The organism is Roseateles sp. P4_D2, from assembly GCF_056401875.1.
The window spans coordinates 111818-221833 of record NZ_JBFUIM010000005.1 but is presented as its reverse complement, the minus strand read 5'-3'; the positions used below and the strand labels follow the sequence as shown (position 1 = coordinate 221833).

The window sequence follows — 110016 nt, the reverse complement described above, 5'->3', positions numbered from 1 at the left end:
ATCCTGGAAGGTGCGCGCGCCTTCCAGAAAATGATTGAAAACTATGCCGACCCAGCGCTGCGCGCGCAGTACGCCGACGAGGTCGACAAGGCCGAGCATGCCGCCGACCGCGTCACCGCCGAGGTGAACCGGCTGCTGCACCGCACGTTCATCACGCCCATTGATCGCGAGCAGATCCACGGCCTGATCAACGCGATGGACGACATCGTCGATCTGCTGCAGGATTCATCCGAGACGCTGTCGCTCTACGATGTGCGCGCCGTGCCCGAGCAGGTTCTGCAGTTGTGCACGCTGTCGGTGCGCTGTTGCGAGCGCGTGCAGCATGCCGTGACGCTGCTGCCGCACCTCAGCAAACCTGCCACGACCGAAGCAGCCCTCAAGACCTGCGAGGAGATCGACCGCCTGGAGTCCGATGCCGACCGTGTCATGCGCTCGGCGATGTCTCGTCTGTTTCGCGAGCAGGAGGACGTGCGCGAGCTGATCAAGCTCAAGGCGATCTACGAGCAGCTCGAATCCATTTCCGATCGCTGCGAAGACGTCGCCAATCTGATCGAGGGCATCGTCCTCGAGAACTCCTGACCGCCGAGATGAATCGACCCCCACACTCACTTCGTTCGTTGCCCCCCGAGGGGGCGTGTCAGCGCCTTCGGACGGCCGCGCGCCGCTGACATGGCATCCGCTGAGATCGCCTTTTGGGTGGTGGCCCTGCTGGTCGTGCTGGCCCTGCTGTTCGACTTCATGAACGGCTTCCACGACGCGGCCAACTCCATCGCCACGGTGGTATCCACTGGCGTGCTGAAGCCGCAGCAGGCCGTGCTGTTCGCCGCCTTCTTCAACGTCGTCGCGATCGCCATCTTCCAGCTCAAGGTGGCGGCCACCGTGGGCAAGGGCATCGTCGAGCCGGGCGTGGTGGATCACCACGTCGTCTTTGGAGCGCTGATCGGCGCCATCGCCTGGAACTTCATCACCTGGTGGTGGGGCATCCCGTCCAGTTCCTCGCATGCGCTGATCGGTGGCATTGCCGGCGCCGTCGTCGCCAAGGCGGGGCCGTCGGCCCTTGTCGCTGGTGGCATCTGGAAGACCGTCGCCTTCATCATCGTGTCGCCTTTGCTGGGCTATCTACTGGGTTCACTGATGATGGTCATCGTGGCCTGGGTTTGCCGGCACAAGTCACCGATACGCATCGACCGCTGGTTCCGGCGGCTGCAGCTCGTGTCGGCTGGCCTGTACAGCCTGGGCCACGGTGGCAACGACGCGCAGAAGACCATCGGCCTGATCTGGATGCTGCTGATCGCCGCCGGCATGGTCAGCGTCGGCGACAAGGCGCCGCCCAGCTGGGTCATCGTCGCCTGCTACATCGCCATCGGCATGGGCACGATGTTTGGCGGCTGGCGCATCGTGCAGACGATGGGGCAGCGCATCACCAAGCTCAAACCGGTGGGCGGCTTCTGCGCCGAGACGGGCGGGGCCATCACGCTGTTCCTGGCGACGGCTCTGGGCATCCCGGTGTCGACGACGCACACCATCACCGGCGCCATCGTCGGCGTGGGCTCGGTGCAGCGTCCGTCGGCCGTGCGCTGGGGCGTGGCCGGCAGCATCGTCTGGGCCTGGATCTTCACGATCCCGGCCGCGGCGCTGATGGCCGGCATCTGCTACTGGGTCAGTTTCATTCTCTACTGACCGGCCTGCGATTCGAAATAGCGCTGGGCGCTGAAGGCGATGGTCGCCATCAGCGCCGTGCCGCCGAACAGCAGGCAGAGCACGACGCCGATGACGGCGGCCCAGCCGCCCGTGCTGGCCGGCCGGCCGGCATTGAAGCGGGCGTTCCAGCGCTCGTCCGGCATCAGCCCGTAGACGATGCCGCCGAGCAGGGCGGCGACGAGGCTGGCGCCCAGCAGCGGAATCAGCAGCCACGCCAGGCGATCGTCCTGGCCGAGGGTGTCCATGCGCTGTACGCCGAGCAGACCGAGCAGCGTCGGCACGGGGAACAGCCAAGCCCAGCGGTCCTTGAGCCCATACAGATAGAAGCGGTGCAGGCCGAAGACACCGACCAGCAAGGCCAGCCAGGTCGCAACGGCCTTGTGTTTGGTGACGCCGCTCATTCGGCGGCGGCGCTGTCACCCAGGCCCAAGGTGTGCTGCATCAACACGACGTCCAGCCAGCGGCCGAACTTCCAGCCTGCGCTTTTCAGCACACCGGTGTGTTCGAAGCCCAGCGCCTTGTGCACGCCGACGGAGCCGGCATTGGCCGCGTCGCCGATGACGGCCAGCATCTGGCGCGCACCGGCCGCTTCGCAGCGGGCCATCAGTTCGGCCAGCAGCAGCCGGCCCATGCCCTGGCCCTGTGCGGCGGGCGACAGGTAGATCGAGTCTTCGACACAGAAACGATACGCCAGGCGGGGGCGGAAGTAGTTGGCATAGGCATAGCCCAGCACTTCGCCGCCGCGCTCGGCCACCAGCCAGGGTAGATTGCGGCTCAGCACCTCGGCGCGGCGGCGGCCCATCTCGTCGACTCCGGGCACCTCGGTTTCGAAGGTGCCGGTGCCTTCCAGCACGGCGTGGGCGTAAATGGCCTGGATGGCGGCCAAGTCGGCGTCAGTGCTGGGGCGGATCGTCAGGGGCAGGGTGATGGGGGCGGGCTGTGACATTTGTCGGTTTTGGGGACTGCGCAAGAGGAGCTTGATCGAGTTTATAATGCTGGGTTTTCGGCTCTGGTCGCAGATGGCTGCGGCGTATCTACAGAGCCTACCCCGGCAGGGGTTCCTGCCATTCGACTTGTCGCTACTTGAGTGTCTCCTCGTGCGGTGGTCACCCAATTTTTAGGAAACATCATGGTTGTGATTCGTCTGGCCCGCGGCGGCTCCAAGAAGCGCCCCTTCTACAACATCGTCGTCGCCAACAGCCGCCAGCGCCGTGACGGCCGCTTCATCGAGCGCGTCGGCTTCTACAACCCCGTCGCTTCCGGTTCCGCCGAGAAGCTGCGCGTCGAGCAGGACCGCGTGAGCTACTGGATCGGTGTCGGCGCCCAGCTGTCGCCCACGGTGGCCCGCCTGGTGGGTGACGCCAAGACGGCCGCTGTCGCCGCCTAAGCAGGCGTGGCAGGCAACAAGCCTCAGCAAGACGGCGCCTCGGCGCCGTCTTTTGCTTCCTGGCCCGAAGATCTGCTGCCGGTGGGCCGCATCCTTGATGCCTGGGGCATCAAAGGCGGCCTCAAGGTGCAGGCCTACTCGGCCGACGCGGACGCGTTGTTCAGCGCCAAGCGCTGGTATCTGAAGTCGACCGGCCCCAAGCCCGGCCAACTGGTGTTGGCCGTGAAATCGGTGCGCGAGCAGGGCGAGGGCATCGTCGCCGTCGCCGAAGGGGTGGACGACCGCAATGCCGCCGAAGCGCTGCGGGGCCACGAGATCCACATTCCCCGCAGCGACTTTCCGCGCACACCCGACGGTGAGTACTACTGGGTTGACCTGATCGGCCTGGACGTCATCAATCGCGAGTCCGAGGCCTTGGGACGAGTGATCGGCCTCATCGACACCGGTCCGCATGCCGTGCTGCGCATCCTGCCGCCAGGCGTGGAAGAGCCCGCCAAGCCGGACCAGGAGCGCTTGATCCCCTTCGTCGGGCGTTTCATCGACGACGTCAGCCTGGAAGACCGGCGTATCCGCGTCGACTGGGGCCTGGACTTCTGACCGAGGCCATGCGCTTCGACGTCCTGACGATCTTCCCGGAGCTGTTCGCGCCGCATCTGACGCATGGCGTCACGCGGCGCGCCTTCGAGAGCCGTCAGGTCGACGTGCGCCTGTGGCTGCTGCGCGATTTCGCCGAGGACAACTACCGCCGCGTCGACGACCGCACCTATGGCGGCGGCCCAGGCATGGTCATGCTGGCCGAGCCGCTTGAAAAGGCGCTCACCGCTGTCAAGGCGGATCGTGGCGAGGCGGCGCCCGTCGTCATCCACTTCACCCCGACCGGCGCGCGAATCGATCAGGCCCGCGTGCAGGATCTCGCTGCGGGCCCGGGTGCCATCCTGCTTTGCGGTCGCTACGAAGGCATTGACCAGCGCGTGCTGGACCGTCATGTAACGCTGGAACTCAGCCTGGGCGACTTCGTGCTGTCGGGTGGTGAACTCCCGGCGCTCACCCTGCTGGACGCCGTCGCACGGCTGCAGGAGGGGGTCCTTGGCGACGCCAAATCCCACGAGCAGGACAGCTTCTCTGATGGCCTGCTGGACTGCCCGCACTACAGCCGCCCCGAAGTTCTGGCCGATGGTCGCGGCGTGCCGCCCGTGCTGCTGTCGGGCCACCACGCCGACATCCGGCGCTGGCGCCGCGAGCAGTCTCTGGTGCTGACGGCCGCGCGCCGGCCCGACCTGATTGCCGCCGCCCGCGCCGCCGGCCGCCTCAGCAAGGCCGATGAATCCTTCCTGGCCAAGCTCTAGGCTAAACCCGCGGCCCAGGCTACACTAGCGGGCTGTCCGATCCTCTGGCGGGGCGAGTGGCTGGGTCCTATACAGGGAGCCAGCTGCAAACATCCCGATAAATAGCGTCTCGCCAAGATCTCCAGGAGTACAGATGAACCTGATCCAAACCCTTGAGCAAGAAGAAATTGCTCGCCTGAACAAGACCATCCCGCCCTTCGCCCCTGGCGACACGGTGATCGTCAGCGTCAACGTCGTTGAAGGCACCCGCAAGCGCGTGCAGGCCTACGAAGGCGTCGTGATTGCCAAGCGCAATCGCGGCCTGAACAGCAGCTTCATCGTCCGCAAGATCTCCAGCGGCGAAGGCGTCGAGCGGACCTTTCAGCTCTACAGCCCGCTGATCGCCACGATCGAAGTCAAGCGCCGCGGTGACGTCCGTCGCGCCAAGCTGTACTACCTGCGCCAGCGTTCGGGCAAGTCGGCTCGAATCAAAGAGAAGCTGGCTTAATCAGCCGGTTCCTACCGCCAAAGCCGCCAGGGCGTACGCTCTCGGCGGCTTTTGTTTTTCTGTCGCATGACCCGCCCCGCTATCACCCAGCCCCAACTCGTGCCGGTCACGAGCATCGATGATCATCTCCCGGCAGTGCCAGACTTGGCGCTGACGGCTTCGGCCATACGGGCGCGCCTGGCGGAGGTGGCGGCCTGGACGCCTGAGTTCGTCGGCGACGGGGGTCTCTTCGCCAATCGCGAGCCGTCTGGTGCCGCTGTGCTCATCCCGCTGGTGCAGCGAGAGGCAGGCTTGAACCTGCTGCTGACCCGGCGTACCGACCATCTGCGCGATCACGCCGGCCAGATCAGCTTCCCCGGCGGCCGTGTCGAGCCCGAGGACGATGGTCCCGTCGCGACCGCGCTGCGGGAGACCGAGGAGGAGATCGGCCTGTCGCGCCAGCACATCGAGATCATTGGCCAGTTGCCGGTCTATTCGACAGTGACGGCCTTTCAGGTGACGCCTGTGGTGGCTCTTGTCGAACCCGGCTTCACATTGACGCTGGATGATTTCGAGGTCGCCGAAGCCTTCGAGGTGCCACTGGCCTTCCTGATGGATCCGGCCCACCACCGCCACCACCGTTTCGAGTTCGCGGGCGCCGAGCGGCGCTTTCTGTCCATGCCCTGGCAAGGGCCCGAACGCGAGTACTTCATCTGGGGCGCGACCGCCGCGATGTTGCGCAACTTCTACCGTCTTCTCAGCGGCGCCTGAGCGCGCCACTATCATCCCGGCCCATGAATTTCTTCGCGGTGCTGCTGGCCCTGTTGTGTGAGCAACTCAAGCCCCTGAGGCATGGCAACCGCGTGCACCAGTCGGTCATCGGCTGGGTGCGCTGGACGGGCCGCAACTTCGACGCTGGCGACGAGCACCATGCTGCCGTCGTCTGGGCCATCACGGTTCTGGTGCCGGGCCTGGCCGTTGCGCTGATCTACTGGGCGCTGCGCCATTTCAGCGTGCTGCTCGCCCTAGGGCTGGACGTCCTCATCCTGTATCTGACGCTGGGCTTCCGGCAGTTCAGCCACTACTACACCGACATCCGTGATGCCCTCGAGCGCGGCGACGACGCCACCGCGCGCCAGTTGCTGGCCGAATGGCGCCACCTGGATGCCAGCGAGTTGCCGCGCACCGAGCTAATCCGACATGTCATCGAGCATTCGCTGCTCGCCGCGCATCGCCATGTCTTCGGCGTGTTCTTCTGGTTCATCGTCTGCTCGACCGTCGGCCTGGGGCCGGCAGGCGCGGTGGTCTACCGCATGGCCGAATTCGCTGGCCGCTACTGGGCCTTCAAGAGCCGCACGCTGGACGCACCGACCAACACCCGCCTGTTGGCCTTGTCGCGTCAGGCTTTCACCTGGATTGACCACCTGCCCGCACGGCTGACAGCCACCGGCTTTGCCATCGTCGGCAACTTCGAAGAGGCCGTGAATGGCTGGCGCCGCGACGCCAGCCTCTGGCTGCATTCCAACGAGGGCATCATCCTCGCATCCGCTGCTGGCGCTGTGGGCCTGCAGCTCGGCGGCGCGGCGGCGCCTGGCGTCACGCCGGATCGCAGCAAGACCTTCGATGCCGGTACCGAACCCGAGTTCACCGGCGCCGCCGGCTCCACGGCCGGCGCACCGCCGCAGCTCGGTCATCTGCAAAGCGTCGTCGGCCTCGTCTGGCGTTCCGTCGTGCTGTGGATGCTGCTGCTCGCGCTGCTGACCCTGGCCAACCTCGTCGGCTAGTCATGGTGCCCCTCGTCCAGTCTCGCCGCGCTGAACGCGGGCGAGCCCGGCCGGTCCCCCAAGGGGACGGCGATGCTTGCCGGTTTGACCGGCAAGCTCATCGCCTGAGCGGGCCGGCTCGGGAGCGGCCCAGCGCTCGGCCCGCCGATATCAAGCAAAGCAATTGAAATGAACTTTCCCAACCTGCCGGCCCTGGCCGAGCCCGGACTTGCTGCGCGCGTGCAGCACGCCATCGACCACAAGACCAAGCCTCTGGGCGCCCTCGGCCGCATCGAGGCCCTGGCCCTGCAGCTCGCGCTGATCCAGGGTGTGGAGCGGCCCGCGCTGCGCGAGCCGCAGCTTGTCGTCTACGCGGCCGACCATGGCCTGTCCCGGCGCGGCGTATCGGCCTACCCGCGTGAGGTCACCCCGCAAATGGTGGCCAACATGCTGGCCGGCGGTGCGGCCGTGTCCGTGCTGGCGCGTCAACAAGGTCTGGCGCTGACGATCGCCGACTGTGGCGTCGATGCGCCGCTGGCCGACGGGGCCGTCGACCTGCGCATTGCTGCGGGCACGGCCGACGCGAGCGTCGGGCCGGCGATGACGGCCGAACAAGCCGAGCGTGCGCTGCGCAATGGCATGGCCCTCGTCGAGCGCTTGCCCGGCAATGCGCTGCTGCTGGGTGAGATGGGGATCGGCAACACTTCGTCGGCCAGCCTCTTGATGCAGCGCCTGACGGGTTTGCCGCTGGCCGAATGTGTGGGGCGCGGCACCGGTCTGGATGACGCCGGCCTGGGCCGCAAGCTTGGCGTGCTTGCAGAGGCGCTCGCGGCCAACACTGACGCCGAGACCCCGTTGCAGCTCGCCGCGGCTCTCGGCGGTTTCGAAATCCTCACCATGGCCGGCAGCGTCATGGCCGCCGCCGCGCAGCGCCGAGTCATCGTCGTCGATGGCTTCATCACGACGGCTGCCGTCGCGCTGGCCGAGGCGCTGCGCCCCGGCTTGTTGGCGGCCTGCGTGTTCGCCCATCGCTCGGCCGAGGGGCCCCATGCGCGCTGGCTGCAACAACTGGGTGTGCGCCCGCTGCTGGACCTGGACCTGCGCCTGGGCGAGGGCAGTGGTGCGGCGCTGGCCTGGCCACTGCTGACGGCCGCCTGTGCGCTGCTGGCCGACATGGCCAGCTTCGACAGCGCCGGCGTCAGCAACCGCGAGTAGCCCTGTGCGGCTTTTCCTTGTTGCATTGCAGTTCCTGACGCGGCTGCCGGTGCGGCTGGAGGGCTTCGAGCCGGCCTGGCTGAACGATTGCGTGCGGCACTTCCCGCTGGTGGGCGCGCTGGTCGGCGGCGTTGGCGCAGTGGTGCTGGCGGGGGCCGGTCATTTGTGGCCGGCCTGGGTGGCCGCGGTGCTGGCACTGGCGGCCACCGTCGCGTTGACCGGCGGGTTTCACGAGGATGGCCTGGCCGACACCTTCGATGCCTTGGGCGGCGTGGTCAGCCGCGACAAGGCGCTGGCGATCATGAAGGATTCGCGCATCGGCAGCTATGGCGCTTTGGCGCTGGGCCTGAGCTTGTTGCTACGCGCCGCGCTGTTGGCCGTATTGGCGACGCGGCCGCTGCTGGGTGCCGTGGCCGCCTTGCTGGCCAGCCACGCCTTTGCTCGCGCGGCGGCCGTGGGCGTGATGGTCAGCCTGCCCTACGGCGGCGATGCGGAGCATGCCAAGGCCAAGCCACTGGCAATGGCCGTGGCGCTCCGCAATTTCGCCATCGCGCTGGGCTGGTGCGGCTTGCTGTTGCTGGCGCTCGCCGCCGGAGGCGTTGATCTGCCGCGCTTGCTGGCCGCCGCAGGCGCAGCAGCGGTTGCCGCAGTACTGATGCACCAATGGCTGAAGCGCCGCCTCGGCGGCTACACCGGCGATGGGCTGGGCGCGACCGAGCAACTGGCCGAGATCGCCGTGCTGCTGGCCTTCACGGCCTCGTTCTGAAGCCTGTGTTCACGATCTGGCGCCACCCCAAGCCCATCGGTGCTGCGGGTCGCTGCATCGGTGGCCGCACCGACCTTCCCGTCGACCCGCGCAAAGCCAAGCGCCTGGCCCATCGCATTCGCACGCATGCACGCCTGCAGGGGCTGCCGCGCGAGGTCGTCACGTCGCCGCTCGCGCGCGCCGCGTCGGTGGGGCATTGGCTGAAGCGATGGGGCTTCCTGTGGTGCGTCGACCCAGCCTTGGCGGAGATGGACTTCGGCCGCTGGGACGGCCAGCCCTGGAGCGCCATCTCCGCGGCGGAATTCGAGCGCTGGACGCGCGACTTCAGCGGCTTCGAGTTCGACGGTGGCGAGTCGCTCAATGCGCTGCTGCTGCGCGCGGCCGCCTGGCAGCCCCCATGTGCCCTGGCCGTGGGCCACGGCGGCTGGATCAATGCCCGGGCATGGCGCGGCGATCCGCCCACGCCGGCCCGGTGGCCCAAGCCGTTGGCCTATGCAGCCAGCCGGTCCGGCGATTTCTGAAACCGGCGGCGCAAGGCCGCCGTGACGGCAGGCGTGGCCCGCATCGCCGGGGCCTCGATGAAGCGATAGCTGGCATGGCTGACCAGCACGAGGACCGGCGCCAGTGCCAGCACCCAACCCCAGTGCACGGCCGCAGGCAAGGCGGCTCCCGGCTGATCTGCCCCCAGCACGAAATGAAAGAGGCTGAACAGCAAAAAGCCGTGCAACAGATAGATGCTGTAGGCCGACTCACCCAGCAGGCGCGAGACCGGGTGCAGCAGCAGGCCGAAGAGGCTGTTGCCGCAGGCGATCAGCACGAAGGCCAGCGTCATCAGCGCAAGCGCACCATAGTCAGTACCCAGGGGGAACAGCGTGACCGCCGCTGCCAGGCATGCCAGGATCAACACGCTGGCCAAGTGGCTGGCGGCCCAGCGGCACAGCCGTGCCGAGCGGGAGCCCACCGCGGCCGCAATGCCGCCGGCAAACGCCCACAGGTACACAGGTTGTGCGGGCCAGTTCAGCAGGGCGGTGACAGACACCAGGCCCAACAGCAGATAGGGCCAGCGCGGCAGCACGCCGACCGTCAGCGCGAGCAGTGGCAGGACGCCGTAGAAGAACCACTCATAGGGCAGGGACCAGGTCACGCCGGCGACAACGATCTTGGTCACCTCGATCTGGTTGATCGGTGGGTTGCCGTACATCGTGAAGCCCAGCCAGCGCAGGGCCTGCTTGGTGACGGTGCGGGCCGGCTCATGCAGCTCGCCGCCCGACAGCACGGCGACCGTCGTGAACAGCAGCAGCATGACGAAGAGATACAGCGGCACGAGGCGCAGCACGCGCGACACGACGAGCTGCAGCCAGTCCAGCGGCCGCTGGCGGGCGGCGATCAGCTTGGAGAAGAACAGGAAGCCCGTGATCATGAAGAACAGGGCGACGCTGCTGTGACCCAGATGGGTGTAGAGCCGCGACGGTGGCAGCTTCCACTCACCGCTGTGCTGATAGAAGTACCAGATGCAGCCGTGATGCAGGAAGACGCCCAGGGCCAGATAGCCGCGCAAGCCGTCGATGCTCGCGAAGCGGCCCGGTGCGGGCGGCGCACCGACACGCCGCTGCAGCAGCGCCGCCGTTGCAAAAGCCAGCAGCAGCGCCGCAACCGCAGGCAGCGGGCTGACCGGGCCGAGCAGGTCCAAAGCCGGGCCTACTTCAGCACCGTCTGCTGCATGAACAGCACGGTCGCGTAGAACTGGAAGTCCTGGTTGTCCTTCTTCTGGAAGCCATGGCCTTCGTTTTCGGCGCGCAGATACCAGACCGGCGTGCCACCCTGGCGCACGGTCGCGACGATCTGCTCGGCCTCGGTGTAGGGCACGCGCGGGTCGTTCTTGCCCTGGATGACGAAGAGGGGCTTCTTGATCCGGACCGCGTTGGTCAGCGGCGAGATCTTGTCCAGGTGGGCCTTCATCGCCGGGTCGCGCTCATCGCCGTATTCAACCCGGCGCAGGTCGCGGCGGTAGCTCTCGGTGTTGTTCAGGAAGGTCACGAAGTGCGAGATGCCGACGACGTCGATGGAACCGGCGATGCGGTCGGCGTAGTTCGTCGACACGGCCAGCGTCATGTAGCCGCCGTAGCTGCCGCCGGTGACGAGCACGCGCGAGGCGTCGAGGTCGGGTTGGGTGGCAATCCAGTCGAGCAGGGCGCCGACGTCCTTGACCGAGTCCTCGCGCTTGAAGCCGTTGTCCATCGCCAGGAAGCTCTTGCCGTAGCCGCTGGAGCCTCGCACATTGGGCTGGATCAGTGCCATGCCGAGCTCCTGCACGTAGTAGGCGTTGCGGCCCAGGAAGCCGAAACTGGCCTGGGACTCGGGGCCACCGTGGATGGAGATCAGCACCGGGCGCTTGCCGGAGAACTTCTTCGGTGGGGCGGTGAGCAGACCCGAGATCATCGTGCCGTCAAAGCTCTTCCAGCGCACGATCTTCTGCTCGCTGAAAGCGGCAGTGTCGACACCAGGCGCGGCTGTGGCGCGCGTCCATTGCTGGACCTTGCCGTCCGTGCCCAGCGAATAGATCTGGCTCGGGCCCTGGGCATTGCTGATTGAGAAAGCGAGCTCACCGCGACCGTGGTGGTAGGAAGCGGCGCCGACATTGCCCTCGGGCAGTTTCGGCAGGGCGGCGGCCGGTACTTCCTTGGCAGTCGCCGCATCGAAGAAATGCAGCTCGTCGCGGCCATCCACATTGAACTGGGCCGCCAGCCTGGCACCGTCCTCGGTCAGCGTGACACCGCTGACGTCCCAAGGGATGTGGCTGCTGACACGGTCGATGCGGCCACTGGCGAGATCCAGCTTCATCAGCTCGCGGAACTCGCCGGCGCGGTCGCTGGCAATCCACAGCGAGCGGCCATCGGGCGCCCAGCCGGCGGGTGAGTAGGTGGCCTTGGCCTCCTGGCTGCCCGCCGTCGGCGCGACTTGCTTGGCCACGCCGCTGTCCAGGTCCAGCATCCAGATCTGCGATTCATTGGCCGACAGATAGCGCGTCAGCGACACCAGGCGCTCGTCGGGCGAGGGGCGACCGGCAAACCAGCCGCCGCCGTCCAGCTCGGCCAGCTTGCGCCGCGCCTCGGGCTTTTCGGGGTCCATCAACCACAGCGTGGTGGTGATCTTGGTGCGCGTGCCGCCCTGGGCGGTGCGGTCGATGGGCACCGAGGAGTAGACGAGCCGGCCGCTCCTGCGCAGCCAGGTGTTGATGGAGTGGCGCTCGTTGGGATTGGTCAGCAGCACTGGCTGAGCGCCAGCCTGGTTCAGCGGCAGGCGATAGAGCTGCGCGACTTCGTTGCCACCGGTGGCGCGCTCGAAGACGATGTACTGACCGTTGCGCGGTTCGTAGGTCGCGCGCACGACCGGGTCGATGCCGTCGGTGAGCTGCTCGCCATCGGTCAGCGGCGTCGTCACGCGAAAGATCTGCGCCGTGTTGGCACCGGCCTTGCGGTGGCTGACCAGCATCTCGCGCTGGGTCGGGTGCCAGTCGGCGAAGGCGTGGCCGCGGAAGTCGTTGTAGCGGCCGATGGCGTCAGCCAGGCTCTGGGGCACGGGCGGGATGCCCTGGATCACCAGGTTCGCATTGGGCGCAACCACAGCCGTGGAGACCGGTGCCGGCGCAGGAGAAGAGGCGCAGGCGGCCAGCAATGCTGTGCCGAGTGCGCAAAGAGAAAGACGCAAACGAATCATGTGGGGCCTCAAAAGGAAATGGGCGCTCGAAGCGCCCATTCTCGACTGGCCCGGACTCGGGTCTAACCCGCTATGCCTTGGGTCATGCGGTCTGCTGGATGCCGGCAATCAGCCAGCCGTCACCGGCCTTGACCAGATGCCAGATCTCGTCGAAGTCCTCCGCGGCCTGTTCGCTCTTCTCGCGCACCAGGCCCGAGAAGCGCACGGAGACAATCTGTTCTCCGGTCTCCGTCGCGACATCGACGACGTTGGCTTCGAGCTGCAGCACCTCGGTGCGCTGAGCCTGTGCGCCGCGCTCCAGCAGATCGTGCTGGATGTTGGCGTACATCTGCGGCGTCGTGAAGCGGCGCAGGTCGGCCTGGTCGCCGGCGTCGTTGGCGGCCTGCAGGCGGATGAAGACCTGCTTGGCGAGCTTCTCGAAGCCCGCGGCGTCGAAGTCCGCGGGGGCTGCGGCAGCGCCGGAAACCGTGGCCGCTGCCGAATTCCACGCCGGCTCGGCTGCCCGGAAGTTGGCGCCGTTGGCGCCGGCGAGCTGCGGCTTCGGCGCGGCGAAGCGGCGCACCAGGAAGCGAATCACGAAGACCGCCACCAGGCCGAGCAGCACCATCGTCATGATGCTGGCCAGTTCGCCGCCAAAACCGAAGTGGCTGGCCAGCGCGGCCAGGCCCAGGCCTGCGGCCAGGCCGGCAATGGGGCCAAGCCAGGAGCGTTTGGGCGCCGCAGCGGGAGCGGCCGCGGGTGTTGCAGCAGCCTGTTTGCCGGGAGCTGCTTGCTGGGGCGCAGGCTGCTGGGCCGGCGGCGTTTGTGGCGCGGTCTGGGTAGGCACGCTGCGCTTCAGGCCACCACTGGAGAGGCGTTTGGCCTCGGCGTCATGGGCGGGCAGCGTGACGGCCAGCAGGGTGGCGAGGGTCACAGCAAAGATGCGGTTCAAGCGAGTTCTCCAGAAGCTTGGAAACGAACCGGCAGATGCAGGTTCGGATCAGGATTTTCAAGCGTCTCTGATATCGGAAACCACGGTTTTTCCGAAGTCTGGCCGCATGAGAAAGCGAACAATCGCCGCAGCCGTGTCGGCCGCCGTCTGCAGCTGGCCGCCATCTTTCAGGCCCTGGAAGCGGGTTTGCTCGGGGAACCGGGTGGGGTCGGCGCCGCGCAATTGCACCTGCATGTCGGTGTCGATGACGCCCGGCGCCAGTGAGACGACGCCGACGCCAGGCTCTTCCAGGGCCAGGGCGCGGCTGAGATGGTCCAGCCCGGCCTTGATGGCGCAATAGGCTGCGCTGCCGGCCATGGCGCGGCGGCCCAGGCCCGATGAGATGCTCAGGATGCGTCGCGTCGGCACGCCCACCGTTTCGGCCAGGAAGACACGGCTCAGCAGCGTTGGCGCTTCCAGGCCGACGCGCAGCGCGGCCGACAGGCTGGTGAGGTCGGAGGTCGCCAGCGGGCCGGGCTCGCTGAGCAGGGCGGCGTTGTTGACCAGCGTTGCACTTTCCCAGCGCTTGTTGGCGCGCAACCAGGCCTGCAGGTGTTCCGCAGCAGCAATCGGGTCCGCCAGATCAAGCGCCCATTGCTCCGCTTGCAGCGCCGGGTTGGTCTTGCGAGCGATGCCGATCACCGTGTTATCGGCTTGCGTGAGCTGTTGAACCAGTGCCGCGCCCAGGCCGCGTGAACTGCCGGTGATGATGTAGAGATGCATGCTCAGAACTCCGGTGGGCTGATGAAGTGATGGTCGCCGATTCGCAGTTCGCTGGCATGCAGCAGCAGGCGTGGGCTGGCGGCAGCGATGTCGGGCGCGGCATAGAGCGTGTCGCCCAGCATGGCATGCCCGATGGCGGCGAAATGCACGCGCAATTGATGGGTGCGACCGGTCAGGGGCTCGAGGGCCACGCGCGTGTGATCGCCTTCATGGCCGAGCACGCGCCAACGCGTCTGCGAGGGCTTGCCGTGTTCGAAGTTGACCTGCTGGCGCGGCCGGTTGGGCCAGTCGGCGCCGACCGGCAGGTCGATGAGGCCTTCGCCCTCGAGATGGTCGGCGACGACGGCGATGTAGAGCTTGTCGATGCGGCGCCCGGCGAAGTCGGCGCTGAGATCGCGTTGGGCGTCGAGGCCGCGGGCGAACAGCAGCAGGCCCGAAGTGGCCTGGTCGAGGCGATGCACGACCAACGCGTCGGGGTAGAGCATTTGCACGCGTGCGCTGGCGCAATCGGGCTCGCGGCGGCCCGGCACGCTGAGCAGGCCGGCGGGCTTGTCGATGACGACCAGGCGGTCGTCGGCGTGCAGCACCCGCATCAACGTGAAGAGACGAGGATGCCTGCTGCGATCAGCGCGAAGGCGACTCCGTGATACCAGGCCGGCGCGACGCCCAGCAGCGCCGCCGAGATGACGGCGGCAAACACCGGCGTGAGATTGACGAAGAAACCGGCCAGCGCCGGCCCGGCCTCGGCCACGCCCAGGCCCCAGCAGCGGTAGGCGATCAGCGACGGGCCGATGGCGACATAGGCGAGCACGGCGACCAGGGTCGGGCTCCAGTGGATGGAGGCCGGTGCAACGCCCTGTTCCACGCCCGCCGCCGCGCCCGAGAACACCACGCCAAACATCAGCTGGGCCATCAGCATCTCGGCCCAGTTCCAGTCCGGCCGTTCGCCGGGGCGCAGCCCGCGCACCGGCCGCGCCAGCATCCAGGAGTAGATGGCCCAGGTGAAGAGGGCCAGGAGCATCAACAGGTCGCCGGGTACAAATTGCACGGCCAGCAGGGCGGCGGGGTCGCCGCGTGCGATAACGACGGCCACGCCGAGCAGCGACAGGGCTGCGCCGGCCAGCTGGCGGCGAGTCGGCTTCACGCCGTAGAAGACGGCACCCACGCCGAGCATCCAGACCGGCATGCTGGCGGTGATCAGCGTGACGTTCAGCGGCGACGAGGTGTGCAGCGCCAAGTATTGCAGCGAGTTGTAGCAACCCATGCCAAGAAAGCCCAGCCAGGCCAGACCACGCCAGCGCTTCAAGGCCTCCCGCGGGTCGGCCAGCAGGCGGCGGGCCAGCGGAGCCAGCAGCACGAAGGCGAGCAGCCAGCGCAACGCGTTCAGCGCCATCGGCGGGATGTCGTTGCGCACCATGCGGCCGATGACGGCGTTGCCGGCCCACAGCAGTGGTGGCAGCGTCAACAGCAGAGCAAGGCGTGGGGTCAGTTTCATCAGGCGCCGCCGCGTGGGCCAAAGGGCTGGCACGATACCGGACTCGCGAACAGGAGACGCCGCATGAGTGAAAAAGCCGTTGTCATCGAAGCTCCGGGCGGGGCCGAGCAACTGAAGCTGATGGACGTGGAGGTCGGCGCCCCAGGTCCGGGCGAGATCCGCATCCGCCACGAGGCCTGCGGGCTGAACTACATCGACGTCTACCACCGCAACGGCACCTACGCCTTGCCGCTGCCGGCGCGGCTGGGCATGGAAGGCGCGGGCGTTGTCGAGGCGGTGGGCGAGGGTGTCACCCACCTGAAGGCCGGCGACCGCGCGGCCTATGCCAGCAATCCACCGGGGGCATACGCGACCGCTCGTGTGATGCCCGCCAAATGCGTGCTCAAACTGCCTGACGCCATCGATTTCGAGACCGCCGCGGCCATGATGCTCAAGGGTCTGACGGTGCAATACCTGCTGCGCAAGACCCTGCCCCAGGGTGGCCTGCAGCCGGGCGACTTTGTGCTCTTTCACGCGGCGGCCGGCGGTGTCGGGCTGATTGCCTGCCAGTGGGCGCGCGCACTGGGCCTGCAGCTCATCGGCACCGCAGGCAGCGACGAGAAATGCCAGCTGGCGTTGGACAACGGCGCGGCACATGCCATCAACTACCGCCGTGATACGGACTTCGCCGCCAAGGTGCGCGAGATCACCGGCGGGCGCGGCGTGAAGGTGGTCTACGACTCGGTCGGCGCCGACACCTGGGAGGGCTCGTTGAACAGCCTGGCGCCCTTCGGCCTGCTGGCCAGCTTCGGCGGCGCCTCGGGCCCCGTGCCGCCCTTCAGCGTGAGCACGCTGGCGGCCAAGGGCTCCGTCTATGTGACACGGCCGACGCTGTTCACGCACATCGCCACGCGCGAGGCCACGCAGGCCATGGGCGACGAGCTGTTCGAGATGGTGGCCAGCAGCCAGGTCAAGATCCGCATCGACAAGCGCTATGCATTGGCGGACGCGGCCCAGTCCCACCGCGATCTGGAAGCCCGCCAGTTGGTGGGCAGCGCCGTGCTGCTGCCCTGAAACTTTAAGCCGGCGCCCGGCCGAGTTGCAGCTCGAAGCTGAAGGAGGAGCCGACGCCGGGCTCGCTCTCGACGGTGATCTCGCCACTCATCAGACTGACGAGTCGCTGCACGATGGTCAGCCCCAGGCCCGTGCCACCGTAGCGGCGCGTGATGCTGCCATCGGCCTGGGTGAAGGGGTCGAAGATCTGGCCGATCTGGTCGCGCGTCATGCCGATGCCGGTGTCGGTGACGGCCACGCGCAGCCGCAGGCGGTCGGGGCCGTCACCGTCGCGCGCGTCGGCCAGGGCGATTTCGATGCGCACTTCGCCGCGCTCGGTGAACTTCAATGCGTTGCCAATCAGGTTGATCAGCACCTGACGCAGCCGCAGCGCGTCGCCGACCAGCCACGACGGCACGCCGGGCTGTACGCGGGCGTGCAGCTGGATGCCCTTGTCATGCGCCTGTAGCAGCAGAGGCTGCAGGGATTCGCCGAGGCAGTCGTGCAGGCTGAAGGGCTGCTCGTCGATGACGATGCGGCCGGCCTCGATCTTGGCCACGTCCAGCAGGTCGTTGATGATGGTCATCAGCCCCTTGGCCGACTGGTGGGCCATGCCGATGAAGCGGCGCTGGCGCTCGTTGAGTTCGGTCTGCAGCACCAGTTCGGTCAGGCCGAGCACGCCATTCATCGGCGTGCGGATCTCGTGGCTCATATTGGCCAGGAAGCTGCTCTTGGCCTGGCTGGCAGTCTCGGCGGCCTCGCGTGCGGCGACCAGGGCCGCCTGGCTGGCCTTGAGATCGGCGATGTCGTGGGCATTGAAGAGCATGACCGTGTCGCCAGTGACCGGGTCGCGCATGGGCCGCGCGTCCAGTGCATGCCAACGCAGGCCGGCCAGCGTCTGCAACTCGACGTCCTGGTGGCAGGTCTGGCCGCGCTCCACGCGGCCCAGGATGCTGGCGGCATCGCCAATGTGAGCAAACAGGCGGGTGAACTCGGTCTGGTCGGGGCCGGGCGGCGTATCACCGAACGTCAGGGCCGCGGCCGGGTTGCGCATCAGCAGTTCGCCCTGGCCGAGGCCGAAAACGGCGATGCGCACCGAGGTGTGTTGCACAGCCTCAACGCCGCGCAGCATGGCGAGATCGGCACCACCGCCCAGCGAATCGGCCGCGAACAGCATGACCTGACGGCGTTCCGGCGTGCGCATGCCGCGCGACACCAGCATGACCGTCGTCGGCTCGCCCTTGGGATAGAGAGTCCACTGCTCGCGGACGATCTTGCCCTGCGCATGGTCGGCCGCCGTGACGGCCAGGCGCTCGCGCACGGCATCGCCATGCTCGGAAAAGTCGCGCGACAGGAATTCCTCGGCGCTGTCGGCATGCCAGAAGCGCAGGGCTGCGGCATTGGCCCAGAGGTTGCGCTGTTGTTCGGGGTCGAAGACCCACAGAGGAACGTCGAGCCAGTCGTAATGGCTCAGGCTGGCGAAGTCGAGGAGCATGTGGGCGCGTTGAGAGGCGCGCGATTGTCACCGCTCGTCACATCTGTCGCCCGTGAACTACTGCGCGGCCGCGCCGCGCAGGTTCAACCGCGGCGCACTCGGCGCAATTCGTCCAGGATCAGCAGGATGGCGCCGACGGTGATGGCGCTGTCGGCGACGTTGAAAGCAGGGAAATACCAGCTTCGAGCGTGAACCTGGATGAAGTCGACGACGTAGCCGTGGATGGCGCGGTCGATGACATTGCCTAGCGCGCCACCCAGAATCAGCGTCAACGCCCAAGCGAACAGCTTCTGGTGGCCGTGGCGGCGCAGCATCCAGATGATGAAGCCGGCCGCGGCCAGGCCCAGGCCGAGGAAGAACCAGCGTTGCCAGCCGGAGGCGCCATGCAGGAAGCTGAAAGCGGCGCCGAAGTTGTGGGCGCGCACGACGTCGAAGAAGCTGGTGACTGGGTGCACGTCACCGAGCTGGAAGGTGCGCAGGATGAGCACCTTGGTGAGCTGGTCGGCCAGGATGATGAGGGCGGCAATCAGCAGCCAGGAAGTCAGGCCGGAGGACGAGGACGACGAGCGAGAAGGCATGGAATGGGGTCGCGAGGCGAGGGCCGCCAATGTAACTTGCCGCCGAGCCGGGGCTTGTAGGCGCAGGAGAAGCGGCGTAGAAGCGGAACTCTCCCTGCTCGCTGGAGGATCCCATGCGAAAGCGCATCTACTGGTTGCTGCCCCACCTGAGCAGCGCGCGGCGCACGATGGACGAGCTGTTGCTCGCCCGCATCACCGAACACCACATCCATTTCGTCGCCGCCGAAGGTGCCGCGATGGACGGTCTTCACGCGGCCAATGTGCTGCAGACCTCTGACCTGGTCGAGGCGGCCCAGAACGGCGCGCTGATCGGCTCCGGCCTCGGCGCCGCGGGCGGCGTTGCGGCGGCCCTGGCGATCAGCGCGGCCTCTCCGGCGGCGGTCGTCATCGGCCTGGCGGCCGTAGGCGCCATGCTGGGCACCTGGTCGTCCAGCATGATCGGCAGCTCCACGCCGAGCCGGCGCTTGAAACGCTTCGAGGCGGCCATCGAGCAAGGCCAATACCTGCTCATCGTCGACGTGCCTCGCTCGCGCATCACCGAGATCGAGGAACTGCTGGCTCGCACCCACCCCGAAGCGCACTTCGAGGGGATGGAGCCGAACGTGCCTGCGTTCCCGTGAGCCCCTCGTCCGGCCTCAGCCCCCGAGGGGACGGCGATGCATGCGGCATTGAGCCGCATGCACATCGCCTGCGGGCCGACTTGGGACGGCCCGGCGTCGGTCCGCGTCAAAAACCAGCGCGTGCTTACGCGACGGTGCGGGTCTCGCCCGCGCCGTAGAGGTTGCTGTCGCAGCGCCCGCAGAGCGTCGGGTGAGCCGCAATGCTGCCGACGTCGGCGCGGTAGTGCCAGCAGCGCTCACACTTGGCATGGGCGCTGGGCGTGACGACGACGCCCAGTTCGCCTGCTGATGCCAAGCGCACGGCCGACGTGATGAAGACGAAGCGCAGGTCGTCACCCAGGCTGGCCAACAGCATCTGGTCCTGCTCGTTTACCTTGAGCACCAGTTCGGCCTGCAGCGAGGCGCCGACAGCACCCGTCGTGCGCACCGCCTCGATGGCCTTGTTGACCTCATCGCGGATCTCGTGGATGCGATGCCATTTGGCCAGCAGCGCTAAATCCGTCTTGCCGAAGTCCCAATAGGTCTCCGTGAAGATGCTCTCGCCCTTGCCGAAGATCGTCCAAGCCTCCTCGGCCGTGAAGCTGAGGAAAGGCGCCATCCAGCGCAGCATGGCGTGCGTGATCTGCCACAGCGCCGTCTGTGCGGATCGGCGGGCCAGGCTCTTGGGCGCGGTCGTGTAGAGGCGGTCCTTCAGCACGTCCAGGTAGAAGGCGCCGAGGTCCTCGGAGCAGTAGACCTGGAGTTTCGACACCACCGGGTGGAACTCGTAGCGCTCGAAGTGGCTCAGGATGTCGGCCTGCAATTCGGCGGCACGAGCCAGCGCGTAGCGGTCGACTTCCAGCAGATCGCCGGGTGCGACCGTGTCCGTTGCCGGGTCGAAGTCGCTGACGTTGGCGAGCAGGAAGCGCAGCGTGTTGCGGATGCGGCGGTAGCTGTCGACGACGCGGGCCAGGATCTTTTCGTCCAGGCCGAGGTCGCCCGAGTAGTCGGTTGCGGCCGTCCACAGGCGCAGGATCTCGGCGCCGAACTTGTCCGACACGGCTTGCGGCGCGACGACGTTGCCCATGGACTTGCTCATCTTGCGGCCCTGGCCGTCAACGACGAAGCCGTGCGTCAGCAGCCCCCGGTAGGGCGCGCGGCCATAGAGGGCGCAGGCGATCAGCAGCGACGAATGGAACCAGCCGCGGTGCTGGTCGTGGCCTTCGAGATAAAGGTCGGCCTCGGGGCCGCTGTCGTGGCCCGCTCCCTGGTGGCTGCCCTTGAGCACATGCTCGAAGGTGGAGCCGGAGTCAAACCAGACGTCGAGGATGTCGTTGCCCTTGGTGTACTGGGCCGCCTCAGCACCCAGCCACTCGACGGCGTCGAGCTTGGACCAGGCCTCGATGCCGTTCTGCTCCACCAGCTGGGCCGCGCGCTCGATGAACTCCAGCGTCTTCGGATGCGCCTCGCCCGTGTCCTTGTGCAGGAAGATAGGCAGCGGCACGCCCCAGCTGCGCTGGCGGGAGATGCACCAGTCGGGACGGCCGGCGATCATGTCGTGCAGGCGGGCGCGGCCGTTCTCGGGGTAGAAGCTGGTGGCTTCGATAGCGGCCAGCGCGGTCTTGCGCAGGCTGTCGGGCGCCTTGTTCGTCGTGAACAAGCCGTCGCCCTCATCCATGCGCACGAACCACTGCGCCGCCGCACGGTAGATGACCGGCGTCTTGTGCCGCCAGCAGTGTGGGTAGCTGTGGGTCAGCTTGCTTTGCGCCATCAGGCGGCCGGCGTCCTGCAGCGCCTGGGCGATGACGGGGTTGGCCTTCCAGATGTGCTGGCCGCCGAACAGCGGCAGGTCGGCGGCGTAGGCGCCGTTGCCCTGCACGGGGTTGAGGATGTCGTCGAAGGCCAGTCCGTGGGCGACGCAGGACTGGAAGTCGTCCAGGCCATAGGCGGGTGCGGAGTGGACGACGCCGGTGCCGTCTTCGGCAGTCGCGTAGTCGGCCAGGTAGACCGGGCTTTCGCGGTCATAGCCGGGGTCGACGTGGGCCAGCGGATGCTTGAACTTCTGCAGCTCCAGCTTGCGGCCTGGCACCACGGCGACGACGCTGCCTTCGAGCTGCCAGCGCGCCAGGCACTTCTCCACCAGCGCCTCTGCGACGACGAAGTAGCCCTTGGCCGTGTCGACCAGCGCGTAGGGCAGCTCGGGGTTCAGGTTGAGCGCCTGGTTGGCGGGGATGGTCCAGGGCGTGGTCGTCCAGATGACGGTGAAGGCGTCCTTCGTCAGCGGCGCCACGCCAAACGCGGCGGCCAGCTTCTCGGGCTCGGCCGACAGGAAGGCCACATCGACGGCCGGCGACTGCTTGTCCGCGTACTCGATCTCGAACTCGGCCAGGGACGAGCCGCAGTCGAAGCACCAGTACACAGGCTTCAAGCCGCGGTAGACGAAACCGCGCTCGAACATCCGCTTCAGCACGCGGATCTCGCCGGCCTCGTTGGCGTAGTTCATCGTCTTGTACGGGTTGTCCCATTCGCCCAGCACGCCCAGGCGCTTGAAGTCCGTGCGCTGGCCGTCGATCTGCTCGGTGGCGTAGGCGCGGCTCTTGGCCTGCACCTCGTCGCGCGGCAAGCCGCGACCGAAGGTCTTCTCGATCTGGTTCTCGATCGGCAGGCCGTGGCAGTCCCAGCCTGGGATGTAAGCCGCGTCGAAGCCCGCCAGCTGGCGCGCCTTGACGATCATGTCCTTGAGGATCTTGTTGGCCGCGTGGCCGATGTGGATCTGGCCATTGGCATAAGGCGGGCCGTCGTGCAGCACGAACTTCGGCGCGCCGCAGCGGGCGTCGCGCAGGCGCTTGTACAGGCCTTGCTCGTCCCAGGCCTTGACCCAGCCCGGTTCGCGCTTGGGCAGGTCGCCGCGCATCGGGAAGGGCGTGTCGGGCAGGTTGAGCGTGGAGCGGTAGTCCGGGGTGGTCATGGCATGCGGCCAGGCGGCGTGCCTGGCGATCAAGAAGCGGGGAGGGCGGAGCGAAGAGCGGCGGGGAGCCGCTTCAAATTCGGTCGCGCGTGGTCTGGCGTCGCTGGGCGGCGTGGGTGGCCAGGAAGGCGCGCGCCGCCGCCGTGTCGGCTGCGATGGCAGCCGTGAGCGCTTCAAGCCCGTCGTACCTGGCTTCGTCGCGAAGTTTGTGCAGCAGTTCCACGCGGGCGAGTTTACCGTAGCCCCCCTCGGGGCCGAGGGGCCACCGCAGGCAATGCACCTCCAGCAGCACGCGGCCGGCATCTTCGACGGTGGGCCGCCGGCCCAGGCTGGCGACGCCCGGCAGCGGCTCGGGCGTCAGGCCATGCACCAGCACCGCGAAGATGCCCTGGGCGGCCGGCTTGTCATGGTCGAAGCGCAGGTTCAAGGTGCGAAAGCCGTCGGCCGCGCCGGGGGCGCTCTCGCCCAGTTGGCGGCCCAGCTTGCGCCCGTGCGTGATGTGGCCCGAGATGGCATAGGGCCGACCCAGCAGCGCCGCGGCGGCCGCCATGTCGCCCGCGGCCAGCGCCTCGCGCACGGCCGAGCTGCTGACGCGCAGGCCGTGCACCTCGTAGCTCATCATGCGGGCCACGTCGAAGCCGCGCGCCTGGCCGGCGGCATCCAGCGTCGCATAGTCGCCCTGGCGCTTGGCACCAAAGCGGAAGTCGTCACCGACCAGCACATAGCGAGCGCCCAGGCCGTCGACAAGCACCTGGCGGATGAAGTCCGGCGCCGGCAGTGAGGCCAGGGCCTCGTCGAAGCGCAGGATGACGACCTGGTCGACACCGCAGCGCTCCAGCTCCACGAGCTTGTCGCGCAGATTGGCGATGCGGGCGGGCGCGAGTTCGGGCTTGTGGGCCTTGGCGGCGAAGAAGTCGCGCGGATGCGGCTCGAAGCTCAGCACGCAGGTCGGCAGCCCGCGGTGGCGGGCCTCGGACTGCAGCAGTGCCAGCATGGCCTGGTGCCCACGGTGCACGCCGTCGAAGTTGCCGATGGTCAGTGCGCAGGCAGGTGCGATGCCGGGGTGGTGGAAGCCTCTGAAAACTCGCATGGGCTCATTGTCCCCGCTGCGTCATTGGCCCCAGACCTCCGCAGGGCTCGCCACCCAGCGCCATTGGCCGGGCGCCAGGTCGGCCGGCAGCGTCAGCGCGCCGAACTGCGGCCGGTGCAGGGCCTCGACGCGGTTGCCGACGGCCGCGACCATGCGCTTGACCTGGTGGTATTTCCCTTCGACAAGGGTCAGCCGCAGCAGCGTCTCGTCGGCGATCTCGGCGCCTTCGGCCTTGCTGATCTCGGGCGGTCGCTGGAACTTGGCCGGAAGCTTGCTCTCTGGCTCCTTCAGCTCGACGCCGGCCAGCAACTGCTCGACCATGGTCGCCGTCAGCGGATGCTTGCAGCGCGCTTCGTAGACCTTGGGCACATGGTGCTTGGGCGAGGTCAGCTTGTGGATCAAGGTGCCGTCGTCGGTCAGCAGCAGCAGGCCGGTCGTGTCTTCATCGAGCCGACCGATGGGCTGCACGCCGCGCTCGCGCAGCGGCGCTGGCAGCAGGCTGAGCACGCTGGGGTGGTGCTTGGGCTTTTGCGAGCATTCGTAGCCGGCCGGCTTGTTCAGCAGGATCAGTGCCTTGTCGTAGCAGGGCCACTCCAGGCCACCGACCGTGAAGCGCATGCCTTGAGTCTCGAACTCGGCCTCCGGGTCGTCGACGACTTCGCCGTTGACCGACACCTCGCCGTTCCATACCAGCCCTGCGCACAGGCGCCGCGTTCCGAAGCCCTGGCTGAAGAGGATCTGTGAGAGCCGCTGCTTCACGGCGTGGCTTTGGGCCGAGCCTGAATGGGCTGGATGTTGCCGCAGTCGGCGCTGATCCAATGGCCTTCGCCGCTGACGGCCGTGGTCACGGTCTTGCCGTCGCGCTGGCGGGTCAGCTTGACGTCGCTGGTGAAGGCGGTGTTGCCTTGCAAGGTGGTCGTGCCCTCACCCTCGGTGGCCGGGTCGGTGCAGACGAAATGGCTGTGGATGACATTGCCGCTGCGGCGGACATCGTGGGTGCAGTTGCCGGCCGGATGAGAGGGCGTGAGGTCGCGCTTGACCTGCTCCTCGGTGAGGCAGCTCTTGACAGTGACCGCACCACCCGCGAAATCCATGCTGACGCCGCGCTTGGCCATCATCTCCTGCATCATCTGCTTCTGAGCCGGGGGCATGCTCTCCATGGCCTTCTGGGCCTTTTCCATCTGCGCCTTGCGCTCGGGGTCGACCTGGGTGGTTTGTTTCATCTCCCACAGGCCCGGCTTCATCATCTGGGCCGAGGCGGAAGTCGCCAGCGCGACCAGGGAAAGGGCAATACAGCGAGCAGCGATCATGGCAAGGTCTCCCGAATGAAAGCGTGGTGAGACCTTGGCTCCTTCACGCTCAGGCAAACACGCCCGCAGTATCCAACATGCTCTGGCTGACCTGACCCAGGTGATGCATGGTGTCGCCCCATTGCATCTCCATGACGGTCAGGCGCTTGAAGTAGTGGCTGCCGGCGTACTCGTCGGTGACGCCGATGCCGCCGTGCAGCTGGGTGCACTGCTGGCCAACGAAGCGCATCGAGTTGCCAAGCTGCACCTTGGCCTGCGACAGCGCGCGGCGGCGCACGGCGGGCGTGTCGCCCAGGCGCAGTGTGGCGTAGTAGCTCATCGAGCGGGCCAGTTCGAGCTGCATCTTCACGTCGGCGATACGGTGCTTGAGCGCCTGGAAGCTGGAGATCACGACGCCGAACTGCTTGCGCGTGTTCATGTACTCGACGGTCAGCGCGAGGTACTTCTCCATGACGCCGATGGCCTCGGCAGCCTGCGCGGCAATGCCGATGTCGGCGGCCAGTTCCAGCAGGGCCAGGCCTTGGTCGGGACCGGCGATGAGCTGGGCGGGCGTGTTGTCGAAGTGGACCTCGGCCGCGCGCGAGCCGTCATAGAGCGAATAGGGCCGCGTGTGCACGCCAGCCGCCGAGCGCTCAACGAGGTAGAGGGCAACACCGTGCGGGGCGTCGTCGGTGCCGGACACGCGGGCCGGCACGATGAAGGCGTCGGCGACGTCGCCAGCCGGCACCAGGCTCTTCACGCCGGTCAGCTTGCCGTCGACGGCGCGCGTGGCTACCTGATTCAGGCGGTAGCGCGATTTGGCTTCCTGGTGCGCGAGCACGACGAGGGCCTCGCCACCGGCGATGCGTGGCAGCCAGGCGGCCTGCAGTTCATCGGGCGCGCGTCCGAGCAGCGCCGGTGCGATCAGCGCGCCCTGCGCCACCGGCTCCATGACGAGGCCGCGACCGAGCTCTTCCATGACCACCATCGCCTCGACGGCGCCGAAGCCCATGCCGCCGTGTGCCTCAGGCACTGCCAGCGCGGTCAGGCCCAGGCCCGCCAGGCCGTCCCAGGCGGCGCGGTCGAAACCGCCAGCGCGCTCGATCTTTGTTCGGCGCTCGAAGGCGTAGTCCTTGTCGACAAAGCGGCGCACCGCGTCGCGCAGGGCTTCCTGGTCTTCACTGAAATCGAAATCCATTTGTCCTGTCTCCCGCTCAGCCAAGCACCGTCTGCGCGACGATGTTGCGTTGCACTTCGTTCGAGCCGCCGTAGATCGTCGTCTTGCGGACGTTCAGGTAGTTGCCGGTCAGCGGGATGGCGTGCGTGGCGCCGCCGATCCAGGCACCGCCCAGCCACTGGTCACCTTGCCAGCCGGCCTCCATGGCCTCGTGCACATAGGGCAGGGCCAGCGGGCCACCGGCCAGCATCATCAGCTCGGTGTAGCGCTGCTGCAGTTCGCTGCCGCGGATCTTGAGCAGGCCCGCGACGTCCAGCGGCTGCTTGCCGGTGCGCTCGCCCGAAAGCACGCGCAGCACCATCATCTCCAACGCGACGACGTCGACTTCGCACAGCGCGATCTGGTCGCGGAAGCGCTGGTCGTCCATGAGGCCTTCGGCCTTGGCGATGCGCTTGAGCCGCTCGAGTTCGCGCTTGGCGCGGTTCACGTCGGCGATGTTGGTGCGCTCGTGGGAGAGCAGGTGCTTGGCATAGGTCCAGCCCTTGTTTTCCTCGCCGATCAGGTTCTCGGCGGGCACCTCGACGTTGTCGAACCAGACCTCGTTCACCTCGTGCTCGCCGTCGAGCATGATGATGGGCTTGACGCTGACGCCGGGCGTCTTCATGTCGATCAACAGGAATGAGATGCCGGTCTGCGGCTTGCCTTCGGTCGATGTGCGCACCAGGCAGAAGATCCAGTCGCCGTACTGGCCCAGCGTCGTCCAGGTCTTTTGGCCGTTGACGATGAACTTGTCGCCCTGGCGCTCGGCGCGGCACTTCAACGAAGCCAAGTCAGAGCCCGAACCGGGTTCGCTATAGCCCTGGCTCCACCAGACCTCGCCGCTCATGATGCCGGGCAGGAAGCGCTGCTGCTGCTCCGGCGTGCCAAAGGCCATGATGACCGGCGCGACCATGACCGGGCCGAAGGGCACGATGCGCGGCGCGCAGGCCAGCGCACATTCCTCTTCGAACAGATGGCGCTGCACGGCGTTCCATCCTGGGCCGCCGAACTGCTTGGGCCAGGCCCAGCCATGCCAGCCCTTGGCGCCGAGGATCTTGGCCCAGCGCTGCAGATCGTCCTTGTTCAAGCGCAGCGCGTTGCGTACCTTGTGGGCGATATCGGCCGGCAGGTTGGCGCGCACCCAGTCGCGCACCTCGGCGCGGAAGGCCAGCTCCGCATCGGTGAAGTTGAGGTCCATGTCTCGCCGTATTGTCGTGATGGGAATACCCGGCTTTTAGCACGGTCGTTCGCATCCTGGCTGTCCGGCCTGGGACAGAACAGCGAGCTGGTTTCCAGAAAGCAGAAAGCCGCCCGGAGGCGGCTTTCAGTCGAGATGACTCGGATCAGGCGGCGAGCTTTGCCTTGCGGCGACGCAGGCCGGCGACACCGACCAGAGCGACGCTGGTCAGGGCCAGCGAGGCGGGCTCGGGCAGCTTGAGGTTGGTGCCACCGCAGACGCCCTTGGAATCGACGGCTTGCGTGCACTTGGTGCCGGCCACGGCGTAGAGCTTGAAGAAATCGTCGCCATTGGTCAGCGTGGCGCGGTTTTCGGTCGCGATGCTGTTGGCGCCACCGGCCGTCTGAGCAAAACCGGAGTTGTAGGCGCTAATCAGCCACCAGCTGGACGTCTTGCCGGCGCCGTTGACCGAGTTGTAGGGATTGCTGGTGTCCTGAACCATGTCGCCATAGTTGCCAACCAGTTCCCAGCCAGCCATCGTGCCGGCTGCAGCGCCAGTCAGCGTGGGCGCTGCGGCACCGGTCCAGCGGAACACGGACACATCAACCAGGCCGGTGCCGACTTGCGTGGTACCTGCACCGCAGGTGCCGCCGTTCTGGTACGTCATCGCCTGCGTGGTGGTGTTCTTGCAGCTGATCTCGACGTTGGACGTGAAGCCAAGGCCGACGCTGCTCAGCACGGTCGAAGCGCTGAAGCTCAACAGCACCGCCTCGGTATTCTGGTTATTGTCCAATGCGTGATAGGGCGAGCCGTTGTCGGTGCCGGTGTACATGCCCTGGCCGTTGCCCGCGAACTGGGTCAGCGCGCTGCTGGTCCAGTTGCCATTGACCTTGTTGTTGACGTCGTTGGAGGCGTAGAAGCCCGACATCTGAACCGTGTAGGCGGCGTTGCCGCTATCGCCGACCGTGGTGGTGGGCGTGGTGTCCAGGCCCCAGTAGGCTTGGGCGCTCGAAGCCAGGCTCAAGCCGGCGACGAGGGCGCTCAGGGCAATCCAGCGGGACTTTTGGGCTTTCATCGGTTTTCCTTTTGGGCTGTCACCAGCTTTTATTCGCATTCGAGAGGTTTCTAGCAAGCTTGATGCCAAACCAGAAAACTCCTTGACTTTCAATGTCTTGCCAATTTGATCAGGGTGGTGACTGTTGGAAATTGTAAGAACAACCGACAGCCAAATAAGGCCTTTCGCCCCCTCAGTTGAGGGTGGCCAGCAATTTCTTGGCGTCCTCGGCCGAGGCAAAACTCACGGTGCGCAAAGCGGCGCGGAGTTCCTCGCGCGCTTCACCGCTGCGCCCCGCCTTGGCGAGCACCGCGGCAAGGTGGTAGCGAATGTCGGGGTTGTCGGGCGCGCGCAGGCGGGCGTCGCGCAGCAATTGCAACGCGCGATCGGGTTTCCCGGCGAGGTGGTTGGCCCAACCGGCGGTGTCCATCAACATGGGGTTGCGGATGTCGACCTTGTAGGCGCGCTCGGCCATCTCCAAGGCGCCGGGGTCTTTCGACTCCATCAGCACGTTGGCGAGGTTGTTCAGCGTTTCGGCATGGTTGGGACGCTGCTTCAGGATGGCTTCGTACTGCTTGCGCGCAGCGGCGAAGTCGCGCGCGTGCAAGTGCTGCACAGCGACGGCGTTGCGCACCGCGAGGTCGCTGGGGCTGCGCTTGAGCCAGGCGTCTCCCAGCTCGACGGCGGCCTTGGGACCACTCTGGTTGCCGACGGCGCGCATCAAACGCACCAGGCTGGCCTGGGATTTCTCGATGTCATGGGCCTTGCGCAGCGCGTCGATGGCGGCCGTGGCCTGGCCCCGGTAGGTGGCGACTTCGGCAAGCAGGTTGTAGCCGAGCGCCGACTTGGGCGCTGCCTGGATGACCTGTTTGGCGCGCTGCTCCGACTTCGCCGCATCGCCCTGCGTCAGCTCGATGCTGGCGAGCATGGCCTGGGCCGGCAGATAGTCGGGGTTGCCGCTCAGAGCCTTGTCAAGGCTGTAGGCAGCGCCGGCGTAGTCCTTGATGCCGACTTGCTGGCGCGCGACTTCCAGCAGGCGCGGTGCATCGAAGGCGGCGCGGCGGGCGGCATTGGTCAATGTGGTCTTGGCCCCGGCCGCGTCGCCGTTGGCAGCCTGGGCGCTGGCATAGGCCTGCAGGGCTTCGACATCCTCGGGCAGCTTGGCCAGCAAGAACTTGGCCGCGTCGACCGCGCGGGCCGGCTGGCCTTTGCGCAGGTGCCAGGCGACGAGGGCGAAATTGGCGCGCGTTTCGCGGGCGCTGCTGGCCTCTGCGGCACTTTCCAGCCATTTGAGTGCCTCGTCGTCCTTGCCCCACAGTTCGTTCAGCAGGGCCAGTTCGAACAGCACATTGGTATTGCGCTCGTCATTTTTCAGAACTTCCCGCAGCCGCTTGTTGGCGGCTTCGAAATTGCCAGTCACGGTGTCGATGCGAACCAGGCCCAGGCGGGCCTCCATCAGCTGCGGATCGAGCTTGAGCGCCTTCTCATAGCCGGAGCGTCCGCCGGGATAGTCGCCCGCCTGGGTCTTGGCATAGGCCTGGACCATGAGGACGGTTGCATTGTTCGGGTTGGCGCGCGCCAGGGTATCGGCCACGGCCAGGGCCTTGGGGGCCTGGCCTTCGCGCAGATACAGGGTGACCAGCGCCAGCCCGGCATAGGTCTGCTTGGGGTCGCTCTTGTAGGCCTTGGCAAGTTCGTCGGCTGCGGGTGTCGCCTTCCCGCTTTGCAGCAGGGACAGGCCCAAAGCCGTGCGGTACTCCGGCGAATCCTTGGCCTTGATCGCGTCCTGCATCAGCGCGACGGCGCGCGAGTGCCGCCCCTGGCTCATGTGGGCGGAAGCCAGCATCAGCAATGCCTGGCCGTCGCCCGGCCGGGCCTTCACGTAGGCGTCCAGCAATTCGACGGCGCGGTTGACGTTGGGTTCCTTCAATGCGACCTGGGCCAGCAGCTTGACGAGAGGGCTGCCGGGTTGCTGGCGGGAGGCCAGTTCCAGGAAGGGCTTGGACTTTTCCAGCTCGCCCAGGCTGTAGTGCGCCAGGCCGTTGAGCATCAGCAACTGGGTGCGGTAGCGGATGTACTCGATGGGGACGGGGTCCAGCAGGTCGGTGATCCGTTTCAACGCGGCCCGTGAAGTGGGCGCGTCGTTGGCGCGCTCGGCCAGCACAGCACGCAGATAGGCGCCGCGCGGATCGTTGGGCTTGATGGTCTGGAGCTCGTTGACCTCGGCCAGCGCCTCGGCGTCGCGGTTCAGGTCGATCAGCAGGCCGGCGCGGCCCAGGTGGGATTCGGCATGCTTGGGCTGGGCCTTGAGGGCACGCTCATAGCCGGCCAGCGCCGGGGCGACCTGGCCGTTGGCATGGAAGACGGATGCCTTTTGATAGAGAGCCTCGGCGTTGTCGGGTGAGAGCTTGAGTGCCTGGTCGGCCGCGGCATGGGCCTCGTTGAACTGGCGCCCGCGCACCCGCAGCGGGACTTCGGCGATCCAGCTGTTCACGTCGCTGGTGTTCAGCGCACGTGCATCCAGCACGCTTGCCAGTGCGGCCTTGGTATCGCCCATATCGGACTGAGCCAGAGCGCGCTCCAGCATGAGCTGCTGTTGGATGCCGGATGGCAGGCCGGCGGGCTGAATGCGTGGGTCCTCCAGCGCCTGGGACTGCTTGCCCTGGGCATTCAGCGCCATGACCAGGGCGACGGCAACCTCGGCGCGGTTGACGCCCATGCGGATGGCCTCGCCCAGCTCGAATTCGGCCGCCGCCGGCTGGCTGTCGGCCAGCAAGGCCTTGCCCAGCAGCACGTGGACCGAGAGCTGGCTCTTGTCGGCCTGCAGCGCGTTCTTCAGCTGCACGATGGCGCCGGGAATGTCCCGCTTTTCATACCGCTGCAGAGCGTCTTCGTAGAAGCGCGAGGCCTTGGCGGCGTCCTGGGCGAGCGCGGCGGGGGCGCCGGCAATCAACAGGGCGGCCAGCAGGCCAGACAGCAAGGCGGGTTGAAGGGGCATCGAGGCGGACCGGCTAGGGAGGGGCGCCGGATTCTTGCAGAAGCCGCCCGCTGCTATCAGTGCTGCAGCTCCAAAGTCATGACGTCGTTCTCGCGCCGCATCTGGAAGCGGTTCAGAAAGCTGTTGCCAAGCAGCACATGGCTCATCAGGCCGGGGATGACGATGGCCTCGACGTCGCGAACCTCGACGCTGCCGATGCGCACGCTCGCCAACTGGAGCTGATAGGCCGGCACGACGCCATTGGCCGTCTGGGTGACGATGCGCCTGCCGTACATATAGCGCAGGCCCAGCTTTTCGGCCTCGATCTGGCCGATGGAGATGCTGGTCGCCCCGGTGTCGACGAGGAAGCTCGTGACCTGGCCGTTGATCATGCCCAGCGTCGTGAAATGTCCGCCGGGGCCTACGGGCAGCACGATCTGGCGCGGCGGCGCGGCATTCTGCGCAAGCACTCGGCCCGGTGCGGCGCCGAGGGCGAGAGCCTGGCGCCGACCGCCGTATTCCACGACGGCGCGACCATCCTCCAGTGAGATCAACCGGACGCCCTTGACCATGGCGCCGACCTCGACAGTGCGCGGCTCACCGTCGATGACCAACAGGGCCGCGCGTGATCCCAGCATGCCGTTGAGTTGGACCTGCGATGGCGGGGGTGGCAGCGGCTGCGCCGGGGCGCGGCTCGTGGCCAGCAACAGGAGAAGGGGCGCAATGAGCCCCGTAAAGCGGCGCATGCTCAATCGCGGAAATTGTTGTAGGTGAGCGGCGTGTCGCTGAAGTTCTTCTTCAGGTGGGCGATGCCGGTCTGCAGGTCGTCGCGGTTCTTGCCGGTCACGCGCACGGCATCACCCTGGATGCTGGCCTGGACCTTGAGCTTGCTTTCCTTCAGCGAGTTCACGATCTTCTTGGCCAGCGCTGCCTCGATGCCTTCCTTGATCTTGTAGACCTGGCGCACCTTGTCGCCACCGAGCTTTTCGATCTTCTCGGCCTTGTCGAGGAAGCTGATCACCACGTCCTGCTTGGTCAGCTTGCCGTACAACACAGCCTCGATCTGCTCCAGCTGGAACTCGCTGTCGCCCGTGGCGTGGATTTCCTTGTCCTTGAGCTCGACCTTGGCGCCCGTGCCCTTGAAGTCAAAACGGGTGCCGATTTCCTTGATGGCGTTGTCCACGCCATTGCGGATCTTGACGTGATCGGGCTCGAGAACAGTGTCGAAGCTGGGCATTTGGGAGGTCGGTAGATGAATCGGCGAAAATTTTGCTGTTTGCGCGCCGCGCAAACCATCCAAAAATTGTCCCATGTCCACGCAGTTACAGACCCCCTCGAACGGAGTGCCGCTCCCCCTCCATATCGAGGCGGACGTCAATCTCAAGCCCTACAACACCTTCGGCCTGCCGGCCGTGGCGAAGCGCCTGGTGCGCATCCGCGAGGCGGCCGACGTCCGCCGCGTCGTCGATCACCCCGAACTGGGCCGTGCGCCCAAGTTCGTGCTGGGCGGCGGCAGCAACCTCGTCTTGACCAAGGATGTCGATGCCGTCGTGCTGAAGGTGGAAATTACCGGCATCCGGCTGTTGGAAGCGCGCGACGACGCCTGGATCGTCGAGGCAGGTGCCGGCGTCGTCTGGCATGAGCTGGTCACCTGGACGCTGGACCACGGCTACCCAGGCCTGGAGAACATGGCGCTGATCCCCGGCACGGTGGGGGCCGCACCGGTGCAGAACATCGGCGCCTACGGTATCGAGGTCAAGGACCGGCTGGAGGCCGTCGAGGTCATGGATCTCATCACCGGGCGGCCGGCCCTGCTGCCGGCGGAGGTCTGCCGCTTCGGCTACCGCGACAGCGTGTTCAAGCACAGCGACTTCGGCGGTCTGGCGGGCAAGAGCGTCATCACCCGTGTGCGCTTTCGCCTGCCCCGGCCCTGGCAGCCGGTGCTCGGTTACCTCGAAATTGAACGCAAGATGGCCGAGACCGGCATCACCGCGCCGGATGCGCGCCAGATCTACGACTGGATCTGCGCCGTGCGCCGCGCCAAGCTGCCCGACCCTGCCGTCATCGGCAATGCCGGCAGCTTCTTCAAGAACCCGGTCGTCACGGCCGAGCAGTGCCGCGACATCATTGGCCGCGACCCCGGCATCGTTCACTATCCCATGCCCGACGGAAGCGTGAAGCTGGCCGCCGGGTGGATGATCGACGCCTGCGGCTGGAAGGGGAAGACAGTGGGCGGAGCGGCGGTTTACGAAAAACAAGCCTTGGTGCTGGTCAACAAGGCGGACGCGCGCGGCGCGGAAGTCGTGACGCTGGCACGGGCCATCCAGGAGAGCGTCTACGGGCGCTTTGGCATCCGGCTGGAGCCGGAGCCGGTCGTCCTATGAGGCTAACCCGGCGTGCACTCTTGGGCCTGCTGGGGGCTGCCGGGCTTCCAGCTTGGGCGCTGGAGCCGCTGCTAGCGCGCAATGCGCCGGCCGGCATCGACCCGCGGCCCTATCTCGTCAGCGAGAAGTTCGATGGCGTGCGGGCGTTGTGGGATGGGCAGGCTTTGAAGTTCCGCAGCGGTCGCACCGTCGCTGCGCCGGCCTGGTTCCTGGCCGAACTTCCCAGGCAGCCGCTCGACGGTGAACTGTGGATGGGGCGGCGCAGCTTTGATGCGCTATCGGCGGCCGTACGGCGCACCGAGCCGGTGGACGCCGAATGGCGGCTCGTCAGCTATCGCGTCTTCGAGCTGCCAGCGGGCGACGGAGATTTCGAACGGCGCGCGGCCAAGCTCGCGACGATGGCCGGCGGCGTCGTCATGCCGGTGCAGCAGCAGCGCCTCAACTCCAACGCCGAACTTCGGGCCAGGCTCAAGCAGGTGGTCGACGCCGGTGGCGAGGGCCTGATGCTGCACCGGGCCAACGCGCCGCTGGCCTCGGGCCGCAGCGATCTGCTGCTCAAGCTCAAGCCACTGGCGGATGCTGAAGCCGTTGTTGTCGGCCATGAGCCGGGCAAGGGACGGCTGGCGGGTCAGCTGGGAGCACTGGAGTTGCAGACACCCGAGGGCCAGCGCTTCAAGCTGGGCACCGGCTTCAGCGACGCCCAACGCCGCGACCCGCCGCCCATCGGCTCGACTGTCACCTATCGCTATCGCGACCTGACGCCGAGTGGCAAGCCGCGCTTTGCGAGCTTCCTGCGGGTGGCCGAGGCGTTCTGAAGGCTTGTCAAAGCCAGCTCAGCAGCTTCTGCAACCACAGAGGCAGCGGGCGGCCGGGGACGTAGTTCTGGCGGTACTGGCTGTGCATGGCGGGCTCCTCAAAAGCGAATACTGTTGATTTATACAGTATTCACCAGGGCCTCGCCAGCCCTCAGCGGGAAATCACTCGAGCTTGGGCAGGCCACCGCCGGCCAGCAGGCCGACACCGGTATAGATGCCCAGCTTGCCGCGCGTGTCGCTGATGTCGAGATTGCGCATCGTCAGCTGGCCGATGCGGTCGGCGGGGCTGAAGGCGCCTTCGACCTTTTCCATGCTCAGGCGCTCGGGCGCATAGGTCAGGTTGGGGCTCTGGGTGTCCAGCAGCGAATAGTCGTTGCCGCGGCGCAGCTCAATGGCCACCTCGCCGGTGACGGCGCGGGCGATCCAGCGCTGGGCGGCCTCGCGCAGCATGATGGCCTGCGGGTCGAACCAGCGGCCCTGATAGAGCAGGCGGCCGAGCTTGCGGCCGTTGTCGCGGTACTGCTCGATGGTGTCTTCGTTGTGGATGCCGGTGACGAGACGCTCGTAGGCGATGTGCAGCAGCGCCAGGCCCGGAGCCTCGTAGATGCCGCGGCTCTTGGCCTCGATGATGCGGTTCTCGATCTGGTCGCTCATGCCCAGGCCATGGCGGCCGCCGATGACGTTGGCCTCGGCCAGCAGGGCCACCGGATCGCGGTACTCGACGCCGTTCAGCGCCACGGGCACGCCTTCCTCGAAGCGTACCGACACGGCTTCGGCCTTGACGACGACGTCATCGCGCCAGAACGCCACGCCCATGATGGGATTGACGATCTTGATGCCGCTGTTCAGATGCTCCAGGTCCTTGGCCTCGTGCGTGGCGCCCAGCATGTTGGAGTCGGTCGAATAGGCCTTCTCCGCGCTCATCTTGTAGGCGAAGCCCTTCTCGGTCATGAAGGCCGACATCTCGGCGCGGCCGCCCAGTTCATCGATGAAGGTCTGGTCCAGCCAGGGCTTGTAGATCTTCAGCGCCGGGTTGGTCAGCAGGCCGTAGCGGTAGAAGCGCTCGATGTCGTTGCCCTTGTAGGTCGAGCCGTCACCCCAGATGTTGACGCCGTCGGCCTGCATGGCCGCCACCAGCATGGTGCCGGTCACGGCGCGGCCGATGGGCGTCGTGTTGAAGTAGGTCACGCCGGCGGTGCTGATGTGAAAGGCACCGGCCTGCAGCGCGGCAATGCCTTCGGCGACCAACTGGGCGCGGCAGTCGACAAGAACGGCCTTCTCGGCGCCGTACAGCATGGCCTTGCGGGGGATTTCGTCGTAGTCCGGCTCGTCGGGCTGGCCGAGGTTGGCCGTGTAAGCGTAGGGCAGGGCGCCCTTGAGCTTCATCCAATGCAGGGCTGCGGAGGTGTCGAGGCCACCGGAGAAAGCGATGCCGACCTTCTGGCCAACGGGAACGGATTGCAGGATCGTGGACATGGTGAGGGTCTCTTAGACGAGGTTCTGCCACTCGGGGTGGCGCTGGATGTAGAGCTGGACGTAGCTGCAGGCGGGCACGACCTTGAGGCCTTCTGCGCGGGCCCATTGCAGGCCGGCCTCAACCAACTTGGCGGCGAGACCTTGGCCACGATAGGCCGGCGGCACGCCGGTGTGGGTGAACACGACGCGGCCAGCGCTCAGCTCGTAGTCGAGCACGCTGAGGGGCGTGGTCGGCAGCGTGAAGCGCTGGTGGCCGGGTTCGTGCCGGGGTGTCATTCGGTGGGTGCCTTCAGGGCAACCGGGTGGACCTCCACCGATGCGCTGGCGGTCGACACGTAGACGCTGCCGTCCTGGATGCTGATCTGCAGCTGCATGCTGCGTTCGGCCAGGGCTGCCAGGGCCTGGGACTGCTCGGCGGGAATCTGCCATACGGCCAGGCGTGGCGCGCGCGTCAGCTTGTTTTCGATGCCGCTCCACCACACCGGCGTGCTGGATGCGAAGCTGTAGACGCTGACGCGGCGGGCGCGGCCATGGGCCTTCATCAGACGGCGTTCGTCGGGCTGGCCGAGGTCGATCCAGTGCTGCAGCTCGCCCGTCAGGTCGGGTTGCCAGAGATCGGGTTCGTCCACGTCGGACAGGCCCTTGGTGAATTCGAGCCGGCCGTTGAGATCGTCGGCCGGCACATTCAGTGCATAGGCCAGCACGCGGATCATCATGCGCTCGTCGGTCTCGCTCGGGTGGCGGGCGATCGTGAGGGCGTGGTCGCCGTAGACATGGCGGTCCATGTCGGCGATCTGCAGCTGGGCTTTGTGGATGGTGGCTTTGAGCGCCATGGGGAAGGGGCCGGGGCCCCTGTAACGAAGAGCAGCCGAGGATTATCGCGGCGAAGCCTCGTGGCATCATTCCGCCTCCCGCTTTGAACCTTCGCAACCCGGTTGCGCCCTCTTCATGAAACGCATTCTTCTTACGTTGGCCTTGGGTCTCGCTGTCTCCGCCCAGGCACAAGTCACCACCAATTCCAAGGCCAAGGTCGACCCGAAGAACAACAAGGTCAGCAACCCGGTTGTCGAGAAGCCCAAGGCCAAACTGATGTCGCGCGACGAATTGCGCGCCTGCATCACCCAGCAGGACAACAACAGCAAGGAAGCCGAGGCCATCAAGGCCGAGCAGGCTTCCTACAAGGCCAATGCCGACAAACTCAAGTCGGAGAAGGCCACCCTTGAGGCCGCCGAGGCCGTGCTGGGCAAGCAGATCGCCGACGTGAAGGCCGAGAAGGAAGCCATCCTGAAGGCGCACGAGGCGCTGACGGCCGAGGCCCCCAAGCTCGAGAAGGCCGAACTGAAGGCTCGCAACGACGCCTATACGGCGCGCACCACAGCTTTCGGCACGGCGGTCGAGGCCGTCAAGGCCGCGGATGCCGAGCAAGGCATCAAGCGCAAGGGCTTCTCTGACAAGGTGGACGCGTTGGATGCCCAGTTCAAGGCGCTCGAAGAGCGCACCGAGAAGCACTTCGACGGCAACGACAAGTGGAAGGCCGAGTGCCAGAACAAGGCCTACGACGAGAACGACGAGAAGGCCATCCGCAAGGAAAAGGCGGCCGCGGGCAAGTGATCCGCGCCGTTCACTGACCCTTGCAAGCGGGCCGCCTCCGGCAGGAAGCGGCCCTTTTTGTTTTCTGAAGGACTTTGCATGAGCAACCCGCTGCTGCACGACTGGGCCGGCCCACACGGCCTGCCGCCCTTCGCCGACATCACCCCGGCGCATTTCCAACCTGCCTTCGACGCCGCGCTGGCTGCCCACCGCGCCGAGATCGACGCCATCGCGGCGCAGGCCGCGGCGCCGGACTTTGCCAACACCGTGGCCGCCTTCGACGCCGGCGGCCGCCAGCTCACCCGGCTCGAACACCTCTTCTACACCCTGGCTGCCTCGGCCACCTCGCCCGAGCTGCAGGCCGTGCAGCGCGCCCTAGCCGCGCCGCTGGCCGAACATGGCAGCGCCATCTACATGCATCAGGGCTTGTTTGCCCGGGTCGACGCCTTGTTCGAACAGCGCGAGCGCCTGGGGCTGACGCCCGAGCAGCGCCGGCTGCTGGAGCGCGTGCATCTGGACTTCCTGCGTGCCGGAGCCCGCCTGGCGCCCGAGGCGCGTACCCGCTACGCCGCAGTGATGGCCCGCCTGGCTGAGCTGAACACGCGCTTTGCGCAGAACGTGCTGGCCGCAGAGAGCGGCTACCAACTGCGGTTGACGACCGAGGAGGAGCTCGCCGGCCTGCCCGGCTTCGTGCGTGCCGCCGCCCGCCAGGCTGCCGTCGACCGTGGCCTTCAAGAGGGTGTCCACGTCATCACGCTGTCGCGCTCGTTGATCGTGCCCTTCCTGTCCTTCAGCGCGCGGCGCGACCTGCGTGAGCAGGCCTGGCGTGCCTGGGTTGGCCGCGGCGACGACACCGGTGACACGGACAACCGAGAGATCTGCCGCGAGATCCTTGAGCTGCGCGCCGAGCAGGCGAAGCTGCACGGCCATGCCTGCTACGCCGACTATGCGCTGGAAGACACCATGGCACGCAGCCAGGGCGCCGTCATGGGCCTGCTGGAGCGCGTCTGGCACCCGGCGCTGGCCGCTCAGGCCCGCGAGCGCGAGGCGGTACTCGGTGCCATGGCCGCGGCCGGTGCCACACATGAACTTGAGCCCTGGGATTGGCGCTTCTACGCCGAGCAGGCCAGGCGCGCCCGCTTCGAGCTGGACGAGGCCGAGGTCAAGCCCTACTTCTCGCTGGAGCGCATGGTGGCGGCGATGTTCGACTGCGCCAGCCGGCTCTTCGGCCTGCAATTCAAGGCCCGGCCCGACCTCGCCGGCTACCACGCCGACGTGCGCGCCTATGAGGTCTTCAACGCCGACGGCAGTCTGCGCGGCCTTTTCCTGCAGGACAACTTCGCCCGCCCGACCAAGCGCAGCGGCGCCTGGATGAACGCGATGCGCAACCAGAGCCGCGCGCTGGGTGCGACGCCGGTCATCCTGAACAACAACAACTTCGCCCGCGGCGCCGCTGGCGAGCCCACGCTGCTGAGCTTCGACGATGTGCGCACGCTCTTCCACGAATTTGGCCACGGCCTGCACGGCCTGCTGTCCAGCGTCGAGCATGAGCGCCTGGCGGGCACTCAGGTGCTGCGCGACTTTGTCGAGCTGCCCTCCCAGCTCTACGAGCACTGGATGGCCGAGCCCCAGGTGCTGAAGACCTTCGCCCGTCACTGGCAGACCGACGAGCCGCTGCCCGATGCGCTGCTGGCCAAGCTGCAGGCCGCGCGCCAGTTCGGCCAGGGCTACGAGACGCTGCGCTACACGGCCAGCGCCCTCGTCGACATGGCCGCGCACGCGCTGCCGGCAGCACCTGATGACGTGGTTGCATTCGAGCGCGAAACGCTCGAAAAGTGGCAGCTGCCCAGCGAGGTCGGCCTCAATCACCGATTGACGCACTTCCAGCACTTGTTCAGCAGCGCTGGCTATGCGGCGGGCTACTACGTCTACCTGTGGGCGGAGGTGCTGGACTGCGACGCCTTCGACGCCTTCGTCGAGGCCGGCAATGTGTTCGATGCGGCGGTCGCTGCGCGGCTGCGCGAGTGCATCTATTCGACTGGCAACAGCCGCGAGCCGGGCGAGGCTTTCCGCGCCTTCCGCGGCCGTGACCCGGTCGTGGAGCCCATGTTGAAGGATAGGGGTCTGCTGCCCGCCTGATGTAAAACCCTGGCGCGACCGCATTGCGGGCGGTCGCGACGTTATCCAGGGAGTTCCAACAAATGTCGACACATCGCATCCTCCTGTCTGCTCCCGTGCTGGCCGGCATGCTCGGCCTCGCCGCCTGCGGTGGCGGCGGCGGCACCGCCGGCGTGCCCAACCTGCCGGCGCCGCCCGACTCGTCGCTGCTGGCAGTCAGCGCGAGCAACTACGAGGCCATCGGCCAGGCGACGGTGTCCAGCGCCTTCTACCTCGGCAACACCGGAGGCACGCTGACCGGTACCCAGGTCGGCGGCGAGGCAGGCCTGTTGCGCCGCGCGATCGTCGTCGCGCGCCGCACGGTGCTTGAGGCGCGCGTTCAGCCTGCGCTGCCGATGGGCATCGAGCTGCGCCAGACCATCAGCTGCAGCCAGGGCGGCAATGTTGTGTTGAACATCAGCGATGCCAACAACAACGGCAACGTCGACGTCGGCGATGCCATCACCCTCGACGCCCAGGCCTGCAAGGAAGATGGCTCCGTCATGCAGGGGCGCATCGGCTTGGGGCTGCAGGTATTGACCGGCGTCTTCGACAGCAACAGCTACAGCGCGACGCTGGCGATGACGCTGACCGCCTTCAGCGCCACCCGCGGCACGGACACCGTGCAGGGCGACGGCACGCTCAATCTCACGTTGAGCCAGACGCCTGCCGGCGTCAGCGAACTGAGCCTGTCCACGCCTCGTCTCGTCCTCAGTGGTCGCTTGAGCGGCCAGGCGTTCTCGACCACGCTGATCGACGCCCAGCTGACCCTGCGCGTCGAACCGCTGGGCGGCGGCCAGAAAAGCAGCTTCAGTTACGCCGGCGGCCTGGCCAGCAGCCGCTTTGGCGACAAGCAGGTGCTGATCACGACGCGCCTGCCCCTCGTGGCCACGGGCAACGACGCCTACCCGAGCAGCGGCCAGTGGGTGATCAAGGGCAGCGACAACTCGACGCTTCGCATCACCCCGGTCAGCTCGACCCAGGCCCGCCTGGAACTGGATACCCAGGGCGACGGCATCAACGAGACGCAGGTGCTGAAGACCTGGGCCGAGTTGCGGTGAAGCCCTGCGCGCGTGTTGGCGTGACTTAGCGGCCGGCCCATTGGTGGGCCAGCGCGATGACGGCGCACATCGTCGCGAAGGCCATCCAGGCGTAGGGCCACAGCAGAGGCAGGCCGAGCAGGATGAGGCCGTCATTGCCACCGGGGATCAGCAGGCTGCCCCAGCCCATCAGCAGGCCGCCGATCAGGCAACGCGCCAGGCCGGCCGCGCTCGGTGGGCGGGTTTTCAACAGCCCGGCGTGCCAGCCGCCGAAGATGGCGCCGGCCAGCAGGCAGGCGAACAGGGTCAGGCGCGCGGCGCTGCGCATGGTCATGCCATGGGCCAGCTCGGCCAGCGCGTCGGTGTAGGCCCAGGCGCCTTCGAGCAGCAGCAGTGCCAAAAAGCTCAGGCCGATGGAGACGGTGGCCGTGTGCGGCGTCCACCACGGCTGGCGCCTGCGCATGAAGGCGCGCCACAACGCAAAGGCGGCAAACACCAGCCCCAGCGCGGCGGGTGCCACCCACAGCGCGGAGCCAGCCGGCAGCGGTTGTGGCCGGGCCGCGGCGAACAGGCCATCCACGCTGGCGCAGCCGACATAGAAGCCCAGCGGCGTTGCCAGATAGGCCCACTCGCCATTGCCCAGCCGCGCGATGGCGCCGAAGACGCAGGCCTGGTTGACGAAGGCGCCCAGGCCCAGCAGAGCGGCGCCCAGCAGCGTCCAAACGGTCAGTGCAAAGGGCGCGGGCAGGATTGGGTGGGGAAGAGGCAGCAGGCGCAACAACAGCAGTCCGCCGGCCACCCACAGCGAGGCTTCCAGCAGGCTGCGCAGGCGGCTGGCCTTGCGCTGGTCAACGAGTTCGCCCACGGCGGCGACGGTACAGGTGGCGCCGCGCTGGATGGCCGCGCCCATCAGCAGCGCGCAGGCCGCGGCGCCGATGAACGCCAAAGGGTTCATGCCGCCTCTTCCAACACGTGCTCGATGACGCCCTCGATCGGGTCCACTGGCGCCTGCCAGGGCGCTCGTTCGATCATGCGGCGGGCGTCCACCAGGCCTGCGGAGCGGCGCGCCTTGACGCCGGCGGGCGTGAAGTCGATGTCCTTGGTGTGGTCTTCGCCCTCGATGCGCGGCGCCAGCAGGTGAGCCACGTGCATGGTGGTGCCGCAGCCCCAGGCGGTGAGCTCCTTGGCGGCGCGCTGCTGCGCGGGCGACAGCAGGCCGCCGAGCTCGCGAATGATGTGGCGCAGCCGGTGGATCTGCTTCTGGCGGGTGATGTGGCTGTCGGCCCGGCTGGCGTACTGGATGTCCTTCTGGCGGCCCATCACCTGCCAGATCGACTCAGGCTGTGGCGCCGTCTGGTGCCAGACGTTGACGGCAAAGATCAGCGCGTCGCGGCGCGGGTTGTCGTCCAGCACGGCCTCGATGGGCGTGTTGGAGTAGAGGCCGCCATCCCAGTAGGCCTCGCCGTCGATGACGACGGCCGGGAAGGCCGGCGGCAATGCGCCTGAGGCCATGACGTGCTCCAGGCCGACGGGTTCTTCGCGCGAGTCGAAGTAGCGCATCTGGCCGCTGCGCACATTCACCGCGCCGACAGTGAGGCGCATGCCGCCGCGTTGCAGTTGCTCGAAGTCGACCAGGCCGCGCAGTGTCTCGCGCAGCGGCTCGGTGCTGTAGTAGGACGCCTTGTCCACGCCCAGCTGCGCCTGGCTGCCGCGCAGGGCCGCCAGGTTGGGCTCGAAGAAGGCCGGGATGCCACGCATCACCGTCGTCATGTTGGCCATCAGGTTGCCCATACCCAGCCAGTCCAGCGGCCCGGCCAGGCGGTTCTGCTGCTCGACGTGGCGCCAGAAGTCGTTGAGCCTCTCCATGCGCCGCTCCGGTGGGTTGCCGGCGATCAGCGCGGCGTTGATGGCGCCGATGGACGTGCCGATGACCCAGTCCGGCTCGATGCCGGCTTCGTGCAGCGCCTGGTAGACGCCGACCTGGTAGGCGCCCAGCGCACCGCCGCCCTGGAGCACCAGGACGACCTGCGGACGCGATGTGGGAGAAGCATTCTTGGTGGCCATGGTGGGTCTCGGCTGGGTAGGTGGGCGTGGGTCGGCGGGCTGGGGCGCGGGCTTACATGTGTTCCTTCATCGTGGCGGGCTTGCCGTCGTTGACGATGTCGGCGATGGTCAGCTCGACGGGCGCGTTGGTGCTGTTCTTCCACCAGTGCTTGGTGCCGAGGAACTCGCGCGAGATGTCGCCGGCCTTGTGCAGGATGGGCACGGCGCATTTGCTGGAGTTCTCGTAGATCTCGCCGCTGTTGACCATGATCAGCGCGGGCCGGTCCTCGTGGCTGTGGAAGGGCACGACGCCGCCGGGCGCAATGGTCATGTGGCGCATGCGCAGGCGGCGCTGGGCCAGGTGCACGTTCTCCTTGGCCAGGTCGATGGACGCCAGCTCGGTGTCGGTCACGCCGATGGGGGCCGTGGCGGCGTCGGCCAGCGCGTTGGCCATGACCTTGTCGGCGGGGCAATCGCCTGCGTGCGCGCTGCCGCCTGCCAGGCTGGCGACGAGGGCGGCAACGGCGGCCACGAGGTGGCTGAAGCGGGAAGTGCGGGTGCGGATGGTCTTCATGGGATGCTCCTGGAGCGTTGGGGGGAAGGGGAGGAAAGAATCACTGCGCCGTCCAGCCGCCCTCGATGGGCAGCACGGCGCCGGTGATGGAGGCGGCGTCGTCGGAACAGAGGAAGGACGTCAGCGCCGCGACCTGTTCGACGGTGACGAATTGCTTGGTGGGCTGGGCGGCCAGCAGCACGTCGCGGATGACGGCCTGCTCGCTGATGCCGCGGGCGCGGGCGGTGTCGGGGATCTGCTGCTCGACCAGCGGTGTCAGCACATAGCCCGGGCAGACCGCGTTGACCGTGATGCCGGCCTCGGCCAACTCCAGCGCCACGGTCTTGGTGAAGCCAGCCACGCCGTGCTTGGCCGCCACGTAGGCCGACTTGTATTTGCTGGCCACCAGCGCATGCGCCGAAGCCACGTTGACGATGCGGCCCCAGCCCTTCTTCTTCATGGCCGGCACGACCAGGCGGGTGGTGTGAAAGCCCGCACTGAGGTTGATCGCCAGGATGGCGTACCACTTGTCGATCGGAAACTCTTCGACCGGCGCCACATGCTGGATGCCGGCGTTGTTGACGAGCAGGTCGATGGCGCCGAACTCGGCAATCGCCTTGCCCATCATGCGGTCGATCTGGTCGGGCTGGCTCATGTCGGCCGGGTCGTAGCGCACCTGCACATCGTGCTGCTCGATCAGGGTCAGGCGCAGTTTCTCGATGTCGTGCGGGTCGCCGAAGCCGTTGAGCACGACGTTGGCGCCCTGGGCGGCCAGCGAGCGGGCGATCCCGAGGCCGATGCCCGACGTGGAGCCGGTGACGAGGGCGGTCTTGCCGATGAACATGAGGGTTCTCCTTACTTGGAAACTGAAGGGGGTGGGGTGCCGCGGTCAACCTCGGTCGTGCGGGTGAAGCGCAGGTGCGTGATGTCGAGCGGGAAGAACAGGCCCCAGGTCCACTCGACCCAGATGCGCGTCTTGCGGCCCAGCGTGGGCATGCGCAGCAGGTAGTAGCCGCGCCACAGCAGCCAGGCGGGCAGGCCGGAAAGCCGCAGGCCGAACAGCAGCGCCACGCCCTTGAGGTGACCGGTCGTGGCCATCATTCCGCGGGCGGCATGAGCGAAGGGCCGGGTCGGCTGGCCGCTGAGGCAGCGCAGCAGGTTGTCGGCGAGGGCCTTGGCCTGGGCGACGGCAAACTGCGCCGTCGGTGGACAGGTCTGGCCATCCCGGGCGTTGGGTTGGGCGGCACAGTCGCCCAGCGCCCATAGGCCGGGCTCGCCTGACACGCGGCCGTCCGCGCCGGTGGCGACGCGGCCACGTTGCAGCGGCAAAGCCAGCGCCTCCACCAGCGGATTGGGGCGGGTTCCGACGGTGCAGACGACGGTCGCGCTGGGCAGCTTCTGGCCGCCCGACAGTTCGACGGCATCGGCGCTGATGCGCGCCGCCCGCGTGCCGCAGCGCACGTGCACGCCGCGGCGCGACAGCGAGCGTGCGGCGGCGTCGCCCAGGGCCGGCGGCAGTTCGGGCAGCAGGCGGTCGCCGTCGTGCAGCAGCGTGATGCCGAAGCCGGCGGCGCGGGTGCGTGGGTAGTGGCGGCTGGCGCTCTTGACGAAGTCGGCCAGCGCGCCGGCCACCTCGACGCCGGAGAAGCCGCCGCCGATGACGACGAAGTGGGCGAGGGCCCGCCGCTGCGTCGCGTCATCGCAGAGTTCCACGCGAGCCAGCGCCTGCAGCACGCGGTTGCGGATGTGCATCGCGTCGCCCACCAGCTTCAGCGGCAGCGCGTGCTCGGCCATGCCGGGCAGCAGGTCCAGCCGGGCGCGCTGGCCCAGGGCCAGCACGAGGAGGTCGTAGCCGAATGTCAATGGGCCGTGCAGGGTGTCGCAGGTCAGGCGCTGCGCGGCCTTGTCGATGCGGCTGACGGCGCCCATCACAAAGCGCACGCCGGGCAGCATCTCGCGGATGGGTGCCACCACATGCTCCGGAAAGACACCCGCGCCGACCACCTCGGGCAGCATGGGGTTGAAGGTGGTGTAGCTCTCCTCGCTGATCAGCAGCAGCTGCCAGCCCGCGGGCAGGCGGCCATGCAGGGACTTGGCCAGCGTGGTGCCGGCAAAGCCGCCGCCGATGATGGCGAGCGTGCGGACTGGCGGGTTAGGTGCTGTGGTGGACATGGCGGCTGGAGGAAGCGAGGGCCGCAGTGTCTGGATCGCCGCGTCAGCCGTGAAATCTCATCAATTCATGACCCGATGCGTGTCGGTTATCGCGGTTTGTGTAAGGAAACCACCGGCCCGTGCGACCGCCGCGCATGGAGCTCTACCAGATCCGCTACTTCCTGGCCGTGGCCGAAACGCTGAACTTCACGCGTGCGTCGGAGCGTTCCTTCGTGTCCCAACCCGCGCTGACCAAGGCCATCCAGCGCCTGGAAGAGACCATCGGCGGGCGGCTGTTTGACCGCACCAAGAACTCCGTGCAGCTCAGCGAGCTGGGCCAGGCCATGCTGCCCAACTTCCGACAGATCTTCGACACCGCCCAGGCCACCCGCGAACAGGCGCGGCGCTTCAAGCGCGAGAAGCGCGAGGTGGTGCGCGTGGGCGTCATGTGCACCATCGACTTCCATCAGGTGCTGCCGGGCTTTGTCGACAGCCAGGATCGGCATGCCATCGAACTGCATTTCCGCGAGGGCAACCTGGAGGCGCTGACCGACGAGCTGGACCGCGGCGACGTCGACATCGGCATCATGTGCTCGCCCTACGAAACGCCGCGGCGCTTTGACGCGCGGCTGCTGTTTCGCGAGGACTATGTCGTCGCCATCGGCGAGGATCACCGCTTCAGCGGCCGCGACGCCATCGCCATGGCCGAACTGGACCGGGAGCGCTACTGCGAGCGCATCTATTGCGAGTTCTCAAGCTACATCGAGCGCCTGCTGGACGAGCGCGGCGTGCGCCTGGAGGTGGTACAGCAGTCCCACCGCGAGGACTGGATCCAGGCCTTCGTGCGCTCCAACTTCGGTGTCGCCTTTATGCCCCGGTCCATCGCCGACGCGGCCGGGCTGATGCATGTGCGCACGGCCGACTGCCCGATCGTCCGAGAGGTCAAGCTGCTGGTGCAGTCGGAGCGGCCGCTGAGCACGGCGCAGCAGGCCGTCATCGATTCACTGGTGGCCCACGACTGGCGGCCGGTGGCCTAGGCTTCCGGGCGGCGCCACAGCCAGATCGCCACGGCGGCCATCATGGCGGGCACGGCGATCTTCACGGCCAGCGGCGCCGGTGTCAGCCCCAGCATGACGGCACTGCAGGCCATCATCACGACCGCCAGCCACTTGGCGCGACGCGGCACGGCGCCGCGCTCGCGCCAACGGCGGATGCCGGGGCCGAAGTGCGCGTGGTTGAGCAGCCAGGTCTCCAGCGCCGGCCAGCCCTTGCCGGCCGCCCAGGCGGCCAGCAGCAGGAAGGGCACCGTCGGCAGCACCGGCAGCACGACGCCGATCATGGCCAGCACGAGGCTCAGCGCCGCCAGCGCGCGCCACAGCAGTCGGGCCAGCGCGCGGTGCATGCCGCTGCCTACTTCAACCCGCCGCTGAGGAACTGCTGCAATCGCTCGCACTGCGGGCGCAGCAACATTTCCTTGGGGTTGCCTTCCTCTTCGACCTTGCCCTGGTGCAGGAACAGGCAGTGGTTGGAGACCTCGCGCGCAAAGCCCATTTCATGGGTCACGACGATCATCGTGCGGCCTTCCGCCGCCAGGTCGCGCATGACCTTGAGGACCTCGCCGACCAGTTCCGGGTCCAGCGCCGACGTGGGCTCGTCGAACAGCATGACCTCGGGGTCGACCGCCAGCGCCCGGGCAATGGCCACGCGCTGCTGCTCGCCGCCCGACAGCTGGGCCGGGTAGACGTTCGCGCGATGCGAGACGCCGACGCGCGCCAGCAGCGCCTGCGCGCGCTCGATGGCCTCGGCCTTGGGCTTGCCCAGCACGTGGATGGGTGCCTCGATGACGTTCTCCAGCACTGTCATGTGAGCCCAGAGGTTGAAGTTCTGGAACACCATGGCCAGTTTGGCGCGCCACAGCTGCAGCTGCTGAGGCGAGGCGGCCTTCAGCGTGCCGTCGCGGTCGCGGGTCAGCTTCAGCGCTTCGCCGCACAGGCTCAGTTCGCCTTCGTTGGGCTGTTCCAGCAGGTTCAGGCAGCGCAGGAAGGTGCTCTTGCCCGAGCCCGAGGACCCGATCAATGTGACGACGTCGCCGCGCCGCGCCGCGAAGGAAATGCCCTTGAGCACCTCGCGATCACCGAAGCGCTTGTGGATGTTGGTGGCCTGGAGTTGGATCGTCATTTCAGTTTCTCTTTGCGGGCCGAACGCAGGGCCGCTCCCAAGCCGGCCCGCGCTGGCGATGTGCTCGCGGCTCGATGCCGCGAGCATCGCCGTCCCCCAGGGGGCTGAGGCCGGACACATGGCGCCCTGCGGGCGGCATGTGCCTGCCGAAGGGCTGCGGCACATGCCGCAGCGCGGTCTGCAAGACCGACCGGACCTGCCCGCGTTCAGCGCGGCTGGGCCGGGCGAGGGGCTTCATGTCAAGCACCGAGCAGCTTGCCGGTGCGCAGCGCCTCGCGGCCCGCGACCTTGGCGACGCGCATGCCGGCGTTCGCAAAGCGCAGGAAGTCGCGCGCGAAGAACAGGCCGTCGACCGGGCTCTTCAATTCAGTGACCTCGGCCGTGATGGGGTCGATGACATGGGCCAGCACTTCGCCGGCCGTCACCTCCACACCCACCTCCTTGACGAAGGTCAGCACGCCGGCCACCGGCGACTTGATCGGCATGCTGCCGGCCAGCGGGCGGGCGTCGCCGATGGCCTTCGGCACTTCGGGCTTGTCGCCGGCAATCAGGCCGCGCCAGCGCAGGAAGTCGACGATGTTCTTCGCATCGGCGGCGGCCAGCTCATGCGTCACGTCGGCCGCGCCGCGCAGCTCGACGGTGACCGACAGGCAGGCCTGCGGAATCGGGAACTTGCCGCCGAAATGCTTGTCCCACTTCCACCAGACCTGGGAGCAGGCCTCGTCGAAGGGGTTGTCACCCGAGTCCTGGGCCAGCAGCGTCAGGCGCGAACGCAGGAAGCGCGCCAACGGGTCGCAGTCAGGCCAGCAGGGCGTCTCGGTGTAGAGGTGCATCAGCGCCTGGGCGTCGCAATGCAGGTCCAACACGATGTCGGCGTCGCAGGACAGGCTCAGCAGCTTGCGGCGCTGCGACTGCAGCTCGGTATCGACCGGGCTGGCCAGCACCGCCGCCTTCAGCGCGCGGCGCAGCAGGGCGACATTGGCCGCGGCGTCGCTGCCCAGCTGGGTTGCTACCGCCTGGGCGACGGCATCGATCTGGTCCGGGTAATGGCGGTTGAAGTTCTCACCCGTCGTCAGCTCGAAGCGGCCCAGATGGGCATGCAGCATGAACTGGCTCAGGCCGATGGGGTTGGCCATGGGGACGAGGACGATCTCGCCGCTGATCTGGCCGGCAGCCTCCAGCGCGTCAAGCTGCAGGCGCAGGTGGTGGGCGACCAGCATGCCAGGCAGCTCGTCGCCGTGCAGCGAAGCCTGGATGTAGGCCTTTTGTCCGCTGGGCTGGCCGTAATGCAGCGAGACCAGCTCGCGCTGCGTGCCCGGGGCAGGGGAGAGCAAGGGATGGCGTTGGATATTCATGGCTAGCGGGACATCATCGGCTTGAGCCAGCGGTTCTCGGCCCAGCGGAACAGACCGACCAGGCACAGCGTCAGCACGAAATAGAAGGCGCCGGCCGTGATGAAGGCCTCGAAGGGAAGGTAGTACTTGGCATAGACCTGTTGGGCCGCGCCGGTCACGTCCAGCAGTGTCACCGTGCTGGCCAGCGAGGTGCCATGCAGCATGAAGATGGCCTCGTTGCCATAGGCCGGCAGGGCACGGCGAAGCGCGGCAGGCAGAACGATGCGGCGCAGCATCAGCCCGCGGCCCATGCCCAGCGCCTTGGCGGCCTCGATCTCGCCGGCCGGCAAAGCGCGGATGCTGCCCGCAATGATCTCGGTCGTGTAGGCGGCCGTGTTCAGCGTGAAGGTCAGCCAGGCGCAGAAGGTGGCCGACGACAGCCAGGGCCAGGCCCAGCTGTCTCGCACGGCCTCGAACTGCGCTGCGCCGTAGTAGATGAGGAAGAGCTGCACCAGCATCGGCGTGCCGCGGAAGACATAGGTGTAGAGCCAGACCAGCCGGGACGGCCAGCCAAGGAACACGGTCCGCACGACCGCCAGCGGCACGGCCAGCAGCAGGCCACCTGCCAATGACAGCAGCAGCAACTGCAGCGAGGTGACGAGGCCGCTGAGATAGAGCGGAAAGTTCTCGGCGACGGCGTCGAAGTTCATAACTTGCCCGCCTTGGTGCCGATGGCCAGGCGCCGCTGTGCCCAGGCGAAGACGAGTTCCGACACGCTGGTGAACACGAGATAGATGAGGGCCACGGCCAGGAAGAAGGTGAAGGGCTCACGCGTCGTGCCCGCGGCCTGCTTGCCGCGCGTCATCAGGTCGGACAGGCCGATGATGGAGACGATGGCCGTGCTCTTGATCAGCACCAGCCAGTTGTTGGAGATGCCCGGCAGCGCATGTCGCAGCATCTGCGGCAGTGTGATGCGCCAAAGCACCAGGCGCGGGCTCATGCCATAGGCCAGGCCCGCCTCGCGCTGGCCCGGCGGTACGGCCAGGAAGGCGCCGCGGAAGGCCTCGGTCAGGTAGGCGCCAAAGATGAAGCCGATGGTCAGCACGCCGGCGATGAAGGGGTCGATGTCGATGAAGTCGTCATGGCCAAGCTTGGGCGCGATGGTATTGACGGCGAGCTGGCCACCGTAGAAGACGAGCAGCATCAGCACCAGGTCGGGCACGCCGCGGATCAGCGTGGTGTAGGTGGCTGCCACGCCTCGCGCGACGCGTGAGCGCGACAGCTTGGCCAGCGCGCCAATCAGGCCCAGCAGGGAGGCAATGGCCAGCGAAGACAGCGCCACCGCCAGCGTGACGGCGGAGCCTTCGAGCAGGCTGGGGAGGAATCCGTGCAACATGAGAAAGAAGGCCGCGCTCAGCGGGGAGGGGTGATGAGGTCGAAGCTGAAGTAGCGGTCGTTGAGAGTCTTCAAAGTGCCGTTGCCGCGCATTGCGGCCAGTGCCTCGTCGATGCGCTGGCCCAGCGTCGCCGCATCGGCCTTGCGCAGGCCCACGCCGATGCCCTTGCCGTAGTAGCGCTGGTCCTTGGCGAAGTCGGGCCCGACAAAGCCGAAGCCGCGGCCGTCGGCATGGTTGAGGAAGCCGAACTGCGCGATGACCGCGTCCACCAGCGTGGCGTCCAGGCGGCCAGACTTCAGATCCAGGAAAGCCTGGTCCTGGGTGGCGTAGCGCATCAGCTGAATGCCTTTGAATTGTTCGGCCAGGAAGCGTTCATGGATGGTGCCGCGCTCCACGCCGATGCGCTTGCCCTTCAGGCCGGCTGGGCTGACGTCGGCGCGTGGGTCGCCGCGCATGACCAGGCGGGCCGGCGAGTAGTAGTAGGGCGACGAGAAGGCAACGACCTGCTGGCGCTCCGGCGTGATCGACATCGAGGCCATGATGGCGTCGATCTTGCGCGATTGCAGCGCCGGGATCAGGCCGTCGAACTCCAGGATGACTGGGGCGCACTGCTGGCCCAGACGTGCGCACAGGGCCTGGGCCACGTCGATCTCGAAGCCCTTGAGCTGGCCGTCGGTGCCAATCTCGCTGAAAGGGGCATAGCCGACGGCGAAACCGATGCGCAGGCGCTGCGGCGCCTGGGCCCCGGCCGTACCGGCGAGGGCCAGGGCAACGGGCAGGGCCAGGGCGGAGCGGCGACGCATCACTGCTTGGTGCGCGGCGCGATGTCGTAGTCGAAGTATTTGTCGGCGAGCTTCTTGAACGTGCCGTTGGCCTGCACGGCATCGATGGCGGCATTGAACTTCTTGCCCAGCGTGGCCTCGTCGGCCTTGCGCATGCCCACACCGGTGCCGACGCCGAAGACCTTGTCGTCGATGATGGCGGGGCCGGAGAAGGCGAAGCCCTTGCCCTCGGGCTTCTTCAGGAATCCGAAGTCGCCGGCGGGCGAATCCATCAGCGTGGCGTCGATGCGGCCGGACTTGAGGTCCAGGAAGACCTGGTCCTGGCTGCCGTAGCGCACGATCTCGCTCTGCTTGAAGGTCGCGGCGGCGTAGGTCTCATGCGTCGTGCCGCGCTGCACGCCGATCTTCTTGCCCTTCATTCCGGCGGCCGTGGGGTCGAGCTTCACGCCCGCCTTGGCGATGAGGCGGGCCGGGGTGTTGTAGTAAGGCTTGGAGAAGGCGACAACCTTCTGGCGTTCCTCGGTGATGGAGACGCTGGCGAAGATGGCGTCCACCTTGCGCGATTGCAGGGCGGGGATGAGGCCGTCGAAGTCCTGCTGCACCAGGGTGCACTGGGCCTTCATTTCGGCGCAATAGGCCTGCACGAGCTCGATCTCGAAGCCCTTCAGCTTGCCGTCCGGGCCGATCTCGGAGAAGGGCGGGTAAGCGCCTTCGACGCCGATGCGCAGCTTCTTCCATTCGGGTGCCTGGGCCTGGGCCAGCGAGGCGACGGCCAGCAGGGCCAGCGCGATGAGGGAGCGTTTCTTCATGTCAAACCTCTTGGGTGGGACGGTGTTCAGCGGGCGACGTTGGGTAGCCAGTCGCGCAAGGCCGCAAGGGTAGCAGCCGGGTCTTCCTCCTGAGGCACATGGCCCAGCTTCGGGAAAACCACCAATTTGTTGTTCGGGATGGCTTTAGCGAACTCGCGGCCCCAGCGCAGCGGGATCAGCCGGTCGCGCTCGCCCCAGAGGATGAGGGTAGGGACTTTGATCTCGGGCAGGCGTTGGAAGGGACCAGGAGCGAGCTGATCCATGCGCCGCATCAAGGCGACACGGTTGCCTTCGCGCAACGTCAGTTCGTAGTAACGGTCCACCAGGGCGGCGGTGACGCGGCTCTTGTCGCCGTAGACGTCGAGCACGCTTTCCTCGATGGCGCGGCGCGGCAGCAGCCAGCGCATGGGCTCGCGCAGCACCGGGATGCGGGCGATGCGAAAGCCCAGCGGCATGGATTCCGGCTCGAAATCGAAGCCGGCGGCGTCGACCAGGACGAGGCCGGCGACGCTGGCGGGGTCGGCCAGGGCCACCTGCCAGGCGATTTCGCCGCCCAGGGAGTTGCCGCCCAGAATGACCCGGCCCACGCCCAGGCGCGCCAGCAACTGGCGCACGAAGGCGACGTAGCGGGCATCGCTGTAGTCGTTGTCGGCGTTCGGCCCGGTCAGGCCGAAGCCGGGCAGGTCGAAGCTGATGACGCGCCGGGTGGACTTCAACTCGGCCGCCCAGCCTTCCCAGGTGTGCAGGCTGGCGCCGGTGCCATGGATGAGGACGATGGGCAGCGGGTCGCTGCTCGGGCCCTGGTCACGGTAGTGCACGAGCAGGCCATCGAGGTCGACGAAGTCCGACGGCGGCGGCGCCCAGCGTGGCACCAGGCTTTCCAGCGAGCGGTCCGGCGCCTTGCTGACGGCAAAGCCGAGCGCCGCCAGCATCAGCAGGATGCCAATGGCCTTCAGCGCGAAGTCGCCAAATCGCCCTTTCATCACGTTGGGCTCAGGTCGGCGTTGACGCCCCTGCGATCGTCAAACACGAAGCAGTTGCCGTGGTAATGCTTGCCACCGGTGTCCTCGAAGTACTTCAGGATGCCGCCGTCAAGCTGCCAGGCCGTCAGGCCTTGCTCCTCCAACACCATGGCCGCCTTCTCGCAGCGGATGCCGCCGGTGCAATAGCTCACCACGGTTTTGCCGACCAGTTCCTGCTTGTGCGAGGCCAGGGCCTCGGGGAAGTCGCTGAACTTGTCGAGGCGCCAGTCGATGGCGCCGTCGAAGGCACCCTGGTCGACCTCGAAGCCATTGCGCGTGTCCAGCAGCACGATCTCGCGGCCGGTGTCGTCATGGCCCTGGTCCAGCCAGCGGGCCAGCACGGCCGGCGCCAGGGCCGGTGCGCGCGGCGCCTGGTCGGGGCGGATGGTGGGGTGGTTCATGCGGATGATCTCAGGCTTGACCTTGACCTTCAGGCGCTGGAAGGGCTGCACCTCGCTCCAGCTCTCCTTGGGTGTCAGTGTCGCGAAGCGTGGGTCGGCGCGCAGCTCGGCCACCCAGGTGTTCACGGCTTCGGCCGGGCCGGCCAGGAAGAGATTGATGCCCTCCTCGGCGATCAGCACCGTGCCCTTGAGGCCCAGGGCTTCGGCGCGGGCATGGAGCCGATCGCGCAGCGCTGCCGTGTCGGCCAGCGAGACGAAGAGATAGCAGGAGATGTTGAGGATGGGGCCGGACTGCATGAGGCCGCGGATTATCGGGGCGGCTCAGTCAGCCCAGCGCGAAGCAATGCCGCGCACCTCATCCAGGCAGGCATTGAGCGCCTCGACGATGCGCGGGTCGAAATGGCTGCCGGCGCCGTTGCGGATGAAGGCCAGCGCCTCGTCGTGGCTCATGGCCTGCTTGTAGGGCCGCACGCTGATCAAGGCGTCATAGACGTCGGCAACGGCCATCAGCCGGGCCGACAACGGAATGGCCTCGCCGGCCAGGCCGTCCGGATAGCCGCTGCCGTCCCATTTCTCGTGGTGGTGGCGGGCAATCTGCTTGCCGAAGGTCAGCATCGGACCGGCGTCGTCGCCAAGGCGGTCGATGGCGCGCTGCAGCAGGTCGGCGCCGTGTTCGGCATGGGTCTTCATGACCTGCCATTCGTCCGGCGACAGCTTGCCGGGCTTGAGAAGGATGGCGTCAGGGATGGCAACCTTGCCGATGTCGTGCAGCGGCGCGGCCTTGGCGAGCTCGTCGATGGCTTCGGGCGTGAGGTCCAGCGGCCCGTCGGGCTGGGCGGAGATCCACTGCGCCAGCGTGCGCACATATTCCTGGGTGCGCTGGATGTGGTTGCCGGTATCGGCGTCGCGGAACTCCGCCAGGCCGACCATGACGAAGAGGGTGGTGTCGCGCAGCCGCTCGACCTCACGCCGGCGCGCGCCCAGCTCGCCGCTCAGCAGCGCGTTGTGGCGCAGCAGGTGGTCCTCGGCCAACTTGAGCTGCAGATGGGTGCGAACGCGGGCAAGCACGGTGGCGGGGTTGAAGGGCTTGTGGATGAAGTCGGCGCCGCCGACCTGGAAGCCGGCGCTCTCGTCCTCGGGCCGGGTCAACGCGGTCAGGAAGATGACGGGCACGCGGCGCGTGGCCGGATCGGCCTTGAGCCGGCGGCAGACCTCGTAGCCATCCAGCTCCGGCATCATCACGTCGAGCACGATCAGGTCGGGCGGTTGGCGGCGGCATATTTCCAGCGCCTTCGCGCCGCTGACGGCCAGCTGCACGCGGTAGTCGGGCTTGAGCACCTGGGCCAACAGCGTCAGGTTGGCCGGCGTGTCATCGACGACCAGCACCGTGGCCTGTGACGTACCGGTGAACTCGGGCAGCATCATCGTCATGGCGGGCTTGCGTCCTTGGTCTCACCGCGCAACGCGGCCTGGGCCTCGTCGAAATCGAAGCGTTGCATGGCACCCGCCAGGGCTTTGGCCCGCGGTGCCGGCAACATCTCGATGAAGGCGGATTCATGCTGCTCCCACAATGTCAGCGCATTGCTGTCGGCCTCGCCCAGCAGGGTGTCGAGCTCATTGATCAGCGTGGTCGGGTCGGCGCCGGGCGTTGTCCGGTTCAGGACTTTGGGCAGGGGCAGGAGCAGGTCGACCGGCAGAGGGTGGTCCAGGTCCAGCAGGCGGCGCAGCATGTGCGGCAGCAGGGGCTTGCTGCACAGGGCCTCGGCGCCCAGGCGCAGTGCGCGCTCGCGCAGCACCGGCGTGTCGAAGGCGCTCAGCAGCACGGTGCGGCGGGCGCGCGACGGGCCGCTGTCGCGCAGGCAGGCCAGCAGCTCGCTGCCCTCCATGTCGGGCAGCACCCAGTCGACGATCAACAGGTCATAGGGCTGGCTGGCCGGCACGGTGACCAGGCGGGACAGGGCCTGGCGGCCCTGGGCCAGCAGGTCGATGCGGCTGGTCGGTGCCAGCGCCTTCAGCAGCGCGGTCAACGTTTCGTGGCCACCGCTGTGGGCCGCCTGCACCAGCAGCACGCGCTGCGGTGGCGGGGCGGGCGGTGGCGCCAGCTCAGGGCAGGGCGCCGGCGGCAGGCTGAGCTCGAACTCGCTGCCGCGGCCCGGAGCGCTGCTTGCCGAGAGGGTTCCGCCCATGCGCTCGGCCAGCGCGCGGCAGATCGCCAGGCCCAGGCCCGTGCCGCCAAAGCGTCGTGTCGCGCCGGCCTCGGCCTGGGCGAAGGGCGTGAACAGGCGCGCCAGTTGGTCCGGCGCCATGCCCAGACCGGTGTCACGCACGCGCAGGATCCAGCCGCCGGCCGCATCCAGCTCGGCGCTGAGCTTGACCTGTCCGGTTGGCGTGAACTTGACGGCGTTGACGAGCAGCTCGGTGACGAGCTGGGTGAGTCGCACCACGTCGCCGCGGCGCGCGCCCGCCGCGCCCAGCAGCTCCGGCGAGGCGATGTCGCAGACCAGTTCCAGCTGCTTGGCCTGGGCCGCCGGCCGCACGGCTTCGAAAGCACTGGCCAGCAGCTGCTCGAGGTGCAGGGGCTCGGCGGCGAGCTGCATGCGGCCGGTATCGAGGTCGGCGTAATCCAGCAGGCCATCGATAAGCTTGACGAGGGACTCGCCGGCGCTCGCCACCTGCTGCAGCCGGCCGCGTTGCTCACCGGGCAGCCGCCCGGCCAGCATCAGCCTTGTCAGGCCGAGCACGGTGTTCATGGGCGTGCGGATCTCGTGGCCGATATTGGCCAGGAAGTCGGATTTGGCCCGCGAGGCCGCTTCGGCTGCGGCGCGCGAACGCTCCAGTTCGACGAGACGGGCTTCGATGAGGTCTTCGGCCGTGCCCAGGCCCCTGGCAGCGGGCGCGAGTTGGGTCAGGCGCCCGAGTTGGCGCGACAGGCCCCACAGCGCGACGCAGAACATGGTCTGGCACAGCCCAAGGTTGGCGATCAGCGGCCAGCCTTGCATCAGCCATTGCGGTGGCGTGCCGGAGAAGCGCAGCAGCGTGGGCGGCGCCAGCATGACGACGAGCAGGCTCAGCGAGATCCACAGCGCCTCGCGGGCGCGCCAGGTCGTGAACAGCAGCAGGCTGCCACCCATGGCCCAAGGCGCAAAGCTGCCCAGGGTGTAGAGGCTCGGTCCAGGGTCGGGCCGCAGCGTGAACACCAGCATGGTCAAGGAGAAGTACAGGGCCAGCAGCGTGACGCCGATGCGCTGCCACAGGCGCAGCCGCTGCGGCCGCCGCCAGACGAGCAGGGCCAGGGCTGAGAAGGCGGTCGCGATCAGCGGATAGGCGATGCGGTCGCTGGGTTCGATGACACCCATGGCCGCCTCACTCGCCCAGGCGAACAGCGCGGAGGCGACGATGACCTTGAAGAGCCAGCGCGTGCCGACCGGGCCGAGGACGACGATGACCGGGGCCCTCAAGCCATGCCCTTCAGCACGAGGGCCGCGGCATCAAAGTCGAGTGCGGCCAGGGCCTGCTCCAGGCGCTGGCGCACATCGGGTGCCAGGCCGCTGTGGGCGCCATGGGCCTGCCACCAGTCCAGCGCGCGGCTGTCGCTCTGAGTCAGGAGCCGATGCAGCTCGGCCACGTCACCCGGGCCGCTCGGGCGCGGGGCCGCCGCAGCATCCCAGTTGCGCGCCAGGGCGGCCTGGATCTCGGTCTGCAGCAGCGCCAGGGCAGGTTCGACGCGGCCGAGATGCCGGCTGGCACTGTCGGCGTCGGCCGCGGCGGCACTGCGTTCCAGTGCGAGGGCGGCCTGGTGCAGGGGCTGAGCGCCCAGCGTCGCGGCCAGGCCCTGCAGCGTGTGGGCGGCGCGGCGCAGTTCAGCCCAGTTGCCAGCAGCCAGCCAGTCGGACCAGCCGGCCAGCCCGGCGGTGTACTGGTCGGCAAAACCCTGCAGCGTGCGACGGTAAAGCGCCGTTTGGCCATCGAATTGGCGCAGCCCGGTCTGCAGGTCCAGCGCCGGGCGCGGCGGCAGCGGCGCCGGGGGCTTGGCAGCAGGACGGTAGCGCTGCAGCTCGCGCACCAGGCGGGCCACGTCCAGCGGCTTGGCGATATGGCCCTGCATGCCGGCGGCCGTGCATTGGGCGCGCTCCTCGGCCAGCGCATGGGCCGTCATGGCCAGCACGGGCAGGGCGTCGAACTCGGGCAGCTCGCGCAGTTTGCGCGTCGCGCTCAGGCCATCGAGCACGGGCATCTGCAGGTCCATCAGCACGAGGTCGTAGGCGGCTGGGCCGCGCGCCAGCAGGCGGTCCAGGCCTTCCTGTCCGTTGGCTGCGACGTCGACCTGGGCGCCGCGGCTGCTCAGCAGGCGCAGCGCGATCTCCTGGTTGACGGGATGGTCCTCGACCAGCAGCACGCGCAGCCCGGCCAGGGATTGGGCATCCAGGCCGGCGGGCCGGTCGGCCGGGGCGTCGCTGAGCAAGCGGCGCAACTCCCCGGGCAGCAGCGGCTTGGGGCAGAGCGCGCGGGCGCCGAAGCTGCGCGCCTGGGCCGGGCCGTCGTCGACGCCTGGCGGGCAGAGCACGGCGATGCGCAAGGCCGGGTGATCGCGTCGCAACTGGGCCAGCAACTCGGCACCGGTTGCGCCCGGGCCGGGCAACTGCCAGTCGAGCAGCAGCCACTCGAAGGGCTTGCCGGCCTGGTGGGCCTCGACCAGCGCGGCCCGCGTGCTGGCGGCATCGGTGCTGGCGCCCAGGCCAGCGCCGAAGCCGAGATGGCGCAGCAGGGCCAGCGTCGCCTCGCGACCCTCGGGGCGGGCCTTGGCCAGCAGCAGACGCTGCGGCTTGAGCGTCGCGGGCGTCGCGGCGCCCGCGTCCAGCGGCAGCGGCAGGCGGATCTCGAAGCTGCTGCCCTGGTCGAGCGTGCTGTGCACGCCGAGCACGCCACCCATCAGCTCGACGAGGCGGCGCGTGATGGCCAGGCCCAGGCCGGTGCCGCCATGGCGCCGCTGCATGGGTGCGTCGCCCTGCCGGAATTCGCGGAACAGGCCGTCGAGCTGCTCCGTGCTCATGCCGATGCCACTGTCCTGCACGGTGATGCAGAGCGGCACACGGCCCTGATCGTCGGTGGGTGCGGCGGCCAGGCGCAGCTGCACCTGGCCCGCCGGCGTGAACTTGATGGCGTTGGCCAGCAGGTTGACCAGCACCTGCTGCAGCCGCAGCGCGTCGCCGCGGAGCTGGCCGCGCGGGCCGAGCAGGCTGGCGTCGGCCCAGTCGCAGATGAGCGCGACAGCGGGGTTGGCATGCACCGGCCTGACCAGCTCCATGGCCTGGCCGACGACGTCCTCCAGCCGCAGCGGCAGCGACTCGATCGCCATGTGGCCGGCCTCGATCTTGGCGACGTCCAGCACGTCGTTGACGAGGCTGAGCAGCATGCGCGAGGCGGCATCGGCCTTGGTCAGCAGGTCACGCTGTTCGGGCGTGAGCTGGGTCTGCAGCGCCAGTTGCGTCATGCCCATGACGGCATTCATGGGCGTGCGGATCTCGTGGCTGAGCTGGGTCAGGAAGCGCGTCTTGGCTTCGGTGGCCGACCGGTGTGACTCGGCCGCATCGACGCCGCGCCGCAGCACCAGCATGCACAGCGCGGGCAGGGGCAGCAACAAGGTATTGATGACCAGGGCAGCGTCGACGGCCGCGCCGCCTGCGTCGCGCAGGCTCCAAAGCAGGGCCAGAAGCGCCAGCAGCGCCGCCATGGCAAGCCAGAGTAGGCCGAGCGTGAACGTGCGCTGGGGCATGGGCGATCGCGTGTGAACTTGCCGATTATGGTTGTCGCGGATGACCCGAATGTGCGACGGAATCCGTAGCCACGCCCTGGGGAAAGCCCCGGGCATGCCTGTGGTTGTCGGGGAGGTGCAGCGGTTATTCTGACCCGCCATGCCGCTCATCCTCGTAGTCGACGACCAGCCGAGCAACATCCATGCGCTGTACCAGCTGCTGGTGGACGAATGTGAGGTCTCCATGGCCACCAGCGGCGCCGAGGCGCTGGCCTTCTGTGCCCAGCAGCTGCCCGACCTGATCCTGCTTGACGTGCTGATGCCCGAAATGAGCGGCTATGAGGTCTGCGACCGCCTGAAGGCCGATCCGCGCACGCGCGGCGTGCCCGTCATCTTCGTCACCGTGCAGGGCAGCGCCGACGACGAAGCCCAGGGCTTTGCCCATGGCGCGGTCGACTACATCCCCAAGCCCTTTGTCGACGTCGTCGTCAAGGCGCGGGTGCGCACCCAGCTGGCGCTCAAGCTGGCGTCCGAGAGCTTTGCGCGTTCGCAGATCGAGCTCTTCCAGCGCGACAAGCTGGCCTCGGTCGGCCGCACCATCTCGGGCATCGCCCAGGAGCTGAGCTCACCGCTGGGCAACGCGCTGATCTCGGCCTGCACGTTGCAGGACGACCTGACCCATCTGCGCGGCTTGTCCGGCACCAGCAACATCAAGCGCAGCGACCTCGACAAGCACCTGCGCGTCAGCGAGGAGAGCGTCGGCCTGGTGCTGTCCAACCTGCAACGCACCCTGTCCATCGTCGACTCCTTCCTGCAGTCCACGGCCGACAACTTCGGCGACCAGCGCCGCAGCTTCTCGCTGCTGGAACTGGTGCACGAGGTGGTGGCCGGTCTGGCACCGGCACTCCAGACTCACCAGGTGCGCTGCGAGCTGGACGCCGGCGACGATCTGCACTTGCTGAGTTTTCGCGGCGCCCTGGCCAAGGTGTTGTCCACGCTGATCCAGAACGCCGTCAAGCATGCCTACCGCGAGGCCGGAGGCGAGGTCCACCTGCGCGTGCGGCCGCTGGGCACGGACCAGCTCACAGTCACCGTGCAGGACCATGGCGTCGGCATCCCGCCCGGCATGCTCGGGCGCGTCTTCGACCCCTTCTTCTCGACGCGTTTCGGCCCCAACCGCAGCGAGCCTGGCCTGTACATCGTGCGCAACCTCGTCACCTTTGCACTGGGCGGGCAGATCCAGGTCGAGTCCACGCCCGGCGTGGGCACGACGGTGCGGTTGACGCTGCCGCTGATATCGCCCGAGGCGCGGCGCGCGGCGGGTTGATGCTGGCAGGCATTCGCGCCCGACTGGCGTTGCTGGGCGGCCTGCTGCTGGTGCTGGCACTGGGGCTGGGGCTCTATCTGTTGCAAAGGCCGTCGGCGCAGGCCGCGCAGGGCCCCATCGTCATCGGGCTGCTGCATGCCTTGAGCGGCCCGATGGCGGCCAGTGAGGCGCCGCTGGTGGCCACTGTCAAGCTGGCGGTGGAGGAAATCAATGCCGGCGGCGGTCTGCTGGGCCGACGCGTCGAACTCAGGATCGAGGACACGCGCTCCGAGCCGCGCGTTGCTGCTGCCGCCGCCGAGCGCCTCATCAGCACCGAACATGCGGTCGCCCTGTTCGGCTGCTGGTCGTCCAACTGCCGCCAGGCCGTCAGGCCTGTCGTCGAGACTCATCGCCATCTGCTGTTCTACCCGCTGGCCTACGAGGGCATGGAGCAGTCGCCGAACATCATCTACACCGGCCCCACGCCCAACCAGCACGCACTGCCCGCCACCGACTGGGCCATGCATGGCTTCGGCCGGCGGGTCTACCTCATCGGCACCGACGGCCTCTACCCGCGGCGTGTCAACGCGATGCTGCGCGACTTCATCCTGCTGAGTGGCGGCCAGGTGCTGGCCGAGCGCTATGTGCCGCTGGCAGGCACCGACATGGGCGGCGTGCTGGCCGACCTGCAGCGCGTCCAGCCCGATGTCGTCATCAGCACCATTGGTGGCAGCAGCAATCGCGCCTTCTTCGATGCCCTGGTGGCGGCCGGCCTGACCGACCTGCCGCTCATGTCCCTGCGCGCCGCCGAGCCGGAGATGACCGCCTATGACGGCGGCCGACTCGACCGCCATTTCACGGCCTGGAGCTATCTGCAGTCGCAGCCCGGGCCGGCCAATGAGGCCTTCCTGGCGCGGCTGCGGCGCAGCCAGGGCGAGGGCATCCAGGCCAGTGATCCGGCGGTGTCGGCTTACATCGGCGTGCAGCTCTGGGCCGCCGCGGTGCGCGAGGTCGGCAGCGCGCAGACGGACGCGGTCAATGCCAATGTGCTGCAGCAGAGCATCTCAGCCCCCCAGGGCTTCGGGGCGGTGGACAGCCAGAGCCGGCATCTGTGGCGCCAGCTGCGCATCGCCCAGGTCAAGCCGGGCGGTCAGCTCGCCGAGGTGTTCGCGCTGCCGCGCTACATCAAGCCGGCACCGTGGCCGGTGTTCCGTTCGGCAGAGCACTGGATGGCGGTGCTGCCGCGCACCGAGGGCGCGCCGTGATCGCCGCCGTGCCGGTCGTGGAGTCGACGCGCCGCGCCTGGCGCGTCGGCCCGGCCCTGCTGCTGGGCCTGATGCTGCTGTCGATGCTGCCCCTGGGGCTGGTCGGGCTGTGGCAGCTCTCCAGCTTTGAGAACAGCCTGCATGAGACGGTGACCGAAGGCCTGGTGGCGATCTCGCGCAAGAAGGTCCACGAGATCAACGAATACCTCAACGAGGTCGAGGTCGATGGCCGCCTCGTGGCCCAGGCCAGCGACACGCGCGAGCTGCTGGTGCAGCGCGGCGACGCGGTGGCTACCCGCGTGAGTGCCGGCAGCCGGGCCTTTTTCGAGCGCCTCTACGACAGCGGCAAATACCTCAACCTGCTGCTGGTGCAGCCCGACGGCCGCATCAGCTTCGCGATGAAGGCACCGGCCGGCTCGACACCCGAGCTGGCGCGGCTGGACGGCGGCGCCTACGAAGGCAGCGAGCTGCTGGCCGCGCACCGCCGCGCCATCGGCCAGCTGGACCCGCAGCTGACGCCGGCCCAGCGCCTGCGCGGCGAGGGCCCGGCGACGCTTTTCCTGGTCCATCCGGTGGTCGATGGCGATCGCGTGCTCGGCAGTGTCGTGTTGCAGCTCGACCTGGACCGCCTGCTGCGGGTCGCGACCGAGCGCTCGGGGCTGGCGCTGACGGGCGAGACGGTGCTGGTGCAGCGCCAGGGCGACCGGGCCGTCTTCATCAACGACCTCAAGCGGCCGCCGTTGCAGACGCTGACCGGCTCGCTGGACCTGGCCTCGCCCGAGCCGCCGCCGGCCGTGCGCGCCCTGCGCGGCGAAAGCGGCAGCGGCCTGACGCGCGACTACGCCGGTATCGAGATCGTCGCGTCCTGGCGCCACCTGCCCGCGCTGGACTGGGGCATCTCCGTCAACATCGACGCGGCCGAGGCGTTTGCGCCGGCGCGTGCGCTGCGCGACCGCTTGGCTCTCGCCCTCGGCCTGTCCCTTCTGCTGGCCCTGGGCCTGGGTCTGCTGCTGGGGCGTCGCCTGGTCGAGCCCGTGCAGATGCTGAGCGGTGCGGTGGCCCGCATCGCCGGGGGCAAGCTGGATGAGCGAGCGCCGGTCTGCGGCTTTGCCGAGTTCCGCGAGCTGGCGCGCAGCTTCAACCAAATGACGGAACAGCTCGTCGTCGAGCGCCAACTGCTGGAGGCGCGCGTCGAGCAACGCACGCGCGCGCTCAATGAGAGCGAGCAGCGCTTTCGCGGCGTCTTCGAGCGCGCCCAGGTCGGCATTGCGCTGTGCGACGCCCAGGGTGTCATCCTCGACGTCAATCAGGCGCTGACGGCGATGCTCTGCCGCGAGGCCGGGGCGCTGCGCGGCGCCAAGCTGGCCGATCTGCCGGACTTCCGGCCCGGCCGCCTGCCCGGTGGCGAGCTGGCGCGCCTGGCGGCCGGGCGGTTGGACCATGTCCGCTTCGAACGCGGCTTCGCGCTGCCCGGCGGCGGCGAGCTGTTCGTCGACGGCAGCGCCAGCGCCATCCGCGATCGCCGTGGCCGCCTCGTCAACGTCGTGCAGATGCTGGTCGACGTGACCGAGAGACACCGCGCCGAAGTTGATTTGGTACGTGCCCGGGTTGCGGCCGAGGCGGCCAGCCAGGCCAAGAGCGATTTCCTGGCCAACATGAGCCACGAGATCCGCACGCCGATGAGCGGGGCCTTGGGCATGCTCAACCTGCTGCTGCGCACCGAGCTGTCGCCGCGCCAACTCGACTATGCGGCGAAGGCCCGCACGGCGGCCCAGGCGCTGCTGGCCGTCATCAACGATGTGCTGGATTTCTCCAAGGTCGAGGCCGGCAAGATGGAGCTGGACCCGCACCGCTTCGAGCTCAGCGACTTCATGCGCGAGCTGGCCGTCATCCTGTCGGCCAACGTTGGTGCCAAGGACATCGAGGTGCTGTTCCGCCTCGACCCGCGCCTGCCCAGCGCCCTCGTCGGCGATGCCACCCGGCTGCGCCAGGTGCTGCTCAACCTGGCCGGCAATGCGCTGAAGTTCACCGAGCGCGGCGAGGTGGTGCTGGGGCTGTCGTTGCTGGGCGAGACGGGTGGGCAGGCGCGGCTGCGCTTCGAGGTTCGCGACACCGGCATCGGCATCGCGGCGGACAAGCTCGATCACATCTTTGCCGGCTTCAGCCAGGCCGAGCAGTCGACGTCGCGCCGCTACGGCGGCACGGGCCTGGGCCTGGCCATCAGCCGGCGGCTGGTCGCGCTGATGGGTGGCGAGCTGCGCGTGGACAGCCGCGTCGGCGAGGGCAGCCGCTTCCATTTCGATCTGCTGATGGCGACTGCGCCGGCCGAGCGCGGTGAGCCCGACACGGCGCAGCGCGGCCTCAAGGTGCTGATCGTCGACGACAACCCGATGGCCCGCGAGGTGCTGCAGGGCATCGGCGCCAGCCTGGGCTGGGACTGCGACCTGGCAGCCAGTGGCGAGCAGGCGCTGGACGTGGTGCACGAGGCCGCCGAGCGCGGCGAGCCGCATTACGAACTGATCCTGATGGACTGGCGCATGCCGGGGCTGGACGGCTGGGAGACCTCGCGGCGCATCCGCGCCAGCCACGAGTCCGATGCGCCCGTCATCATCATGGTCACGGCCCATGGCCGCGAGCTGCTGGCCGAGCGCAGCGAGCAGGACATCCAGGGCCTGGGCGGCTATCTCGTCAAGCCGGTGACGGCGTCCATGCTGCACGACGCCGTTGCTGAAGCCACGCGTGGGCAGCCGGCGCCGCTGCCGCGGGCCACCGCCGAACCCCGGCTGCAGGGCATGCGCCTGCTGCTGGTGGAGGACAACAGCGTCAACCAGCAGGTGGCCCAGGAGCTGCTGGAAGGCGAGGGCGCCGTCGTGACAGTGGCCGGCGGCGGCGTCGAGGGGGCCCATCTGGCCAAGGTGGCCGAGCCCGTTTTCGACGCCATCCTGATGGACCTGCAGATGCCCGACATCGACGGCTTCGAGGCCACGCGGCGCATCCTCGCGCACCGGGCCGACAGCCTCATCATCGCCATGACGGCCAATGCCATGGAATCGGACCGCCAGGCCTGCCTGGCCGCCGGCATGCGCGACCATGTCGCCAAGCCCGTGGACCTGGAGCAGCTCGTCGCCAGCCTGCGCCGCCACGTCGGCCCCATCCCCATGCGGCCGGCGCCGCCCCCGCCGCCGGTGTCGGCACCGCTGCTGGAGCGCGAGGCAGCGCTGCAGCGCCTGGGCGGTCGGGCCGCCTTGTACGAGCGACTCGCCAAGTCCTTCGCCCAGGACGCGCCCGCGGAGATGGACACGCTCAGGTGCCATCTGCAACAACAAGCCCTGGCCGACGCGACGCGCGTGCTGCATACCCTGCGCGGCTTGGCCGGCGCCGTCGGCGCCACCGCGCTGGCCGTATCGGCCGGCCGCCAGGAGCTGGCATTGCGCGAGGGTGGCAGCGCCAGCGCGGTCGATCTGGTCGGCTTGCAGGGGCTGCTCGACGCCAGCCTCGCCGTGCTGTCCGCCGCTGTCGTGCCCGGCCCACCGCCGCCCACTGCTCCCGCCATCGTGAGCGAGCCTCTGGAAGCACTGCGCCGGCTGCGCCAGTTGCTGGTCGAACGCAATATGCGCTCGGTCGCAGTCTGCGAAGAGCTGTCCACGCAGCACGCCGACGCCTTCGGCACCGAGCTTGCCCAGCTTTCCACGGCCGTGGCGAAGCTGGACTTCGGCAAGGCCCTGAAAGCCTGCGACCAGTTGCTGGACCGCCTCAATCCCCGCTGAGCGCCGGTTGGGCCACCCGACGGGCAAAACCCATTCCCGGGGCGCGGACGCCATGGGCTTGCGTACAATGAGAATCATTCTCATCAAACCGACTCGTCCGCCGAGCCCGCCAATGTCCGAGCCGCTGTTCTCCAGCCTCGCCGCCGCCCCTGCAGGGCAGGCGCTGACCGTCCAGCAGGTCAGCGCACCCGGGCATTCGCCGGAATGGGCGGCGTGGCTGGCCGATCTGGGCTTTCTGCCGGGTGAAGCCGTGCGCGTGCTGCGCCGCGGCGCCCAGCGCACCGGCAACCTGGTCGTGCGCATCGGGCAATCGACGTTTGCGCTGCGCCATGCCGAGGCCGAATGCATCGCCGTGACGCCGCGCGGCCATGACTGAGTCTGTTGTCCATGTCCACCGCGGCGGCAAGCTGGTGGCCCTCGTTGGCAACCCCAACTGCGGCAAGACGGCCCTGTTCAACGGCCTGACCGGCAGCCATCAAAAGGTCGCCAATTACGCTGGCGTGACCGTCGAGCGCAAGGAAGGCCGCCTCGTCACCGTGGCCGGCAAGGCCTTGCGCCTGCTGGACCTGCCCGGCACCTACAGCCTGCACCCGCGCTCGCCCGACGAGCGCGTCACCTGCGATGTGCTGGCCGGCCGCGCCAAGGGCGAGAAGCGGCCCGACCTGGTCGTCTGCGTGCTGGATGCCACCAATCTGCGCCGCAACCTGCGCCTGCTGCTGGCCGTGCGCCGCATGGGCCTGCCCGTCGTCGTGGCGCTGAACATGGCCGACCTGGCCGCCCGGCGTGGCCTCAAGATCGACCCGGTTGCCCTGGCCGCCCAGCTTGGCGTGCCCGTCGTGCGCACCGTCGCCATCCACCGCGAAGGCCTGGACGAGTTGCGTGCGCTGCTCGACAAGCCTGAGGTCTGGGAGGCTGCGCCCCTTGCCATCGCGGGCGAGCAACAGGTCGACGACCATGTCACCGTGCGCACGCTGCTGCGCGAGCTCCAGCTCGACCATGAACTGCCCACCCTGCCCAGCGACCGCGTCGACCGCGTGCTGCTGCATCCGGTGGCCGGCTCCGTCATCCTGGCCGTCCTGCTTTTTTTGCTCTTCCAGGCCGTCTTCTCCTGGGCCGAGCCGCCCAAGGACGCCATCGAGAGCGGCATGGCCTGGCTCGGCAACCAGGTCGGCCTGTGGCTGCCCGAGGGCTGGCTGCGCAGCCTCATCGTCGACGGCGTCATCGCCGGCTGCGGCGGCGTGCTGGCCTTCCTGCCGCAGATCCTGATCCTGTTCTTCTTCATCCTGCTGCTGGAGGAGTCGGGCTACCTGCCGCGCGCGGCCCTGCTGCTGGACCGGCTGATGGGCAGCGTCGGCCTGTCGGGGCGCAGCTTCATCCCGCTGCTGTCCAGCTTTGCCTGCGCCATCCCCGGCATCATGGCCACGCGCTCCATCTCCAATCCGCGCGACCGCCTCGTCACCATCATGATCGCGCCGCTGATGACCTGCTCGGCGCGGCTGCCGGTCTATGCCCTCCTGATCGGCGCCTTCGTGCCGCACCGCGAGGTGGCGGGCTTCGAGCTGCAGGGGCTGGTGCTGTTCGGCCTGTATTTCGCCGGCATCCTGGGCGCGCTGGCCGTGGCCTGGGTGCTCAAGCGCTTCACGAGCACGGGCCGCCTCGTGCGGCCGCTGATGATGGAGCTACCGAGCTACCACTGGCCGCACCCGCGCTCCATCGCCATTGGCCTGTGGCAGCGCGCCATGATCTTCATCAAGCGTGTCGGCGGCATCATCCTCGTGCTGACCATCGCGCTGTGGCTGCTGTCCAGCTTCCCCGGCCCGCCGGAGGGCGCGACCGGGGCGCCCATCCAGTACAGCGTCGCGGGTTATCTAGGCGCGGGCCTGGCCAAGATCTTCGCGCCCATCGGCTTCAACTGGCAGATCAGCCTGGCCCTGGTGCCGGGCCTGGCGGCGCGCGAGGTGGCCATCAGTGCGCTGGGCACGGTCTACGCGCTGTCGGCCACCGGCGACGATGCCGCCCAGGCGCTGGCGCCGCTGATCCAGCAGAGCTGGAGCCTGGCAACGGCCCTGTCGCTGCTGGCCTGGTATGTGTTCGCGCCGCAATGCATCGCCACGCTGGCGGCGGTGAAGCGCGAGACCGGTGGCTACAAGATGCCGTTGATCATGACGGGCTATCTGTTCGGACTGGCCTATCTGGCCTCCTTCGTCACCTACCGCGTCGCGCTTTACTTGGGCGCTTGACGTCAGCGTATTCTGGGCCGAGCGCTGGGCCGCTCCCGAGCCGGCCCGCTTGGGCGTGTGCTTGTGGCTCAATGCCGCAAGCATCGCCGTCCCCTCGGGGGACCGGCTGGGCGCGCCCGCGTTCAGCGGGGCGAAACCGGACGAGGGGCTTCAGGGAGTGGGCCGCGTCGGCACCGACGCGCTGCAGATGTCGATATAGCCGGGGCTGTGCACGAACCAGCCGCCGCGAAAGCGCCTGGCATCGAGTAGCTGCGTCCAGGTGGTGGACTCGGTCCGCAGCACCTGCAGCGCGGGCCGCTCGGCGGCCGGCACCTCGGCCAGCAGGCGGATGCGCTGGATGCCGGTGCGCTGCTCGGGCTTGTCGTAGAAGCCCATGGCGGCCCCACCGCGGGGCAGGCCGGACAGCAGCTCCATGCCCTTGAGCACGCGACCCACCACGGTGATGTTGAGATCCAACCCGCGCGGCGCCTGGCCGATGACGACATAGAGCTCGGTGCCGTTGCTGGAATCGATCGCGTCGCTGCGCCCGGCGCCGACCATGCCGTAGCAGTGGGCTAGCCAGGCCCTGCCGGCCTTGGGATCGGCAGCGACCGGGAAGCCTTCGGCAAAGCCGGTGCGTGGCGCCCAGCCTTCCACGTCGGGCAGCCTGGTGAAGGCGGCTTCCTTGCCGACCTTGTCCAACGGCACGGAGAACTCGGCGGGCAGCTTGGCTGAGGCGCCGGCCGGCAGCGGCTTGGCCTTGGCGGCGTCCTCGCCATCGGGGTCGCCCCATTGGGTGACGAAGTTGTCCTGAACGCGCAGGATGGCCAGGCCATCCCAGTAGCCACCGCGGGCCAGGGCGCGGATGTTGGCGGCATGGGCTGGCGCAAAGCGCGGCGCCAGTTCGATGATGACCTGACCCGACGCCAACTCCATCAGCAGCGTGTTCTCAGGATCGAGCCCGCGCCAGTCGCTGGCCGGCGAGCCAGCGAGGATCTGCTGGGCGGTCTTCTTCGCGGCCGCCTTGACCGGGGGCTTGGCAGCCTTGGAGGGTGCGGCAAGGGCGGTGGACAGCAGGCCGGCGGCGGCCAGCGCGAGAGCGATGTGTTTCATGGGCGCGCAGCTTAACGGCGGAGGGGCTTCCTACAATGCGGCGATGCCCGAGACCGCTGTTCAAGACCTGCAAGACCTGCCCTATGTCCACCTGCGCATGCACACCGAGTATTCGGTGGTGGACGGCACCCTGCGCACCGACGATGCCGCCGATGCGGCCGCGGCGGATGGCCAGGTGGCGGCGGCCATCACCGACCTGGCCAACCTGTTCGGCGGCATCAAGTTCTACAGCGCGATGCGCAAGAAGGGCGTGCAGCCCATCCTCGGCGCCGACTGCTGGCTGGAGACCGACGCCACCGACAAGCCGCCGACGCGCCTGCTGCTGCTGGTGCAGAACAGCCAGGGTTATCTGAACCTCAGCGAGCTGCTGTCACGCGCGTGGATCGATAACGTGCAGCGCAACCAGGCATGCCTGAAATGGGAATGGCTGACGGAGCTGGGTGGCGGGCTGATCTGCCTGTCCGGGGCCCAGCATGGCGGCCTGGGCCAGGCGCTGATGCAGGGCGACAAGGTGCGCGCCAGGGAATGGGCGCAGCGGCTGTCCGAGGTCTTCCCGGGCCGCTTCTACATCGAGCTGCAGCGCGCCGGTCTGCCCGGCCAGGAGGCGCTGGTGCAGGCCAGCGTGCCGCTGGCGGCGGAGCTGGGCCTGCCGGTGGTGGCGACGCACCCGATCCAGTTTCTCGGCGAGGACGACTTCGAGGCCCATGAGGCGCGCGTCTGCGTGGCCGAAGGAGAGACTCTCGCCAACCCCAAGCGCATCAAGCGCTTCCTGCCCAGCCAGTATTTCAAGACGCAGGCGCAGATGCGCCAGCTGTTCAAGGACATCCCGAGCGCCATCCAGAACACCACCGAGATCGCGCGCCGCTGCTCGCTGACGCTGGTGCTGGGCAAGCCACAGCTGCCCAATTTCCCGACGCCGCTGCTGGACGACGGCACGCCGATGCCGATGGAGCAGTATTTCCGCGAGCTGAGCCACGAGGGGCTGGTGGGGCGGCTGAAGCACCTCTTCCCCAACGAGGCGGAGCGCGACAAGGAGCGGCCGCGCTATGTGGAGCGGCTGGAATTCGAGCTGAACACCATCATCAAGATGGGCTTCCCGGGCTACTTCCTCATCGTGTCGGACTTCATCCGCTGGGCCAAGGCCAACGGCTGCCCGGTCGGCCCGGGCCGGGGCTCGGGTGCGGGCTCGCTGGTGGCCTATGCACTGCTGATCACCGACCTGGACCCGCTCAAGTACAACCTGCTGTTCGAGCGCTTCCTGAACCCCGAGCGGGTCTCGATGCCCGACTTCGACATTGACTTCTGCCAGGGCAATCGCGACCGCGTCATCGACTACGTCAAGGACAAGTATGGCCGCCCGGCGGTCAGCCAGATCGCGACGTTCGGCACCATGGCCGCCAAGGCCGCGCTGCGCGACATCGGCCGCGTGCTGGGCATGGGCTTCGGCCATGTGGACAGCATCGCCAAGCTCATTCCCGCGCCGCCGGGCAAGACGGTGACGCTGGCCAAGCTGCCGCCCAACTTCGACCCCGACAAGGCCAAGGTCATATACGCCCGCCACGAGGCGCCGGAACTCGAGGAGCGCGAGAAGAGCGACGAGGAAGTGGCCGAGTTGTTGAAGCTCGCCGCCCGCGTCGAAGGCATGGTGCGCAACATCGGCATGCACGCCGGCGGCGTGCTGATCGCGCCGGGCAAGATCACCGACTTCTGCCCGCAATACCAGCAGCCCGGCTCAACCTCGGCCGTCAGCCAGTTCGACAAGGACGACGTCGAGGCCATCGGCCTCGTGAAGTTCGACTTCCTGGGCCTGGCCACGCTGACCATCCTGGAGCTGGCCAAGGACTTCATCGTCGCCCGCCACGCCGACCGCGCCGGCTTCGACTGGGCCAATGTGCCGCTGGTCGACAAGAAAGTCTTCGACCTCTTCGGCAAGGGCTACTCCGAGAGCGTGTTCCAGTTTGAATCGCCCGGCATGCAGCGCCTGTTGAAGGACGCCAAGCCCTCGCGCTTCGAGGACCTGATCGCGCTGGTGTCGCTGTACCGCCCCGGCCCGATGGACCTGATCCCTTCCTTCGTGGCGCGCAAGCACGGCAAGGAGACCATCGAGTACCCGCACCCGCTGCTGGGCCAGGTGCTGGAGGAGACGTATGGCGTCTTCGTCTACCAGGAGCAGGTGATGCAGGCCGCCCAGGTGCTGGGCGGCTACAGCCTCGGCGGCGCGGACATGCTGCGCCGCGCGATGGGCAAGAAGAAGGCCGAGGAAATGGCCATGCACCGCGAGATCTTCCGCAAGGGAGCCGCGGAGAAGGGCATCGACCAGGCCAAGGCGGATGAAGTCTTTGACTTGATGGAAAAGTTCGCGGGCTACGGCTTCAACAAGTCGCACGCCGCCGCCTACGCGCTGCTGTCGTATCACACGGCCTGGCTGAAGACGCACTACACGGCCGAGTTCTACGCCGCGAATATGACCATCGAAATGGACGACACCGACAAGCTCAAGGTGTTGCTCAACGACGCCAAGATCTTCGGCATCGAATTCCAGTCGCCTTGCGTCAACAAGGGCGTCTACCGCTTCGAGCCGATGACGAACCGCCTCGTCAACTACGGCCTGGGCGCCGTCAAGGGCACGGGCCGCGGCGCCATCGAGGCCATCATCGCCGCGCGCGAATCAGGCGGACCCTTCCTGAGCTTCTACGACTTCTGCCTGCGCGTGGACCGCAAGGCCGTCAACAAGCGCGCGGTGGAGGCGCTGATCAAGGCCGGCGCCTTCGACAGCATCAACCCCGAGCGCTCACGGCTGCTCGCCAGCGTCGGCCGCGGCTACACGCATGCCGAAACGCAGGAGGCCAATGCCGATCAGGGTGGCCTGTTCGACTTCGGTGACTCGCATGCGGCCTCGCATGTCGAGCCCGATCTGGTCGACGCGCCCATATGGAGCATCAAGGAGCGCCTGTCGCTGGAGAAGACCGCCATCGGCTTCTACCTGTCGGGTCACCTGTTCGACCACGGCGGCGCCGAGGTGCGGCGCATCGTCAAGCGCCAGATCGCCGACCTGGTGGACAGCCGCGAGCCGACGCTGGTGGCCGGCATCGTCAGCGACATGCGCGTCATCAACGGCCAGCGCGGCCGCGTCGCCATCTTCAAGATCGACGACAAGAGCGACGCCATCGAGGCCGTGGCCAACGAGGAACTGCTGAACGCCAACAAGGAACTGCTGGCCGAGGACGAACTCATCATTGCCCAGGGCAAGGTGCAGAACGACCGCTTCTCGGGCGGCCTGCGCATGAATGTGCAGGCGGTGTGGAGCCTGTCGGCGGCGCGCGCCAAGTTCGGCCGGCATCTGCTGCTGGGCAATGCCGGTGCCGCCGGGTTGGTCAAGGAGCTGGTCGAGCGCTTTCCGCCGCGCGAGGTCGAGACGGAGGAGGGCGGCAAGCGCAAGCTCGGCCTGCCCGTGCGCGTGTCGGTCAAGGCCGAGCCGGATGGCGACAGCGTCGGCGCGCGCTGGCTGGTGGAACTTGGCGAGGCCAGCCGTTTCTGGCCCGCGGACGAGGCTTTAGCCAAATTGGGCACAGCGGCTGAGGTCATTTACGAAGCTGGATGAGCCCCGGCATCGGCGATGATTCCCGCCGATGCTGCAAGCCGTGCCCAAGCCCGCATCCCAGTCGATGGGGCTCAACCGTACGCCACCGGTCACGGGGTTGATCCTGACCGGCGGCGGCGCACGTGCCGCCTACCAGGTGGGCGTGCTGGCGGCCATCGCCCAGCTGCGCCGCGATGCCGGCGCGACGCAGCAGAACCCGTTTCCCGTGATCAGCGGCACCTCGGCCGGCGCCATCAATGCGTCGACGCTGGCCTGCCACGCGGACGACTTCGACGCCGCCGTCGACGGTCTGCTGCACCTCTGGCAGGGCCTGCATGTCGAGAACATCTACCGTGCCGACGCGTTCGAGGCGGTGAGGAGCGGCGCGCGCTGGCTCAGCATGTTGAGCCTGGGCTGGGCCATTGCACGCTGGACGCGCAGCCGCCCGCGCAGCCTGCTGAACAATTCACCGCTGCGCGAGCTGCTGGCCCGCTACCTCGACATGCCGCGCATCGAGACCATGCTGGACGGCGGCCATCTGCGCGCGCTGGCGCTGACCGGTTCCAGCTACACCTCGGGCCAGCACGTCACCTTCTTCCAGACCCATCACCACGTCGTGCCGTGGCTGCGCGAGCAGCGCATGGCGGTGCAGACCAAGCTGAGCCTGAGTCACCTGATGGCGTCCTCGGCCATCCCCTTCATCTTCCCGGCCGAGCTGCTGGAGCTGGAGGGCGTGGCCGAGTGGTTCGGCGACGGCTCGATGCGCCAGAGCGCGCCGATCTCGCCGGCCGTGCACCTGGGTGCCGAGCGCGTCCTCGTCATCGGCGCGGGCCGCATGAAGGAACCCGAGGGGCGCCGCGTCACCGCCACCGAGGCCCATCCCAGCATGGCCCAGATTGCCGGCCATGCGCTGTCCAACATCTTCCTGGATGCGCTGGCGGTGGACGTCGAACGGCTGCGCCGCATCAACCGCACGCTGGCCCTGTTGTCACGCGAGACGCGAGCGGCAACGGCGCTGCGGCCCATCGAGCTGCTCGTCATTGCGCCCAGCCGGCGCCTGGACGAACTGGCCGGCGAGCATCAGGCCAGCCTGCCGCCCTCGGTGCGCGCCATGCTGCGGGCCTTCGGCGTCAGCGGCAAGGGCAAGACGACCAGCGGCTCGGCGCTCGTGAGCTATCTGCTGTTCGAACCTAGCTTCGTCAACGAATTGATCAACCTGGGCATGAGCGACACGCTGGCCAAGCGCGCCGAGGTGCAGCGCTTCTTCGGCTGGCCGGCGCGGGCGCCGCAGATCGACCCGGCGCTGCTGCGCAAGAGTCGCTCAGCTGGGTTCGCTGCCGGCTGTTGAGAAGGCTTGGCCGGCCACGCGCAGGCCGGCGCTGGAGAGCTTGCGGGCGGTTCCCGCCTTGATGCCTGGCACACGGCGCATCAGGTCGGTCCAGTCCTTGAACGGCCGCGCGGCCAGCAGGCGCTGCACAAGGGCTGGGCCCAGGCCGGGCAGGGATTCGAGTTCCGCGCGGGTCGCGGTGTTGGCCTCGACCTCACTCTGAGCCAGGGCGGGAAGTGCCACCCACAGCAGCAGGGCCCGCCGCTTCATCGTCAGGCTTCGCCGAGCTGTGCCCGCACCATGGCCGCGTAAGCACCATCGCGCGCGATCAGCTCGGCGTGCGTGCCGGTCTCGACGAGCTTGCCGGCGCCGAGCACGTGGATGGCGTCCGCATCGCGGATGGTGGACAGCCGGTGGGCAATGACGATCAGCGTCTTGCGGCCCGACCAGGCGGCCAGGGCCTGTTGCACGGCGCGCTCACTCTCGGTGTCCAGCGCCGAGGTGGCTTCGTCGAAGATCCAGATCGGGGCGTCCTTGTACAGCGCTCGGGCAATCGCGAGGCGCTGGCGTTGGCCGCCAGAGAGCTTGCTTCCATTGGCGCCGACGTGGGTTTCGACGCCCTCGGGCAGCGTCTGCACGAAGTCCCACAGATGGGCGGCCCGCAGCGCGGCTTCGAGTTTGGCCTCGTCTCGCGGCTGGGCGTAGGCGATGTTGTTGGCCACGGAGTCGTCGAACAGCACGATGTCCTGCGACACCACCGCGAACTGCCGGCGCAGGGAGAGCCGCGTCAGCGTGCCGATGTCGGTGCCGTCCAGCAGGATGCGGCCGGCGTCCGGCGGGCCGAAGCCCAGCAGCAGGTGGATGATGGAACTCTTGCCCGCGCCCGAGGCGCCGACCAGCGCCGTGGTCTTGCCGGCGGCGAAGGTCAGGCTGAGGCCGTTCAGCGCGGGCTGGCCGGCGCCGGGATAGGTCAGGCGCACGTCGTCCATCTGGATGTCGCCTTGCGCCGGTCCAGGCAGCTCGCGCGTGCCGGTGTCGACCTCCTTGGGGGCGTCCATCAGCTCGAAGCAGCCCTTGGCGATGACGCTGGCACGCGTCAGCGGCGAGGCCAGGTCGGACAGGTGGCGCAGCTTGGAGAGCAGCAACAGCAGGGCCGCCACGTACTTGGCGAAGTCCTGCACGCCGGTGCCCTCAGTGCGCGCCTGCCACAGCGCCATGCAGATGATCAGCGACAAGCCCACGCTCGCGACCAGTTGGGACACGGGCTGGGCCAGCGCACCCGCTGCGGCGGCCTTGAGGTTGTAGCGCCGCACTTCCAGCGCCGCGGCTGTGAAGCGCTGGCGCTCGTAGTCCGCCGCGCCGAACTGGCGCACCGCGCGCCAGGCGCGGGTGATGTCGTCCACCTTGTTCACCAGTACCAGCTGCGAGTCGTAGGAGCGCGTGGACATCTGCCGCATGCGCTGGTTGAGCTTCTTCATCACCATCGCCATCACCGGCGTGATGACCAGCGCCATCAGCGTGAGCTGCCAGTTCAGGTAGAACAGCAAGACCGCGAAGCCTATGGCGGCCAGGCCGTCGCGCAACAGCGCAATGCCCACGTCACCCGTCAGCTGCAGGATCTGCTGCGGGTCGTTGACGACCTTGGTGACCGCTGTGCCGGGCTGCATGCGGGTGTAGACCTGGGCATCCAGCCGCAGCAACGAGTTGACCAGTGCGGTGCGGAAATCCAGCACGCTGCGCGTCTGCGTCCAGTGGAAGAGGTATTGCCCGGCAAAGCTCGATGCACCGCGCACGATGTACAGCCCGATGAGTACCACCGGCACCATCCACAACGGGTAAGCGTCCTTGGTGAAGCCCTTGTCGTCGAAGGCATAGCTGATCAGCTGGGGCAACAGCCACTCGGTGCCGGCCAGACACAGGTAGGCCACGATGGTCAGCAGCGCGCCCCACCGATAGGGAAAGACGTATTGGCCCAGACGTCGGGCGATGGAGGCGTTGGCGTCGGCGGACATGGGACGGGATTGTCGCGGGGTTTGCCTGCGTCGCCGCCTGCCGAGCGAGTGGGCAGGCCCATAGAATTCGCCCGCTTTCCGCTCCCCCTGCCTGATGCCGTCGCGTCCCTCATCGCCTGCCGCCACCGACTCCCGACCCCGCACCGTGGTCCTGCTGCAGTGGGTCGGCATGGGCGACCTGGTCTGGCATGTGCCGTACTTTCGACGCGTCGCCGAGACCAGTTTTGGAGGGCAGGTGTCGCTGATTGCCTCGCCGACCGTGTTCGCGCCGCAGCTGGTGGGCCATGAACCCTGGGTGCGCGAGATCATCGACTTCGACCGCCACCCGCGCCGCCATGAGGGCCGCCAGGGGCGTCACCGCGGCGTGCTGGGCCTGTTCCGCATGGGCGTGGAGCTGCGCGAGAAGCAGTTCGACCGCATCGTGCTGTTCACCAACTACACGAACCGCTCCCTGGTGGCGCTGACCGCAAAGATCCCTGAGCGCCTGGGCTATGGCACGACCTGGCTGCAGCGCCGGCTGCTTTCGCACGGGCCGTGGATCCAGCGCTACACCGGCCCGGCCGTCGGCACCTACGAGGACGCCACGATGTTCGCCATCGCGCATGGATGGTGCGATGCACCCATCGTGCCGAGCCTCGTCGTGCGCCCCGAAGCGCTGGAGCGCATGAAGGCGCGAGTGCGGGGCCTGCCACAGCCCATGCATGCGCTGTGCATCGGCTCGTCGGAGCCCTACAAGCAGTGGGGCACCGACAACTTCGCCGCGCTGGCCGCCGAGCTCGCCCGCGCCGGCCACGGGGTGCTGCTGATCGCCGGCCCGGCGGAGCGCGAGATGGCGCAGACCATCCTGCAGCGCATCGAGCCAGCCCTGCGCCCGCGCATTCTGGCCATCACGGACGGCACGGTCGCCGAGACCGTGGCGGCCATGTCGCTGATGCGGACCTGCCTGGGCAACGACACGGGCGGCGTGCAGATCGCCGCTGCGGTCGGCACGCCGACCTGGGTGATGCTGGGCCCACGTCCGCTGCTGGCGCATGACCCCGAAACGCTGCACATGCTGACCGCGCCCAGGCTGGCCGACATCCAGCCCGGCGCCGTTGCCCGTATCGCGCTGGCGCAGGCCGCATGAGCCCGGCAGACACCCGCCCCAAAACAGCCGTGCAGCTGCAGCTCAATGGCATGGGCGATCTTGTGTGGCACGCGCAGTACTTCCGCTGCGTGGCCGAGCAGAGCCGCGACGGCCAGGTCAGCCTCATCGCCGCGCCCACCACGATGGCCCACGAGCTGCTGGGCCACGAACCCTGGGTGCGCGAAATCATCGATTTCGACCGGCGCCCGCGCAAGAGCGAGCGTCGCCGCGGCCGCCACAGCGGCCTGGATGGCCTGCTGCGACTGGGCGCCGAGCTGGCCCCCAAGCGCTTCGACCGCATGGTGCTGTTTTCTGACCATCCGGGTCGCGCCATCATCGTCTGCTGGCGCGCCGGCATTCGCACCGTCCTCGGCTTCGGCGAGACCTGGCTGCAGCGCCTGCTGCTGACCCGATCGCCCTGGATCAGTCGCTACCGCGGCCCCGCCGTGGCCGGCTACAAGGACGCGACGAATTTCTCCATCGCCCAGGGCTTCAGCAGCGCGCCCATCGTGCCGCGCATCAGCGTGCGCCCCGATGCGCTGGCGCGCATGGGCGAGCGCCTGGCGCCATTGCCGCGGCCCTTTCATGCGCTGGCCATCGGCGCGTCCGAGCCCTACAAGCAGTGGGGCGAAGACAACTTCGTCGAACTGGCCAATCGCCTGGCCGCGCGTGGCCACGGCGTCCTGCTGCTCGGCGGGCCGGCGGAAGGCGCGCTGGCACAAGCCATCCTGGCGCGCGTCGAGCCGGCATTGCGCGAGCGCGTGGCTACGATGACCGACAGCAGCGTCGCCGAGAGCGTGGCGGCCTTGTCGCTGGCGCGGTCCTGCATCGGCAACGACACGGGTGCCGTCAACATCGCGGCCGCGGTGGCCACGCATGCCTTCATCGTGCTCGGCCCGCGCCCGCCGCTGGAGCACGACCCCGAGCATGTGCACTTGCTGCAGGCAGCGCAGCTGTCGGACATCGGCGCCGCGGACGTCGAGGCCCGTGTGCAAGAGGTGATCGGCTAGCGCGCCAGCGCTTCCCGCCAGACCGCCAGCGTGCCGCGGGCCGTGGCCTCCCAGGTCCGCGTGCGCGCGTAGGCCAGCGCCGCTGCGCGGCGGGTGGGCGTCATCGCCACCGCGGACGCGATGCCCGCGGCCAGCGCCTCGATGTCTTCCGGGTCTGCGATCGCGGCGTGGCCACCCGCCGCCTCGGGGCAACTGCCGCGGTCGCTGGCCAGCACGGGCGTGCCACAGGCCATGGCCTCCAGGATGGGCAGGCCGTAGCCCTCGTACAAGGACGGGAAGAGATAGGCCGCCGCGCCAGCGTAGAGCGCGGGCAGGTCCGTGTCGCTGACAAAGCCTGCGAAGTGCACGCGCGAGGCCAGGCCCAGCTCGGCAAGCCGTGCCGCCAGGGCCTCGCCTTGGGTGCGGGAGTGTTCGCCGCAGACCATCAACGTGTAGTCCTGGTCGAAGCGCCCGGCGGCGAAGGCCTCGATGGTGCGTGCCAGGTTCTTGTTGGGCGTGGAGCCGACGAACAGCAGATAAGGCCCCGCCAGCCCATGGCGCGTGCGCACAGCCTGAATCTCGTCCGCCGTGTGCGGCCGGAACTCGGGTGCGACGCCCGGATGGACGACCTTGAGCCGCGCCGGATCACCGCCGACCAGGCGCAGGAAGTCCTGCCGCGTGTTCTCGCTGACGCACACCAGCCGCACGCAGCTGTCGCGCAGATGTTCGTAGTGGCGCAGCTTGCGCTGGCGCTTCTTCTCGTCGGTGTAGTTGATGTTCAGCGCCGCGTAGAGGTCGTGCACGGTCGCGACGGTGGGCACGCGCCAGGGCGGCTGGCGTTCGTCGGGCACATGCAGCAAGGCACAAGCCGGGCGCGGCAGCGGCCAGACCGGGCCCCACCAGCAGCGGCTGGACAGCCGGGGCCCCTGGGCCAGCCGGTCGCGCAGCTGCCAGCGCGAGCGCTTGCACAGCTGCAGCAGCTCGAATTCGTCCTGCGGTGGCACCTGCAGCGCCGACAAGGCTTCGATGAGCTGGCGCGTGTAGCGGCCGATGCCGGTGCCGCGTTCGTCGGTCAGGTTGGTGGCCTCGATCGCGAAGACGGGCGGGCGGCTCATGTCAGGCGATGCCCAGTGCGTCCAGCGCCTGCGGGAGGTCGAGGTAGTCCACGGCCGACGGGGTCGGCTGCCCGTTCTTCGCGAGAAGAACGCGGCGCCCGACACCTGCCGCCCGGCCAGCTTCGACGTCCGATGGCTTGTCGCCGAACATCAGCGAGCCGGCGAGGTCGATGTCCAGCGCTTCGGCGCTGCGCAGGATCATGCCGGGCGCGGGCTTGCGGCAGTCGCAGTCGAGCGCGTAGCGAGGCAACTGCGCGTCGGGCAGGTGGGGGCAGTACTCGATGGCGGCCAGCGTGATGCCCTGTTGCGCCAGGTGCTCCCGCAGCGCGTCGTGCAGATGCTGCACCGCCGCTTCGTCGTAGTAGCCGCGCGCCACGCCCGACTGGTTGGTCACGATGACGAGGGCGTAACCGGCAGCCTGCAGGCGGCGCAGGCCATCCAACGCGCCGGGCACGAAGCTGAAGTCCTCCCAGCGGCAGACGTAGCCGTGGTCGATGTTGATGACGCCGTCGCGGTCGAGGAAGGCGGCGGGGCGGCGCGCGCTCATCGGCCCTGCGCGCGGATGCGGTTGACCAGGGCGGTCGTCGAGTAGCCGTCGACGAAGGGAATGGCGCGCGCATCGCCCCCCCACGAACGCACGAGGCGCGTCTCTTCCAGCGCTTCCATGTCGTAGTCGCCGCCCTTCACGTAGAGCTGCGGGCGCACGCGCGCCAGCAGTGCGCAAGGCGTGGGCTCGTCGAAGAACAGCACCGCGTCGACCGACGTCAGGCCAGCCAGCACCAGGGCGCGGTCGACGTCGCGGTTCAGCGGCCGGTCCGGCCCCTTGCCGAGGCCACGCGCTGAGACGTCGGAGTTGACGGCCACGACGAGGCTCGCCCCTTGCTCGCGCGCCGCATGCAGGTAGGCCACGTGGCCGCGGTGCAGCACATCGAACACGCCGTTGGTGAACACCATGGGTCGGCCCAGCGTGGCCAGCCGCGCCGCCAGCGCGGCGTCGCCCAGCGCGGCGGCGTCGATGAGCTTGTCTTCCAGCATGCTCATGCCGCCAGCTCGTCGTAGCTCACCGTCGCTGTGCCGAACTTGCCGACGACGATGCCGCCGGCTTTGTTGGCCAGGCGCATGGCTTCGGGCAGCGGCACGCCGGCGCTGGTCATCACGGCCAGCGTCGCGATGACGGTGTCGCCTGCGCCGGTCACGTCGAACACCTCGCGGGCGCGTGCCGGCTCGTGAGTGACGCCGCTGGCTTCGAACAGCGTCATGCCTTCTTCCGAGCGCGTCAGCAGCACGGCGCCGACGTCGATGTCGGCGCGCAGCGTCTCGACCTTGGCGCGCAGCTCTTCCTCGCCGCGCCAGGCGCCCGCGACCTGGGCCAGTTCGCCCCGGTTGGGCGTGATGACGCTGGCGCCGGCGTAGCGCTGGTAGTCGCTGCCCTTGGGGTCGACCAGCACGGGCTTGCCCGCGGCGCGGGCCATTTCGATCATGCGCGGGATGTGCGTGAGGCCGCCCTTGCCATAGTCGGAGAACAGCACGACGTCGTGTCGGGGCAACTGCTCGGCGAAGGCCTCAAGCATCTCGCCCAGCGCCTCGTGGTCGGGCTCGTTCTCGAAGTCCACGCGCAGCAACTGCTGGGCGCGGCCAATGATGCGCAGCTTGACGATGGTGTAGAGCTGCTTGTCCTCGCGCAGCACGGTTTCGATGTCGCGCTCGTGCAGCAGTTCGCGCAGGCGGCGGGCCGGTTCGTCCTGGCCGACGACGGTCAGCAGCGTGGCCCGCGCGCCCAGCGTGCGGATGTTGAGCGCGACGTTGGCGGCGCCACCCAGGCGCTCCTCCTCGCGTTCGATGCGCACGACGGGCACGGGCGCCTCGGGCGAGATGCGTTCGACGGCGCCGTGCCAGTAGCGGTCCAGCATGACGTCGCCGACGACGAGGATGCGGCGGGAGGCGAGCAGTTCACGCGAGGGCAGGGCGCTCATTGGCCCACGCCCAGGTTGGCCTCGATCAGGCCGCACAGCGTGTGGCCGATCAGCAGGTGCGCCTCCTGGATGCGGGCGGTGATGCCGTGCGGCACGATGATGCTGTCGTCGCACAGCGCGCCCAGCTTGCCGCCGTCACGGCCCAGCAGGCCCAGCGTGTAGATGCCCATGGCCTTGGCGGCCTCGACGGCGCGCAGCACGTTGGCGGAGTTGCCAGAGGTTGAGATGCCGATCAGCGCATCGCCGGCGCGGCCGAGGCCCTGCACCTGGCGGATGAACACATCGTCAAAGCTGTAATCGTTGCCGATGCAGGTCAGCGCCGAGCTGTCGGTCGTCAGCGCCAGGCCGGCGAGCGGGCGGCGGTCCTTGATGAAGCGGCCCGTCAGCTCGGAGGCCAGGTGCTGGCTGTCCGCGGCCGAGCCGCCGTTGCCGCAGAACATGATCTTGCCGCCGGCCCTCAGCGCGTCGGCGAGCCGTTGGCCGGCCTGCTGCACTTGTGGGTCCAGCGCTCCCAGGAGTTGCATCAGTTGCAGGTGTTCATCGAGATTGCGCAGAAACAGGGAACTCATGAGGAGACCGGGGCTCTCACCCGCTTGCAGACCGATGGTTTCAAGTATCGGTGATGGGGCGGTGGTGCCAGCCGACTGACCCGCGCTGGAGGGGCGGTGCACTCGCGCACAGGCGGGGCACGCGGCCAAAGGGCGTGGTGACGGGACGCGAGAGTCCTCATGCAGATCGGGAGTTGCAGCCATTCTCCAAAGACAATGGCTGCAACTCCCGAAGATGCTCGAATCAAACCTGGAGATTAATATTCCTGGATGGAACTCCTGCCAAGCGATTCCAATTTGGAACTGGTTGGGTGCGCCAGTGGATTGGCTGGCACACCCTGCAGTTCAACGGCTGTGCTGAAGCGGAATATCAGTACTGCTGCTGCCCGCCACCACCGCCGCCGCCACCACCACCGCCACCGCCACCGCCGGACGCGGCCGGGCCAACGCTGGGATCAGCCACCGGCGCGGCGCTCCACGGATCAATGCCCGGGCCTTCATACGGCGTGCAAAGGAAGGCGTTGTTGCCAACATGGACGCCGGTCATGACCCACTTTGGCGGGCATGCGTGCATATGTGCAGCTGATGTGCCGGGGCGGCCGGTTGAATAGTCGACGGTTTCGGCCCAGGTATGCAGGATCCGGCCGCTGGCCGGTGACGCGCACCAGATCTTGTTGTTCTGGACATGGAGGCCGGTCATGATGGTGCCCAACGGGCAGGCGAGCATCCCTTGCCGCACGGTGCTGGACTCCATGAAGGCAGGGATGGCGGACGATGCACCCTTGGCGCACAGCAGCTCATTGTTGATGACGTGCAGCCCAGTCATGTATCCGCCAGTGGACATCTGGACCAGATACTGGGACTGGCCGTTGTTTGTTGCCCAGTCCTGGTATGCGCTGCCGCCGCAGTTGTGATAGAAGGCGTTGAAGGCGTAACCCTGGATCGAATGCTTGTCAATATATTCTGCGTTGCCGTTCAGGCTGGCGTAGAACTGATTCCATTGGCCGACAAACGGGCTCAGGCCTTGAGCCATGCTGCTGGCGGAACCGACGAGCGCCGCTGCCGCAATCATGCATTTGGTGAATGACAGTTTTTTCATCTTGCCCTTGTGTATAAGTGATTTATCTGATTTGCCGGCCTTGAAATATATGGTCTTTCTAACTGATTGACGCGTGGATCATGACCGGCTTTCAGCAGCTTACGTTGGGGCTCTTTGTCATTTGATGACTTGCTGTGGCTCTTCCATGCTTCGCGCGGACCCTAATATCGAGAGTGATGGGAGTTTGGGGGTGCGCGGCGGGCCGCCATGTGCTCGCGGCCGGGGCCGCAGTTGCGGCGAGCAAGGGCTTCGACGAAGCCAGGCAGGTCTGCAGCCGAGGTGGCTTTACTTGCTGCGGTCCATGAGCTGGACCAGGGCGCTGAAGGGCGACACGAGGCCGCGGCGCCAGTTGCGCTCGACGATGGCACGGTCAGCGCTGCGCAGCTTGAGCACGGCGGGCAGCACGCGCGGGCAGGGCACCAGGGCCAAGCGAGCGTACAAGTGGCGATGACGCCAGCCGACGCCGGCCTGCCAGGCGAGAGGGCCGTCCTCGGCGCGCAGCAGCACGAGACGAGCGAGCTGGGGCTCGCAGTCCAGCAGCTCCGTTGCTGCAATCTGCATCAATCGATGGCGCTGGAGGTCATCGGGCAGCGCCTGGACGACGCGTGCATGCCGGCCATCGGTCTGCAGGCGCGGCAGCAGCGCCTCGGCGCCTTCGTCCAGCGCCCGGTCGAAGGCGGCAGCCAGCGCGGTCACGAAAGCCCCGCCAGGCACCGAAGCCATCAGCCAGTTCTCGATGATGGGCAGCTCAGGCCGGGTTGTGTAGCGGTCGATGTAGAAGCCGACATAGTCCGCGGCGCGGCGCCGGCGCGTCTCGTGCAGCCAGCCCAAGTCGCGGCTCAGCAGCATGGAGGCGTCCATCCAGACACCGCCGTGCCGCGCCAGCAGCTGGACGCGCAGCCAGTCGGCCTGGCGGTGGGGCGGCATCTCGTCGAAATCGGTTCGCAGCGCGGGCAGCCATTGCGAGACGCTGGTGCGGTCCAGCAGGCGCAGTTGGTGGTCGGGCGCGAAGCGGCGCCAGTTGGCCAGGCAGTCCTGGATGAAGGCCGGCGCCGGGCTGGGCTGCCAGTAGGTCCAGATGATCCTGGGAATCTCGTCCTGGCAGAGCGGCGCGTTGTCGCCCACCATGATGGCGCGGGTCTGCGTCGGTACGCGGGCCCTCAGCACGGTGGCCAGTTCGCGCAGGAACAGGCCGGCGACGATGAGGACGATGCCCGTGGACAACCAGGGCATTCAGGTCAGCCGGCGGTCTAGCTGGCGCTCAAGGATGGCGAGGGGGCTGGCCGTGCGGTCCACCTGGGCCTCGGCCGGCAAGTGCAGGGTCTGTTCCATCATGAACTGGCCGGACATGACCGCATGCGACGTCTGGTCGGAATAGCAGACCCAGGTCGAGCCAGGCGGGAAGGGCATCTCGACCTGCGGGCTGCTGCGCTGGTAGTCCAGGTCGCCCTTCATGCCGTCGTGCAACTGCAGCATCAGGTGGTCGTATTCGGTGCGCAGCGACTTGGTCACGTGCAGCGCCTTCAGGGCCTTGGCCTGCCAGGCCACATAAGGCTTGGCGCGTGGCACGAAGCGCCGGGCGATGTCCTCGAAGGCCTCGCCGACGCGCCAGACGCGCGGCTCGCCGTTGGGGTTGAGGTTGGTGAACACACGCAGAATGCGCTCGCCGCGGTTGGGGCGCGAGGGGAAGGCGTCCACATGCAGGCGGCGGTCATCAGCGCGCCAGGACTGCACGCGCGACTCGACCTGCATGGGCCGATAGCTCGTGGGTGCCAGGCGCAGCGCCGGCTTGTAGGTTGGCGCGATTGCGTCGATCAGCGAGCAGGCGCGGGCGCGGAAACGCCCGATCATGGCTGCCAGCCTTGCCCGCTCTTCGCCCTGCACGGCGGCGCCAGCGAGCACGCCGTCAAGGCGCAGGCTGATGTTGCGTGCCTTCTCGTCACGCACGTCGGGGCGCAGCAGCCCGGCTTCTTCTGAAGTCAGCTCGAAGCGCAGCTCGGGGAAGAACAGCACCCGACCGGCTTCCAGGTCGGGCACAAGACCATGCCTGGGCGAGGTCCAGTCGCGACTGTCGACAGTGACGATGCGGTTGTCCATGCCCCTGGCCTCATTCACGCCAATGATCGGCGATCCACTTTGCCGGGCGGGCGTGACGCCAGTTGCCTTCCGAGCGGCCGACCAGCGCATCGGGTGGGTTCATCACGCCGTGGAAGACCAGCACGCGCGCGCCGGCCGGAATGAAGGGGTCGCGCCAGAAGCTGGTGGGCCACATCGGCAGGCAGTGGTACTTGTAGCTGGCACACCAGTCCGTGGGCCAGTAGCCCAGCTTGCCCTGGTCGTGCAGGAAATGGCTGAGATATTCCTGCTCGTTGCGGTACTTGGCGCGCACCTCGTCCTGGTGAGCGATGAAGTGGGCCAGCACGTCGGCGTGGGCGCCGATGCGGAAACGGTAGACCGAGGAGTTGCCCGTCACGCGCCAGGGGCGCTTCCAGTCCTTGATGATGAGGAAGTCGCCGGGCACAGCGAAGAATTCGGTCAGGTCGCCGACGATGACGACGTCCAGGTCCAGGAACAGGGCCGTACCCTTCAGGCCGAAGAGGTCGGCCTGGTAGGTGCCGAGCTTTTTCCAGCCGCCATCGCGCTTGCCTTGGCTGGCGTGCGTCTCGGGCAGCGGCAGGCTTTCGACCTCGGAGCGGATGCCGTTGGCGTCATCGGTGAAGCAGACGAAGCGGAAGGAGCCGCGCAGGTGGCGCGCGGCCATGCCGTACAGGCGGTTGACGTACTCGGGGCCGTACTTGGTGCCCCATTTCATGCAGATGACGAAGCGGTCTTCGGCTGCGCTGCTCATTTCTGTTGTTCCATAGTCATTGCGGGCCGAGCGCCGGGCCGCTCCCAAGCCGGCCCGCGCTGGCGATGTGCTTGCCGGTCAATCCGGCAAGCATCGCCGTCCCCCCGGGGGACCGGTCAGGCGCACCGCGTTCAGCGGTGTGCGGCTGGGCGAGGGGCTTCATCTACGCAAGCTCCTCAATGGGTTGCGGCGGATAGCTGTCCCAGTTGAGGCAGGCCGGGCATTGCCAGAAGTAGTGGGCGGCCTCGAAGCCGCAGGCGGCGCAGCGATAGCGCTGCAGCGGCTTGGCGGCCTTTTCCAGCGTCTGGATCATGGGAGCGGCCTCGTCGGCGGGCAACGCGCCGGCATTGAGCTTGAGCAGCTCCGTGGCGGCCGACAGGGCCGGCTGCTCGCGCAGATGGGCCGCGAGGCGCTCACGTTGGGGGCCAGGCTGCAGGCCTGCCAGTGCGCGCAGCAAATGCATGCTGGGCGAGCGGTGGTATTGCTCGCTGATCAGCGCGATGGCGCGCTCGGGCTGGCCCAGAGACTTGGCGGCGGCGGCGCAGTCGGCTGCAACGAGGTTGAAGGCCGGCGGATTGGCTGCGAGCAGCTTGGTGAAGGCGGCAAGCGCGGCTTCGGCCTGGCCGGCCTTCAGCAGCATCTGGCCCTGCAGCACATAGGCGCGGGCCGCTTCGGGCGCGCGGCGCTGCGCCTGTTCAAGCAGGGAGGGCACCAGGTCGATATGCCCCTGGGACTGGGCGACCAGGGCCTGCTCGCAGAGGTAATGCGCGATACGACCGGAGAAGGAGCCCGTACCTGCGGCTTCCAGTTCTGCGGCAACCTCGGCGGCCTTGGCCCAGTCGCGCGAACGCTCGTACAGCGACAAGAGGGCCAGGCGCGCCTCACGCTCGAAGGCGGTACCGCGCAGTTCGGCATAGGCCGCCTCGGCGCGGTCGAACAGGCCGGCCTTGAAGAAGTCCTGGGCCAGTTCGTGCTGGGCGCGATCGCGGTCGGTCTTGGGCAGGTCGCCGCGGCGCAACAAGTGCTCGTGCACGCGCACGGCGCGCTCGGTCTCACCGCGGCGGCGGAACAGGCTGCCCAGGGCGAAGTGCAGCTCGGAGGTGTCGGGGTCGTTCTGGACGGCCTCGATGAAGGCATCGATGGCCTTGTCCTGCTGTTCGTTCAGCAGCAGGTTCAGACCCTTGAAATAGGCCTTGGGCGAATCACGCTGTTCCAGCTTCCACTGCTTGGAGTCGAGCTTGGAGGCCAGCCAGCCGAGGACGAAGACGACGGGCAGGACAAAGAGCAGCCAGCGCGGATCAAACTCCATCTTGGTGGGCGGCGTAAGGGGCTGCGGGGACTTCGGGTGTGGGTTGGGGCATGCCGGGCAGGGGTTCGACGCGTTGGGCGGCGCGGCGGTGGCGCCACCAGGCGGGCACCATGGCCAGCACGCCAAAGGCGGCGCCGAAGCCGAAGGCCAGCAGCACGATGATGACCTGCGGCGCGCGCCACTCGTGGCCGAAGAACCAGCGCACGACGGCTTCGTGGCTGTTGTTCAGCGCGAAGGCGAACAGTGTGAAGAAGAGCAGGGCTCGCAGGAGCCAGACGAGGGTGCGCATGGCCCGGGATTCTGACTCAGGCGGGGTCAGGCGTCCGTCACAGGAAGATGCTTGTCGACAGCCTCGCGCAGCGCCTTGCCGGGCTTGAAATGAGGAGCCAGTTTCTCGGGGATCATGACCTGCTCGCCGCTGCGCGGGTTGCGGCCCACGCGCGGCGGGCGGCGGCTGATGGAGAAGCTGCCGAAGCCGCGGATCTCGATGCGGTGGCCGCGTGCGAGAGCGTCGCTCATCGCGTCGAGGATGGTCTTGACCGCGAACTCGGTGTCGCGCTGGGTCAATTGGCCAAATCGTTCGGCGAGCACGGCGACGAGGTCGGAGCGGGTCATAAGCGAGGCAGCTTGTCGGTCTTGGAATTGAAACAGGCCCGCTGGCGAGGCCGGCGAGCCTGTGGGGAGCATACCCGGCCTCCGAGGAGACCGGGCAGGTCAAACAGGGCCTTAGTTGCCCTGGTTGTCCAGCTTGGCGCGCAGCAGGGCGCCCAGGCTGGTGGTGCCGGCGTTTTCACGCTCGCTCGACTGGCTCAGGCGCGTCATGGCTTCCTGGTTGTCGGCGTTGTCCTTGGCCTTGATGGACAGCTGGATGTTGCGGGTCTTGCGGTCGATGTTGACGACGACGGCGGTGACTTCGTCGCCTTCCTTCAGCACGTTGCGGGCGTCTTCCACGCGGTCGCGGGAGATTTCCGAAGCGCGCAGATAGGCCATCACACCGTCAGCCAGCTCGATCTCGGCGCCGCGCGGGTCGACGGTCTTGACGATGCCGGTCACCGATGCGCCACGGTCATTGATCGTGGTGTAGGCGGTGAAGGGATCGCTGTCCAGCTGCTTGATGCCCAGCGAGATGCGCTCGCGCTCGACGTCCACGGCCAGCACGACGGCTTCGACTTCCTGGCCCTTCTTGAAGTTGCGAACGGCGGTTTCGCCGGTCTCGTCCCAGGACAGGTCGGACAGGTGCACCAGGCCGTCGATGCCTTGCGCCAGGCCCACGAACACGCCGAAGTCGGTGATCGACTTGACCGGGCCCTTGACCTTGTCGCCGCGCTTGACGTTCTCGGCGAACTCTTCCCACGGGTTGGCCTTGCACTGCTTCATGCCCAGGCTGATGCGACGCTTGTCTTCGTCGATTTCCAGGACCATGACTTCGACTTCGTCGCCCAGCGAGACCAGCTTGCTGGGGGCGATGTTCTTGTTGGTCCAGTCCATTTCGGAGACGTGCACCAGGCCTTCGATGCCCGGCTCGATCTCGACGAACGCGCCGTAGTCGGCGATGTTCGTGACCTTGCCGAACAGGCGCGTGCCGGTCGGGTAGCGGCGCGCAACGCCGAACCATGGGTCGTCGCCCAGCTGCTTGATGCCCAGCGAGACGCGGTTCTTCTCGGCGTCGAACTTCAGGACCTTGGCGGTCAGTTCCTGGCCAACCGTCACGACTTCGGACGGGTGACGGACACGGCGCCATGCCATGTCGGTGATGTGCAGCAGGCCGTCGATGCCGCCGAGGTCGACGAACGCACCGTATTCGGTGATGTTCTTGACCACGCCGTTGACGATGGCGCCTTCGGACAGCGTCTCGAGCAGCTTGGCGCGCTCTTCACCCATGGAGGCTTCGACCACGGCACGACGCGACAGCACAACGTTGTTGCGCTTGCGGTCGAGCTTGATGACCTTGAATTCCATGGTCTTGCCCTCGAACGGGCTCATGTCCTTCACCGGGCGGGTGTCCAGCAGCGAGCCGGGCAGGAAGGCGCGGATGCCGTTGACCAGGACGGTCAGGCCGCCCTTGACCTTGCCGGAGACGGTGCCGGTCACGAAGTCGCCGGACTCCAGGGCCGTTTCCAGGCTCAGCCACGAGGCCAGGCGCTTGGCCTTGTCGCGCGACAGGATGGTGTCGCCGTAGCCGTTTTCGATGGCGTCGATGGCGACGGAGACGAAGTCGCCGACCTGGACTTCCAGTTCGCCCTGGTCGTTCTTGAACTCTTCGATGGGCACGTAGGCTTCGGACTTGAGGCCTGCGTTGACGACGACGAAGTTGTGTTCGACACGAACGACTTCGGCCGAGATCACTTCGCCAGCGCGCATGTCGGAGCGCTGCAGCGACTCCTCGAACATGGCGGCAAAGGATTCCATGCCGGAGGCTTGGGCGGTTTGGGTTTGGGACATGTGATGGATCCTGATGCGCCGGGGAACCCCGGACGCGGCGTGCAGACAAGCTGCGGGTTAAGTTGTTGACATCGCGACCCTCAGTGAACTGACGTTCGGAGGGAAGGGCCGCGGGCCGTGGCGTCTCAAGCCTGGACCTTCTCTGGCACCTCGTGCGTAACGAGGCGCGTCAAAAAGGCCTGCGCTGTTGCCACCAATCCAGCACCTGATCCACCGAGGCTTCGATGGTCAGCGCCGAGTTGTCGAGCAGCTGCGCGTCCTGCGCGGGTTCCAGTGGCGAGGCTGAGCGGTTCTTGTCCCGTTCGTCCCGCGCCTCCAGATCTTCGCGCAAGCTGTCAATATTAGCCGAAATTCCTTTGGAAATCAACTGCTTATGCCTTCGCTCAGCGCGCGTCGCGGCGCTGGCGGTGAGGAATACCTTGAGGGAGGCGTCAGGGAAGATGGCTGTGCCCATGTCGCGGCCGTCGGCGACGAGACCAGGCAGGCGGCGGAAGTCGAGTTGCAACTGATGCAGGGCCTTGCGCACCTGAGGATGGACGGCGACCTGTGAGGCCAGCAGGCCGGTCGCTTCGGCTCGCAGCCGGGCACTGACGTCTTCCTGGCCCAGGAAGACATGGCCATCGCCGAACCGCAGTTGCAGCGTCGGCACGATGGCGGCGACGGCGTCGCCGTCATCCAGGTTCAAGCCGGCGCGGCGCGCGGCCAGGCCCGCGACGCGGTAGAGCGCACCGGAATCAAGCACGCCAAAGCCGAGCGCCTTGCCCACCTCATCGGCCAGCGTGCCCTTGCCGGAGGCGGTCGGGCCGTCGATGGTGACGACCGGAATGTCGGCAGCGTTGGTCATCACGACGCCGAACAGCGTCTCGAAGTAGTCCGGGAAGGTCTTGGCGACGCAGTGCGGCTCGAGGATGCGCACCGGCACGGCCTGCGCGCTGACAAGGCCGTTGAAGGCGGCCAGCGAGAAACACATGGCGACGCGGTGATCGTCGTAGGTGTGGATGGCCGCGGCCTTCCAGTCCTGCAGCGGTTCAACCCGGATCCAGTCCGGCCCTTCGTCGACCGTGGCACCCAGCTTGCGCAGCTCGGCGGCCATGGCAGCAATGCGATCGGTCTCCTTGACGCGCCAGCTGGCGATATTGGTCAGCGTGGTCGGGCCGTCGGCATAAAGCGCCATCACTGTCAACGTCATCGCCGCGTCGGGGATGTGGTTGCAGTCCAGCGTGATGCCCTTCAGCGGCCAGGCGCCGCGGCGGACTTCCAGCCAGTTGGGCCCGGCCTTGACCTGCGCACCCATGGCGGCAGCGGCCTCGATGAAACGCACATCGCCCTGCAGGGATTCGCTGCCGACACCTTCGATGCGGATCGGCGTATCGATCGCGGCGATGGCGCCGAGGCCGACGAAATAGGACGCCGAGGACGCATCGCCCTCGACGAAGACCTCGCCGGGCGAGCGATAGCGGCTTCCGGCCGGGATGATGAAAGCCTCCCAGCCTTCACGCTTCACCGCGATGCCAAAACGCTCCAGCAGGGCCAGCGTGATCTCGATATAGGGCTTGGAGATCAGCTCGCCGATGACCTCGATGCGAATGTCGCGCTCGGCCACCAGCGGCAGGGCCAGCAGCAGGGCCGTGAGGAACTGGCTGGACACGTCACCGCGCACGCGCACCGGCGTGTCCAGCGCGAGCTGGGACGGGCCGCGCAGGCGCAGCGGCGGGTAGCCTGCATTGCCGAGGTCGTCGATCTCGCAGCCCAGGCCGCGCAGCGCGTTGACGAGATCGCCGATGGGGCGCTCATGCATGCGCGCCACGCCGGACACCTCGAAGCTCGCCCCCTGCGTCGCGGCCAGCAGAGCGAGCGCTGCGGTCAACGGTCGCATGGCGGTGCCGGCGTTGCCGAGAAAGAGTTTGGCGTCCTTGGCGCGAAGGCGGCCACCCAGGCCGTCGATGACGACGGCCTCGCCTTCGTTCCAGACGCCGCAGCCGAGCGCCCGCAGCGCATCGAGCATGACGGCCGTGTCGTCGGACGCCAGCAGGTCGCGCACGACGGTCTTGCCTTCGCTCAAGGCTGCCAGCAGCAGCACGCGGTTGGAAATGCTCTTGGAACCGGGCAGGCGCACGGTGCCTGCGGCGCCGCGCAGGGGCGGCAGGTCGAGAAAGGGGATCTTGAACATCACTTGCCGGCTGGTCGGCCGGGAGGAGGGGCAGGGGGCGGATTGCCCCAGGCTGAACGGCCTTCGGAGATGGGACGCAGCGCGGCTTCCAGGGCCGGCGCGTCACCGGATTCGATCAGCGCTTCGAGCTGATCCAGCATGGTGCGAAAACGCTTGGACTGGGCCAGCACCTCGTGCTTGTTGGCCAGCAGGATGTCGCGCCACACGGACGGCTCACCGGCGGCGATGCGGGTGAAGTCGCGAAAGCCTGGGCCGGCCAGGCTCAGGTAGTCGCGCGCGGCCGGCTGCTCGGCGATGGCCTGGAAATAGGCAAAGGCCAGCAGATGCGGCAGGTGGCTGACCGCGGCGAAGGCCGCGTCATGGTTGTGCGGCCGCATCTTCAGCACCGTGGCGCCCAGCGCGGACCAAACATCGGTGGCGCGTTGCACCAATTGCGGATTGGTGAAGGGCTGGGGCGTCAGGATGACCTGGCGGCCTTCGTAGAGATTCGCCTCGGCATGCTGGACACCGCCTGACTCCTTGCCGGCAATCGGATGGCAGGGCACGAAGCTGGAAGAGCGGTCACCCAGGGCACGGCGCGCGGCCTCGATGACGTCGCATTTGGTCGAGCCGACGTCCATGAACAGGACACCTGGATTGACGAGGTGGCGGATGGCCTTGAGCGTGCTCTCGGTGGCCGACACGGGTACCGCGATCAGCACGATGTCCGAACCTGACACCGCCAGCAGCGCCGATTCGGCGGCCACGTCGATGACGCCCAGCTTCTTGGCCTGCTCCGTCGTGGACGGCGACTTGCTGTAGCCGACGACGCGTTTGACCAGGCCGGCTTTTTTCATCGCCAGCGCGAAGCTGCCACCCATCAGGCCGCATCCGATCACGCCGAGCTGTTGAAACATGGTTAGTTTTTCACCGGGTAGGCGCCCAGCATCTTGAAGAAGGCGCAGAGCTCGCGCAACTCAGCCAGCGCGTCGGCGACGTGGCGCTGCGTCGGATGGCCGTCGAGGTCGATGTAGAAGTAGTAATCCCACTGGCCGGTACGGGCCGGGCGGGACTCCAGGCGGGTCATGGACACGCCGTGCTTCTTCAGCGGCACCAGCAGATCGTGCATGGCGCCGGGCCGGTTGGGCACGGAAACGACCAGGCTGGTGCAGTCGCGCCCGGTGGCCGGCGGTGTGGCCATCGTCTGCGGCAGGCAGATGACGGCGAAGCGCGTGCGGTTGTATGCCTCGTCCTGGATGGCGTGGGCCGTGATGTGCAGGCCGAAAACCTGCGAGGCACGTTCGCTGCCCAGGGCGGCCCAGGCCGGGTTGGTGGCGGCCAGGCGCGAGCCCTCGGCATTGCTGGACACGGCGCGGCGCTCGACGTCGGGCAGGTGCTTGTTCAGCCAGTTCTGGCATTGGGCCAGGGCTTGCGGGTGCGCGAGCACCGCTTCGATGCCGTGCATCGAAGGCTCCTTGCGCATCAGGTTGTGGCGGATCAGCAGGCTGACCTCGCCGACCACATGGCAGGGCGTGTGCAGGAACAGGTCCAGCGAGCGCGTGACGACGCCCTCGGTCATGTTCTCGACGCCGACGACGCCGAACTGCGCGCTGCCGCTGGCCGTCGCGTGGAAGACCTCGTCGAAAGTGGCGCAGTAGGTCATGTCGGCGGCGCTGCCGAAGTATTCGAGAGCGGCCTGCTCGCAGAAGGTGCCGATGGGGCCGAGCACGGCGACGCGCTGCGGCGACTCCAGCGCCAGGCAGGCGGACATGATCTCGCGCCAGATGGCCGCGACGTGCTCGGACTTCAACGGCCCCGGGTTGGCAGCACGGATCTTGTCGATGACCTGGGCGACGCGGTCCGGGCGAAAAAAGGGTGTGCCCTCGGCGCGCTTGATCTCGCCGACTTGCTCGGCGACGCGGGCGCGCTGGTTCAGCAGGTCCAGCAGCTGGCGGTCCAGGCCGTCGATCTGGTCGCGCAGCGCGAGCAGTGCCTGGGAGGCGACAGGTTCAGCCATGGCGGGCCTCGAAGTCCTTCAGGAATGACACCAGCGCCTGCACGCCTTCCAGCGGCATCGCGTTGTAGATGGACGCGCGCATGCCGCCTACCGACTTGTGACCCTTGAGCTGCAGCAGGCCAGCGGCCTTGGCCGCGGTCAGGAAGCTCTCGTTGAGCTTCTCATCCTTCAGGAAGAAGGGCACGTTCATGCGCGAACGGCAGCTGGCGTCGACGCGGTTTTCGTAGAAGCCGGAGGCATCCAGCGTCGCGTAGAGCAGGCCCGCCTTGTCGATGTTGCGCTGCTCAATGGCGGCCAGGTCGCGCTTGCCGGCGTACTCAAAGCCTTTCACCCACTGGAACACCAGACCCGCCACATAGATCGCGAAGGTTGGCGGCGTGTTGAACATGGACTGGGCTGCCGCTACGGTTTCGTAGTTGAAGGCCGAAGGACAGATCTCCAGTGCGCGGCCCAGAAGGTCTTCGCGCACGAAGACCAGGGTCATGCCGGCCGGGCCGATGTTCTTCTGCGCGCCGCCGAAGGCCAGGCCGATGCGGCTCCAGTCGATGGGGCGCGACAACAGGTGGGAGGAGCAGTCGATGACCAGCGGCACGCCGTTGCCGATACGGGGCAGGTCATGGAATTCGACGCCGTCGATGGTCTCGTTGGTGCAGACGTGGACATAGCTCGCGTCGCTGCGAAGTTGCCAGTCGCCGGGGATGGCATGCCCGCTGCCGATGTCGGCGGCGATCTGCACGTCGGCATAGCGGCGCGCCTCGGCGGCGCTCTTGCGCGACCAGGAGCCCGTCACGACGACATCGACCTTGCCGCCACGGCTCAGGTTCAGCGGCACGATGGCGTTTTCACCCAAGCCGCCACCCTGCATGAAGAGGATGCGGAAGTTGGCCGGCACGGCGAGCAGCTCGCGCAGATCCCGCTCAGCCGCTTCCGCGATGGAGATGAACTCCTTGCCGCGGTGGCTCATCTCCATGACGCTCATGCCACTGCCGTGCCAGTCCAGCATCTCGGCCGCCACCTGTTGCAGCACCGGTTCAGGCAGTGTGGCGGGGCCGGGGGCGAAATTGAACGGGCGGGCTGTGGTCATCGAGATCCGGGAGGCTACTTCTTGGGCGCGGAGGCTGCGGGCTTGGGCGCGGCGGCCGGCGGAGGCTGCAGGCCCAATTGCTTGGCCAACGTGGTCTGCAAGGCCTTGAGACGGCCTTCCAGCGTGGGGCCGGCCTCGGCCATCACCTTTTGCGCGACGGCCTTCTGCAGTTCGACGCTGGCAAGGCCGAATTTCTGGCTGACCGGCGATTCTGCCCAGGCGACGACCTGCTTCAGTTCGTCCTCGTTGAAGCGTTCGTCCAGCAGGGCCGAAGCCGTGGGCCCAATCGCCTTGGCGATCTTGTCCTTCAGGTAGGGCACGTTTTCCTCGATGAACTTCTTCAGCTCGGCGTCCATGGCCTTGGCCGTCGCGTCGCGCTTCTCGGGCGGCACTTGCTGCAGCGCGGCGCGGCCGCCTTGCGTCAGCTGCGGCAGGGGTTGCTGCACGATGCTGGCCGCCATGCTGTCGGCCATGCCCTGCTGCTGCAGCGCCACGATCTTGTCGATCAGAGCCTTCTTGGCCGGCGACGGATCGGCCAGGGCGGTGCCAGTGGCCAGGGCCAGGGCGAGGGCCAGGCCCAGGTTGCGAGAGGTCATGTGATCAGTCCTTGGGGGCTTCGGAGGAGTCATCGGTAAGGCCGGCCTCGCCATCTTCGGCAGGGGCATCGGTCTCGTTGGCGTCGTTCTCGACGATGCGCTGCAGGCCGGACAGCTTGCTGCCGTCGTCCAGCGCGATCAGTGTGACGCCTTGCGTGGCGCGGCCGAGTTCGCGGATTTCGCTGACGCGGGTGCGCACCAGCACGCCCTTGTCGGTGATCAGCATGATCTCGTCCTCGGGGCGCACCAGCGTCGCGGCGACGACGCGGCCATTGCGCTCGCTCTGCTGGATGGCAATCATGCCCTTGGTACCGCGGCCGTGGCGCGTGTACTCAACGATGGACGTGCGCTTGCCGTAGCCGTTCTCGGTGGCGGTCAGCACGCTCTGGGTTTCGTCTTCGGCCACCAGCATGGCGATGAGGCGCTGGTCGGGCTCGAGCATCATGCCGCGCACGCCGCGGGCGGTGCGGCCCATCGGGCGCACGTCGTCCTCGTCGAAGCGCACGGCCTTGCCGCCGTCGCTGAACAGCATCACATCGTGGTGGCCGTCGGTCAGTGCGGCGCCGATCAGGTGGTCGCCCTCGTCCAGGTCGACGGAGATGATGCCGGCCTTGCGGGGATTGCTGAAGTCCTTCAGAGAGGTCTTCTTGACCGTGCCCATGGCCGTGGCCATGAAGATGAAGTGATCTTCAGGGAAGCTGCGGAACTCGCCGGTCAGCGCCAGCACGACGGTGATCTTCTCGTCGGCCTGCAGCGGGAACATGTTGACGATGGGCTTGCCGCGCGAGTTGCGCGAGCCCTGCGGTACTTCCCAGACCTTGAGCCAGTAGACGCGGCCGCGGTTGGAGAAGCACAGCAGCCAGTCGTGGGTGTTGGCGATGAAGAGCTGGTCGACCCAGTCGTCGTCCTTCGTCTGCGTGGCCTGCTTGCCGCGGCCGCCGCGCTTTTGAGCGCGGTATTCGCTCAATGCCTGGCTCTTGATGTAGCCGGTGTGCGAGAGCGTCACGACCATGTCGGTCGGCGTGATGAGGTCTTCGGTGCCGAGTTCCTGGGCGTTGTGCTCGATGACGCTGCGGCGAGCGCCCAGCTTGGTCTGGCCGAACTCGTTCTTCAGCTGCACCAGCTCGTCGCTGATGATGGTTGTCACCCGGGCAGGCGTGGCAAGGATGTTGAGCAGATCGGCGATCTCCGCCATCACTTCCTTGTACTCGCCGACGATTTTGTCCTGCTCCAGGCCAGTCAGGCGTTGCAGGCGCATCTGCAGGATTTCGCCAGCCTGCGATTCCGACAGGCGGTACAGGCCGTCGGCCTGCATGCCGTACTCGGGCTCCAGGCCTTCGGGACGGTAGGCGGAGGGGCCACCGGCCGACAGCGTCTCGGTGCGCGACAGCATCTCGCGCACCAGCGACGAATCCCAACTCTTGGCCATCAGGGCAGCCTTGGCGACGGGCGGCGTCGGCGAGGTCTTGATGGTCTCGATGAACTCGTCGATGTTGGCCAGCGCTACCGCCAGGCCTTCCAGCACATGGCCGCGCTCGCGGGCCTTGCGCAGTTCGTAGATCGTGCGGCGGGTCACCACCTCGCGGCGGTGCTCCAGGAACACGATGACCATGTCGCGCAGATTGCATAGCTTGGGCTGGCCATCGACGAGGGCGACCATGTTCATGCCGAAGCTGTCCTGCAGCTGCGTCTGCTTGTACAGGTTGTTCAGCACCACCTCGGGCACTTCACCGCGCTTGAGCTCGATGACCACGCGCATCCCGGACTTGTCGGACTCGTCCTGGATGTGGCTGATGCCCTCGATCTTCTTTTCCTGCACCAGTTCGGCAATGCGCTCAAGCAGGGTCTTCTTGTTGACCTGGTAGGGGATCTCGTCAACGATGATCGACTGGCGCGAACCCTTGTCGATGTCCTCGAAATGCACCTTGGCGCGCATGACGACGCGGCCGCGGCCGGTGCGGTAGCCATCGCGCACGCCAGCCAGGCCGTAGATGATGCCGGCGGTCGGGAAGTCCGGCGCCGGGATGATCTCCATCAGCTCGTCAACGGTGCATTCCGGGCTCTTCAGCGCGAACAGGCAGGCGTCGACAACCTCGTTGAGGTTGTGCGGCGGGATATTCGTGGCCATACCCACGGCAATACCCGAAGCGCCATTCACCAGAAGATTCGGCAAACGGGTCGGCAGTACCAGGGGTTCCTTATGGCTGCCGTCATAGTTGGGTCCGAAATCGACGGTTTCCTTGTCGATGTCAGCCAACATTTCGTGAGCGATTTTGTCGAGACGAATCTCGGTGTATCGCATTGCAGCGGCGTTATCTCCGTCGATCGAGCCGAAGTTGCCTTGACCATCGATCAGCATGTGGCGCAGGCTGAATGGCTGCGCCATGCGGACGATGGTGTCGTAAATGGCCGAGTCGCCGTGCGGGTGGTATTTGCCCATGGTCTCGCCCACCGCCTGCGCACTCTTGCGGTACTTGGCGTTGTAGGTGTTGCCCATCTCGTTCATCGCGTACAGCACGCGACGGTGCACCGGCTTCAGGCCGTCACGCGCATCGGGCAGGGCGCGTCCCACGATCACGCTCATCGCGTAGTCGAGATAGGAGCGGCGCATCTCCTCCTCGAGGCTGATCGGGAGGGTTTCCTTGGCGAACTGGGTCATGCGGCAGGATGACGCACGCGCTACACGGCCGCGGCGTCCTCAGAGGTAGGTGAAAGGCGCGAATTCTATGCGGCCCGCCCCCCTGTAGCAGCAGCGCAACATCGTCACCATGGCCTTGAACGTAGGCCGCCACAATGCGTTGGTCTCGGTGCCCCCATGGCACAATCGTCGGGTCCCTAGGAGAAACCCTAAAGTCTCTCCTGAGGTTAGAGGTTGAGTACTGACTCTCGCAGGGCAACTGCGGCATTCCTTGAGAGGAGAATCATGAAGAAACTGAATCGTGTGGCGTCGCTGTTTGCGGTGGCCGCGGTCGCCGTTGCTGCGTCTGGCGCATCGGCCCAAGCTATCGACAACTGGCGCGCAACCGACGGCACCGTCTGGAAGAACGGCACCAACGAATATTGCTGGCGCGACAATTTCTGGACACCCGCTACGGCCGCCAAGGGCTGCGACGGCGAAATCAAGCCGGCACCCAAGGTTGAGCCGCCGGTACCGGTTGCTCCCCCGCCTCCGGCCCCGGCTCCCCAGCCTCCGAAGCCGGTTCCCCCGCCGCCTGCTCCGGTCAGCGAGAAGGTTACCTTCGCCGCTGATGCCTTCTTCGACTTCGACAAGTCGACGCTGAAGCCCGAAGCCACCGCCAAGCTGGACGACCTGGTCAGCAAGACCAAGGGCATCAACCTGGAAGTCATCATCGCCGTTGGCCACACCGACTCGGTGGGCAGCGATGAGTACAACCAGAAGCTGTCGATCCGCCGCTCGGAAGCCGTCAAGGCCTACCTGGTTGGCAAGGGTGTCGAGCCGAACCGCGTCTACACCGAAGGCAAGGGCGAAAAGCAGCCCGTCGCCGACAACAAGACGACCGAAGGCCGCGCCAAGAACCGCCGCACCGAGATCGAAGTCGTCGGTACGCGCAACAAGTAAGCTCAGCGCCCTCGGGCGCTTTGCGCAAAGCCCCGCACGGTCCGCCGTCGGGGCTTTTCTACTTTCTGGATGTCATGACGATCAACGCCGATCCGCAAGAGCTCGCCAAATTCGGCGAACTGGCCCACCGCTGGTGGGACCCCGAGAGCGACTTCAAACCGCTGCACGAGATCAACCCGCTGCGCCTGGGATGGATTCAGCAGCTCTGCCCTTTGGCAGGCAAGCGTGTGCTGGACGTCGGTTGTGGCGGCGGCATTCTGAGCGATTCCATGGCACGTGCCGGCGCCCAGGTGCTGGGCATCGACCTGTCGACCAAGCCGCTGCGCGTCGCAGAACTGCACGCCATGGAGGCGGGGACCGAAGGCGTGGAATACCGCGAAATCGCTGTCGAAGTGTTGGCCACTGAACAACCGGCCAGCTTCGACGTGGTTACCTGCATGGAGATGTTGGAGCATGTGCCCGACCCGGCCTCGGTCGTGCGGGCGCTGGCGACGCTGGTCAAGCCCGGCGGCTGGGTCTTCCTATCGACGCTCAATCGCAACGCCAAGTCGTTCTTGCTCGCCATCGTTGGTGCGGAGTACGTACTGCAGATGCTGCCCAAGGGCACGCACGAATATGCGCGCTTCCTGAAGCCGTCGGAGCTGTCGCAGTTCTGTCGCGACGCCGGGCTTGAGCTGCAAGGCAGCCGCGGCCTGACCTACAACCCGCTCACGCAGCGCTACAGCCTCGGCAGCGACACCGACGTGAACTACCTGCTGGCTTGCCGCCGTCCCGCTTGAAGCTCCCTGCGCCTTGGTCGCATTTGCGGGCCGTGCTGTTCGACCTGGACGGCACGCTGATCGACAGTGCTGCTGACCTTGCGGCGGCGGCCAATGCGATGCGCGCCGATCGTGGTCTCACCCCGCTGCCGTTGCCGCAATATCGGCCGCATGGCGGCTCCGGCGCGCGCGGCATGCTGGGCCAAGCCTTCGGCGCGGCGCCTGGTCAGTCGGGCTATGAGGAACTCAAGCGTGAATTCCTGGATCGTTACGAAGCGCTGATGTATGACAGCACGCGCGCCTTTGTCGGCATCGAGGCGGAACTTCTCGGGCTCGCGGATGCGGGCCTGGCATGGGGCATCGTCACCAACAAGGCCGAGCGCTTCGCCTTGCCGTTGGCCAAGGCGCTGGGTCTGGCGGCCGGCGCCATCGTGGGCGGCGACACGACAGGGCACACCAAACCGCACCCCGCCCCGCTGCTGGAAGCCGCACGCCGCCTGGGCATGCCACCCCGGTCCTGTCTCTACGTCGGGGATGACGAACGCGACATCCTGGCCGGTCGCGCTGCCGGCATGGCAACGGCCGCTGCAGCGTGGGGCTATCTCGGCCATAGCGGTGAATTTCGTCATTGGGGCGCCGACCTGGAGCTGTCCGCGCCGGGTGAGCTCTTGAAAGCGCTCGGTCTGGCCTAAGATGCGAGGTCTCTGGGGCCGACTTGGTTTCGACGTGGGTGCGGATCCGGAGTAGGGCATGTCGAGCACCAGTCCGCTCGTAAAACCACTGGAAACAAAGTAACTGCAAACGACTCTACGTTCGCACTCGCCGCTTAATTGCGGATGAGCTTCTCAACGGCAGGCCGATGGGCCGGGCTGAGTTCCGCAAGGGGCAAGGCTGAGAAGTCACTCACATCGGCTGGCGTCGCACCGGGTCACTCGGTGGGGCGTGAGATCAAGTGACTGGCGGGAAAGCTAGCGTGCCACTGCGCGAGTTGACCGTGAGATTCAAATCAGCCGGCTAAACATGTAGATCTGCCCGGTGATGGCTTGCGGACGGGGGTTCAATTCCCCCCGGCTCCACCATCCAATTGAGAAGGCCCGTGTCGGTGACACGGGCCTTTTTTCATCTCGAGTGCGCCGGGGTCAATTGAACCCCTGTCCGCGAATCAGCCCAACAGCCAGGCCCTCGATGCTGAAGCTCTCGCTGTGCTCATCGACGCGGATGGGCTCGAAATCGGCGTTCTCGGGCAGCAACTGGATGCCATCAGGCCCACGCTTGAAGCGCTTGACCGTGACCTCGTCGCCGACCCGAGCCACGACGATCTGGCCATTGCGCGCCTCCTTGGCCGACTGCACGGCCAGCAGGTCGCCGTCGAGGATGCCGATGTCTTTCATGCTCATGCCCTTGACCTTGAGCAGGTAGTCGGGCTTCCTAGCGAACAGGCCGGGCTCGACCGTATAGGTCTGCTCGACATGCTCCTGCGCCAGGATGGGCGCGCCCGCAGCCACTCGACCGATCAGGGGCAGCGTCAACTGGGCGAAGTGGGGAATCGGAAGGTTGAATTGGCGGGCGCGGTTGACGGCGCTCAGCGCATCGGACTTGAGGCGAATGCCGCGCGAGGTGCCGCCGACGAGTTCCAGCATGCCCTTGCGAGCCAGGGCCTGCAGATGCTCCTCGGCCGCGTTGGCGGATTTGAAACCCAACTCGGCGGCAATCTCGGCGCGGGTGGGTGGCGAGCCGGTGCTTTCGATCGCGTTGCGGACCAGGTCGAAGATCTGCTGCTGTCGGGCGGTAAGCTTGGGTCGGTCTTGCACGGGGCGGCCTTTTCGTCAGGGCTGGAAATTTGTCCAGCACCTGTATTTTCATCCAGGAATCCAAGAAATTGCAAACCTTTGACCGTCTGATCGTCATTCTGGGCACCGGCGGCACGATTGCCGGCACTGCCAAAACCGCCAGCGACGGTGTGGGCTACACGGCGGCGCAATTGAGCGTTGAGGATTTGCTGGCGGCAGTGCCCGCGCTGTCGGGCCAGAAGCTCGAGGCGCAGCAGGTTGCCCAGCTCGACAGCAAGGACATGGATTTCGCGACCTGGCAGCGGCTCGCAGTCGCCGTACAGCAGCACCTCGACCGGCCTGAAGTCGCTGGCATCGTCATCACCCATGGCACGGACACGCTCGAGGAGACCGCCTACTTCCTGCAGCGCGTGCTGGCACCTGTCAAGCCCGTCGTTCTGACGGCCGCGATGCGGCCGGCGACGGCGCTGGCGCCCGACGGGCCGCAAAACCTTTTCGATGCGGTGCAGGTGGCAGCGACGCCCGATGCGGCGGGCGTCGTCGTCGCATTCGCAGGCCGTGTGCACGATGCGACCCAGGTGCGCAAGACACACAGCTATCGCGTTGACGCCTTCGAGTCGGTCGACGGGGCGCTGGTGGCGCGGGTGGAGGAGGGCGTCGTGCGCCAGCTTGGCCGCTGGCCCGTGGGCGATGGCCTGGGGCTGGCGCGCATCGCCCGGCCGGCCGCACGCTGGCCGAGGGTCGAGATCGTCATGAACCATGCCGGTGCGGATGGCGTTGTCGTGCGGGCGCTCTGCGCGGCAGGCATCGACGGGCTGGTCGCCGCTGGCACGGGCAACGGCACGCTCAGCACCACGCTGGCTGCCGCGCTGCACGAAGCCCGGGCCGGTGGCGTCAAGGTCTGGCGCAGCACGCGCTGCGACGCCGGCCCGGTCATGGACTTGCCCGGGCTGCTGCCCAGCGCCGGCGCGCTGAGCCCGGTCAAGGCCAGGATCGAACTGATCCTGCGCCTGCTGGGCGACTGAGCCTCAGCGGCTGCGGCGCCGGGCCACGAAACCGACCAGGCTCAGGCCGGCCAGCAGCAGGGCATATTGGCTGGGTTCCGGCACGGCCGCGATGGCTTGGTTGGTCAGATTGCCCTCGAAAGCGAAGACGTAGAACTGGTTGCCGTAGGCCGCCGGCGCGCTGCCGCCGTTCGGAATTGCCGTGGCCAGGAAGTCGTTGTCGTTGGCGAGATACAGCGTGTGCATCGTTTTGCCGTTGACGACGACGTCCTCGCCGAAGGCAATGCCTTCGAGCTTGGCCGGTATCAGCGCGTCGGAAATGCCGGCGGCATTGAGAGCGGCCTTGATGTCGAGGAATCGCGTGCCGACTATTGCCGTGCCGGGTTGGGTGCGCAGGTCAGCGATGCCACTGACCTCGGCGGCACCGGTCAGGTCGATCTTGACGAGCTGTTTCACCGCCGCCTTGGAGCCGTCGCCCATGCCCTTGCCGTCGCGCTCCAGCACGATGAGTTCGTGGTCGTTCAGTGCCAGCAACTCGCTGCTGTTGTAGGCCTTGCCGTTGATCTGGTTGTCGAAAGCGAACTGGCTGGTGGCTCCCGTGGCGACGTCGATCTTGACGATGCGGTTGTAGCGGCCGCCGTCGCCGCCGTCCTGGGCCAGCGGGCTCTGCACGAAGCCGAACAGCGTCTTTCCGTCGGGCGAGATGGCCAGGCCCTCCATGCCCTTGTTGGCGACGCGGCCTGCCGTGTTGCCAGAGATCTCGGCGGCGCCGGAAGAGCTGACGTTGCCAACGGCGAAGCTGCTCGGCAGGCTGAAGGTGCGGATGCGCTCGCCCGTCGCGCGGTCGAACTGGTAGACGTAGGGGCCGTACTCGTCGGAGATGAAGACGCTCTTGCCGTCGTTGGAGACGCGGATGCCTTCGGGGTCCAGGCGCGCGTTGGCCGGGTTGGTCGACAGGCCGGCGGCAAAGTTGTCGGAGCGGCCCGAGAAGTAGTTCTTGCTGCCGGCGAGGACTGTGCTGCTGTCCACGATGCCGCTCAGTGTCGCGGCCTTGGGGCCGTAGTTCAACGCTGTGGAACTGGACAGCAGCGTGGTGGCCTGCAGCGTCGGCGTCAGCGCGTAGGGCAGGGCGGAGCCGGCCGCGTTGGCGGTGAGGCTGAGCTGCACCGTCTGGAAGCGGGCGATGAAGGACGTCGTGTTGTCGAGCTGCGGCGCGCCCCAGTCATTGGCGTTCGGACCGCGGTCCGGCAGCGCCAGGAAGGTGTTGCCGCCGGCCCAGGCCAGGCCCGAGCCCATGCCGCCGAGCAGGTTGGCCGCGAGGCCGCTTTCGAGGGAGTAGTTCAGGCCGGAAAGGTCGCTCAGCGAGCCGCTGAGGTTGCCCATGCCGATCAGCACCGGTTCGGCCGCGCGGGATGGAGCGGCGAGGGCCAGCAGGGCGCTGGCGATGGCGGTGGTCAGGAAGAGGCGCATCGCGGGTCTCCGGGTGTGATTGGAAAACCCGCGATGCTGACCGGCGCGCGTGACGCCGGCGTGACGCCCATTTAGACGACGGTTAGACGACAGTCAGCGAGACGTCGACGTTGCCGCGCGTGGCGTTCGAGTAGGGGCAGACCTCGTGGGCGGTGGCGACCAGAGCCTCCAGGGCGGCGCGGTCCATGCCGGGCACGGAGATCTTCATGTCGACCTGGATGCCGAAGGCCCCGGGCTTGTTGGCGTGCGGGCCGATGGCGACGTCGCTGGTGATCGAGACCTCGGCAGGCAGGCTGATCTTCTGCTTGCCGGCGACGGCTTTCATGGCGCCAATGAAGCAGGCGGAATAGCCGGCCGCGAACAGCTGCTCGGGGTTGGTGCCCGGGCCGCCGGCGCCGCCGAGTTCCTTGGGCGTGGACAGCGTCACGTCGATGGCGCCGTCGGACGACTTGGCGGTGCCGGCGCGGCCACCGGTGGCAGTGGCGGTGGCGGTGTAGAGGGCTTTTTCGATGGCCATGGTGGCTCCTTTGGGGTGGTGGGGGAAGAAATCAGGCAGCCGTGTCGGCGGCCCGGTTGAGTTGCTGGCGCAATTGCGTGAGCCGCTGCGTCAGCGCGATGACCTCGTCCAGTTCGCAGGCGCTGGCGCAGGCGAGGTGGCCGGGGATGTCCAGTGCCTGCTCGCGCAGCTTGCGGCCCTGCGGCGTCAGGAAGATGTCGACACGGCGCTCATCGTCGCTGGCGCGGCGGCGCTCGATGTGGCCCAGGGCTTCCAGGCGCTTGAGCAGCGGCGTCAGCGTGCCCGAGTCCAGCGACAGGCGCTGGCCGAGTTGTGAGACGCTGGGGCCTTCGACCTCCCACAACACCAGCATGACGAGGTATTGCGGATAGGTCAGGCCCAGCGGCGCCAGCAGGGGCTTGTAGATGCGGGTCATGGCCAGCGAGCTGCTGTACAGCGCGAAGCAGAGCTGGCGGTCCAGCTGCAGCCATTCGCCGCGGGGATCGGCGTTGGGGGGTGGGGTCTTGCTGCGTGCCATGGCCATTAATGTAGTTCGCAATTCAATTGCGTACAAGTTAAATGGTCTTTCATGCGACACCGGACGCTAGGGCGATCTGAGACGATGCGCCACCCCCAATCACAAAAGACGAGGAGAAACGATGCAGATGGTCGCAATCGTGCTGTCGGCGCTGGTGGCGCTGCTGCACCTGTATTTCCTGGTGCTGGAAATGTTCTTCTGGACCAAGCCGCTGGGCCGCAAGGCCTTCGGGCTGAAGGCGGACTTCGCCGAGCAGACCAAGGCACTGGCGGCCAACCAGGGGCTCTACAACGGCTTTCTCGCCGCAGGCCTGGCCTGGGGCCTGATGCAGGGCGCCGCAGGCGCGGGCAAGCCCTGGCTGGTGTTCTTCCTGGGTTGCGTCGTCGTGGCCGGCGTGTTCGGCGCGGCCACGGCCTCGAAGAAGATCCTTTTCGTGCAGGCGCTGCCAGGCGCGATTGCCCTGGCAGCGGTGCTCGCGATCTAGGCGTTCAGCGCCTCGATCTGCTCACCCAGCTCCAGCCAACGCGCCTCGTCGGCTTCGAGCTGGTCGCTGATCGCCTTCAGGCGCTTGCCCATCTCGGCAATGGCCGAGGCGGCAGCGCCTTCGGCGAGCTGGGCTTCGATGCCGGCGCGCTCAGTGGCGAGAGCATGCATGCGCTTGTCGATCTGCTCCATCTCCTTGCGCAGCGGCCGCGTCTGGTCGGCCAGCTTGGCGCGCGCCTGACCCGAAACCTTGCGGTCCTCGCGCGCGGCAGGCGCAGGCGCAGCTGAAGCCTTGACCACTGGCGCCGGCGCTGCCGCCGACTGCTTCTTGGCCGCACGGGCGGCTTCCTTGCTCTGGTCGAGCAGCCATTTCTGGTAATCGTCCAGGTCACCGTCGAAAGGCTTGACGACGCCGTCGGCCACCAGCCAGAACTCGTCGCAGACCTCGCGCAGCAGCGCGCGGTCGTGGCTGACCAGCATGACGGTGCCCTCGAACTCGTTGAGCGCCATCGACAGCGCCTCGCGGGTGTTCAGGTCCAGGTGGTTGGTGGGTTCGTCCAGCAGCAGCAGGTTGGGGCGTTGCCACACCAGCATGGCCAGCACCAGCCGCGCCTTCTCGCCGCCAGACAGGCTGCCGACGGCCTGGTTGACCATGTCGCCAGTGAAGCGGAACTGGCCGAGGAAGTCGCGCAGTTCCTGCTCGCGGCCGGCTGGGCCGACCTCGCGAGCCAGCCGCACCATGTGCTCCAGCGGGCCTTCGTCCAGGCGCAGCACGTCCAGTTCCTGCTGGGCGAAGTAGCCGATGGACAGGCCCTTGCCCTGCGTTAGCCTGCCCGCCAGCGCTGGCTGGGTACCGGCGATGGTCTTCACCAGCGTCGACTTGCCCTGGCCGTTGGCGCCGAGGATGCCGATGCGCTGTCCGGCCAGCACCGAGCGGTCGATGTCGCGCACGATCGTGGTCGTGCCATAGCCGGCCGACATCTCGTCGAACATCAGCATCGGGTTGGGCAGATTCAGCGGCTCGCGGAACTCGAAATTGAAGTCGGCGGATGCCAACACCGGCGCCAGCCGCTCCATGCGCTCCAGCGCCTTCACGCGGCTCTGCGCCTGCTTGGCCTTGCTGGCCTTGGCCTTGAAGCGGTCGATGAATTTCTGCAAGTGGGCCACGCGGTCCTGCTGCTTGGAGAAGGCGGCCTGCTGCAGCACCATGCGCTCGGCGCGCTGCGTCTCGAAGCTGGTGTAGTTGCCGCCGTAGCGCACGAGCTTGCCTTCGTCCAGATGCAGGGTGACCTTGGTGATGGCGTCGAGGAATTCGCGGTCATGGCTGATGATGATCAGCGTGCCGTCGTAGCGCTGCAGCCAGGCTTCCAGCCAGACCAGGGCGTCCAGGTCCAGGTGGTTGGTCGGCTCGTCCAGCAGCATCAGCTCGGCCGGGCACATCAGCGCGCGGGCCAGCTGCAGGCGCATGCGCCAGCCGCCGGAGAAGCTGTTGACGGGAGCGTCGAGCTGCTCGGTCTTGAAGCCAAGGCCCATCAGCAGCGCCTGGGCGCGCGAACGGGCGTCGAAGGCGCCGACGTCGGCCAGCAGCGCATGCGCATCGGCCATGGCGTGGCCGTCGTTGGCGGCCTCGGCGGCTTCGAGCGCGGCGCGGGCAGCAACCAGCGGCAGGTCGCCTTCGAGCACGTAGTCGGTCGCGCCGTCCTCGGTCTCGGGCATGTTCTGGGCGACCTCGGAACGGCGCCAGTGCTTGGGCACCTCGACCTCGCCCTTGTCGTTGCCCAGGCGGTGCGTCAGCAGCGCAAACAGGCTGGATTTGCCCGCGCCGTTGCGGCCGACCAGGCCGATCTTTTCGCCGGGCTGCAGCGTGGCGGAGGCGTTGTCCAGCACCACCTTGACGCCGCGGCGCAGCGTGATGTCGCGAAGTGTGATCATGTCGCCGCCTGCCGGGCCGCCCCAAAGGCGGCGAAGCCCCCTCGGGGGGCAGTGAGTGAAACGAACGTGGGGGCTGTCATGCGAGAGCCTCCTTCGTGACCAGGAGGACCTGGTCGTCGCCCGCGGAGGTTTCCAGCCAGACGACTTCCAGGGCCGGGAAGGCCGCCTCAAAATTCTCGCGTTCGTTGCCGATCTCGAGTACCAGCACGCCGTCGTCGTTCAACGCCGCGGGCGCAGCGCGCAGCAGCTCGCGGATGAAATCCATGCCGTCGCTGCCGCCGGCCAGCGCCAGTTCGGGCTCGGCGCGGTATTCGGCGGGCAGGGCGGCCATGCTGGTGCTGTTCACGTAGGGCGGGTTGCAGAGGATGAGGTCATAGGTGCCTTCGGCGCCGGCAAGGCCGTCACCCTGCAGCAGGCGCACACGCAGTGCGAGGTTGTGGCGCTCGACGTTCAGCTTCGCCACGGCAAGCGCATCGACGTCGATGTCCAGCGCGTCGACCTCCACTTCCGGCCAGGCCATCGCGGCCAGCACGGCCAGGCTGCCATTGCCGGTGCACAGGTCCAGCACGCGGCGGCTGTCGGGGTGCAACCAGGGGTCGATGCTGGCATCCGCAATCAGCTCGGCGATGAAGCTGCGCGGCACGATGGCGCGCTCGTCGATGGTGAAGGGCACGCCTTGCAGCCAGGCCTCGCCGGTCAGATAGGCAGCGGGCTTGCGCGTTGCAATGCGTTGGTCGACGAGTTCGGTGATGTTGGCCAGTTCGGCCTCATTCAGCTCACGCCCGGCGTGTTCGTCCAGTGCGTCCAGCGGCAGTCCCAGGCGCCACAGCGCCAGCCACGCGGCCTCGTCAAAGGCGGTCGAGGTGCCATGGCCAAAAAACACGCCCGCCTGGTCAAGGCGGGCGGCTTGGGTTTCGATACAGGTGATCAGTTTCAAGAGCCGCGGACGTCCAATGTGATTTCTGTAAAGCTGGCGTCGTCGCCGGCCTTTTCTTCTTTGCGCGGCGCCGTGACCAGGCGTTGGCCCGGCGCTTCGTTCTGCAGCCGCCAGAGCAGGTTGGTCGGCGAGTCAGCGAACGCCAGGCCTTCCTCTCGGGTGATGGTGCCTTCGGTGATGAGCTTGGCGAAATGCTCTTCGTAGGTCTGCGAACCCTCGGCGATGGACTTTTCCATCGCCTCCTTCACGCCGGCGAAATCGCCCTGCTCGATGAGCTCGGACGTCAGCTTGGTGTTGAAAAGGATCTCGACGACGGGCACGCGCCCGCCCGTCGTGGCGCGCACGAGGCGCTGCGACACGATGGCCTTGAGGCCTGCCGCCAGGTCGTTCAGCAACGCCGGGCGGGACTCGGGCGTATAGAAGGACAGGATGCGGTTCAGCGCGTGGTAGGTGTTGTTGCCGTGCAGCGTGGCCAGCACCAGGTGGCCGGACAGTGCATAGCTGATGGCCGCCGTCATGGTGTCGCGGTCGCGGATTTCACCGATCAGGATGCAGTCGGGCGCCTGACGCAGTGCGTTCTTCAGCGCGATCTGCAGCGACGCCGTGTCGCGGCCGATCTCGCGCTGGTTGACGACCGAGCGCTTGTTGCTGAACAGGTATTCGATCGGATCCTCGATGGTGAGGATGTGCCCGGTCATCGTCTGGTTGCGCATCTCCAGCATGGAGGCCAGCGTGGTGCTCTTGCCGGTGCCGGTGGCGCCCACCATCAGGATGAGGCCGCGCTTTTCCTTGATCATCGTGCCCAGCACGCCCGGTAGCTGCAGGCTCTCCAGCGTCGGGATGTCGTGCGGGATGTGGCGGAACACGCCCGCGATCGAGCCGCGCTGGCGAAAGCCCGACAACCGGAAGCTCCCCACGCCACGCACCGACACCGCCATGTTCAGCTCGCCGGTGTTGTCCAGTTCGGCCAGCGATGCCGGGTCGATGACCTCGGCGATGAGCTGGCGCGGCTGGGGCGGCGTCAGCAGCTGGTCTGACAGCTGCACGGTCTGGCCATTGATCCGGATCAGCACCGGCATGTTGGCTGACAGATAGCAGTCCGAAGCACCCTTGTCGGCCATCAGCCGCAGGATGCGTTCCATGTTGCCGGCGCCGGGGCTGCTCATGATCAGGCCCGCAGCAGTTCGTTGATGCTGGTCTTGGAGCGCGTTTGCGCGTCGACCCGCTTGACGATGATGGCCGCGTACAGCGAGTAGCGGCCGCCATCCTTGGGCAGGCTGCCCGAGATGACGACGGAGCCGGCCGGGATGCGGCCGTAGCTGACGGTGTCGGTCGCGCGGTCGTAGATCGGCGTGCTCTGGCCGATGTAGACGCCCATCGAGATCACCGAGTTCTCCTCGACGATGACGCCTTCGACGACCTCGGAGCGGGCGCCGATGAAGCAGTTGTCCTCGATGATGGTCGGGTTGGCCTGCAGCGGCTCCAGCACGCCGCCGATGCCGACGCCGCCGCTCAGGTGCACGTTCTTGCCGATCTGCGCGCAGGAGCCGACGGTGGCCCAGGTATCGACCATGGCGCCTTCATCCACGTAGGCGCCGATGTTCACGTAGCTGGGCATCAGCACGACGTTCTTCGCCTGGAAACTGCCGCGGCGCGCGACGGCCGGCGGCACGATGCGCACGCCGCTGGCGCGCAGCTGCTCGTCGCTCCAGCCCGCGTACTTGGTGGGCACCTTGTCGAAGAAGGTCAACTCCTTGTCGCCCATGATGCGGTTGTCGTTCAGCCGGAAGGACAGCAGGACCGCCTTCTTGACCCACTGGTGCACCGTCCACTGGCCAACGCTCTCGCGGGTGGCCACGCGCAGGCGGCCTGCATCCAGCTCGGCGATGACGTGCTCGACGGCCTGGCGCAACTCGGGCGCGTTGGTGGGGTCCAGCGCCGCGCGGTTGTCCCAGGCGAGGTCGATCAGGCTTTGCAGTTCAGCGGTGTTCATGGGAGAGATTTCGTGAAGGAGACGATGCGGCGGGCGGCTTCGAGGCATTCGGCCTCGTCGGCCACGAGAGCCAGGCGGATACGCCCGGCGCCAGGGTTGCTGCCATTGGCTTCGCGCGCCAGCAGGCTGCCCGGCAGGACGGCGAGATTGTATTGAGCGAGCAGCTCCTGGGCGAAGCGCACGTCGTTACCGCCTGGAACAGCCGCCCAGAGGTAGAAGCCGGCATCGGGCAGGGCCACGTCCA

Annotated in this window: 104 protein-coding genes and 1 other RNA gene (2 of these 105 only partly in view); 34 read left to right on the top strand and 71 right to left on the bottom strand. The window is 67.7% G+C overall.

The window, feature by feature from the left end:
• A protein-coding gene (locus AC1DW0_RS11115; RefSeq protein ID WP_056201905.1) for a DUF47 domain-containing protein crosses the window boundary here: on the top strand, window positions 1-579 show its 3' portion. The gene continues 69 nt to the left of window position 1, outside the view; the window shows 579 of its 648 coding nt (coding positions 70-648); its start codon lies beyond the left edge, outside the window; the stop codon is at window positions 577-579.
• Between the two features lie 90 nt (window positions 580-669).
• On the top strand, window positions 670-1680 hold the full coding sequence (locus AC1DW0_RS11110; RefSeq protein ID WP_056201908.1) for an inorganic phosphate transporter: 1011 nt from the start codon (window positions 670-672) through the stop codon (window positions 1678-1680).
• On the opposite strand, the gene AC1DW0_RS11105 is transcribed toward AC1DW0_RS11110, so the two are convergent.
• Window positions 1674-2102, bottom strand: coding sequence for a TM2 domain-containing protein (locus AC1DW0_RS11105; RefSeq protein ID WP_056201911.1), 429 nt, complete (start codon window positions 2100-2102; stop codon window positions 1674-1676). The two genes, AC1DW0_RS11110 and AC1DW0_RS11105, sit on opposite strands and share 7 nt — an antisense overlap.
• Window positions 2099-2647, bottom strand: a complete 549-nt coding sequence (locus tag AC1DW0_RS11100; RefSeq protein WP_235532057.1) for a GNAT family N-acetyltransferase — start codon at window positions 2645-2647, stop codon at window positions 2099-2101. The genes AC1DW0_RS11105 and AC1DW0_RS11100 overlap by 4 nt, the downstream gene beginning before the upstream one ends.
• 183 nt (window positions 2648-2830) lie before the next feature.
• On the opposite strand from AC1DW0_RS11100, the gene rpsP reads away from it, so the two are divergent.
• The 9 genes from rpsP (at window position 2831) to AC1DW0_RS11055 (ending at window position 9165) form a co-directional block, all read left to right on the top strand.
• Window positions 2831-3088, top strand: coding sequence for a 30S ribosomal protein S16 (rpsP, locus tag AC1DW0_RS11095; RefSeq protein WP_056201913.1), 258 nt, complete (start codon window positions 2831-2833; stop codon window positions 3086-3088).
• 81 nt (window positions 3089-3169) lie between these two features.
• Window positions 3170-3685, top strand: a complete 516-nt coding sequence (gene rimM / locus AC1DW0_RS11090; protein ID WP_477945845.1) for a ribosome maturation factor RimM — start codon at window positions 3170-3172, stop codon at window positions 3683-3685.
• Between the two features lie 8 nt (window positions 3686-3693).
• Window positions 3694-4434, top strand: coding sequence for a tRNA (guanosine(37)-N1)-methyltransferase TrmD (trmD, locus tag AC1DW0_RS11085; protein ID WP_457325223.1), 741 nt, complete (start codon window positions 3694-3696; stop codon window positions 4432-4434).
• Window positions 4435-4567: 133 nt separating this feature from the next.
• The gene (rplS, locus tag AC1DW0_RS11080) at window positions 4568-4921 is read left to right on the top strand and encodes a 50S ribosomal protein L19 (RefSeq protein ID WP_056201923.1); all 354 of its coding nucleotides are present in this window, start codon (window positions 4568-4570) and stop codon (window positions 4919-4921) included.
• 66 nt (window positions 4922-4987) lie between these two features.
• Entirely contained in the window at window positions 4988-5671 is a 684-nt protein-coding gene (locus AC1DW0_RS11075) for a CoA pyrophosphatase (protein ID WP_056201925.1), read from the top strand.
• 23 nt (window positions 5672-5694) lie between these two features.
• Window positions 5695-6684, top strand: a complete 990-nt coding sequence (locus AC1DW0_RS11070) for a CobD/CbiB family protein (RefSeq protein WP_457352874.1) — start codon at window positions 5695-5697, stop codon at window positions 6682-6684.
• A gap of 168 nt (window positions 6685-6852) precedes the next feature.
• Window positions 6853-7878, top strand: coding sequence for a nicotinate-nucleotide--dimethylbenzimidazole phosphoribosyltransferase (gene cobT, locus AC1DW0_RS11065; protein ID WP_457352872.1), 1026 nt, complete (start codon window positions 6853-6855; stop codon window positions 7876-7878).
• A gap of 4 nt (window positions 7879-7882) precedes the next feature.
• Window positions 7883-8644 (top strand): adenosylcobinamide-GDP ribazoletransferase, encoded by a 762-nt coding sequence (cobS, locus tag AC1DW0_RS11060; protein ID WP_457352870.1) that lies wholly within the window; start codon window positions 7883-7885, stop codon window positions 8642-8644.
• 5 nt (window positions 8645-8649) lie between these two features.
• Window positions 8650-9165, top strand: coding sequence for a histidine phosphatase family protein (locus AC1DW0_RS11055; protein WP_457352868.1), 516 nt, complete (start codon window positions 8650-8652; stop codon window positions 9163-9165).
• Here the strand turns inward: AC1DW0_RS11055 and AC1DW0_RS11050 are convergent.
• The 6 genes from AC1DW0_RS11050 to AC1DW0_RS11025 all read right to left on the bottom strand — a co-directional run bounded on the left by AC1DW0_RS11050 (window position 9135) and on the right by AC1DW0_RS11025 (window position 15549).
• Complete coding sequence (locus tag AC1DW0_RS11050) at window positions 9135-10334, bottom strand: acyltransferase family protein (RefSeq protein WP_477945841.1); 1200 nt, start codon at window positions 10332-10334, stop codon at window positions 9135-9137. The genes AC1DW0_RS11055 and AC1DW0_RS11050 overlap by 31 nt on opposite strands.
• Before the next feature lie 8 nt (window positions 10335-10342).
• Window positions 10343-12361: a S9 family peptidase gene (locus AC1DW0_RS11045; protein WP_477945839.1), complete on the bottom strand. Its 2019-nt coding sequence runs from the start codon at window positions 12359-12361 to the stop codon at window positions 10343-10345.
• Window positions 12362-12443: 82 nt separating this feature from the next.
• Window positions 12444-13292 (bottom strand): Tim44 domain-containing protein, encoded by an 849-nt coding sequence (locus tag AC1DW0_RS11040; RefSeq protein WP_457325145.1) that lies wholly within the window; start codon window positions 13290-13292, stop codon window positions 12444-12446.
• Between the two features lie 57 nt (window positions 13293-13349).
• Complete coding sequence (locus AC1DW0_RS11035; protein WP_477945837.1) at window positions 13350-14054, bottom strand: SDR family NAD(P)-dependent oxidoreductase; 705 nt, start codon at window positions 14052-14054, stop codon at window positions 13350-13352.
• 2 nt (window positions 14055-14056) lie between these two features.
• On the bottom strand, window positions 14057-14647 hold the full coding sequence (locus tag AC1DW0_RS11030) for a pseudouridine synthase (RefSeq protein WP_477945835.1): 591 nt from the start codon (window positions 14645-14647) through the stop codon (window positions 14057-14059).
• The gene (locus tag AC1DW0_RS11025; RefSeq protein WP_477945833.1) at window positions 14647-15549 is read right to left on the bottom strand and encodes a DMT family transporter; all 903 of its coding nucleotides are present in this window, start codon (window positions 15547-15549) and stop codon (window positions 14647-14649) included. Before AC1DW0_RS11025 ends, AC1DW0_RS11030 begins: the two co-directional genes overlap by 1 nt.
• A gap of 63 nt (window positions 15550-15612) precedes the next feature.
• Here AC1DW0_RS11025 and AC1DW0_RS11020 point away from each other — a divergent pair, with 63 nt between their 5' ends.
• Window positions 15613-16602 carry a quinone oxidoreductase family protein gene (locus tag AC1DW0_RS11020; protein ID WP_056201948.1) on the top strand — a complete coding sequence of 330 codons (990 nt, stop codon included), beginning with the start codon at window positions 15613-15615 and terminating at the stop codon, window positions 16600-16602.
• Between the two features lie 4 nt (window positions 16603-16606).
• Here AC1DW0_RS11020 and AC1DW0_RS11015 read toward each other — a convergent pair whose 3' ends face one another.
• The gene (locus AC1DW0_RS11015) at window positions 16607-18076 is read right to left on the bottom strand and encodes a hybrid sensor histidine kinase/response regulator (protein ID WP_056201951.1); all 1470 of its coding nucleotides are present in this window, start codon (window positions 18074-18076) and stop codon (window positions 16607-16609) included.
• A gap of 83 nt (window positions 18077-18159) precedes the next feature.
• Entirely contained in the window at window positions 18160-18654 is a 495-nt protein-coding gene (gene lspA, locus AC1DW0_RS11010; protein ID WP_056201954.1) for a signal peptidase II, read from the bottom strand.
• 113 nt (window positions 18655-18767) lie between these two features.
• Here lspA and AC1DW0_RS11005 point away from each other — a divergent pair, with 113 nt between their 5' ends.
• Window positions 18768-19274 carry a hypothetical protein gene (locus AC1DW0_RS11005; protein ID WP_056201958.1) on the top strand — a complete coding sequence of 169 codons (507 nt, stop codon included), beginning with the start codon at window positions 18768-18770 and terminating at the stop codon, window positions 19272-19274.
• A gap of 124 nt (window positions 19275-19398) precedes the next feature.
• Here the strand turns inward: AC1DW0_RS11005 and ileS are convergent, their stop codons facing one another.
• From ileS to AC1DW0_RS10955, 10 genes are all read right to left on the bottom strand, one after another.
• Window positions 19399-22221: an isoleucine--tRNA ligase gene (gene ileS, locus AC1DW0_RS11000; protein ID WP_056202503.1), complete on the bottom strand. Its 2823-nt coding sequence runs from the start codon at window positions 22219-22221 to the stop codon at window positions 19399-19401.
• Between the two features lie 73 nt (window positions 22222-22294).
• On the bottom strand, window positions 22295-23311 hold the full coding sequence (locus tag AC1DW0_RS10995; RefSeq protein WP_056201961.1) for a bifunctional riboflavin kinase/FAD synthetase: 1017 nt from the start codon (window positions 23309-23311) through the stop codon (window positions 22295-22297).
• A gap of 21 nt (window positions 23312-23332) precedes the next feature.
• Window positions 23333-24070: a 16S rRNA pseudouridine(516) synthase gene (locus AC1DW0_RS10990; protein ID WP_457352854.1), complete on the bottom strand. Its 738-nt coding sequence runs from the start codon at window positions 24068-24070 to the stop codon at window positions 23333-23335.
• Entirely contained in the window at window positions 24067-24621 is a 555-nt protein-coding gene (locus AC1DW0_RS10985; protein WP_056201967.1) for a DUF3617 domain-containing protein, read from the bottom strand. Before AC1DW0_RS10985 ends, AC1DW0_RS10990 begins: the two co-directional genes overlap by 4 nt.
• Before the next feature lie 49 nt (window positions 24622-24670).
• Complete coding sequence (locus AC1DW0_RS10980; RefSeq protein ID WP_457352852.1) at window positions 24671-25798, bottom strand: acyl-CoA dehydrogenase family protein; 1128 nt, start codon at window positions 25796-25798, stop codon at window positions 24671-24673.
• Window positions 25799-25814: 16 nt separating this feature from the next.
• Entirely contained in the window at window positions 25815-27014 is a 1200-nt protein-coding gene (locus AC1DW0_RS10975) for an acyl-CoA dehydrogenase family protein (RefSeq protein ID WP_457352850.1), read from the bottom strand.
• A gap of 145 nt (window positions 27015-27159) precedes the next feature.
• Window positions 27160-28068, bottom strand: coding sequence for a PEP-CTERM sorting domain-containing protein (locus AC1DW0_RS10970; RefSeq protein ID WP_056201975.1), 909 nt, complete (start codon window positions 28066-28068; stop codon window positions 27160-27162).
• A gap of 172 nt (window positions 28069-28240) precedes the next feature.
• Window positions 28241-31045, bottom strand: a complete 2805-nt coding sequence (gene prsT / locus AC1DW0_RS10965) for an XrtA/PEP-CTERM system TPR-repeat protein PrsT (RefSeq protein ID WP_082532908.1) — start codon at window positions 31043-31045, stop codon at window positions 28241-28243.
• 56 nt (window positions 31046-31101) lie between these two features.
• Window positions 31102-31662, bottom strand: a complete 561-nt coding sequence (locus AC1DW0_RS10960) for a retropepsin-like aspartic protease family protein (RefSeq protein ID WP_457325664.1) — start codon at window positions 31660-31662, stop codon at window positions 31102-31104.
• 110 nt (window positions 31663-31772) lie between these two features.
• Entirely contained in the window at window positions 31773-32261 is a 489-nt protein-coding gene (locus tag AC1DW0_RS10955; protein ID WP_056201983.1) for a YajQ family cyclic di-GMP-binding protein, read from the bottom strand.
• Between the two features lie 73 nt (window positions 32262-32334).
• On the opposite strand from AC1DW0_RS10955, the gene murB reads away from it, so the two are divergent.
• Complete coding sequence (murB, locus tag AC1DW0_RS10950; protein WP_056201985.1) at window positions 32335-33408, top strand: UDP-N-acetylmuramate dehydrogenase; 1074 nt, start codon at window positions 32335-32337, stop codon at window positions 33406-33408.
• The gene (locus AC1DW0_RS10945; RefSeq protein ID WP_457390132.1) at window positions 33405-34223 is read left to right on the top strand and encodes a DNA ligase; all 819 of its coding nucleotides are present in this window, start codon (window positions 33405-33407) and stop codon (window positions 34221-34223) included. The genes murB and AC1DW0_RS10945 overlap by 4 nt, the downstream gene beginning before the upstream one ends.
• Window positions 34224-34385: 162 nt before the next feature.
• Here the strand turns inward: AC1DW0_RS10945 and argG are convergent, their stop codons facing one another.
• From argG to AC1DW0_RS10930, 3 genes are read right to left on the bottom strand one after another with little or no spacing between them, the layout of a single operon-like run.
• Window positions 34386-35699, bottom strand: coding sequence for an argininosuccinate synthase (argG, locus tag AC1DW0_RS10940; RefSeq protein ID WP_457352845.1), 1314 nt, complete (start codon window positions 35697-35699; stop codon window positions 34386-34388).
• A gap of 12 nt (window positions 35700-35711) precedes the next feature.
• Window positions 35712-35975: a GNAT family N-acetyltransferase gene (locus tag AC1DW0_RS10935; protein WP_056201994.1), complete on the bottom strand. Its 264-nt coding sequence runs from the start codon at window positions 35973-35975 to the stop codon at window positions 35712-35714.
• Window positions 35972-36532: a YaeQ family protein gene (locus AC1DW0_RS10930; RefSeq protein ID WP_056201997.1), complete on the bottom strand. Its 561-nt coding sequence runs from the start codon at window positions 36530-36532 to the stop codon at window positions 35972-35974. Before AC1DW0_RS10930 ends, AC1DW0_RS10935 begins: the two co-directional genes overlap by 4 nt.
• Before the next feature lie 115 nt (window positions 36533-36647).
• Here AC1DW0_RS10930 and AC1DW0_RS10925 point away from each other — a divergent pair, with 115 nt between their 5' ends.
• From AC1DW0_RS10925 to AC1DW0_RS10915, 3 genes are all read left to right on the top strand, one after another.
• Window positions 36648-37310: a hypothetical protein gene (locus AC1DW0_RS10925; protein WP_157281937.1), complete on the top strand. Its 663-nt coding sequence runs from the start codon at window positions 36648-36650 to the stop codon at window positions 37308-37310.
• 78 nt (window positions 37311-37388) lie between these two features.
• Window positions 37389-39428, top strand: coding sequence for a M3 family metallopeptidase (locus tag AC1DW0_RS10920; protein WP_457352843.1), 2040 nt, complete (start codon window positions 37389-37391; stop codon window positions 39426-39428).
• A gap of 62 nt (window positions 39429-39490) precedes the next feature.
• Complete coding sequence (locus AC1DW0_RS10915) at window positions 39491-40507, top strand: hypothetical protein (RefSeq protein ID WP_056202006.1); 1017 nt, start codon at window positions 39491-39493, stop codon at window positions 40505-40507.
• 25 nt (window positions 40508-40532) lie between these two features.
• On the opposite strand, the gene AC1DW0_RS10910 is transcribed toward AC1DW0_RS10915, so the two are convergent.
• The 5 genes from AC1DW0_RS10910 to AC1DW0_RS10890 are packed head-to-tail and all read right to left on the bottom strand — an operon-like array spanning window position 40533 to window position 45254.
• On the bottom strand, window positions 40533-41441 hold the full coding sequence (locus tag AC1DW0_RS10910; protein ID WP_056202008.1) for a YeeE/YedE thiosulfate transporter family protein: 909 nt from the start codon (window positions 41439-41441) through the stop codon (window positions 40533-40535).
• On the bottom strand, window positions 41438-42550 hold the full coding sequence (locus AC1DW0_RS10905; RefSeq protein WP_056202011.1) for a patatin-like phospholipase family protein: 1113 nt from the start codon (window positions 42548-42550) through the stop codon (window positions 41438-41440). Before AC1DW0_RS10905 ends, AC1DW0_RS10910 begins: the two co-directional genes overlap by 4 nt.
• A 52-nt stretch (window positions 42551-42602) precedes the next feature.
• Entirely contained in the window at window positions 42603-43103 is a 501-nt protein-coding gene (locus AC1DW0_RS10900; protein WP_157281940.1) for a cupin domain-containing protein, read from the bottom strand.
• Window positions 43104-43143: 40 nt separating this feature from the next.
• Window positions 43144-43926, bottom strand: coding sequence for a 3-hydroxybutyrate dehydrogenase (locus tag AC1DW0_RS10895; RefSeq protein ID WP_056202015.1), 783 nt, complete (start codon window positions 43924-43926; stop codon window positions 43144-43146).
• A gap of 11 nt (window positions 43927-43937) precedes the next feature.
• A complete protein-coding gene (locus tag AC1DW0_RS10890) occupies window positions 43938-45254 on the bottom strand; it encodes an NAD(P)/FAD-dependent oxidoreductase (RefSeq protein ID WP_477945824.1) in 1317 nt (438 codons plus the stop codon).
• Window positions 45255-45373: 119 nt separating this feature from the next.
• Here AC1DW0_RS10890 and AC1DW0_RS10885 point away from each other — a divergent pair, with 119 nt between their 5' ends.
• Window positions 45374-46270 (top strand): LysR family transcriptional regulator, encoded by an 897-nt coding sequence (locus tag AC1DW0_RS10885; RefSeq protein WP_157281943.1) that lies wholly within the window; start codon window positions 45374-45376, stop codon window positions 46268-46270.
• Here the strand turns inward: AC1DW0_RS10885 and AC1DW0_RS10880 are convergent.
• The 12 genes from AC1DW0_RS10880 to AC1DW0_RS10825 all read right to left on the bottom strand — a co-directional run bounded on the left by AC1DW0_RS10880 (window position 46267) and on the right by AC1DW0_RS10825 (window position 58928).
• Window positions 46267-46635 (bottom strand): YbaN family protein, encoded by a 369-nt coding sequence (locus AC1DW0_RS10880; RefSeq protein ID WP_056202025.1) that lies wholly within the window; start codon window positions 46633-46635, stop codon window positions 46267-46269. The genes AC1DW0_RS10885 and AC1DW0_RS10880 overlap by 4 nt on opposite strands.
• 8 nt (window positions 46636-46643) lie before the next feature.
• Window positions 46644-47411 carry an ABC transporter ATP-binding protein gene (locus tag AC1DW0_RS10875; RefSeq protein WP_457324865.1) on the bottom strand — a complete coding sequence of 256 codons (768 nt, stop codon included), beginning with the start codon at window positions 47409-47411 and terminating at the stop codon, window positions 46644-46646.
• Between the two features lie 239 nt (window positions 47412-47650).
• On the bottom strand, window positions 47651-48766 hold the full coding sequence (locus tag AC1DW0_RS10870; RefSeq protein WP_477945822.1) for a succinylglutamate desuccinylase/aspartoacylase family protein: 1116 nt from the start codon (window positions 48764-48766) through the stop codon (window positions 47651-47653).
• 2 nt (window positions 48767-48768) lie between these two features.
• Window positions 48769-49455, bottom strand: a complete 687-nt coding sequence (locus tag AC1DW0_RS10865; protein ID WP_477945820.1) for an ABC transporter permease — start codon at window positions 49453-49455, stop codon at window positions 48769-48771.
• The gene (locus AC1DW0_RS10860) at window positions 49452-50141 is read right to left on the bottom strand and encodes an ABC transporter permease (protein ID WP_457324340.1); all 690 of its coding nucleotides are present in this window, start codon (window positions 50139-50141) and stop codon (window positions 49452-49454) included. The genes AC1DW0_RS10865 and AC1DW0_RS10860 overlap by 4 nt, the downstream gene beginning before the upstream one ends.
• A gap of 17 nt (window positions 50142-50158) precedes the next feature.
• On the bottom strand, window positions 50159-50944 hold the full coding sequence (locus AC1DW0_RS10855) for a transporter substrate-binding domain-containing protein (protein WP_457446236.1): 786 nt from the start codon (window positions 50942-50944) through the stop codon (window positions 50159-50161).
• Window positions 50944-51732 (bottom strand): ABC transporter substrate-binding protein, encoded by a 789-nt coding sequence (locus AC1DW0_RS10850; RefSeq protein ID WP_477945817.1) that lies wholly within the window; start codon window positions 51730-51732, stop codon window positions 50944-50946. Before AC1DW0_RS10850 ends, AC1DW0_RS10855 begins: the two co-directional genes overlap by 1 nt.
• Before the next feature lie 26 nt (window positions 51733-51758).
• A complete protein-coding gene (locus AC1DW0_RS10845; protein ID WP_457446232.1) occupies window positions 51759-52715 on the bottom strand; it encodes an alpha/beta fold hydrolase in 957 nt (318 codons plus the stop codon).
• Window positions 52715-53452 carry a sulfurtransferase gene (locus AC1DW0_RS10840; protein WP_477945815.1) on the bottom strand — a complete coding sequence of 246 codons (738 nt, stop codon included), beginning with the start codon at window positions 53450-53452 and terminating at the stop codon, window positions 52715-52717. The genes AC1DW0_RS10845 and AC1DW0_RS10840 overlap by 1 nt, the downstream gene beginning before the upstream one ends.
• A gap of 24 nt (window positions 53453-53476) precedes the next feature.
• The gene (locus AC1DW0_RS10835) at window positions 53477-54586 is read right to left on the bottom strand and encodes an HD-GYP domain-containing protein (RefSeq protein ID WP_477945813.1); all 1110 of its coding nucleotides are present in this window, start codon (window positions 54584-54586) and stop codon (window positions 53477-53479) included.
• Complete coding sequence (locus tag AC1DW0_RS10830) at window positions 54583-56613, bottom strand: ATP-binding response regulator (protein WP_477945811.1); 2031 nt, start codon at window positions 56611-56613, stop codon at window positions 54583-54585. The genes AC1DW0_RS10835 and AC1DW0_RS10830 overlap by 4 nt, the downstream gene beginning before the upstream one ends.
• Window positions 56610-58928, bottom strand: a complete 2319-nt coding sequence (locus AC1DW0_RS10825; RefSeq protein ID WP_477945809.1) for a hybrid sensor histidine kinase/response regulator — start codon at window positions 58926-58928, stop codon at window positions 56610-56612. Before AC1DW0_RS10825 ends, AC1DW0_RS10830 begins: the two co-directional genes overlap by 4 nt.
• A gap of 139 nt (window positions 58929-59067) precedes the next feature.
• Here AC1DW0_RS10825 and AC1DW0_RS10820 point away from each other — a divergent pair, with 139 nt between their 5' ends.
• The 5 genes from AC1DW0_RS10820 (at window position 59068) to feoB (ending at window position 67485) form a co-directional block, all read left to right on the top strand.
• Window positions 59068-60234 (top strand): response regulator, encoded by a 1167-nt coding sequence (locus AC1DW0_RS10820; RefSeq protein WP_457352815.1) that lies wholly within the window; start codon window positions 59068-59070, stop codon window positions 60232-60234.
• On the top strand, window positions 60234-61478 hold the full coding sequence (locus tag AC1DW0_RS10815) for an urea ABC transporter substrate-binding protein (protein ID WP_457352813.1): 1245 nt from the start codon (window positions 60234-60236) through the stop codon (window positions 61476-61478). Before AC1DW0_RS10820 ends, AC1DW0_RS10815 begins: the two co-directional genes overlap by 1 nt.
• A complete protein-coding gene (locus AC1DW0_RS10810; protein WP_477945806.1) occupies window positions 61475-65245 on the top strand; it encodes a response regulator in 3771 nt (1256 codons plus the stop codon). The genes AC1DW0_RS10815 and AC1DW0_RS10810 overlap by 4 nt, the downstream gene beginning before the upstream one ends.
• A gap of 112 nt (window positions 65246-65357) precedes the next feature.
• Window positions 65358-65621 (top strand): FeoA family protein, encoded by a 264-nt coding sequence (locus AC1DW0_RS10805; RefSeq protein WP_082532912.1) that lies wholly within the window; start codon window positions 65358-65360, stop codon window positions 65619-65621.
• On the top strand, window positions 65614-67485 hold the full coding sequence (gene feoB, locus AC1DW0_RS10800; RefSeq protein ID WP_457390115.1) for a ferrous iron transporter B: 1872 nt from the start codon (window positions 65614-65616) through the stop codon (window positions 67483-67485). The genes AC1DW0_RS10805 and feoB overlap by 8 nt, the downstream gene beginning before the upstream one ends.
• Window positions 67486-67635: 150 nt before the next feature.
• On the opposite strand, the gene AC1DW0_RS10795 is transcribed toward feoB, so the two are convergent.
• The gene (locus tag AC1DW0_RS10795) at window positions 67636-68577 is read right to left on the bottom strand and encodes a peptidylprolyl isomerase (RefSeq protein WP_477945804.1); all 942 of its coding nucleotides are present in this window, start codon (window positions 68575-68577) and stop codon (window positions 67636-67638) included.
• Between the two features lie 43 nt (window positions 68578-68620).
• Between AC1DW0_RS10795 and dnaE the strand changes: the two genes are divergently transcribed.
• Together dnaE and AC1DW0_RS10785 are read left to right on the top strand one after the other, a co-directional pair.
• On the top strand, window positions 68621-72178 hold the full coding sequence (gene dnaE / locus AC1DW0_RS10790; RefSeq protein WP_477945802.1) for a DNA polymerase III subunit alpha: 3558 nt from the start codon (window positions 68621-68623) through the stop codon (window positions 72176-72178).
• A gap of 28 nt (window positions 72179-72206) precedes the next feature.
• Window positions 72207-73505, top strand: a complete 1299-nt coding sequence (locus AC1DW0_RS10785) for a patatin-like phospholipase family protein (protein ID WP_082532913.1) — start codon at window positions 72207-72209, stop codon at window positions 73503-73505.
• Here AC1DW0_RS10785 and AC1DW0_RS10780 read toward each other — a convergent pair.
• Both AC1DW0_RS10780 and AC1DW0_RS10775 read right to left on the bottom strand, forming a co-directional pair.
• Complete coding sequence (locus AC1DW0_RS10780) at window positions 73479-73754, bottom strand: ComEA family DNA-binding protein (RefSeq protein ID WP_477945800.1); 276 nt, start codon at window positions 73752-73754, stop codon at window positions 73479-73481. The two genes, AC1DW0_RS10785 and AC1DW0_RS10780, sit on opposite strands and share 27 nt — an antisense overlap.
• Before the next feature lie 2 nt (window positions 73755-73756).
• A complete protein-coding gene (locus tag AC1DW0_RS10775) occupies window positions 73757-75496 on the bottom strand; it encodes an ABC transporter ATP-binding protein (RefSeq protein WP_477945798.1) in 1740 nt (579 codons plus the stop codon).
• A 145-nt stretch (window positions 75497-75641) separates the two neighbouring features.
• Between AC1DW0_RS10775 and AC1DW0_RS10770 the strand changes: the two genes are divergently transcribed.
• The gene (locus AC1DW0_RS10770) at window positions 75642-76622 is read left to right on the top strand and encodes a glycosyltransferase family 9 protein (protein WP_477945796.1); all 981 of its coding nucleotides are present in this window, start codon (window positions 75642-75644) and stop codon (window positions 76620-76622) included.
• The gene (locus tag AC1DW0_RS10765) at window positions 76619-77632 is read left to right on the top strand and encodes a glycosyltransferase family 9 protein (protein ID WP_477945794.1); all 1014 of its coding nucleotides are present in this window, start codon (window positions 76619-76621) and stop codon (window positions 77630-77632) included. Before AC1DW0_RS10770 ends, AC1DW0_RS10765 begins: the two co-directional genes overlap by 4 nt.
• On the opposite strand, the gene AC1DW0_RS10760 is transcribed toward AC1DW0_RS10765, so the two are convergent.
• The 19 genes from AC1DW0_RS10760 to gyrA all read right to left on the bottom strand — a co-directional run bounded on the left by AC1DW0_RS10760 (window position 77629) and on the right by gyrA (window position 97450).
• On the bottom strand, window positions 77629-78726 hold the full coding sequence (locus tag AC1DW0_RS10760) for a glycosyltransferase family 4 protein (protein ID WP_477945792.1): 1098 nt from the start codon (window positions 78724-78726) through the stop codon (window positions 77629-77631). The two genes, AC1DW0_RS10765 and AC1DW0_RS10760, sit on opposite strands and share 4 nt — an antisense overlap.
• 1 nt (window position 78727) lies before the next feature.
• Entirely contained in the window at window positions 78728-79273 is a 546-nt protein-coding gene (gene gmhB / locus AC1DW0_RS10755) for a D-glycero-beta-D-manno-heptose 1,7-bisphosphate 7-phosphatase (protein ID WP_457352796.1), read from the bottom strand.
• On the bottom strand, window positions 79270-79767 hold the full coding sequence (locus AC1DW0_RS10750; RefSeq protein WP_477945790.1) for an adenylyltransferase/cytidyltransferase family protein: 498 nt from the start codon (window positions 79765-79767) through the stop codon (window positions 79270-79272). The genes gmhB and AC1DW0_RS10750 overlap by 4 nt, the downstream gene beginning before the upstream one ends.
• Window positions 79764-80699 (bottom strand): D-glycero-beta-D-manno-heptose-7-phosphate kinase, encoded by a 936-nt coding sequence (gene rfaE1, locus AC1DW0_RS10745; protein WP_457352792.1) that lies wholly within the window; start codon window positions 80697-80699, stop codon window positions 79764-79766. Before rfaE1 ends, AC1DW0_RS10750 begins: the two co-directional genes overlap by 4 nt.
• Window positions 80696-81268, bottom strand: a complete 573-nt coding sequence (locus tag AC1DW0_RS10740) for a D-sedoheptulose-7-phosphate isomerase (protein ID WP_477945788.1) — start codon at window positions 81266-81268, stop codon at window positions 80696-80698. The genes rfaE1 and AC1DW0_RS10740 overlap by 4 nt, the downstream gene beginning before the upstream one ends.
• A 349-nt stretch (window positions 81269-81617) precedes the next feature.
• On the bottom strand, window positions 81618-82346 hold the full coding sequence (locus AC1DW0_RS10735) for a hypothetical protein (protein WP_457324757.1): 729 nt from the start codon (window positions 82344-82346) through the stop codon (window positions 81618-81620).
• A gap of 285 nt (window positions 82347-82631) precedes the next feature.
• Window positions 82632-83579: a glycosyltransferase family 32 protein gene (locus AC1DW0_RS10730; protein ID WP_477945786.1), complete on the bottom strand. Its 948-nt coding sequence runs from the start codon at window positions 83577-83579 to the stop codon at window positions 82632-82634.
• Complete coding sequence (locus AC1DW0_RS10725; RefSeq protein ID WP_056202097.1) at window positions 83580-84443, bottom strand: Kdo hydroxylase KdoO; 864 nt, start codon at window positions 84441-84443, stop codon at window positions 83580-83582.
• A gap of 10 nt (window positions 84444-84453) precedes the next feature.
• Window positions 84454-85194: a glycosyltransferase gene (locus AC1DW0_RS10720; RefSeq protein ID WP_457324759.1), complete on the bottom strand. Its 741-nt coding sequence runs from the start codon at window positions 85192-85194 to the stop codon at window positions 84454-84456.
• Window positions 85195-85357: 163 nt separating this feature from the next.
• Entirely contained in the window at window positions 85358-86503 is a 1146-nt protein-coding gene (gene lapB, locus AC1DW0_RS10715) for a lipopolysaccharide assembly protein LapB (RefSeq protein ID WP_457390102.1), read from the bottom strand.
• On the bottom strand, window positions 86493-86792 hold the full coding sequence (locus tag AC1DW0_RS10710; protein ID WP_056202107.1) for a LapA family protein: 300 nt from the start codon (window positions 86790-86792) through the stop codon (window positions 86493-86495). Before AC1DW0_RS10710 ends, lapB begins: the two co-directional genes overlap by 11 nt.
• A gap of 26 nt (window positions 86793-86818) precedes the next feature.
• Window positions 86819-87118 carry an integration host factor subunit beta gene (locus tag AC1DW0_RS10705; RefSeq protein WP_056202110.1) on the bottom strand — a complete coding sequence of 100 codons (300 nt, stop codon included), beginning with the start codon at window positions 87116-87118 and terminating at the stop codon, window positions 86819-86821.
• 111 nt (window positions 87119-87229) lie between these two features.
• Window positions 87230-88945 carry a 30S ribosomal protein S1 gene (gene rpsA, locus AC1DW0_RS10700; protein ID WP_082532915.1) on the bottom strand — a complete coding sequence of 572 codons (1716 nt, stop codon included), beginning with the start codon at window positions 88943-88945 and terminating at the stop codon, window positions 87230-87232.
• A 169-nt stretch (window positions 88946-89114) separates the two neighbouring features.
• Complete coding sequence (locus AC1DW0_RS10695) at window positions 89115-91115, bottom strand: bifunctional 3-phosphoshikimate 1-carboxyvinyltransferase/cytidylate kinase (protein WP_477945784.1); 2001 nt, start codon at window positions 91113-91115, stop codon at window positions 89115-89117.
• On the bottom strand, window positions 91115-92011 hold the full coding sequence (locus tag AC1DW0_RS10690; protein ID WP_056202119.1) for a prephenate dehydrogenase: 897 nt from the start codon (window positions 92009-92011) through the stop codon (window positions 91115-91117). Before AC1DW0_RS10690 ends, AC1DW0_RS10695 begins: the two co-directional genes overlap by 1 nt.
• 2 nt (window positions 92012-92013) lie before the next feature.
• On the bottom strand, window positions 92014-93111 hold the full coding sequence (gene pheA, locus AC1DW0_RS10685) for a prephenate dehydratase (RefSeq protein ID WP_056202122.1): 1098 nt from the start codon (window positions 93109-93111) through the stop codon (window positions 92014-92016).
• Window positions 93104-94195 carry a 3-phosphoserine/phosphohydroxythreonine transaminase gene (gene serC, locus AC1DW0_RS10680; RefSeq protein ID WP_477945782.1) on the bottom strand — a complete coding sequence of 364 codons (1092 nt, stop codon included), beginning with the start codon at window positions 94193-94195 and terminating at the stop codon, window positions 93104-93106. The genes pheA and serC overlap by 8 nt, the downstream gene beginning before the upstream one ends.
• A gap of 14 nt (window positions 94196-94209) precedes the next feature.
• The gene (locus AC1DW0_RS10675) at window positions 94210-94791 is read right to left on the bottom strand and encodes a DUF2059 domain-containing protein (protein ID WP_056202128.1); all 582 of its coding nucleotides are present in this window, start codon (window positions 94789-94791) and stop codon (window positions 94210-94212) included.
• Between the two features lie 4 nt (window positions 94792-94795).
• Window positions 94796-97450, bottom strand: coding sequence for a DNA gyrase subunit A (gyrA, locus tag AC1DW0_RS10670; protein ID WP_056202130.1), 2655 nt, complete (start codon window positions 97448-97450; stop codon window positions 94796-94798).
• A gap of 264 nt (window positions 97451-97714) precedes the next feature.
• Between gyrA and ompA the strand changes: the two genes are divergently transcribed.
• The 4 genes from ompA (at window position 97715) to ssrA (ending at window position 100208) form a co-directional block, all read left to right on the top strand.
• Window positions 97715-98371, top strand: a complete 657-nt coding sequence (gene ompA, locus AC1DW0_RS10665) for an outer membrane protein OmpA (RefSeq protein WP_056202133.1) — start codon at window positions 97715-97717, stop codon at window positions 98369-98371.
• Window positions 98372-98445: 74 nt separating this feature from the next.
• Window positions 98446-99150 carry a bifunctional 2-polyprenyl-6-hydroxyphenol methylase/3-demethylubiquinol 3-O-methyltransferase UbiG gene (gene ubiG / locus AC1DW0_RS10660; RefSeq protein ID WP_056202136.1) on the top strand — a complete coding sequence of 235 codons (705 nt, stop codon included), beginning with the start codon at window positions 98446-98448 and terminating at the stop codon, window positions 99148-99150.
• A 32-nt stretch (window positions 99151-99182) separates the two neighbouring features.
• Entirely contained in the window at window positions 99183-99821 is a 639-nt protein-coding gene (locus AC1DW0_RS10655; protein WP_477945778.1) for an HAD-IA family hydrolase, read from the top strand.
• A gap of 14 nt (window positions 99822-99835) precedes the next feature.
• Window positions 99836-100208: a transfer-messenger RNA gene (gene ssrA, locus AC1DW0_RS10650) on the top strand.
• Between the two features lie 60 nt (window positions 100209-100268).
• Here the strand turns inward: ssrA and lexA are convergent.
• Complete coding sequence (lexA, locus tag AC1DW0_RS10645) at window positions 100269-100940, bottom strand: transcriptional repressor LexA (RefSeq protein ID WP_056202140.1); 672 nt, start codon at window positions 100938-100940, stop codon at window positions 100269-100271.
• Window positions 100941-101008: 68 nt separating this feature from the next.
• Here lexA and AC1DW0_RS10640 point away from each other — a divergent pair, with 68 nt between their 5' ends.
• Window positions 101009-101944 (top strand): asparaginase, encoded by a 936-nt coding sequence (locus tag AC1DW0_RS10640; RefSeq protein ID WP_477945776.1) that lies wholly within the window; start codon window positions 101009-101011, stop codon window positions 101942-101944.
• A 3-nt stretch (window positions 101945-101947) separates the two neighbouring features.
• Here the strand turns inward: AC1DW0_RS10640 and AC1DW0_RS10635 are convergent, their stop codons facing one another.
• The 3 genes from AC1DW0_RS10635 to AC1DW0_RS10625 form a co-directional block, all read right to left on the bottom strand.
• Window positions 101948-103393, bottom strand: a complete 1446-nt coding sequence (locus tag AC1DW0_RS10635; RefSeq protein ID WP_457442401.1) for an esterase-like activity of phytase family protein — start codon at window positions 103391-103393, stop codon at window positions 101948-101950.
• Window positions 103394-103475: 82 nt separating this feature from the next.
• Window positions 103476-103910: an organic hydroperoxide resistance protein gene (locus AC1DW0_RS10630; RefSeq protein WP_056202145.1), complete on the bottom strand. Its 435-nt coding sequence runs from the start codon at window positions 103908-103910 to the stop codon at window positions 103476-103478.
• 31 nt (window positions 103911-103941) lie between these two features.
• Entirely contained in the window at window positions 103942-104427 is a 486-nt protein-coding gene (locus AC1DW0_RS10625) for a MarR family winged helix-turn-helix transcriptional regulator (RefSeq protein WP_457352767.1), read from the bottom strand.
• Window positions 104428-104548: 121 nt separating this feature from the next.
• Here AC1DW0_RS10625 and AC1DW0_RS10620 point away from each other — a divergent pair, with 121 nt between their 5' ends.
• Window positions 104549-104911, top strand: coding sequence for a DUF1304 domain-containing protein (locus tag AC1DW0_RS10620; RefSeq protein ID WP_056202148.1), 363 nt, complete (start codon window positions 104549-104551; stop codon window positions 104909-104911).
• Here AC1DW0_RS10620 and AC1DW0_RS10615 read toward each other — a convergent pair.
• The 5 genes from AC1DW0_RS10615 to dapC all read right to left on the bottom strand — a co-directional run.
• The gene (locus AC1DW0_RS10615; RefSeq protein WP_056202151.1) at window positions 104908-106842 is read right to left on the bottom strand and encodes an ATP-binding cassette domain-containing protein; all 1935 of its coding nucleotides are present in this window, start codon (window positions 106840-106842) and stop codon (window positions 104908-104910) included. The two genes, AC1DW0_RS10620 and AC1DW0_RS10615, sit on opposite strands and share 4 nt — an antisense overlap.
• Before the next feature lie 76 nt (window positions 106843-106918).
• The gene (gene prmB / locus AC1DW0_RS10610; protein ID WP_477945773.1) at window positions 106919-107779 is read right to left on the bottom strand and encodes a 50S ribosomal protein L3 N(5)-glutamine methyltransferase; all 861 of its coding nucleotides are present in this window, start codon (window positions 107777-107779) and stop codon (window positions 106919-106921) included.
• Window positions 107776-108945, bottom strand: a complete 1170-nt coding sequence (locus AC1DW0_RS10605) for a PilT/PilU family type 4a pilus ATPase (protein WP_235532062.1) — start codon at window positions 108943-108945, stop codon at window positions 107776-107778. Before AC1DW0_RS10605 ends, prmB begins: the two co-directional genes overlap by 4 nt.
• A gap of 2 nt (window positions 108946-108947) precedes the next feature.
• On the bottom strand, window positions 108948-109772 hold the full coding sequence (gene dapD, locus AC1DW0_RS10600) for a 2,3,4,5-tetrahydropyridine-2,6-dicarboxylate N-succinyltransferase (protein WP_457394597.1): 825 nt from the start codon (window positions 109770-109772) through the stop codon (window positions 108948-108950).
• Window positions 109769-110016 carry the 3' portion of a succinyldiaminopimelate transaminase gene (dapC, locus tag AC1DW0_RS10595; protein ID WP_477945770.1) on the bottom strand. 958 nt of this gene lie beyond the right edge of the window, so the window shows 248 of its 1206 coding nt (coding positions 959-1206); the start codon falls outside the window, past its right edge — the gene reads right to left on this strand; its stop codon occupies window positions 109769-109771. Before dapC ends, dapD begins: the two co-directional genes overlap by 4 nt.

What these genes read in the sequence shown, in the direction of transcription:
- feoB (WP_457390115.1), top strand. Translation starts at nt 65,614, where the DNA reads ATGACTGAGTCTGTTGTCCATGTCCACCGCGGCGGCAAGCTGGTGGCC.
- AC1DW0_RS11030 (WP_477945835.1), bottom strand. Translation starts at nt 14,647, where the DNA reads ATGCGGGTGCTGCACGCCGACGACCGCCTGGTCGTCATCGACAAGCCC.
- AC1DW0_RS11005 (WP_056201958.1), top strand. Translation starts at nt 18,768, where the DNA reads ATGCGAAAGCGCATCTACTGGTTGCTGCCCCACCTGAGCAGCGCGCGG.
- AC1DW0_RS10960 (WP_457325664.1), bottom strand. Translation starts at nt 31,662, where the DNA reads ATGCTGGGATCACGCGCGGCCCTGTTGGTCATCGACGGTGAGCCGCGC.
- AC1DW0_RS10915 (WP_056202006.1), top strand. Translation starts at nt 39,491, where the DNA reads ATGTCGACACATCGCATCCTCCTGTCTGCTCCCGTGCTGGCCGGCATG.
- AC1DW0_RS10910 (WP_056202008.1), bottom strand. Translation starts at nt 41,441, where the DNA reads ATGAACCCTTTGGCGTTCATCGGCGCCGCGGCCTGCGCGCTGCTGATG.
- AC1DW0_RS10760 (WP_477945792.1), bottom strand. Translation starts at nt 78,726, where the DNA reads ATGAGCCGCCCGCCCGTCTTCGCGATCGAGGCCACCAACCTGACCGAC.
- AC1DW0_RS10880 (WP_056202025.1), bottom strand. Translation starts at nt 46,635, where the DNA reads ATGCACCGCGCGCTGGCCCGACTGCTGTGGCGCGCGCTGGCGGCGCTG.
- AC1DW0_RS10980 (WP_457352852.1), bottom strand. Translation starts at nt 25,798, where the DNA reads ATGGATTTCGATTTCAGTGAAGACCAGGAAGCCCTGCGCGACGCGGTG.
- AC1DW0_RS10785 (WP_082532913.1), top strand. Translation starts at nt 72,207, where the DNA reads ATGCTGCAAGCCGTGCCCAAGCCCGCATCCCAGTCGATGGGGCTCAAC.
- AC1DW0_RS10975 (WP_457352850.1), bottom strand. Translation starts at nt 27,014, where the DNA reads ATGGACCTCAACTTCACCGATGCGGAGCTGGCCTTCCGCGCCGAGGTG.
- cobT (WP_457352872.1), top strand. Translation starts at nt 6,853, where the DNA reads ATGAACTTTCCCAACCTGCCGGCCCTGGCCGAGCCCGGACTTGCTGCG.
- serC (WP_477945782.1), bottom strand. Translation starts at nt 94,195, where the DNA reads ATGACCACAGCCCGCCCGTTCAATTTCGCCCCCGGCCCCGCCACACTG.
- argG (WP_457352845.1), bottom strand. Translation starts at nt 35,699, where the DNA reads ATGTCCACGATCCTGCAATCCGTTCCCGTTGGCCAGAAGGTCGGCATC.
- AC1DW0_RS10820 (WP_457352815.1), top strand. Translation starts at nt 59,068, where the DNA reads ATGCCGCTCATCCTCGTAGTCGACGACCAGCCGAGCAACATCCATGCG.
- AC1DW0_RS10930 (WP_056201997.1), bottom strand. Translation starts at nt 36,532, where the DNA reads ATGGCGCTCAAAGCCACCATCCACAAAGCCCAGCTGCAGATCGCCGAC.
- AC1DW0_RS10840 (WP_477945815.1), bottom strand. Translation starts at nt 53,452, where the DNA reads ATGCAGTCCGGCCCCATCCTCAACATCTCCTGCTATCTCTTCGTCTCG.
- AC1DW0_RS10935 (WP_056201994.1), bottom strand. Translation starts at nt 35,975, where the DNA reads ATGACACCCCGGCACGAACCCGGCCACCAGCGCTTCACGCTGCCGACC.
- trmD (WP_457325223.1), top strand. Translation starts at nt 3,694, where the DNA reads ATGCGCTTCGACGTCCTGACGATCTTCCCGGAGCTGTTCGCGCCGCAT.
- AC1DW0_RS10870 (WP_477945822.1), bottom strand. Translation starts at nt 48,766, where the DNA reads ATGAATATCCAACGCCATCCCTTGCTCTCCCCTGCCCCGGGCACGCAG.
- rfaE1 (WP_457352792.1), bottom strand. Translation starts at nt 80,699, where the DNA reads ATGAGCGCCCTGCCCTCGCGTGAACTGCTCGCCTCCCGCCGCATCCTC.
- AC1DW0_RS10825 (WP_477945809.1), bottom strand. Translation starts at nt 58,928, where the DNA reads ATGCCCCAGCGCACGTTCACGCTCGGCCTACTCTGGCTTGCCATGGCG.
- AC1DW0_RS10765 (WP_477945794.1), top strand. Translation starts at nt 76,619, where the DNA reads ATGAGCCCGGCAGACACCCGCCCCAAAACAGCCGTGCAGCTGCAGCTC.
- AC1DW0_RS10720 (WP_457324759.1), bottom strand. Translation starts at nt 85,194, where the DNA reads ATGAGCAGCGCAGCCGAAGACCGCTTCGTCATCTGCATGAAATGGGGC.
- AC1DW0_RS10920 (WP_457352843.1), top strand. Translation starts at nt 37,389, where the DNA reads ATGAGCAACCCGCTGCTGCACGACTGGGCCGGCCCACACGGCCTGCCG.
- murB (WP_056201985.1), top strand. Translation starts at nt 32,335, where the DNA reads ATGTCCACGCAGTTACAGACCCCCTCGAACGGAGTGCCGCTCCCCCTC.
- AC1DW0_RS11020 (WP_056201948.1), top strand. Translation starts at nt 15,613, where the DNA reads ATGAGTGAAAAAGCCGTTGTCATCGAAGCTCCGGGCGGGGCCGAGCAA.
- rpsP (WP_056201913.1), top strand. Translation starts at nt 2,831, where the DNA reads ATGGTTGTGATTCGTCTGGCCCGCGGCGGCTCCAAGAAGCGCCCCTTC.
- AC1DW0_RS10945 (WP_457390132.1), top strand. Translation starts at nt 33,405, where the DNA reads ATGAGGCTAACCCGGCGTGCACTCTTGGGCCTGCTGGGGGCTGCCGGG.
- AC1DW0_RS10795 (WP_477945804.1), bottom strand. Translation starts at nt 68,577, where the DNA reads ATGAAACACATCGCTCTCGCGCTGGCCGCCGCCGGCCTGCTGTCCACC.
- AC1DW0_RS10695 (WP_477945784.1), bottom strand. Translation starts at nt 91,115, where the DNA reads ATGTTCAAGATCCCCTTTCTCGACCTGCCGCCCCTGCGCGGCGCCGCA.
- AC1DW0_RS11025 (WP_477945833.1), bottom strand. Translation starts at nt 15,549, where the DNA reads ATGAAACTGACCCCACGCCTTGCTCTGCTGTTGACGCTGCCACCACTG.
- gyrA (WP_056202130.1), bottom strand. Translation starts at nt 97,450, where the DNA reads ATGACCCAGTTCGCCAAGGAAACCCTCCCGATCAGCCTCGAGGAGGAG.
- AC1DW0_RS10985 (WP_056201967.1), bottom strand. Translation starts at nt 24,621, where the DNA reads ATGATCGCTGCTCGCTGTATTGCCCTTTCCCTGGTCGCGCTGGCGACT.
- AC1DW0_RS11100 (WP_235532057.1), bottom strand. Translation starts at nt 2,647, where the DNA reads ATGTCACAGCCCGCCCCCATCACCCTGCCCCTGACGATCCGCCCCAGC.
- AC1DW0_RS10895 (WP_056202015.1), bottom strand. Translation starts at nt 43,926, where the DNA reads ATGTTCATCGGCAAGACCGCCCTCGTCACCGGCTCCACGTCGGGCATC.
- AC1DW0_RS10605 (WP_235532062.1), bottom strand. Translation starts at nt 108,945, where the DNA reads ATGAGCAGCCCCGGCGCCGGCAACATGGAACGCATCCTGCGGCTGATG.
- ileS (WP_056202503.1), bottom strand. Translation starts at nt 22,221, where the DNA reads ATGACCACCCCGGACTACCGCTCCACGCTCAACCTGCCCGACACGCCC.
- AC1DW0_RS11045 (WP_477945839.1), bottom strand. Translation starts at nt 12,361, where the DNA reads ATGATTCGTTTGCGTCTTTCTCTTTGCGCACTCGGCACAGCATTGCTG.
- rpsA (WP_082532915.1), bottom strand. Translation starts at nt 88,945, where the DNA reads ATGTCCCAAACCCAAACCGCCCAAGCCTCCGGCATGGAATCCTTTGCC.
- AC1DW0_RS10675 (WP_056202128.1), bottom strand. Translation starts at nt 94,791, where the DNA reads ATGACCTCTCGCAACCTGGGCCTGGCCCTCGCCCTGGCCCTGGCCACT.
- AC1DW0_RS11015 (WP_056201951.1), bottom strand. Translation starts at nt 18,076, where the DNA reads ATGCTCCTCGACTTCGCCAGCCTGAGCCATTACGACTGGCTCGACGTT.
- AC1DW0_RS10730 (WP_477945786.1), bottom strand. Translation starts at nt 83,579, where the DNA reads ATGCCCTGGTTGTCCACGGGCATCGTCCTCATCGTCGCCGGCCTGTTC.
- AC1DW0_RS10725 (WP_056202097.1), bottom strand. Translation starts at nt 84,443, where the DNA reads ATGGACAACCGCATCGTCACTGTCGACAGTCGCGACTGGACCTCGCCC.
- AC1DW0_RS10875 (WP_457324865.1), bottom strand. Translation starts at nt 47,411, where the DNA reads ATGACGATCCAACTCCAGGCCACCAACATCCACAAGCGCTTCGGTGAT.
- AC1DW0_RS10740 (WP_477945788.1), bottom strand. Translation starts at nt 81,268, where the DNA reads ATGAGTTCCCTGTTTCTGCGCAATCTCGATGAACACCTGCAACTGATG.
- AC1DW0_RS11075 (WP_056201925.1), top strand. Translation starts at nt 4,988, where the DNA reads ATGACCCGCCCCGCTATCACCCAGCCCCAACTCGTGCCGGTCACGAGC.
- AC1DW0_RS10900 (WP_157281940.1), bottom strand. Translation starts at nt 43,103, where the DNA reads ATGAAGACCATCCGCACCCGCACTTCCCGCTTCAGCCACCTCGTGGCC.
- AC1DW0_RS10615 (WP_056202151.1), bottom strand. Translation starts at nt 106,842, where the DNA reads ATGATCACACTTCGCGACATCACGCTGCGCCGCGGCGTCAAGGTGGTG.
- AC1DW0_RS10835 (WP_477945813.1), bottom strand. Translation starts at nt 54,586, where the DNA reads ATGACGATGATGCTGCCCGAGTTCACCGGTACGTCACAGGCCACGGTG.
- AC1DW0_RS10780 (WP_477945800.1), bottom strand. Translation starts at nt 73,754, where the DNA reads ATGAAGCGGCGGGCCCTGCTGCTGTGGGTGGCACTTCCCGCCCTGGCT.
- AC1DW0_RS11105 (WP_056201911.1), bottom strand. Translation starts at nt 2,102, where the DNA reads ATGAGCGGCGTCACCAAACACAAGGCCGTTGCGACCTGGCTGGCCTTG.
- AC1DW0_RS10620 (WP_056202148.1), top strand. Translation starts at nt 104,549, where the DNA reads ATGCAGATGGTCGCAATCGTGCTGTCGGCGCTGGTGGCGCTGCTGCAC.
- lspA (WP_056201954.1), bottom strand. Translation starts at nt 18,654, where the DNA reads ATGCCTTCTCGCTCGTCGTCCTCGTCCTCCGGCCTGACTTCCTGGCTG.
- AC1DW0_RS10850 (WP_477945817.1), bottom strand. Translation starts at nt 51,732, where the DNA reads ATGAAGAAACGCTCCCTCATCGCGCTGGCCCTGCTGGCCGTCGCCTCG.
- AC1DW0_RS10805 (WP_082532912.1), top strand. Translation starts at nt 65,358, where the DNA reads ATGTCCGAGCCGCTGTTCTCCAGCCTCGCCGCCGCCCCTGCAGGGCAG.
- AC1DW0_RS10845 (WP_457446232.1), bottom strand. Translation starts at nt 52,715, where the DNA reads ATGAAAGGGCGATTTGGCGACTTCGCGCTGAAGGCCATTGGCATCCTG.
- AC1DW0_RS10735 (WP_457324757.1), bottom strand. Translation starts at nt 82,346, where the DNA reads ATGAAAAAACTGTCATTCACCAAATGCATGATTGCGGCAGCGGCGCTC.
- AC1DW0_RS10905 (WP_056202011.1), bottom strand. Translation starts at nt 42,550, where the DNA reads ATGGCCACCAAGAATGCTTCTCCCACATCGCGTCCGCAGGTCGTCCTG.
- AC1DW0_RS10815 (WP_457352813.1), top strand. Translation starts at nt 60,234, where the DNA reads ATGCTGGCAGGCATTCGCGCCCGACTGGCGTTGCTGGGCGGCCTGCTG.
- ompA (WP_056202133.1), top strand. Translation starts at nt 97,715, where the DNA reads ATGAAGAAACTGAATCGTGTGGCGTCGCTGTTTGCGGTGGCCGCGGTC.
- AC1DW0_RS10955 (WP_056201983.1), bottom strand. Translation starts at nt 32,261, where the DNA reads ATGCCCAGCTTCGACACTGTTCTCGAGCCCGATCACGTCAAGATCCGC.
- prsT (WP_082532908.1), bottom strand. Translation starts at nt 31,045, where the DNA reads ATGCCCCTTCAACCCGCCTTGCTGTCTGGCCTGCTGGCCGCCCTGTTG.
- AC1DW0_RS10625 (WP_457352767.1), bottom strand. Translation starts at nt 104,427, where the DNA reads ATGGCACGCAGCAAGACCCCACCCCCCAACGCCGATCCCCGCGGCGAA.
- AC1DW0_RS10865 (WP_477945820.1), bottom strand. Translation starts at nt 49,455, where the DNA reads ATGAACTTCGACGCCGTCGCCGAGAACTTTCCGCTCTATCTCAGCGGC.
- AC1DW0_RS10775 (WP_477945798.1), bottom strand. Translation starts at nt 75,496, where the DNA reads ATGTCCGCCGACGCCAACGCCTCCATCGCCCGACGTCTGGGCCAATAC.
- AC1DW0_RS10750 (WP_477945790.1), bottom strand. Translation starts at nt 79,767, where the DNA reads ATGAGCATGCTGGAAGACAAGCTCATCGACGCCGCCGCGCTGGGCGAC.
- AC1DW0_RS10635 (WP_457442401.1), bottom strand. Translation starts at nt 103,393, where the DNA reads ATGCGCCTCTTCCTGACCACCGCCATCGCCAGCGCCCTGCTGGCCCTC.
- AC1DW0_RS11035 (WP_477945837.1), bottom strand. Translation starts at nt 14,054, where the DNA reads ATGCATCTCTACATCATCACCGGCAGTTCACGCGGCCTGGGCGCGGCA.
- AC1DW0_RS10710 (WP_056202107.1), bottom strand. Translation starts at nt 86,792, where the DNA reads ATGCGCACCCTCGTCTGGCTCCTGCGAGCCCTGCTCTTCTTCACACTG.
- AC1DW0_RS10890 (WP_477945824.1), bottom strand. Translation starts at nt 45,254, where the DNA reads ATGTCCACCACAGCACCTAACCCGCCAGTCCGCACGCTCGCCATCATC.
- gmhB (WP_457352796.1), bottom strand. Translation starts at nt 79,273, where the DNA reads ATGAGCGCGCGCCGCCCCGCCGCCTTCCTCGACCGCGACGGCGTCATC.
- ubiG (WP_056202136.1), top strand. Translation starts at nt 98,446, where the DNA reads ATGACGATCAACGCCGATCCGCAAGAGCTCGCCAAATTCGGCGAACTG.
- dnaE (WP_477945802.1), top strand. Translation starts at nt 68,621, where the DNA reads ATGCCCGAGACCGCTGTTCAAGACCTGCAAGACCTGCCCTATGTCCAC.
- AC1DW0_RS10995 (WP_056201961.1), bottom strand. Translation starts at nt 23,311, where the DNA reads ATGCGAGTTTTCAGAGGCTTCCACCACCCCGGCATCGCACCTGCCTGC.
- AC1DW0_RS11070 (WP_457352874.1), top strand. Translation starts at nt 5,695, where the DNA reads ATGAATTTCTTCGCGGTGCTGCTGGCCCTGTTGTGTGAGCAACTCAAG.
- lapB (WP_457390102.1), bottom strand. Translation starts at nt 86,503, where the DNA reads ATGGAGTTTGATCCGCGCTGGCTGCTCTTTGTCCTGCCCGTCGTCTTC.
- AC1DW0_RS10855 (WP_457446236.1), bottom strand. Translation starts at nt 50,944, where the DNA reads ATGCGTCGCCGCTCCGCCCTGGCCCTGCCCGTTGCCCTGGCCCTCGCC.
- rplS (WP_056201923.1), top strand. Translation starts at nt 4,568, where the DNA reads ATGAACCTGATCCAAACCCTTGAGCAAGAAGAAATTGCTCGCCTGAAC.
- AC1DW0_RS11110 (WP_056201908.1), top strand. Translation starts at nt 670, where the DNA reads ATGGCATCCGCTGAGATCGCCTTTTGGGTGGTGGCCCTGCTGGTCGTG.
- AC1DW0_RS10970 (WP_056201975.1), bottom strand. Translation starts at nt 28,068, where the DNA reads ATGAAAGCCCAAAAGTCCCGCTGGATTGCCCTGAGCGCCCTCGTCGCC.
- AC1DW0_RS10630 (WP_056202145.1), bottom strand. Translation starts at nt 103,910, where the DNA reads ATGGCCATCGAAAAAGCCCTCTACACCGCCACCGCCACTGCCACCGGT.
- dapD (WP_457394597.1), bottom strand. Translation starts at nt 109,772, where the DNA reads ATGAACACCGCTGAACTGCAAAGCCTGATCGACCTCGCCTGGGACAAC.
- AC1DW0_RS10925 (WP_157281937.1), top strand. Translation starts at nt 36,648, where the DNA reads ATGAAACGCATTCTTCTTACGTTGGCCTTGGGTCTCGCTGTCTCCGCC.
- AC1DW0_RS10690 (WP_056202119.1), bottom strand. Translation starts at nt 92,011, where the DNA reads ATGTTTCAACAGCTCGGCGTGATCGGATGCGGCCTGATGGGTGGCAGC.
- AC1DW0_RS10705 (WP_056202110.1), bottom strand. Translation starts at nt 87,118, where the DNA reads ATGACCCGCTCCGACCTCGTCGCCGTGCTCGCCGAACGATTTGGCCAA.
- AC1DW0_RS10860 (WP_457324340.1), bottom strand. Translation starts at nt 50,141, where the DNA reads ATGTTGCACGGATTCCTCCCCAGCCTGCTCGAAGGCTCCGCCGTCACG.
- pheA (WP_056202122.1), bottom strand. Translation starts at nt 93,111, where the DNA reads ATGGCTGAACCTGTCGCCTCCCAGGCACTGCTCGCGCTGCGCGACCAG.